The sequence below is a fragment of the Achromobacter sp. SIMBA_011 genome (assembly GCF_046535435.1).
Lineage (GTDB): Bacteria > Pseudomonadota > Gammaproteobacteria > Burkholderiales > Burkholderiaceae_B > Achromobacter > Achromobacter dolens.
This window is the reverse complement of record NZ_JAWRWN010000001.1, coordinates 510,487-624,048: the sequence shown is the minus strand read 5'-3', so window position 1 is coordinate 624,048 and position 113,562 is coordinate 510,487. Positions and strand designations below refer to the sequence as shown.

The window sequence follows — 113,562 nt, the reverse complement described above, 5'->3', positions numbered from 1 at the left end:
CCACTCATGCCGCCGGCCACTCCCCCTGCGGTACTCGCTACGACGTTGAGGATGACTTTGGATACTTGGTCTCGCAACTCGGGAGGTAGACCAGCAACCGCTTGATTTACCTGATCGCGCAATAGGTTAGAAGCCACATCGCCGGCGAGCGTGCCAGCAACTGCCCCAGCCACGTTGCCTCCCCCCAGTGCAGCGCCAATACCTGCTATGACAGTATGCAGTGCAATACGGCCAGGCTTTCCCTCACCCCAAAGCTGTTGGTCCTGCGCTTTGAGTCGGTCCGCCACATCCCCCGCAATCTGCATCCCCAGCTGTCCAAACGCCTGCTGGAACTCCAGTTGCTCGCGAACTTTATCCTTATCGAAGATCTTTCCAATACTGCCGTTCGCCCCTACGGTGTCACGGCTCAGCCCGGCCGTGCTATCCCTACCCGTGTCCTTGTCCGAACGCACCTCGATCGTGCCCGCCGACACAGCCGCGCGTGTCGTACCTGATTCACTACCGCTTGTGCTTCCGAAGCTCAAACCCGACGGACCGCCACCCAAGGCATCGCCCTTGTTCGGTTTGTCGAACGCGCCTGACATGCCCAGGTTGATACCGACAGTGGTCGACTTGTAGTCCGCCTTGTTATGCAGGTTGCTGAACCCTAACGTATCGGTGGACAACCGGTTTTTCGTAGCCTCAGCATCACTGGCAATGACGGCACCGTCCAACTGCGTGTGCTTCCCGACATAAATGTCATACCCCCCAGAACCCGCGAACAGCCCTGTCTGCTCGACCACGCTGTCATAGTTGGACTTGGTCTTGCCAATGCTCGCGCCAAGATAGGCATTGCCGGTCATCGACCCAAAGCTGAAGCTGGCCCCCGCATTGGCCTGTTTTTGCTTGGCGTCATAGCGGTCCGAATCCTGCTGGCTCGCCAGAATCAGGTTGCGGCCGATATCGGCGCGAATGCTGTCCGCTCGCGCCTGGGCGCCTTCGAGCACGGTGTCACGGCCGGAGATCAGCGTCAGGTTGTCGCGCGCGCTGACCTGGGTCTCGCGATACGTCGTGCCGTTCCCCTTGGCGTTGCCGCTTCCGACGTAGCCGCTGGCAAAGATATTGATGCCGCCACCGCTACCGCTATCAGAGACACCGATGCCGACGCCGACCTTCCAGCCGCTGTTCTTATTGGTGGAGACTTCCGTGGATGTCTGAGCCTGACTTTGCAGCATCAGGTCATTGGTCGCCGCCAGCAGTACGTTCTTGCCCGCCAGGTCGCTGCCGATGATGGAGAGATTGCCCGAGCCGGCAACGCCCTTTTCGCCCAAAGCGACGATGGAGATATTGCCGCCCGCCATGACGGAAGAGCCAAAGGCGGTTTCCTGGGTGCGCTTCGTTTCGCTGACAGACTTGCTGGAGCCCAGGCTAATCTGGATCTGGGCGCTGGCGGCTTCCTTCTGCGCGACCGACGCATCGTCAGCCTTTGCCGCGTCCATCATCCGGTTGGCCTGCACCGCTTGATAAGCCGCCTGCCCCACCTTGACCGCGGCCAGCCTGCCGCTCTTGGCGTCGCCAGCTTGCTGCAAGGTGCCCTGAATCTGCTGGGCAGCGCCCAACATGCCGCCTGCCACGCCAATGGTCAGGCCGGACTGTTTGAACTCGTGATACTCATGCTGGCGTGCTTCGCCTACGCCGGCAATGATCGCGACGTTGCTGCCGACGATGGAGATATTGCCATCCTGGGCCAGCAGATTGCTCGCCATGACGCCGACATCGCGTCCCGCGTCGATGGTGAGGTTACCGCCAGCACTGCCAATCGTGCTCGCGGCATAGCCGCCACTGGCCCCGCGCATCCAATCCGTGCGTTCTTGCTTGTTGTAGCCGATGCTGAACCCGCCACCGCCGCCAAAGCCCGACTTTTTGACCTTTTCGTACTGATAGTCCTTGTAGGTTTCGTCCTTGGCCAGTACCTGCAGATCTCTGCCAACCGCGATCTCGACATCGCGATCACCGACGATGTTCGAGCCGACGACCGTCATATCGCGTCCGGTCAGCATCGCGACCGTGTCGCCACCAAAGGTCGAACTAACTCCCTTGGTCCACTCCGTCTCGCGGATGCGGTGCGTCGTCTTGCTGGAAAGGAAGCCTTTCGTCTTATAGTAGATCTCGTTGTACGTGTAGCCACTGGCGTCCCCCGCCAGCACGTTGATGTCGCGTCCCGCGCCAACAGCCAATTGTTTGTCCGATGCGACTTGCGCGGCGATGGCGTTGACGTCCCTCACTGCCATCAGCGTCAGGTTTCCACCAGCGGCGATCTGCGTACCGATATCCTCCGTCGTACGCATCTCCGACCGGTTCTTCTTGCCGAAATTGAACGACTCGCCATAGCTCGTTCCCGCGGCGGTCAGGTTGATATCGTTGCCGGCGCGGATGCTGGCGTCGCCGGTAGCGGCGATGGCCGCCGCCTGCGCGTTGACGTCGCGGCCCGCCTGCACGTTCAACGTGCCGGCATCCACGCGCGCCACCCCATCAATGATGGTGTTGCTGATGCCCCCGCGAACATTCGATTGCGTGCTGGAAGTCAGGTTGACGTCGCGACCCGCCGTCAGCGCGCCCGCATCGCCCTTGAGCAGCCCGGCCAGGTTGTCGATGTCGTTGCGCGCATTCAGGTTGACGGTCTTGCCCTGGATCGTGCCCACGGTGTTGCGCACGTTCTGCGCATCGACCACCAACGCGTTGCGCGCGCCGAGGGTGCCGCTGTTGGTTACGTCGCCCGTCGTGCTGATCTGCGTGTCGCGACCGGCGATCAGCGTGCCATCACCGCGCAGGTCGCCCGGCTTGACGGCCAGGTAGACCTGCGGCGCCAGCACCTTCTGCTGCGTGCCGTCGGGCAGCGTGACGGTCTGCTCCACCATCCAGACGATGTCGCTGGTCAGGTGGCGCATCTGCTCTTCGGTGAGCGCGGTGCCCACGGCCAGGCCGAACTTGTTGGCGAAGTCGGCGCCTGCCGACAGCAGCGCCTTGTACTGGGTTTCGTTGTCGGTGTAGTCGCCGACAAAGCGCTGGCCGGTGGCCAGCATCACCTGCTCGGCCACCAGCTTCTGCTCATAGAAGCCGTCGCCCAGGCGCTTGAGGATGTGGCCCGGGTCCTGGTTCAGTTTCTCCAGCAGGAAGTCGCTGGACACCACGGCGCGCGAACCGATGAACTGGCTGTCGGTGGCGATCAGATAAGGCGCGTTGGGCGCCGTGATGACCTGGTACAGCTTGCTGGTCGGGATGGTCGGCGGCAGCACCACGACGGCAATGGTCTGGTTGCCGGGCAGCGTGATGCGCGTCAGCGTCGCCGGCGGCAGCGCCTGGACCACGGTGCTGGCCCCAGGCGCCGGGACGGACGGCGTGACCGCGACGCCGCCTTGGGCATCGCCCAGGCCGGTCTCGATGCGTTCGGCCAGGACGGTGGCGTTGTAGTCGGAACGGTTGTACTTGCGGGAGTCGTTCTTCTCGTAGGTGTAGGCCATGGTGCCGACACGGTCGACCGTGCGCAGCCCCTCGGCGCCGACGTTGCTCAGCGTGCCGCCCTCGGTTTTCAGGGTGCCGCCAGCGAGGATTCGGCTCTTGTCGTTGACGATGTTGCCAGACAGGCGGGCATTGCCGCCTACGATGATCTTGCCTGGATCGCTCTCGGTGATGCGGGTCTCGCGCGTGATCTGGGTCACCTGATAGAAGGTGAAGTCCTTGATCATGCGGCTGCCGCGGAAGTCGGCGTTGAAGGCCTTGATCTTCTCGTTCAGCGTGTCGTACAGCTCCAGGTCGTGATCGTACTGGGCCTGTTGCTGGGCCAGGTCGTCGGGGCAGCGCCAACCGCAACTGTCGGGCGACGGCGGCCGCCGGATGCCGCTGGGGCGTTCCACTTCGAATACGGACCAGATCTTGGCGTCCGGCTTGTAGAGGAACTGAGCGGGGTTGGTATAGCAATTGCCGGCGTCGCCGCCACCGCAGTCATAGGTTTCGGGAATGTACGCCAGGCCGATCGGCGCGCTGACTCCCGCGCGGCCCTGCTGGTCTTCCTGGATGTTGCTGTAGTTGAACGGCGGCCCGTACTGGCTTTCCGGATAACGCGCCGACGGCATCAGCAGGCGCCGCTCATCGTACTGCCCCATCCAGCTAGGGTCGCGCCCGCAGATGGACTTGACGGTGTTGCAGAACCACATGCCTTCGCCATCGACGATGTCGGTGGTGCCGTCCAGGCGATAGAACCACTTGGCTTCGCGGCTGACCTCGACGGTTTCGCTGGCGAAGTGCAGGTTGCGGTTCTGGATGCTGGCCGCGGCGATGTCGGCGTTGCGCTCGACTTCGATGGTGGCGGACTCGTTGGACAACAGCGCGGCCTGGCCGGCGGCCTTGCCGGTGGCGTCCAGCGTGCCGCCCAGCCGCAGGTCGCCCGCGGCGTAGATCAACGCGTGCTCGCGATTGGTCAGCGTGCCCACGCCCAGGTCCATGTCGCCGCGCGAGGCGATGACGGCATTGGGTTCGTTCTGCAGCAACGGCGTCTTGATGCCGATGCGATCGCCGTAGATGCGGCCGGTGTTGAGAAGATTGCCGGCGTTGATGAGTGTGTAGCCGCCGTCGATCAGGCCGGCGTTGCTCAGCAGGCCGCCGATGATCAGTTCGTTGTTGCGCACCGCGATCAATTCGCCGCCGGCGCGGTTGGTCAGCGTATTGGCGGTGATCTTCAGGTCCTGGCCAGAGTGGATCTTGCCGTCGTTGTCGAGGTTGCCGGTGACCAGCTCCAGCGAGGTGCCGGCGGTCAGGGCGCCGCCGGTGTTGGTGATGCTGCTGAAGGCGAGCTTCGCATTGGCGTCGGACGAGACGTTGCCGCGCGCATTGTCGAGCGCACCGGTGGACAGGACCAGGTCCTGGCCAGCGCCGATGCGGCCAGCCTGGTTGTCGATGGATCCGGTGTCCAGCATGACCTGCTTGCCCATCAGGCCCAGGGCGCCCGCGGCCGTGCTGCCGGCGCCGGCGATGCCGTTGGCGAGAGTGTCGCGGTTCTTCAAGCTGCCGGCCGTCAGCGCCAGCGCGTTGTCGGCCTGGATCAGGCCGGCGCTGTTGTCCAGCGTGCCTTGCGTCTTGAGCGTGAGGCCGCTGGCCGCGACGATGCCGCGAGTGTTGGACAGGCTTTGTGCGCTCAGCGCGGCCTGCCCTTGCGCGGCGATGGTGCCGCCGGCATTGTCGATCGCGCCGACGGTCTTCAGGTCCAGTGCGCCACCGCTGGCGACCTTGCCGCCGCTGTTGGCGAGACTTGCCGCGTCGACGCCGACCGTGCCGCCATACAGGCCGCCTGACTGGTTCTGAATCGCGCCGCCGCTGCTGACCACGAGCTTGGCGTCGGCCTGGGCGATGCCATTGCGGTTGTCGAGGCTGGCCGCCTGGATGTCGGTGGCGCCGCCGAGCAGCTTGCCGCCACGGTTGTCGAGCGCGCCGGCCGTCTCGACGCGCAAAGCGTCGTTGGCCTGCACCGATCCCCCCTGGTTGTCGATGCCGTCGGCGCCGCGCAGCGCCACGCTCTGGCCCGAGATCACGCCACCGGCCGCGTTGACCACGGACTTGCCGCGCAGGTCCACCGCGCCGGCGCCGGCCAGCGTGCCGCCGGTGTTGTCGATGGCGCCCGTCACCTGGCCGTCGAGCGCGGCGCCGCTGGTGAGTTTGCCGCCCGTATTGTCCAGGCCGGCCGCGCGCAAGGCCACGGAGCCGCCATAGACCGAGCCGCCGCGATTGGTGACCGCGCCCGTGGCGTCCACGCGCAATGCGCCCCCGGCGACGAACTTGCCGCCCGACAGCCCCAGCGCGTTCGCGGTGATGGTGGCGTCCCCGCCGGCCACCAGGGTGCCGGGGTTGAGCAGTTGGTCCACCTGCGCGCTCAAGGCGCCGAGCGGACTGATGGAGCCGTCCGCCTGCAAGCCCGCCGTGAGTGCGCCGCGGTTCTCCAGCCGGCGCGCCACGATGCTGGCGTTGCCAGCCGAGGACATTGCCTGGTTGTTGATGACCTTGGCGGCGGCGTTCAAGCCCAGCGCGCCGCCCGCGGCGACCGTGCCGTCGTTGACGATGTCGCCGGCGCTTTGCACCGCGAGGTTCGTGGCGGCCTGCAGCCGGCCCGAGGGCTGGATCCGGACGTCGCCGTTGGCGCTGACCGTCAGTGTGCCCGTCAGCGCCGCCAGGTTGCCGCCGATGTTCACGCCGACCCCGGCTTCCGTGCCGATCAGGCGAATGCTGTTGGCATACATGCCGCCCAGCGCCGCGACGTCCAGCGCCACGCCGGTGCCCGCGCCGGCGCCGGTGAGGGCCGACACGTCGATGCCGTCATAGCCGACGCGCGCCGCGCCCGCGACCACATTCAGATTGTTGGCCCAGACTTGGGCATTCAGTTCCAGCGTGCGCGCCATCAGGTCTAGCTGGCTGAGGTTGGCGCCGTACAGGCCCGCGCCTTCGATGCCCAGGCGGCCGCCCGTGATGTCGAAGCCCAGTGCGCCATCCGGACCGATGACCGGCTTGCCGGTGGTCAGCGTGGCGCGGTTGGCGTTCAGGAAGCCGCAGCCGTTGCAGGTGATGCCGGCGGGGTTGGCGACGATGACGTTGGCGCGGTTGCCCGCGACTTCCAGCATGCCCATCAGTTGCGACGGATTGGGCGCCGTCACCTGGTTCAGGATGGTGGCGGCGCGCTGGTTGCCCAGCATCGGGTTGCCCGCGACCTGCCCGGCCAGTTGCGTCTGGCTGGCCGCGCCGCTGTTGTTCAGCACCACCCCCGAGGGGCCGACGTTGAACTGGGTGAAGCGGTTGTTCGAGACGCCGCCGGCCGACGGCGGCGCGATATTGACCACCGGCACGCCATTGGCCACGCCCACGACGGGCTTCTGGCCCGGCACGCTTTTGTCGACGGAGATGGGCAGGGTCTGCGCCAGGACGGGCGTCCAGATCTGCGTGTACAGGACCAACCAGACAACTGCGGAGCGAAGCTTGGACATGGCGAGGCAACTCTCGGTAAGCGTGAAGCAACTTGTCGGACGACGGCCGGGGCGCACGGGCCCCGCCCGGTCTAGAACTCGAACATCAGCGTAGCGGCGAAGACCATGCTTTGGGTCTTCAGGTTGTCGGGCTTTTTCAGCGGCCAGCCGGCCGACAGGTCGTAGCTGGCGTTGACCGCATTGGCGACCCCGGGCACGGCGATGCGGCCGCGCAGGCCCGCGACCGCGCCGACGAGGGTGCGGCTGGTCAGGTACTGCGCCGCCGGGCCGCCAACGCGGCCGGCATCCAGGCCCGCGTAAAGTTGCTGGCCCAGGTTGCCCAGGTTCAGCGACAGGTCATTGCGCAGCGTCCAGCCGTCTTCCGCGGCCAACGTCATCTGGCCATCGAAGCCGCGCACCGCATAGCGGTTGCCGATGGTGAAGTAATCCGCGGGCACGATGGGCGTCTTGGCGTGCTGGATCTGCCAATTGGCCTGGTAGGCCAGTTGCTGGCCGGCCACCTTGAAGGGCAGGTAGAGGCCGGCGTTGGCCGTCAGGATGGTGCTGCGGCCGTTCCAGTCGGGATCGCCGTAGACGTAGCCGGGCTGGTCGGAGAACTGCGGCAGCGTGCCGCGCACGCCGCCGCCGAGGTCCAGCACCATCTGGTCGATGTATTGGCGGTGGCCGTAGCTGAACTCGTAGCCGACCACGTCGCGCCGCTGCACCTCGATGTCGATGTCGTTGAGGGTGCTGTTGGCACGCTTGCGCAGGAACTTCAGCATGGCGGTGCCCTTGTAGCTGGCGCCGCGGTAGGGCACCACCGACACGCCCGCTTCCACCTGCTTGCTGGTGCCGCCGTAGACGATGGGCTCATCGAAGCCGGCCACGGTCTGGCGGTAGCGCGACTTGCTGGCGCCAGCGAACAGGGTCCAGTAGCCGAACGGGATGCTGTAGTTGATGGAAGCGGCGCGCGAGCCGGCGTCGCTGTTGCGCAGGTCGGCGTTGCTGTTCCAGGAGACCGACAACTGGTCATACAGGAACAGCGGCGAATCCAGCGTGAGACCGGCGTTGACCTGGTTCTTGCCGGTGGACTCCATGCCGGCGTTGTCCCCGCCCACATAGGCGTGCCAGCGCTTGCCCGTGCCGGGCTTGATGATGATGTCGGAGTCGCCCAGTTCAGGGCCGGGCGCGACGTCGATGGAAGCGTCGGCCTGGCCGGCCAGCCGGCGGATGTTTTCCAGCGCCTGGTCGAGGTCGCGCTGGTTGACCTCGCCGCCCGGCCAGGTGGGCAGCGCGGTGCGCCACCAGCCGGGCGCGCCCTCGCTCTTGACCCCGGAGATGCGGCCGGGCACGTAGCGCAGGGTCAGGGTGCCGCTGGCCAGCGATTGCTCCGGCACCAGCACGCGGGCGGTGATCAGGCCGCGGTCGATCAGGCGCGCCATCAGGTGTTCCTGGAGGACGCGCAGGCCCTGCCCGCCGATGCATTGCCCAAGCGTGGTGTCGGCGGCGCGGCGCAAAGCGGTCGGCGGACCGGCGCCATCCCAGACCACCTGGGCGATCGTGAAGCAGGGTGATTCCTCGGGGAAGACGAGCGGCCCCTCGCCGGGAACGGCGGGCAGCGCCGACAGGACGTCCGGCCGTTCGGCGGCGCGGGCCCGCTGGGCATCCAGCTCCTGCTCCTGGCGGCGTTGGATGTCGTTGGCGCGAGAGGCCGCCTCCGCGGGCAAGGACTGGGCCGCCAGGCGAGGCAGGAAGGTCAGGGAGGCGATGGATGAAACGCACAGCGCCAGGCAGGGAAGCAGCCTCTGCCGGAGGCGGCTTCGCGATACGATGGTATGCACTTGTTTCTTATTGAAATTGCCGGTTTCCTTCCATAACGGAGGGAAATCGAATTAATTAAGCGCACATTTCAATTTATGCCAGCTTTTTCACGGATTTTCTGGCGACAATCGAAAATATGCACCGGCGGAAATGGCGGCCAGACGGTTACATGCCATTACGCTCACAACTTAGCGGGTCCTGCCGCCACTGGCGATGGGAACGGTCTGAAATCGCACGGAAGCCATGCCTTGCCGGCCGGGCTGATGCTGCCCCCGCTGTGCCAAAATCGCGCCCATGCCGATCGATAACCGCCTGACTCCCTCCGCCCTCGCCGCCCAGACGGCGCAATTGCCCGCCGCCTGGCAGGCCGCCTTGCAGGCCCCGCGCGTCGCCGCCGCACTGCAGGCCGTGACCAACCATGTGGAAAAGCGCCTGGCCGAAGGCGCGGTGGTGTATCCGGCCGAGCCGTTTCGTGCGCTGCACGGGCTGGCGCCGTCGGATGTGCGGGTGGTGATCCTGGGACAGGATCCCTATCACGGCCCCGGCCAGGCGCAGGGCCTGGCGTTTTCCGTGCCGGACGACTGCAAGCGTCCACCCAGCCTGCGCAACATCTTCAATGAGATCGCCCTGGAATATCCAGGCACGCCGCTGCCGGCGGGCAACGATCTCAGCCCGTGGGCCGACCAGGGCGTACTGCTGCTGAACACCGCGCTGACGGTGGAAGACGGCCAACCGGCGTCGCATGCCAAACGGGGCTGGGAAACGGTGACGGACGCCCTGATCGCGCGGGTCGCGCAGGACCCCTCGCCCAAGGTTTTCATGCTGTGGGGCGCGCATGCGCAGGCCAAGCAGGCGTTGCTACCGGACAACAGCGGTCACCTGGTCCTGATGTCCAATCACCCCTCTCCGCTGTCGGCCCGGCGTCCGCCCGTGCCATTCCTGGGCTGCGGCCACTTCCTGGCGACCAACCGCTGGCTGGCCGACCAAGGGAAAAACCCTATTGATTGGAGACTGGACAAAAAAATAATTCCCGCACAAGGCGAATTCGGGTTATGATCGCCGCACTGCACCAAACGAGTTCGGCATTTACCGCCTTGATTTAGCGGAAATTTCAGCAGTCTGCCGGGCAACCAAGCCCAGCCCCATGCCGAACATCATCGATTCCTGACCTCCTTTCCTTTCGCCCTGCGTTCCAAGCAGCATTACGGGAACGCGCCACGCGCACGGTTGATTCGGTCGGCACGATGCTCCATCAACCGTCGCCTGGATCCGGCCGCCTAATCCCCTGGCCCGACCAAGCACTGCGCCGCATTTGATCGCGGCAAGGGAAAGTAATGTCTTTCGAAACCCTGGGCCTGGCGCCCGCCCTGTTGTCGGCCCTGCAAGACGCTGGCTTCACCACCCCCACCACCGTCCAAGCCTCGGCCATCCCGCAGGCGCTGGCCGGCCACGACCTGATGGTCTCGTCGCAGACCGGTAGCGGCAAGACCGCCGCGTTCATGCTGCCGGCGCTGCACCGCATCGCCCAGACGCCCGCCAACAAGGGCGTCGGCGTGCAGGTGCTGGTGCTGGCCCCGACGCGCGAACTGGCCCTGCAGGTCACCGAGGCCACCGCCACCTATGGCCGCAAGCTGGCCGATCTGCGCACTGCCACCGTCGTCGGCGGCATGCCCTATGGCGCCCAACTGAAGGCGCTGTCGCGCCGCGTCGATGTGCTGGTGGCCACCCCCGGCCGCCTGATCGACCACCTGAATTCGGGTCGCGTCAAACTGAACACCGTGCACACCCTGGTGCTGGACGAAGCCGATCGCATGCTGGACATGGGCTTCATCGAGGACATCGAAACCATCGTTGGCCGCCTGCCCGCCGACCGCCAGACGCTGCTGTTCTCGGCCACGCTGGACGGCACCGTTGCCAAGCTGGCCGCGCGCATGATGCGCGACCCGCAGCGTATCGAAGTCGCCGGCGCCAAGGAAAAGCACACCAACATCACGCAGAGCCTGCTGTACGCGGACGACGCCAGCCACAAGATGCAGTTGCTGGACCACGTCCTGCGCGACGCTTCGCTGGACCAGGCCATCGTCTTCACGTCGACCAAGCGCGGCGCCGACGATCTGGCCGACCACCTGGCCGACCAGGGCTTTGCCGCCGCCGCCCTGCACGGCGACATGAACCAGCGCCAACGCACCCGCACGCTGTCGCAACTGCAACGCGGCCAACTGCGCATCCTGGTCGCCACGGACGTGGCCGCCCGCGGCATCGACGTGCAAGGCATCAGCCACGCCGTCAACTTCGACCTGCCGATGCAGGCCGAGGACTACGTGCACCGTATCGGCCGCACCGGCCGCGCCGGCCGCAACGGCCTGGCGTTCACGCTGGCCACGCATTCCGAGCGCCACAAGGTGCGACGCATCGAGCACTACATCGGCCAGTCCATCACGCCCGAAGTGATCGCCGGCCTGGAACCCAAGCGCACCCCGCGTCCCTCGACCGGCGGCGCGCCGCGCGGCGGCAAGCCTTTCGGCAAGCGTCCGGGCGGCTTCGGCGGCGGCTACCAGGGTCATCGTGACGGCGGTTCGCGTGAAGGCCGTTCGTTCGGCGGCCCGCGTGGTGAATTCAAGCCGCGCGAAGGCGGTTACCAGGGCGCCCGTGAAGGCGGCGCCGGTGGTTACCAAGGCAACCGCCCGTTCGGCGACCGCCCGGCCCGTTCGTTCGGTGATCGTCCCAGCTTCGGTGATCGTCCCCAGCGCGAAGGCGGCTACCAGGGCAATCGTCCCTTCGGCGACCGCCCCCCGCGTGAAGGCGGTTTCCGTGGCGGCGACCGTGATTCGCGCCCGAGCTTCAGCGACCGCCCCAGCTTCGGCGATCGCCCGCAGCGCGATCCGCGTCCGTTCAACGAGCGCGGCCCGCGTGAAGGCGGCTTCCGTGGCGGCGACCGCGACTCGCGCCCGAGCTTCAGCGATCGCCCCAGCTTCGGCGACCGTCCGCAGCGCGAAGGCGGCTTCCGCGGCGGCGACCGCTCAGAAGGCGGTTTCCGTGACCGTCCCAGCTTCGACAAGCGCCCCGGCGGCCCCGCCAAGCGCTTCAACAAGCCGGCCGGCGCCCGCCGCGGCTAAGCCCTGATCGGCACCCAACAAACCCCGCGCCTGTCGCGGGGTTTGTTTTTTGGGAAAATGCCCTATTCAAGACGCCTTTCCTTCCGCCATGCAACGCCCCGCTCCCGCCAACCTGCCCCCGCTGTCTCCCGCCGCCCAGGCCCATAGCGAAGCCGCCACCGCGCACCTGCGCGCCGCCATCGCCGCCGCTTCGGGCTGGCTGCCGTTCGATCACTGGATGGCCGAGGCGCTGTATGCGCCGGGGCTGGGTTATTACGCAGCGGGCAACGTCAAGCTGGCCGATCCCGATGCCCAGGCGCCTGCCGGCGACTTCGTCACCGCGCCGCAACTGACTCCGCTGTTCGCCCGCACCCTGGCACGCCAGGCAGCCCAGGTGCTGCGGCAGACCGATACCCAGGCGGTGCTGGAGTTCGGCGCCGGCACCGGCGCGCTGGCCGAAGGCGTGCTGCGCGAATTGGACGCGCTGGGACTGCAGGACACGCAGTACCTGATCCTCGAAGTATCGGCCGACCTGCGCGCGCGCCAGGCCGAGCGGCTGGCGCCATTCGGCGAGCGGGTGCGCTGGCTGGATGCCCTGCCCGACCGTTTCCGCGGCTGCGTGCTGGCCAACGAGGTGCTGGACGCCATGCCGGTGTCGCTGTTCCGCTGGAGCGACGACGGCACGGTGCTGGAACGCGGCGTGGCGTGGGACGCCACGCAGGGTTTCGTCTGGGAAGACAGGCCAGCCCCGCCGCGCCTGGCCGAGGCGGTCACGGCGCGCATGCCGGCGCTGGCCGGCTATGTGTCCGAGATCAACCCGCAGGCCGAAGCGTGGATCGACGCCATGGGCCGCTGGCTGGAACAGGGCGCGGCGCTGCTGATCGACTACGGCTTTCCGCAGGGCGAGTACTACCACCCGCAGCGCGCCGGCGGCACGCTGATGTGCCATCTGCGCCACCACGCGCATGGCGACCCGTTTACCGCGCCGGGGCTGCAGGACATCACGGCGCACGTCGACTTCACCGCCATGGCGGATGCGGCGCAGGCGGCCGGCCTGCAGGTGCTGGGCTATACGTCGCAGGCGCGCTTCCTGATGAACGCTGGCTTGATGGAACTGCTGGCGCAACTGGACCCGAGCGATGCGCGCGCTTACGCGCAGGCGGTGGCGCCGGTGCAGAAGCTGCTGTCGGAAGCCGAGATGGGCGAACTCTTCAAGGTGCTGGCGGTGGGCCGCGGCATCACGCAGCCGCTGATCGGCTTTGCGCGCGGCGACCGGCTCGGCAAACTGTAGGTCTCGACGTCAGGCGGCGCGCAGCCGCTGCAGGCGCGCCTCGCGCACGCTCTGCTTGATGCGCGCCGGATCGCCGGCGCAGGCGCGGGCGATGGCGCCGGCATCCACGCCCCGCACCGCTTCGGCGCGTTCGCGCCAGGCGTCGATAGCCACCGGGCGCAGCACCGCCACTGTTTCCAACAGATCGAAAAAGCGCTCGGGTTTACGCAGCGCGTCGACGCGCTCCATCAGCGCGAGCTGCGCGTCGGCTTCGTCGCCGCCGGGCGCCTGCGTAGCGTCCAACCCCGTCAACATCTCGGGCAGGAGACGCGCGTAGTCGTTGCATTCGGTGGGCACGCGCAGCCGCCGGCCCAGCGCTTCCCGCTCGGGCGACAGGCGGCACAGCAAGGCATAGCGGCCCGGCAGCGACAGGTTGCGCGCGGCCGCGCGATCGACGTCATCGCCGGTCTCCTCGGAGCCCTGCAACTCGGGCATGACGCGTTCCAGCGCGCCGGACTGCCGCAGCACGTCGAACATGCGCGACGGCGCGGCGGCCATCAGGCCACGCGACACCTCTTTCCAGACGCGCTCGGCCACCAGGGCGTCGGCTTCGCCGGCCTCGACCATGCGGCGGCACAGCGCCAGGGTTTCGGGCGCGACGCTGAAGTCGGCAAAGCGCGCGGCGAAGCGCGCCAGGCGCAGGATGCGCACCGGATCTTCCTCGAAGGCCTCGCCCACGTGGCGGAACACGCGCGCGCGCACGTCGGCCGCGCCGCCGAGCGGGTCGACCAGCTCGCCATCCTGCTTCTGCGCGATGGCGTTGACGGTCAGATCGCGGCGGCGCAGGTCCTCTTCGAGCGTGACGTCGGCGCCGGTGTAGAAGGTGAAGCCCTTGTAGCCGCGGCCCGACTTGCGCTCGGTGCGCGCCAGCGCGTATTCCTCTTTGGTGACCGGGTGCAGGAACACCGGGAAATCGCCACCCACCGGAATGAAGCCGCGCCGCGCCATGTCCTCGGGCGTGGCGCCGACCACCACCCAGTCGTGATCGCCGGGCGTCAGGCCGAGCAGGGCGTCGCGCACCGCCCCGCCCACGATGTAGACCTGCAGGCCCTGCGTCGCCACATCCCCCGTCATGGCAGGGTGGTGCTTTCCGCGCCCAGCGGCACGACGTTGCCCAGCCGCTCTTTCAGCGACTGCGGCTGGCCGCTGAACATGGCGGCGTAGTAGACCGAGTTGGACATCACGTTCTTGACGTAGGTGCGCGTCTCGTTGAACGGAATGGTCTCGGCGAAGATCGCGCCTTCGACGGGATGGCTGAAGGTGGAGCGCCAGTTGTGCGGACGGCGCGGTCCGGCGTTGTAGCCGGCGCTGGCCAGCATCTGCGAGCCGTTCAGGTCGCGCAGCACCATGTTCAGGTAGTTGGTGCCCAGCTCGGTGTTGGTGTCGAAGTCGTTGACGCTGTCGGGCGTGAAGTTGCTCATGCCGATCTTGCCCGCCACCCACTTGGCGGTGGCCGGCATCAACTGCATCAGGCCGGAGGCGCCGACGTGCGAGCGCGCGTCCATGATGAAGCGCGACTCCTGGCGGATCAGGCCGTAGACCCAGGCGGGGTCGAGCGCGATGGCGTTGGCCTTGGCCGTGACGCGGCCTTCGAACGGCGCGATGAAGCGCTGGCTGAAGTCGAATTCCTTCTCGGTGCGGTCGGATGTGTTGACCACGCGATCGTAGATGTTCTCGGCGCGCGCCAGTTCGGCGGCGGCGAGCAGTTGGCGGTCGGTCATGCCGCGCAACGCGAAGTTCCATTCGGGCACGGCCTCCTGGCGCCAGCCCAGGCGGAACAACTGTACCGCGCGGCGCAGGCCCGGGTTGGCACGGGCCTCGGCGATCTCGCTGTCCGTGATGGGGGCCGGACGCGGCGGCACGGTGATGCGGCGGCCCAGTTCCTCGGCGGCCAACTGGCCGTAGAAGTCGAAGCGATCGGCGATGGAGGCGTAGGCCGCATTGGCCTGGTCGCGGCGTCCGGTGGCGGCCATGCCGCGCGCCTTCCAGTAGATCCAGGATGGATCCTGCTGTTGCGCGGCAGGCATCTGGTCGATGGACTCGATGACCCACTTCCAGTCGATCTTGGGTTGACGCAGCGCCGCTCGCACCTTCCAGCCGGCGTTGTATTCCGTCATGCGGATATGGCCGGCCTCGTGGTACCAGTCGTCGGCGCGGCTGTCCAGGTTGAGCGCGGCAACCAGCGCGTACTGGCCGCGGATCCAGGCCAGGTTCGACTTGGCCATGGACTTGGCCCACTCGCGCCGCAGGTAGGAATCGGCCACGTTGATATCGGAACGGGCGAGCCGCGCCAGCGCGATGGTGACCAGTTCTTTTTCGTTGCGGCCCACCGGCAGGCGGTCCTGCCGCGTCAGCCAGCGCATCGGGTCCTTGATGAGGACGTCGTAGGTCTTCTGGTCGCGCGGCTCGAACATGTACTGCACGAACTTGCGCGCGTCGGCGGTCTTGTTGGCCTCGATGGCGTCGCGCAACTGCGGTTCGAGTTGATCCCAGCCCAGGACGTTGTCCGCGACCAACTGGTCGTACAGCGACCAGCAGGCGCCGCCTGGCGCGAACACCGCCACGGCCTGCGCGGCCGTGGCGCGCTGGCCGGTCATGTGCTTGGCGTTGAGAATGGCGCACTCGATCTGGGCGTTGCTGTTCTTGACCGGCGCGAGCTTGCGCACCAGGTCGAAATCGCCGCTGCGCGCGGCAGCCAGCAGCCAGTCAGCGCGCAAGCGGTCGGCCAGGTAGGCGTCGCCGTTGCCGTTGATGAATTTCTGCAGATCGGTGTTGGGACGCCCGCCCGCGGGCGGGCTCCACAATTGGTAGCGCAACAGCCAGTATTCCGGGTACATGCCGAGCGGATCGGACTTGGCCTGGGGCACCAGGGCTCCCAGCACCGACCACTGCTTGCGGTTCATGGCTTCGCGCGCGGCCACCACGGCGGCGAGCGCCGGCGTATCGGCGGTGGGCGGCAGGCCGGCCAGCGCGGCCGGCGGCACGGCGATGGCCGGCTGCGGCGCCTGCGCGGCGGGTTGCGGCTGGGGACTGACGGACGCGGTGCGTTGCTGGGCGTCGACAGGCGCGCAGGCGGCCGTGAACAACGCCAGCAACGGCAGCCAGCGGCGCAAGCCTGCACGGGTGTCGACCGCGCGCAGGGATTTCCCACCGGTTTTCTGATACCGTCCAGATTGCGGGGCCCGGACCGCCGTCATGGGATTGCGCGCGGCCTTCATGCGCGGACCTTGGCGACGGCTTGCGGATCGGCGCAGTGATAGGCGCAACGACAGGCGTGGCAATACGCGCGGTTGTCGGCGAGGCCGCCGACGCGGTTGCCCGCGCGCAGGTTCGCGCCGTTATACGTGTTATCGCTGACCCGCATTGTCGCCTTCATTTTTTCACCCCTGTTACAGCTACCGCATGACTACGCAAAATACTCCAGAGGATACCGCAAGCCAGCTACGCACGCGATTGCGGAAACTGCGTGCCGAACTGCCCGAAGATCAGCGCAGCCGCGGCGGCCTGCTGATGCGCGCGCGCCTGTTCACCTGGCTCAACGTGGCCCGCGACGAAGCCGTCCGCGCCGGCCGCGCCGCGCCGCGCACCGTGGCCGCCTTCTGGCCCATGGAAGACGAGCCCGATCTGCGTCCGCTGCTGGAGCAATGGACCGAAAACGGCGTCACGGTGGCGCTGCCGGTGGTGCGTGAACGCAACGCGCCCCTGGCCTTCCTGCCCTGGACGCCGGACGCGGAACTGCGCGCCGGCCCCTACGGCATCCAGGAACCGGTGCACGGCGCCGAGGTGCTGCCCGACGTGCTGCTGGTGCCCACCCTGGGTTACACCGAATCCGCCGACCGCCTGGGGTACGGTGGCGGCTACTACGACCGCACCCTGGCGGCGCTGCGCGACCGCGGCCATGCCTTCACGGCCATCGGCGTCGCCTGGAGCTGTGGCGAGCTGGACGCCGACTACGCGCCGGCCGCGCATGACTTCCGCCTGGACGCCGTCATTACGCCGGATGGCTGGGTGCCACATGTGCCCAATGAGCAACCGGGCCCGGGCGGCACCACGCTGCACCACTACACCCTGCGCTGACGCACCAGTCTCGCCCAAGGGCTTGCACCAAAATAGTGCAAGCCCTATGATCTGCCCCTGATATCGTCGATTGCCGCCGTGCGCGGCGCCCCCGGCAGGCGGCCCCCCCCTTCATCGCCTGCCCCCCCCGACGCGGCCCGTCCACCTTGTCATCGTCGGCCCGCAACGCCTGCATTCCGACCCGTTTCACCCCGCGTTACCGCCATTCCCGTCCAAGCGGGGCTTGCCGTCCCGCTTGCGCCCTCGAGCCCGCCGCTCATTCGGAGGGTAGCCATCCGCCGCCGACGAGAGGATATTTACCTCCAGGCGGTATCCCGACAGCGCCAGCGCAAGCTGGCACACGGGTTGCTTATTCATTCAGACCGGCCGCGCAAGGGCCGGCCAACGGCCGCGCGCTAGCGGGCCGTCAGCATCTGCAACGGAGGAGCCATGAAGGACAGATCATCCCGTCCCGCCGCCTACGACGAAATGCGCGACAGCGCCGGCGGCATACGCTCCCACTACCAGGCCTTCGAGCGCTGGCACCAGGAGCAATCGGCGGAAGCCATGGCGGCGCGCCGCCTGGAGGCCGACCTGAGTTTCCGGCGGGTCGGCATCACTTTTTCAGTGGCCGGCGACGCGGCCGGCACCGAACGCCTGATCCCGTTCGACATGATTCCGCGCGTCATCCCCGCCGACGAATGGCGCCGCCTGGAGGCCGGCCTGAAGCAGCGCGTGCGGGCGCTGAACATGTTCATCCACGACATCTACCATGGCCATGACATCGTGCGCGCCGGCGTGGTGCCGGCCGAGCAGGTGTTCCTGAACGCCCAGTACCGCCCCGAGATGCAGGACGTGGACGTGGCCGAGGACATCTACTGCCACATCGCCGGGGTCGACATCGTGCGCGCCGGCGCCGGCGAGTTCTACGTGCTGGAGGACAACCTGCGGGTGCCGTCCGGCGTGTCCTACATGCTGGAGAACCGCAAGATGTCGATGCGGCTGATGCCCGACGCGTTCAGCCGCATCAAGGTCGAACCGGTGGCGCACTACCCCGACCTGCTGCTGGACAACCTGCGCGAAGTGGCGCCGCACGGCGGCGATGATCCCACGGTGGTGGTGCTGACGCCCGGCATGTACAACTCGGCCTATTTCGAGCACGCCTTCCTGGCGCAGCAGATGGGCGTGGAGCTGGTGGAGGGCCAGGATCTTTTTGTCGAGCAGAACACGGTCTACATGCGCACCACGCAGGGGCCGCGCAAGGTGGACGTGATCTACCGCCGGCTGGACGACGACTTCCTCGACCCGCTGTCGTTCCGCGCAGACTCGGCGCTCGGCGTGCCCGGCCTGTTGTCGGTGTATCGCGCCGGCCGCGTGACGCTGGCCAATGCCATCGGCACCGGCATCGCCGACGACAAGTCCACCTACCTCTACGTGCCCGACATGATCCGCTTTTATCTGAGCGAGGAGCCGATCCTGTCGAACGTGCCGACCTGGCGCTGCGGCCGTCCCGACGAGCTGTCGCACGTGCTGGCCAACATGCACGAGCTGGTGGTCAAGGAGGTGCATGGCGCCGGCGGCTACGGCATGCTGGTGGGACCATCCGCGACCCACGCCGAGGTCGAGTCGTTCAAGGATCGGGTGCGCGCCAATCCCGCCAACTACATCGCGCAGCCCACGCTGGCCCTGTCCACGGTGCCGACCTACGTTGAATCCGGCGTCGCGCCGCGCCACGTCGACCTGCGCCCCTACGTGCTGTGCGGCAAGGACATCCGTACCGTGCCCGGCGGGCTGTGCCGCGTGGCGCTGACCGAAGGCTCGCTGGTGGTCAACAGCAGCCAGGGCGGCGGCACCAAGGACACCTGGGTTCTGGAGGAATAACGATGCTGAGCCGAACCGCCGACAACCTGTTCTGGATGTGCCGCTACACCGAGCGCGCCGAGAACACCGCCCGCATGCTGGACGTGAACCTGCAGATGTCGCTGCTGCCGCAGGACGCGCAGACCCGCGAGGGCTCGTGGAATGCCGTGCTGCGCATCTCCGAATTGCACCGCCTCTATCACGCCAAGCACGCCGCGATATCACCGCAGGACGTACTGCAGTACATGGTGCGCGATGCCGAGAACCCCTCGTCCATCTACAGTTGCATGCGCGCCGCGCGCGAGAACGCCCGCGCGGTGCGCGGCAGCCTCACCACCGAAGTCTGGGAGACCTACAACACCACCTGGCTGGAACTGCTCAAGCACCTGCACACCGGCCTGCTGGAACGCAACCCGGGCGAGTTCTTCGAGTGGGTCAAGTTCCGCTCGCACCTGGCGCGCGGCGTCACCATCGGCACCATGCTGGAGGACGAGGCGCTGTACTTCCTGCGCATCGGCATGCACCTGGAGCGGGCGGACAACACCGCGCGGATGCTGGATGTGAAGTTCCACGAGCGCGACGGCGACGGCGCGCAGCAACAGCAACAGGAAGGCCGCGGCGAAGGCGGCCCTTCGGGCGCGCTGCAAAGCGAGTTCTACCGCTGGTCTGCGCTGCTCAGCTCGGTGTCCGGGCTGGAGATCTATCGCAAGGTCTATCGCGATGTGATTACGCCCGACCGCGTGGCCGAGCTGCTGATCCTGCATCCCGACATGCCGCGCTCGCTGCTGGCGGCCATGCGGGCGGTATCCGAGGATCTGGCCCGTGTGTCCAACCAGCGCTCGACCGAAACCCAGCGACGCGCCGGCATGCTGTGCGCCGAACTGCAATTCGGCCGCGTCGAGGACATCCTGCGCAGCGGCCTGCACCAGTACCTGGAGCACTTCCTGGACCGCATCAACGACCTGGGCAACCGGATCAGCCAGGACTTCCTGGTGCCGTTGTCGGCATGACAAGGAGACAGGCATGAAACAGATCATCACGCACGTCACGCACTACCGCTATACAGCGCCCGTCACCTACAGCATCCAGACGCTGCGGCTGACGCCGCGCGACGACGAGCACCAGCGCGTGCTGCGCTGGCACATCGAGGCGCCCGGCGCGCTCGAACAGCAGGTGGACGCCTACGGCAACATCACCCACACGCTGACGCTGAACCGGCCGCACACGGAGATCGAACTGCGCGTGGTCGGGCAGGTATTGGTCGGCTCGCTGACGCAAGGCGCGCTGGGCGGCGAGGACAGCCGCCTGCCGGTGCACGCCTATTGCGTGCAGACGCCGCTGACGCAGGCTGACGACACCATCCTCGCCTTCGCCCACGCCGTGCTGCCTGACGGCCTGAACACGCCCGCCGACGTGCTGACACTGGCCACCGCGATCCACGACCGGGTCGCCTACGAGCCCGGCACCACCGACGTCACCACCGCCGCCGGCCAGGTGCTGGCGCTGGGCCATGGCGTTTGCCAGGACCATGCCCACCTGTTCCTGGCCTGCGTGCGCGGCCTGGGCGTGCCGGCCCGCTACGTCAGCGGCTATCTGTACACCACCAACGAACACGCGGCCAGCCACGCCTGGGCCGATGTCTGGCTGGCGGGCACCGGCTGGACCAGCGTGGACGTCACCAACCGCCAATTCGCGTCCGATTGCCACTGCCGCCTGGCGGTGGGGCGCGATTATGATTCCGCCTCGCCCGTGCGCGGCGTGCGCACCGGCGGCGGCGAGGAATCCATGGAGGTCTCGGTGCAGGTGCAGACGGCATTGCAGCAATAGCCCCGCCCGGCCACGCCGCAATACAATGCGGTGTGGTTTTTTCCTTTTTTAGATCATGACCTACTGCGTAGCCGCCCGCCTCGACGCCGGCCTGGTTTTCCTGTCCGACTCCCGCACCAATGCCGGGGTCGACCAGATCAGCGTCTTCCGCAAGATGACCGTCTTCGAACGTCCCGGCGAGCGCATGATGGTGCTGATGACCTCGGGCAATCTGGCCGTCAGCCAGGCCGTGCTGAACGCGCTGGCGCGCCAGCAGGACGAGGGCGGCGAAACCGTCTGGAACGCGCCCGATATGTTCGAGGCCACCCGCCGCGTCGGCGCGGCGGTGCGCGCGGTCTACCACCGTGAAGCGGCGGCCCTGCATGAACAGGGCGTGGACTTCAATGTCAGCCTCATCTTCGGCGGCCAGATCGGCGCCGAGCGCTGCCGGCTGTTCCAGGTGTATTCGGCTGGCAACTTCATCGAGGCCGGCTCCGAATGCCCGTACTTCCAGATCGGTGAAGCCAAGTACGGCAAGCCCATCCTGGACCGCGTGCTGCGCCCTGATACCTCGCTGGACGAAGCCGCCAAGTGCGCGCTGATCTCCATGGATTCGACGCTGCGCTCGAACATCTCGGTCGGCCTGCCGCTGGACCTGCTGGTCTATGACGCCGACGCGCTGCGCGTCACGCACTTCGCCAGCATCGACGAGCACAACGAATATTTCCGCATGATCCGCGGCACCTGGGGCGAACGCTTGCGCCAGGTGTTCGCCGAAATCCCGGATCCGCTCTGGACCCGTCCGGAAGACCCGGGGTCGCTGGTGCCCGCCAGCCGGGAGCACCAGCCGTTGCGTGCCGAACCGGTGGACGTGACACCGCCGGCCTATCCGGCGCCGCAGGTGCTGGCGGAGGATCCGGGGAAGGACCAACCGAACTAGGGCTCGGACCTGTCCCACCGTACAAACCCGGCTTTCCGCTTCCCTAAACCCGGCTTGTAAAACCACAAATTCTCATCTCGCGGCTGGCGCGCCACACTGGCGCCAGCCCGCCATGCTTCGTCTTGCGGGTTGCCATAACACCATAAGGACGAGACATGACCCCGAATTTCCCGCGCGCCCTGCGGCGCCTGGCCGCGCCACTGCTGGCGCTGGGCTGCCTGGCAGGCGGCCCGGCCACGGCCCAGGACAACTATCCCAACCACGCCATTTCGCTGGTCGTGCCGTTCGCGGCGGGCGGCCCCACCGATGTCGTGGCCCGCAGCCTGGGGGCCGCCATGTCCAAGACCCTCGGCCAGAGCATCATCGTCGAGAACCGGCCCGGGGCGGGCGGCACGCTGGCGGCCACGCATGTGGCGCGCGCCGCGCCCGACGGCTACACCTTCCTGATCCACCACAACGGCATGGCGACTGCCCCGGCACTGTACCGCAAGCTGCCATTCAATCCGCTGACCGACTTCGCCTATGTCGGCCAGGTGGCCGACGTGCCCATGACGCTGCTGGGCCGCAAGGATCTGCCGCCCGCCGACATGGTGGAATTCATCAAGTACGCGCGCGCCAACGGCAACAAGATCAACCTGGCCAACGCCGGCCTGGGCGCGGTGTCGCAGCTATGCGGCATGCTGTTGCAGGAAGCGCTGGGCACGCAGTTCACCACCATCCCGTATGCCGGCACCGCCCCCGCGCTGACGGCGCTGCTGGGCGGCCAGGTGGATGTGCTGTGCGACCAGACCACGCAGACCATTCCGCACATCAAGGCGCAGCGGGTCAAGCTATACGGCGTGACCACGCTGGATCGCATCAAGACGCTGCCCGATGCTTCGACGCTGCAGGAAAGCGGGCTGAAGGGCTTCGAGGTCAAGGTCTGGCACGGCGTGTACGCGCCCAAGGGCACCCCGCCGGAAGTGGTGGCGAAGTTCAATGCATCCCTGCGCGCGGCGCTCAAGGACCCCGCCTTCACGCAGAAGATGGCCGAGCTGGGCGCGGAAATCGTGCCCGAGGCCAAGCAGACGCCGGCCGGCCTGCAAAGCTGGCTGCAGTCGGAAGTGGACAAGTGGGGGCCGATCATCCGCAAGGCGGGTGTGTACGCGGACTGAAGCGTCATGCGGGCCGTTGAGGCGTGCTTGCCGTCGCCCCCAAGCCGGCCCGTCGCTGCAACGAGGCGCGCGTGCCGGTCAGGCGCGATGAGACCCTGACGCGCCCGAGAAAAAGGCCGGCAATAGCTGCCGGCCTTTGCGTTACTGCGCGCTGCGCGCCGCGGGGATCACACGCTCAATTCCTTCCACACCGCCAACGGCGCTTCGGCGTGATTGAGGGTGTAGAAGTGCAGGCCCGGCGCGCCGTTGTCCAGCAGGTTCTGGCACAGCTCGGTGACCACATCCACGCCAAAGGCGCGGATCGAGGCCTTGTCGTCGCCGAGTTCGGCCAGGCGCAGGCGGATCCAGCGCGGCACTTCGGCGCCGCACATTTCCGAAAAGCGCAGCAGTTGGGTGTGGTTGGTGATGGGCATGATGCCCGGCACGATCGGCACCCGCACGCCCTTGGCCTGGGCCCGGTCGACGAAGTCGAAGTAGGCGTCGGCGTTGAAGAAGTACTGGGTGATGGCGGCATTGGCGCCCGCGTTGACCTTGGCCACGAAGTGATCCAGGTCCGCCGACGGATTGGCGGCCTGCGGGTGCATTTCGGGATAGGCCGCCACTTCGATGTGGAACCAGTCGCCCGTTTCCTCGCGGATGAACGACACCAGCTCGTTGGCATAGCGCAGTTCGCCGGCGTCGCCGCCCATGCCCGAGGGCAGGTCGCCGCGCAAGGCCACCACGCGCCGCACGCCTTCATTCTTGTAGGCCTGCAGGATCTCGCGCAGGTCCTGGCGCGAGGCGCCGACGCACGACAGGTGCGGCGCCGCGTCGCAGCCCAGGTTACGCAGCGTGCGCACCGCGTCGGCGGTGCCGGCGCGGGTGGAGCCGCCGGCGCCGAACGTCACGCTGACGTACTTGGGCTGGATCGCCAGCATCTGCTTGGCCGCGCGGACCAGCCGCTCCTGGCCAGCCAGGTCGCGAGGCGGAAAGAATTCCAGGCTGAACGCCGGAGAAGTCGAGTCGGACATATCGGATCAGTTATCCATAGCGCCATGCGCATTGCATGAAACAGGTGCCGCCCCCCCTCCGGGGTGCCGCGGAGCCGGCTTGGCCGGTCCGCTGGCACGCCCCCTTGAGGGGAAGCGCGTAGCGCTCGGGGGTGGGAATTCAGGGGATCAGTTTGGTAAGCAGGCCCGAGATGATGCTGTACAGGATCGCACCGCCCACGGCCCACCAGAACCCGTTGACCTGGAAGCCCTTCAGCACGGAGCCGACGAACCAGAACAACAAGGCGTTGATGACGATGAGGAAGAGACCGAGCGTGACGATCGTGATGGGCAGTGTCAGCAGCACCAGCACCGGCTTGACCAGCATGTTGACCAGGCCCAGCACCAGCGCGGCGATGAGCGCCGAACCGAAGCTGGCCACGGTGATGCCGGGCAGCAAGTAGGCAACGGCCAACAGGGCCACCGCGTTCAGGATCCAGACGAGTATCAATGCCATTGTTCGACCTCCTGTATTGACGCTCCGCGGTCCCGCCATCGCCAGGCGAGACGGGCAAGCCCCGCGGACCGGAAAGCCCGCGCCGACATGGCGCGGCACTTTCCTATTTTGCTACAAGCATCAGTAGCGGTAGTGATTCGGCTTGTAAGGACCTTCGACCGGAACGCTGATGTAGTCGGCCTGGTCCTTGCGCAGCGTGGTCAGGTTCACGCCCAGCTTCTTCAGGTGCAGGCGCGCGACCTTCTCGTCCAGGTGCTTGGGCAGCACGTAGACTTCGCCCGACTTGTAGGCTTCGTTGCGCGTGAACAGTTCGATCTGGGCGATGGTCTGGTTGGCGAACGACGACGACATCACGAACGAGGGGTGGCCGGTGGCGCAGCCCAGGTTCACCAGGCGGCCCTGGGCCAGCAGGATGATGCGCTTGCCGTCCGGGAAGATGACGTGGTCGACTTGCGGCTTGATCTCTTCCCACTTGCAGTCGGCCAGGCTGGCGACGTCGATTTCGTTGTCGAAGTGGCCGATGTTGCAGACGATCGCCTGGTCCTTCATGGCGTTCATGTGCTCACGCGTGATGACGTGGAAGTTGCCGGTGGCGGTGACGAAGATGTCGCCGTGGGCGGCGGCTTCTTCCATGGTCACGACCTTGAAGCCTTCCATGGCGGCCTGCAGGGCGCAGATCGGGTCGATTTCGGTGACCCACACCTGGGCGCGCAGGGCGACCAGCGCCTGGGCGCAGCCCTTGCCCACGTCGCCGTAGCCGGCGACAACGGCGATCTTGCCGGCGACCATCACGTCGGTGGCGCGCTTGATGCCGTCGACGAGCGATTCGCGGCAGCCGTACAGGTTGTCGAACTTGGACTTGGTGACCGAGTCGTTGACGTTGATGGCGGCGAAGGCCAGCTCACCCTTCTGCGACATCTGGTACAGGCGGTGCACGCCGGTGGTGGTTTCCTCGGTCACGCCCTTGATCAGGGCAAGGCGCGTCGAGTACCACTTCGGATCACGCTCGAGCGTTTTCTTGATGGCGGCGTACAGCACGCGCTCTTCCTCGCTGCCGGGGTTGGCCAGCACCGAGATGTCCTTCTCGGCCTTGGTGCCCAGGTGCAGCATCAACGTGGCGTCGCCGCCATCGTCGAGGATCATGTTGGCGTTCTGGCCATTGGGCCATTCGAAGATCTTGTGGGTGTACTGCCAGTATTCTTCCAGCGTTTCGCCCTTGACGGCGAAGACCGGCGTGCCCGACGCGGCGATGGCGGCGGCGGCGTGGTCCTGCGTGGAGAAGATGTTGCACGAGGCCCAGCGCACTTCAGCGCCCAGGGCCACCAGCGTCTCGATCAGCACGCCGGTCTGGATGGTCATGTGCAGGCTGCCGGCGATGCGGGCGCCCTTGAGCGGCTGCTTGGCGGCGAACTCTTCGCGGATGGCCATCAGGCCGGGCATTTCGGTTTCGGCGATGGCCAGCTCGCGGCGGCCCCAGCCTGCCAGCGACAGGTCGGCGACGATGTAGTCGGAGAAGGATTTATCGGTTACAGCGTTCATGGTGTTGTAGGCTCCACGTGAAAAACGAACGGCGCACGATACGGCCGGACAACGCGAAACCACCACGACAATCGAGTGCTCGCCTTTTCCGCCATACGCGACAAAGGTGAGCGCCGTTGCTGTAACGCCACGCATGACGCGACGTTTGAACAAGGATTCCTGAGCCTGGCGAACCGGGTTCCGCGGGTCATGGGCCAGGGCATGGTCCGTGACGGGAACAGCAGGGTCGTCGCAACGCTCCTCAGGATTGCCCAGCATTGTACCGGTTTGGCCTGCCAGGGGAAATGCCCGGCGGGCGGGAGCGGCGGCGGGCCGCGCCGTCCCTGGACACGCCTCAGCCAGTCTGGATCAGCGCTTTGGCCAGTTCCGCGCCGGGCGTCAGCGGCACCAGCGAGGCCAGCAGGTCCGAGGCCACCGCGTCCCAACTGCGCGTCAGGGCGTGCTCGCGCACCGCGTGCCGGTCCAGCGTCGCCGCGCTGCGGCAGGCGTGCGCCAAGTCCTCGTCGAGGATGCCGGTGACACCCTGCGCCACCACCGCGAGCGGCGCCTCGCTGCGGAACGCGGCCACCGGCGTGCCGCAGGCCATCGCCTCCAGCATTACCAGACCAAAGGTATCCGTCCGGCTGGGAAAGACGAACACGTCGGCGCCGCTATAAAAGGCCGGTAGCGCGCCATCGCTCTGCATGCCGAGGAACAGGGCTTCGGGAAAGCGCTTTTTCAGCCGCGCCTCGTCGGGGCCTGCGCCGACCACCACCTTGGTGCCGGGCAGGTCCAGCGACAGGAAGGCGTCCAGGTTCTTCTCGCGCGCCACGCGGCCAACCGACAGGAAGACGGGCCGTGGCAGGTCCTGGAACGCCCTCTCGGGGACAGGCTGGAACTTGCGCGGATCGACGCCGCGCGACCACACGCGCAGGTTGGCGAATTCGCGCCGCGCCAGGATGTCGCGCACCGTCGGCGTGGGCACCAGCACGCATTGCGACGGCCGGTGGAACCAGCGCAGGAAGCGCCACGGCAACGCGGCCGGAATACCCATGCGCGCCTGCAGGTAGTCGGGGAACATGGTGTGAAACGAGGTGGTGAAGCGCCAGCCGCGCGACAGCGCCATGCGCCGCGCCGCCAGGCCCAGCGGGCCTTCGGTGGCGATATGGAGCGCGTCGGGCACGGTATCGCCCAGGATGCGGCGCAGTTGCCGCCCGGGCTGCAGGCAGAGCCGCAAATCAGGCTCGGAGGGGGCCGGCACGGTGCGGCTGCCCTGGGGATTCACCACGATCAGTTCGTGGCCCCATTCGGTGAGGATCTGCTGCATGGTCGTCCAGGTGCGGACGACGCCATTGACTTGCGGATGCCAGGCATCCGTAACCAGGACGATGCGCATGATGGGGCCGGAAGTGGGCGACAGCGCGATTTAGCCCGCGCCATGTGACACCCTCAAGACCGCGCCCGGCGCGGCCGGCCTAGTTGTTGCGGCGGGGATACCCCTGCGCCTTGATGCGGATCCAGACTTCGCGCTTTTCCTCTTCCGTCATGAAGACCCAGTTGGCCACTTCCATGGCCGTGCGGCCGCAGCCCCGGCAGATATCGTCGAACAGCGTGGAACAAACGGCAACGCAGGGGGAATCCGAGGTGCGGAAGGCACGCTGCGTGTCCTCGGGCTCGGGCAACTCGGTCAGATCGGCAAAAGACGGATTCATGGCCGAAAGGTTAACACCGGCGGTGCGTCCCTTTTTGGATAGCCCTATCGCCCGCCGTGGCTTGATTGACAACACGGGAAGGGGTCAATCCGGGCCGCGAACGATGCGATCGGGGCCCGCAACCGGCGCGTGTTTCGTAGGCGAATGGGACGGCCGGGACGGCAGGCGAAAGCTACGCCGGCCGCGCAGCATTCGTCCCTACTTCCGCTCCCAGCCGAAGAAGGCGGATACCTCGCGCAGCAACGCGTCCGGGGTTTCTTCGGCCAGATAGTGGGCGCCGGGCAACGGCCCTCCGTCGACCTCGTCGGCCACCGCCCGCCACAACCCCAGCACGTCGAAATTGCGCCCGACCGCGCCGCGCTCGCCCCACAGCACGCGCAGCGGCATGCGCAGGCGCTCGCCGGCCGCGCGGCCCTGGCGGTCATGCTCCAGGTCCAGCGTGGCGGAGGCGCGGTAGTCTTCGCAGATACCGGTGGCCCAGCCCGGCAGGCGCGCCGTGCGCTCGTACTCGGCCATCGCCTCGTCGGAAAAATGCGCCAGCCCGCCGGGGCGCCCGCCCATGACCGACCGCAGGTAGAACACCGGATCACGTTCGATCATGGTTTCGGGCATCGGCGCCGGCTGGATCAGCCAGAACCAGTGGTAGTAGGCCTGGGCGAAAGCGCGGGTGGTGTTCTCGTACATGTCCAGCGTTGGCGCGATATCCAGCAGCATCATGCGTCCGACGGCGTCGGCATGGTCCAGGGCCAGGCGGTGCGCAACACGGGCGCCGCGGTCGTGGGCCAGCACATCGAAACGTTGATGGCCCAGGGCGCGCATCAGCGCCACCATGTCGGCGGCCATGGTGCGCTTGGAATGCGCGGCATGGTCCGGCGTGGCGGCCGGCTTGTCGCTGTCGCCGTAGCCGCGCAGGTCGGCCGCCACGCACGTGTGGCGACGCGTCAGCTCCGGCCACACCCGGTGCCAGATGGCGTGGGTCTGCGGATGGCCGTGCAGCAACAGCAGCGGCGGCCCCTGGCCGTCGATGCGGGCGGCGATGTGAATACCGTTGACCTCGTGGCGGCGCACGGGAAGATCGAAGAAAGCGGTCATTGCGGTCGGTGCCTCTCAGTCTGTGGCGTTCATTGGCCGAGCCGGTCGCGCACGCGGCGCGCCACGTCTTTCATCCAGGGATGCCGCGCCCAGTGGCCGGCCTCGAAGTGTTCCACATCCGCCAACTGCTGTAACGAGGCGCCCACCATGTCCTGTCCCTGCGAGAACATGCGGCGGTGCCGCGCCGGCAAGTCGAAATGCCCGGTCCAGCCGTCGGCGGCCCGCACCGTGCCCGCCAGCGCGTCGATCTCGACGCGGTTGGCGCCGGGGTTGGACACCCGCGCCAAGAGCGCGTCGACATCGGCCGGCGGCAGGCTCACCAGCAGCAGACCATTATTGAGCGCGTTGAAGTAGAAGATCTCGCCGAAGCTGGCGGCCACGACCGCGCGGATACCGTACTGCATCAGTCCCCAGACGGCATGTTCGCGGCTGGAGCCACAGCCGAAATTGGGCCCGGCCACCAGCACCGAGGCGCCGGCGTAGGCGGGCTGGTTCAGCACGCAGTCCGGACGCGGCGCGCCGTCGGCGTCAAAGCGCAGGTCATAGAGCAGGCCGCGGTCCAGCCCGGCCTTGTCGATGATGCGCAGAAACTGCTTGGGCATGATCTGGTCGGTGTCCAGATTGGAGTACGGCAGGGGCGCGGCGACGCCGCTGATGATCTGGTTCATGACAGGTTCTCCAGGTCGCGCACGTCGACGATGCGGCCGGCCAGCGCCGCCGCGGCGGCCATGGCGGGACTCATCAAGTGGGTACGGCCGGCTCGCCCCTGGCGGCCTTCGAAGTTGCGGTTGGTGGTGGATGCGCAGCGCTCGCCCGGCCGCAGCACGTCGTCGTTCATGGCCAGGCACATGGAACAGCCCGGCTGGCGCCATTCGAAGCCGGCATCGACCAGCGTGGCCGCGATGCCTTCGGCCTCGGCCTGGGCGCGCACCGCGCCCGAGCCCGGCACCACCATGGCGCGGACCCCATCGGCCACCCTGCGGCCGCGCACGACGTCGGCGACCACGCGCAGGTCCTCGATGCGCCCATTGGTGCACGAACCGATGAAGACCCGCTCGATCGGCACCCCGGCGATCGGCGCACCGGGTTGCAGGCCGATGTATTCCACGGCCTTTTCCAGCGCCAGGCGCGCCAGCGCATCCGGCTCGGCCTGGGGATCGGGGACCGTGCCGGTGATCGGCATGGCCTGGTCGGGACTGGTGCCCCAGGTCACGAACGGCGCGATCCGCGCCGCGTCGAAGACATGCTCGGCGTCGAACGCCGCGTCAGCATCCGTGCGCAGGGTAGCCCAATAGGCGCGCGCCTGCGCCAGTTCGCTGGCGTCCAGGTGTCGCGCGCGGGCAGCGACATAGGCGTCGGTGGTGGCGTCCGGCGCGATCAGCGCGGCGCGCGCGCCGGCCTCGACGGTCATGTTGCACAGGGTCATGCGGGCTTCGGCCGACAGGCCTTCGATGGCGCTGCCGCAGAATTCCACGGCATGGCCGCGCGCGCCCTGCGCGCCGATGCGGTGGACCACGTAGATCACCAGGTCCTTGGCCGACACGCCCGCGGGCAGGCGGCCGTCGACGCGGATGCGCATGTTGCGCGCGACCCGGTAGACCAGCGTCTGCGTCGCCAGGATGTGCTCGACTTCCGAGGTGCCGATGCCGAAACCCAGCGCCCCCAGCGCGCCATAGGTGGTGGTGTGGCTGTCGCCGCACAGCACCACCATGCCCGGCAGGATCATGCCGTGCTCGGGCGCGATCACGTGTTCGATGCCCTGCAGCGGATCGGTGGTGTCGAACAGCGCGATGTCCTGCTCGTCGCAATTGCGCTTGAGATTGCGGGCCTGGCGCGATGAAGCGTCGTCCGCAATCACGCGCAGCGCGGCCGGCACCGGATGGGTGGGAATGATGTGGTCCACCACCGCCATCTGCTGCGCGGGCCGCAGGACGCGGCGGCCACGAGCGGCCAGGCCGCTGAAGGCCTGCGGACTGGTGTACTCGTTCATGATGTGCAGATCGACGTACAGCAGGATGTGCTCGTCGTCGATGCGGGCCACCTCATGGCTGGCCACCAGTTTGTCGTATAGCGTCATGCCGGGCATGTCGGTGCTTCCTTGCAAAAAGAGACGCGCCCGCGCGGGGCGCGATGAAACCGGTGCAGCCGCTCAGTTGGCCTCGATGCCGGCGTCCTTGACGATGCCGGCCCAGCGCGTGATCTCGCCCTTGACCATGGCATCGGTCTCGGCGGGCGTGGAGACCAGCGGATCGAAGCCCTCGCGGCGCATGCGTTCGGACAGCTCGGGCGATTGCAGCGCCTGCGCCAGCCTGGCGTTGAGTGTGTCCACCACCGCCTGCGGCGTGCCGGCGGGCGCGCTGATCACGAACCAGGTGGTGAAGGCGTAGCCGGGCAAGCCGGACTCGGCGATGGTGGGCACGTCCGGCAGCAGCGGCGAACGCGTGGTGCCGGTGACGCCCAGCGCCTTGAGCTTCTTGCCGTCGACCTGCGGCTTGGCCGCGGACAGCACGGGGAAGCTCATCTGCACCTGGCCGCTGATGGTGTCCACCATGGCCGGACCGCCGCCCTTGTAGGGCACGTGCAGCATCTGCGTGCCCGACACCGACTTGAACAGCTCGGCAGCCATGTGGAAGGTGCTGCCGGTGCCAGCCGAACCGAAGCTCAGCTCATTGGCGGGACGCGCGCGGATGTAGTCGAGCAGTTCCTTGACATTGTTCACCGGCAGCGACGGCGATACCGTCAGCACGTGCTGCGAGGTGCCCACCGTGCCGACCGAGCGCAGATCGCGGGCGGTGTCGAACGGCATGGAACGGAACAACGCCGGGTTGATCGCCAGCGACATTGTGTTGATGGCCAGCGTGTAGCCGTTCGGCTCGGCGCGGGCCACCGCGGCCATGCCGATATTGCCGGATGCGCCGGCGCGGTTCTCGACGATCACGCTCTGGCCCAGGGTCTTGCCCCAGGCCTCGGAGATCAGGCGGGCGGCGATGTCCACGCTGCCGCCGGGCGCGAACGGCACCATGAGGGTGACGGGCCGCTGGGGAAAGGCGTCGGCCGCGAGGGCCGGCGCCATCCAACAGGAAGCGGCGGCGGCAAGCGCGAGCAGGCTGCGCAATAGATGATGAGGGGTCTTCATGGGTCGGGTCTCCTCCTGGTCGGCCGCCTGAGGCGGCTCTGTATCGGTCAACCCAGTGTATAAGCCCACTCCATTCTTATAATTAGTTAAATACCTAAATCTTTATTAAATCCAATTTATAAATCTGCCCATGGATGCGCTCTCCGACCTGGCCTTCTTCTCGCTGCTGGTCAAGCACGGCAACCTGTCCGCGGCCGCGCGCGAGCTGGGGCTGACGCCGCCTGCGGTCAGCACGCGGCTGGCCAAGCTGGAACAGCGCCTGGGCGTGCGCCTGCTCAATCGCAGCACCCGCCGCGTCAGCGTCACGCAAGAGGGCGAGCTGTATCTGGCGGAAGGCAGCCGCATCCTGGCCGACCTGCAGGCGCTGGAGCGCTCGGTCTCCAGCAGCCGGGCGCAGCCCCAGGGGCTGCTGCGCCTGAACGCCACCTTCGGCTTCGGCCGCGCCTACGTGGCGCCGGCCGTTTCGGATTTCGCCCGTCAGTATCCGGAAGTGGAGGTGCAGTTGCGCCTGACCGATCGGCCCTTGAACCTGATCGAGGAAGGCTTCGACGTGGCGGTGCGTTTCGGCGACCTGCCCGACGCGCGCCTGACGGCCCGCAAGATCGCCTCCAACCGGCGCCTGCTGTGCGCCTCGCCGCGCTACCTGGAGACCTTCGGCGAGCCGCGCGCGCCGGGCGAGCTGCAGCGCCACCGCTGCATCGTGGTGCGCGAGAATGACGTGGCCTACGGCACCTGGCGGCTCGAATCCGGCCAGCGCGCCGAGACCGTGAAGGTGCGCGGTCCGGTCAGCTCCAACGACGGCCAGAGCGCGCTGGAATGGGCCCTGGACGGCCACGGCATCGTGATGCGATCGGAATGGGAGACCGCCGAGCACCTGCGGGCCGGCCGCTTGCGGCAGATCCTGCCGGAATGGTCGACGCCGCCGGCCGACATCCACGTGCTGTATCCGGAGCGCCTGAACCTGCCCGCCAAGACCCTGGCGTTCGTCGATTTCCTGGCGCAGCGCTTCGCCCGCCATCTGCGCGCGCCGGGTTCGCAGGCCGCCGTTTGGTGACGAACGTCCCGCGCGCTGTCAGATCTCGTCGATGGCGGTGCTGGCCGGCATGTCGCCGATGGCATAGCGGTCGCGCGTGGTGACGTAGAAGCTGGCGCCAAAGCGGCCCACCGGAAAATAATCCTGCAGCCGCACGCGCCAGGTGTCCGTGTCGATCAGCCCATCGCGCGCATGCAGCCAGCGCACCTGGCCGATGAAGATCTGGCGGCTGGCGGTTTCCAGGGTCTCGAACAGGGTGCATTCGAACGCCACCGGCGCCTGCACGATGCGCGGCGGCGCCACCCGCTGGCTCGGCGCGGCGTCCAGGCCGGCGTGCGCCAGCTCGCTGACGTCGGCCGGCAGGCGGTCGCCGCAGCGGTGCATTTTCTCGGCCATGGCCTCGTCGGTCAGGTGCACCACGAATTCGCGATCGCGCGCGATGTTGCGCGCGGTGTCCTTCAGGTTGCCGTCCTCGAGCCGGTTGATGCTGACCATGACGATGGGCGGATCCTCGCCCAGCATGTTGAACATGCTGAAGGGCGCGGCATTGACCACGCCGGTTTCGGACAGGGTGGTGATCAGCGCGATCGGCCTTGGCACGATCAGGCTGGCCATCAGCTTGTAGCGCTGGTATTCGGTGATTGAATCGAAGTCGATGTCCATGTCAGGCCATTCCCAGCATCTGGGCCAAGGTTTGTGCGGGCTGCGGGCGCTCCAGGCTGATGCGCCGCTCCAGGTCCGCGAGATGGTTGTCGTTGATCTTGACCGCCTCGGCCACCTGCCCCTGCTCCATCAGGTCGACGATCTGCACGTGTTCGCCATGCTCGCAGGCGGCGTTGCCGGGCGGTTCATACAGCGCCACGATCAGCGAGCAGCGCGACACCAGTTCGGCCAGGTAGCCGTGCAGGATGGCGTTGCCCGACAGCTCGCCCAGGCGCACATGGAAGGCGCTGGCCTGGCGCGCCCAGGCTGGCTGGCCGGCGCGGTGCAGCAAGGCATGCTCGTCGCGCAACTGCTTGCGCAGCGAGGCGTAATCGGCCTTGGTGGCGCGCGCGGCCGCCAGCGGCAACAAGGCCGCTTCCAGCGCGCGCCGCGCCTCGAAGATCTGGCGCGTGTCCTCGGGGGTGGGCTCGGCCACCACCGCGCCGCGATTGTGGTGCAGGTCGACCACATGCTCGTGGGCCAGGCGTTGCAGCGCCTTGCGCGCGACCGAGCGCGAAACGCCGAAGATGTCGCACAGCGCCGCCTCGGGCAGCTTGGTGCCGGGCGTCAGCCGCTGGCTCATGACACTTTCATAGACCGCCTCGCAGATGCGGCGCTCCATGTCGGCATCGGGGGCCGTGTCCTCCAGGTGTTCGGACACGGCGGCGGCGGCCCGGCGAGAAGGCGTCGCCCTGGGACGGGATTTGGCGGGATCGCGGGTAGGCATGGCGGACTCGGTGGCAACGAAGGCAAAGGGTCGATCAACGGGAAGACAGTCCGGGCGCCGGTGGCAGCCCATCGACGTGCGCGCAGATCTGGCCCGGCGTGGCGAACCAGATCTCGCCCCGGTCGCGCGCGGCCGCCAGCGGGGCCAGCGCCCGGCGCAGGTGCCGCAGGCGGTAGGGCTGCCCCACGATATACGGATGCAGCGCGATGCCCATCACCAGAGGCTGGCGCTGCGCCTGGAGCCGCATTTCCTCGAACTGGTCGAGAATCATATCGGCAAAATCGCGCGCGTCCATCTTGCGGCCCATGATCATGGGGATGTCGTTCAGCTCCTGCGGGTAGGGAATCGCCCACAGATCGCCGGCGCGCGTGCGCATGCGCGTGGGCTGGTCGTCGTGGCACCAGTTCAAGGTGTAGCGGTAGCCGGTCTCGGCCAGCAGGTCCGGGGTGGCGCGGCTTTCCGAAATCCACGGCGACAGCCAGCCGGCCGGGGCGCTGCCGGCGTGGCGGCCGATGCGATCGCGGCAGTGTTCCAGCAACGCCCGTTCCTCGGTTTCGCCCAGCCCCCCCTGGCGATGCGCGTTGCTGTAGCCGTGGCCGATCAGCTCGTCGCCGCGCGCCAGGCAGGCATCCACCAGCTCAGGACAATGGTCATACAGCGCGGTGTTGATCAGCGCCCCTGCTGGCAGTCCCAACGCGTCGAACAGTTCCAGGCAGCGCCAGGCGCCCACCCGGTTGCCGTACTCGCGCCAGGCGTAATTGAGCACATCCGGATGCGGCGAGGCCGGCCCCAGCTCGGCGCCCAGCCCCTCGCCGAAGGCGAAATGCTCGATGTTGAACCCCAGGTAGACGGCCAGCCGCGCGCCGTTGGGCCAGGCGTAGTCCGCGCGGCCGGTGATGGGCTGGTAGGCGAAGCGGTCGTGGCCGGCCAGCGGCGCGGGGGACCAGGGCGCGGCAGGCCCCGCATTAGTGCCTTGAAGCAGGGATGGATTCATTTTGGTGCAAATCCTGATGCATGATTGTGAACAAAAACCCTGTTCTTTTGAAAACAAAAACAGGATCCAACGTCGACAAACCACCGTTTTCCCCCTGGGGCACGCCACCGAAGCGCGGGTGGCATGGATCTTGCATCGGGAACGGCAGCAGCACCTCTCCCATGCAAGATCCATTCCACTTTTCCAGGAGTGCCCCGATGCGCCCGACCCGCCGTTCCTTCATGCTCCGCGCCACTGCCGCCGCCCTGTTCGCGGCCGGCCTGGCCGCGCAACCCGCGCTGGCCGCCGACCCCATCAAGATCGGCCTCATCACCGCCCTGTCGGGTGAATCGGCGCGTGCCGGCGAAGCCTTGACGCGCGGCATGACCATCGCCATCGACGAGATCAACGCCAAGGGCGGCCTGCTGGGCGGGCGCCAGGTGGTGCTGGTGCGGCGCGACGACGAAGGCAACCCCGCCAAGGGCATGGCCGCCGCGCGCGAGCTGATCTACAAGGAAAAGGTTGCCGTGCTGTTCGGCGGCCTGGATACCCCGGTGTCGATGGCGATCGTGCCCATCGTCAACCAGGAGAAGGTGCCATTCATGGGCCCCTGGGCCGCCGGCACCGCGATCACGCACAACAAGGGCAACCCCAACTTCGTGTTCCGCGTCTCGGCAATGGACGAGATCGTCGACAGCGCCATGGTGCAGTACGCCCGCAAGACGTTCCAGAGCGCCAAGCCGGGCATGATCCTGGTGAACAACCCCTGGGGCGAATCGAATGAAAAGGGGCTGGACGCCGCGCTCGCCGCCGCCAAGATCACGCCGGCCGGCGTCGAGAAATTCCAGCCCGCCGACCTCGACGTCACGCCGCAACTGAGCCGCCTGAAGGCGGCCGGCGCCGACACGCTGTTCCTGGTGGGCAACGTCGGGCCCTCGGCGCAGGTGGTGAAGTCGCTGGACCGCATGGGCTGGAAGGTGCCGGTGGTGTCGCACTGGGGCCCGGCCGGCGGCCGCTTCACCGAATTGGCCGGCCCCAACGCCAAGAACGTGCACTTCGTGCAGACCTACAGCTTCTTCGGCAAACAGGGCCCGGTGGGCGAGAAAGTGATGCAGGCGCTCAAGGCCAAGTATTCCGACATCAAGGGCCCGCAGGACATCACCCCGGCCGTGGGCGTGGCCAATGCCTACGACGGCATGCAACTGGCGGCGCTGGCGATCGCGCAGGCCGGTTCCACCGACGGCGATGCGGTGCGCCAGGGCTTCTACAAGATCGGCAAGTATGAAGGCCTGATCAAGACCTACGAGCAGCCCTTCACGCCGGCCTCGCATGACGCCCTGCGCGAAGACGACTACGTGTGGACGCACTTCGTCGACAACCGCATCCTGCCCGTCAAGGGCGCGCAGTAAGCGCGAGGGGAGAGACGCATGCTGTGGATGTCCGCCATCGTCAGCGGCCTGGGCCTGGGTAGCATGTATGGGCTGATGGCCCTGGGCTTCTACCTGACCTACGCCGTATCCGGCACGGTCAACTTCGCCCAGGGCAGCTCCATGATGCTGGGCGCGGTGCTGACCTTTACCTTTGCGCAGACGCTGGGCTGGCCGCTGCTTGCCGCCTTGCCGCTGGCGCTGGCCTTGTGTGCGTTGTATGGCCTGGTGGTCGAGCGGCTGGCGGTCCGACCGTTCGCCAGCCGCGGCTCGAACGCCTGGCTCATGTCGACGGTGGCCTTGGGCATCGTGCTGGACAACCTGGTGATGTTCACCTTCGGCAAGGAGCCGCGCAGCCTGCCGTCTCCGCTGGCGCAAGCGCCGCTGGAAATCGGCGGCCTGGGGTTGGGCGTGTATCCGCTGCAACTGCTGATCCCGCTGGTCGGACTGGCATTGGCCGCCGCCCTGCACGCCTTGTCGCGACGCACGCGCTGGGGCGTGGCACTGTTGGCCGTGGTACAGAATCCCAACGCCGCGCGGCTGATGGGCATCCCGGTGCGGCGCGCCATCATGGCCGCCTTTGCCGTCTCGACGCTGTTCGCGGGCGTGGCCGGCGCGCTGGTCGCGCCGCTGTTCAACGTGCAGGCCGACATGGGCACCCTGTTCGGACTGAAGGCCTTCGTGGTCGCCATCCTGGGCGGCATCACCAGCGCCTGGGGCGTCATGCTCGCCGGCCTGCTGTTCGGCGTGGCCGAAGGGTTGATCACCGTCGCCCTGGGTTCCGGCTATACCCAGATCATCAGCTTTGCGCTGGTCATCGCCATCCTGGCCATGCGGCCCAACGGATTGTTCGGCCGCGCGGCCGTGAGGAAAGTCTGATGGCCCGGCAATCTGCATTCTCTTGGCCGGCGCTGGCCGCCTACGCCCTGCTGGCGGTCGTCAGCCTGGCCCTGGCGGCCAGCGTCAACGGCTATTACGTTTTCGTGATCGGCAACGTGGCCTTGCTGGCGCTCGCCGGCATCGGCCTGAACGTGCTGCTGGGGCTGACTGGCCAGATGTCGTTCGGCCATGCCGCGTTCTACGCCATCGGGGCGTACACGGTGGCAATCCTCACCGGCCAGGCGGGCTGGAATTTCTGGCTGGCATGGCCCGTTGCCGCGGCGGTGGCGGGGGTGTTCGGGCTGTTGCTGGCGCTCCCGGCGCTGCGAGTCCAAGGGCCCTACCTGGCGATGATCACGATCGCCTTCGGCTTCATCGTGGAACACACCCTGGTCGAGGGCGGCGATCTCACCGGCGGCCAGAACGGGTTGATGGGCATTGCCCAGCCCGCGCTCGGCGCGCTGGGCGGAGACCGCGGGGTGGCAATGCTCGCGATCGTGACGGTGTTCGCCGCGCTGGCCGGTTATGCGCTGCTGGCGCGCGGCAGTTGGGGCGCGGCCATGCGCGCGGTCAAGGACAGTGAAACGGCCAGTGAATCCATCGGCATCAACCCGCTGGTGGTGAAGGCCGTGGCCTTCATGGTGTCGGCGGCCGTGGTCGGCCTGGCGGGAGGCCTGTATGCGCCGCAGGCCGGCATGATCACGCCGCACAACTTCAACTTCATGCAGTCGATCCTGTTCGTGCTGGCCGTCACCATCGGCGGCGCCGGTTCGCTGGCGGGGCCCCTGCTGGGCGCGGTGGTAGTCGGACTGCTGCCCGAACTGCTGTCGAGCCTGGAGGAATATCGCCTGTTGTTCTTCGGCGCCTTCCTGCTCGTGGTGCTGTGGGCGGCGCCCGAAGGCGCGGCGGGACTGCTGGCCCGCTGGCGGCGACGCGGCCTGACACCGCGTCTGGCCCAACGCCAGGGCGGCCTGGCCGCCAATGGCCGGGCCCGCCGCGCCCTGCGCGCCGACACGCTGACCATGACGTTCGGCGGGGTGCGCGCGGTGCAGGGCGTATCGTTTCACGTCGCGCCCGCCGCCATCACTGCGTTGATCGGCCCCAACGGCGCGGGCAAGTCCACCGTCATCAACATGCTCAGCGGCTATTACCAGCCCACCAGCGGCAGCGTCGCGCTGGGCGCCGCGCCGCTGGCCGGCCTGCCGGCCCACCGCGTGGCGCGCGAGGGCATCGCTCGCACCTATCAGACCTCGCAGTTGTTCGACACTTTGAGTGTCGAGGACAACGTCGCACTGGGCCTGTTGCGCGGCCGGCTGGGCGGCCTGCTGGCCGCGCGCCGTTATCTGTCGTCCGATGCGCGCGAGCGGGCCCGCGCCCTGCTGGCCTTTTGCGGATACGAAGGCGACCTGGACACGCCGGCCGCCGATCTTGCGCACGTGGATCGCAGGCTGGTGGAGATTGCCCGCGCGCTGGCCACCGACCCCGACGTCCTGTTGATGGACGAGCCCGCGGCGGGCCTGTCCCGCGAGGACAAGACACGCCTGGCCGCCCTGCTGCGGCGCATTGCCGAGGCCGGCGCCGGCGTACTGCTGGTCGAGCACGACATGGCATTGGTGATGGGCGTCTCGGATCACGTTGTCGCCATCGACGCGGGGCGCGAGTTGGCGCAGGGATCCACCGGCGAGGTCCAGCAGTCCGAAGCCGTGCGGCAAGCCTACCTGGGCGACGATGCGGCGCGCCAGGCGCCCACGGCGCGTACGCGTCCGGTTACCGGCGGCGTCGCGCCGGAAGTGCTGGGCGTGGGCAACCTGACCACCGGCTACGGCGCCAACCCGGTGCTGCATGGCATCGACCTGCAGGTGCGCGAGGGCGAAATGGTCGCGCTGCTGGGCGCCAACGGCGCCGGCAAGTCGACGCTGATGCGCACGCTGGCCGGGCTGCACCGGCCCGTCCAGGGCGGCATGCACCTGCAAGGGCAGGAGTTGCAGGGGCTGAGCGCGGACCGCATCGTGGCGCGAGGTCTGGTCCTGGTGCCCGAGGGGCGGCAGGTGTTCCCGGACCTGAGCGTGCTCGACAACATCCGGCTGGGCGCCTTCCTGCATCCGGCCGATCGGGAAGCCCGCGTAGAGGAGATGCTGACGCGCTTTCCACGCCTGCGCGAGCGGCTGCACCAGCGGGCCGGCCTGCTATCCGGCGGCGAACAGCAGATGCTGGCGATCGCCCGAGGGTTGATGTCCAAGCCGGTGATCCTGTTGCTGGACGAGCCGTCCCTGGGCCTGGCGCCGAAGATCATCGACGAATTGTTCGAGGCGCTGGACAGGCTGCGGGCGGAATCGATGACGATCCTGCTGGTGGACCAGATGGCCGCGCTGGCGCTGTCGCTGGCCGACCGCGCCTACGTGCTGGAGTCCGGCCGCGTGGCGGCGCACGGCACGGCGCGGGAAATCGCCGCCGATGGAGCGCTGGCGCGCGCCTACCTCGGCGCGTGAGAATCGACCGGAGCCTGGCGCGGCGCGGGCGCGCCAGGCTCCGCGCCAGAACGCTCAGGCGGACTCGCCGCCCAGCCGCGCGCCCTCGCGCACGATGCCGCAGCGCTTGTAGGCGCGCATCACCACGCCCACTTCGCTGGCCAGCACGCCATCGAGTTCGCCAAGCCTGCGCGTGACCACGTCCCACAAGTTCAGGCTGTCGCGGCACAGCACATGCCAGAACAGTTGCGAAGCGCCGCTGGTGCCGAACAGGCAGCGCGTGTTCGGGTCCAACGCCAGGTGCGCGGCCAGGGCATCGACCGCCTGCGGCCGCACCTGCACGGAGATCACCGCCTCCACCGGAAAGCCCACCAGGGCCGGTTCGACCTCCACGCGGAAGCTCAGCGCGCGCCGCTCGACCAAGTGCTGCAACAGGCGCTGGGCGGTGGGCTCGCTGACGTCGGCATGGGCCGACAACTCAGCCAGGCTGGCGCGGCCGTCGCGCATCAGGTGGGCGACGATGCGCTGTTCAGATTCGGTCAACGCCGCCGGCGGCTGCGCCATCGCGGACTCCGGCCCCTCGGCGGCGGCATCGCCAGCCCGGATGCGCCACTGGCCGGCGCGGCGAAATGGCCGCAGCACCAACCGTGCCTCCACGTGCTCGACCCCGTCGATGGACGGCAGCACGCGCGTCACCACGTCGGGCATGTCGGCCGCGTCCGGCAGCGTCAGTTCCGCCATCAGGTCGGCCGTGCCGGCCAGCGTCACGACCAACTGGGTAATGCCGAGACTCGCCAGGGCCTCGGCCGCTTCGGCCACGCGCCCAGAACGGCAGCGCACCCAGGCGTGCAACACCACGCCGCGGCCCGTGGCCAGCGGGTCGGCCTCCGCAATGACGCGCAGGGCGTCGGCATCCATCAGCCGCTTGATCCGGCGCGCCACCGTGCGCTCGGCGATGCCGGTGGCCGCGCCCAGCTCGCGCCAGGAGGCGCGCGGCTCGGCCTGCAGGGCGATCAGGCAGGCCAAATCGGTGTCATCGAGCGCCGGCATTAGGGGCTTACCCTTACTTGACGTGACTATATTCATTAATCTAACGTTCGCGCATTGATAAAAACACAAAATTAAATGGTCTATTTGACCAAAAATAAAATCGAGGACGTTATGAGCACCCCTTCCGCCACCCTGCGCGCCTCGCAGGGGGCAAACGCCGCGCCCGTGTCGCGCGCCCGCACGATTCTGGCCGGTAGTGTAGGCAATGCGGTGGAATGGTTCGACTGGACCATCTATGCGTCATTCGCCATCTTCTTCTCCAAGCAGTTCTTCCCCGAGGGCAACGAGACCGCCGCGCTGCTGGCGACCTTCGGCATTTTCGCCGTCGGCTTCTTCATGCGCCCGGTCGGCGGCTGGGTGCTTGGCATCTTCTCCGACCGCTACGGCCGCAAGGCCGCCCTGGGCCTGACCATCCTGATGATGGCCGGCGGTTCGCTGATCATCGCCATCACCCCGACCTATGCCACCATCGGCCTGGCCGCCCCGCTGCTGCTGACCGCCGCGCGCCTGCTGCAAGGCCTGTCGCTGGGCGGAGAGTATGCCTCGGCCACGACCTTCCTGGCGGAAATGGCGCCGCCCAACAAGCGCGGTTTTTACTCCAGCTTCGTCTTCTTCAGCGCCGCCGTGGGCATCCTGGCCGCGTCGGCGGTGGGCTGGCTGCTGACTTCGACCCTGACCAAGGCCGAGATGGCCGACTGGGGCTGGCGCATTCCGTTCTTCCTGGGCGCGCTGGGCGGCCTGGCCGGCATGTGGATCCGCCGCGCGGTCCCCGAAACCGAGGCGTTCTCGCACGCCAAGAAAGCCGGCGTCGAAAAACAGCCGCTGCGCACCCTGCTGCGCGAGCACCCGCGTGAGGTGCTGCGCATCGTCGGCTTCTCGATCCTGACGACGTTTGCCTTCTATATCTTCGTGGCGTATGTGCCGACCTACGCCATCCGCCAGGTCAAGGCCGATCCGCAGGTGGCGTTCGCCGCCAACACCGTCGCGCTGATCGTCTTCATGCTGGTGCAGCCCGTGTTCGGCATGCTCTCGGACCGCATCGGCCGCAAGCCGCAGCTGATCTTCTTCGCCGCCGGCTACCTGGTGTTCTTCTACCCGCTCATGACCACGCTGGGTCCGTCATTCGGCTCGATTCTTGCCGTGGAGCTGTTCGGCCTGGTGCTGTATGCCATGTACACGTCGATCGCGCCGGCCATCATGTCCGAGCAGTTTCCCACCAGCGTGCGCGCCGTCGGTATCGGCACGCCGTACAACCTGGTCGTGGCGCTGCTGGGCGGCACCACGCCCTACCTGCTGACCTGGCTGCAAAGCAAGGGCATGGAGCGCTGGTTCTTCTATTACGTGCTGGCCGGCGCCGTCATCACGCTGATCACCTTCATCCGCATGCCCGAGACCCGGGGCCAATCGCTCAAGTAAGACCGGCTGAAATAAGACCGTCCCAGGCGCTGACGCCCGATCTCAACGCTTTCCGGCTCCGCCAGGACCGGAAAGCTTTTCCTTTTTCGTGAGAGCCATGCCAACCCAAGACACCGCCCTGCATTTCCGAGAAGCCCGCGAACTCGCCCGCGCCATCCGCGCGGGAGAACTGAGTTCGCGCCAGGTCACCACCCATTTCCTGGATCGCATTGCCCGCGCGGCCGACCTGGCCGCATACAGCGAGGTGACGGCGGAACGCGCATTGGCCCAGGCCGACGCCGCCGATCGCCTGCTGGCGGCCGGCATTTCGATGGGCCCGCTGCACGGCGTGCCGGTGGCGGTGAAGGACAGCGTGCAATGGGCCGGCACCACCGCCAGCGGCGGCTCGCAGACCCGCCGCGGCGTGGTCAGCGATGAAACCGCCACCGCCGTGCGCGGCCTGGCGGCGCACGGCATGGTGGTCCTGGGCAAGACCCGCATGACTGAATTCGCGTTCGGCCTGTCGGGCCAGAACCCGACCCAGGGCACCGCCCGCAATCCCTGGGACGCGGCCACTCCGCGCGCGCCGGGCGGCTCGTCCAGCGGCGCCGGCGTCGCGGTGGCGGCCGGCCTGGCCCCGCTGGCGCTGGGCGGCGACACGGGCGGCTCGGTGCGCGCCCCCGCGGCGCTCAACGGGGTGGTTGGCTACAAGCCGTCCTCGGGCCTCATCAGCCGCGCCGGCTGCCTGCCGCTGTCCGAGACTCTGGATGTGCTGGGCCCCATCGCCCGCAGCGTGGCCGATGCACGCCTGTTGACGCAGGTGCTGGCCGGTCCGGATATCGACGATGTCGCCACGCTGGACGTCTCCGCCGCCAGCATCGCCGCGCTGCGACGCCCGGCTCCGCGCCGCGGCGGCGCCATCGCGGTGCTGGCGCCTCAGGCCTGGCCCGCGGCATTGGCCGACGAGGGCCTGCGGATCTGGCACGAGGCGCAGGAACGGCTGGACCAGGCCGGCGTCACGCCCTCGACCTGGCATCCGCCGGCGTCGCTGTCGTTCGCGCGCATGGCGGACGACAACTCGCTGGTGCTGGCCTACGAGGCCTACCGCCATTTCGGCCACCTGGCCGAGGACCCGGCGCAGCCGCTCTGGGAAGTCGTGCGCGCGCGCATCGCCGCCGGCGGCCGCATCGCGCCGGCCGACTACGCTGCCGCGCTGCAACGGCGGCAGGCCGACATGGCCACGTTCGCCGCCGCCATGCAGGGGATCGACGCCTTGCTGATGCCGGCCTGCGACCAGGCCGCACAGGCCTTGGACGCTGCCGACGTGCGCCACGCAGGCCTGGGCAGACTGTTGCGTCCCGCCAACTTCCTGGGCGCGGCGGCCATCGCGCTGCCGGCCGGGTTCGACGCCGACGGCATGCCGATGGCGGTGCAATTGCTGGCGCCCGCCGGCGCCGATGCCGCGCTATTGGACTGCGCCGCGGCGCTGGAACGCATCCTGGCGCCAGTCATGCGCACCCCCGACCTCTCGGCCTGGGACCTCTGACCCGGCCAGCGCCGTCCAAAAGAAAACGCCCCTGCATGCAGGGGCGTCTTGCCAGGCGGGGAGGATCAGGCCGACTTCTTCAGGGCCTGGACCTTGTCCGTGGCCTCCCACGAGAACTCCGGCTCGGAACGGCCGAAGTGGCCATACGCGGCGGTCTTGGTGTAGATCGGGCGCAGCAGGTCCAGCATGTTGACGATGCCCTTCGGACGCAGGTCGAAGTGCTCGCGCACCAGCTTGGCGATCTGGTCGTCGGGAATGACGCCGGTGCCTTCGGTGTAGACGGTGATGTTGATGGGCTCGGCCACACCGATGGCGTAGCTGACCTGCACCTGGCACTGGCGCGCCAGGCCGGCGGCCACGATGTTCTTGGCCACGTAGCGGGCAGCGTAGGCGGCCGAACGGTCGACCTTGGACGGATCCTTGCCCGAGAACGCGCCGCCACCGTGCGGGCAAGCGCCGCCGTAGGTGTCGACGATGATCTTGCGGCCGGTCAGGCCGCAGTCACCTTGCGGACCGCCGATGACGAAGCGGCCGGTCGGGTTGACCAGGAACTTGGTCTTGGGCGTGATCAGGCCTTCGGGGAAGCTGGGCTTGATGATGTCTTCGATGACCGCTTCGCGGATCGTCTCTTGCGTGACGTCCGGCGCGTGCTGGGTCGACAGCACCACCGTGTCGACTTCCGCCGGGCGGCCGTCGATATAGCGGAAGGTGACTTGCGACTTGGCGTCGGGACGCAGCCACGGCAGGCGGCCGTCCTTGCGCAGTTCGCTCTGGCGCTGCACCAGGCGGTGCGCGTACCAGATCGGGGCCGGCATCAGGTCGGGCGTTTCGTCGCAGGCATAGCCGAACATCAGGCCCTGGTCGCCCGCGCCCTGGTTCAGATAGTCTTCCGAGCTGCGGTCCACGCCCTGGGCGATGTCGGGCGACTGCTTGTCGTAGGCGACCAGCACCGCGCAACCCTTGTAGTCGATGCCGTACTCGGTGTTGTCGTAGCCGATGCGGCGGATCGTGTCGCGCGCGACCTGGATGTAATCGACGTTGGCGGTGGTGGTGATTTCACCTGCCAGCACGACCAGGCCGGTGTTGCACAGGGTTTCCGCCGCCACGCGGGCGTTGGGGTCCTGGGTGAAGATGGCGTCCAGAATCGCGTCGGAAACCTGGTCGGCTACCTTGTCGGGATGGCCTTCGGAAACGGATTCGGAGGTGAAGAGAAAGTCGTTGTTGGCCACAGATGCGTCCTTTGATGTCCGGTACAGCCGGAGCATAGGTTCACGAGGCGCGTTGCACCCCGGACTGCATGGAATACGCTGATCTGGGCGCGACGCTTTAGCGGATTTGGCAAGCGACGCATGACGCGCCGGGATCCTGCCGTCGCCCCGCAAGTTGTCGGTTAACTCGGCGACTGACCGATTTTAAGCGAAAATGCGGTTCTTATGCTTGTGCCGCGGGTGGGGTCTTTCACCCGAGTACCGGCACCACCATGCCCGTAATCACTCATTTGCCGCATGCTGCTCGTCCTGTTTCGCCTGTTCGCTTCCCTGCCCTTGCCCGCCGCGCACGCGCTGGGGCGTCTGCTCGGGCGCATCGCGTATGCGTTTCCCGGCAAGTACCGGCGCCGCCTGCGCGCCAACGCGACGCAGGCCGGCTACCCCGACGCGGCCTTCGCCCGGCGCGCGGCCGGCGAGGCCGGCGCCATGATCCTGGAAATGCCGCGGGTCTGGTTCCGCAATGAACAAAGCCTGGCCAAGGTCGTGTCCGACGACAACGCCGTGGTGGACGCGGCCCGCGCCGAAAACCGCGGCATCCTGTTCCTGACCCCCCACCTGGGCTGTTTCGAGATCACCGCCCGCTACCTGGCGCGCCTGATGCCCATGACGGTGATGTTCCGTCCGCCGCGCAAGGACATCCTGGCGCCGCTGCTGGAAACCGCGCGCAACGGGTCCGCGGTCAACGCCGTGCCGGCCACCATGCAGGGCGTGCGGGAATTCGTGCGGGCCCTGCGGCGCGGCGAGTCGGTCGGCATGCTCCCCGACCAGGCCCCGGGCGTCGGCGATGGCGTGTGGGCGCCATTTTTCGGACGCATGGCCTACACCATGACCCTGCCCGGCAAGCTGGCCACCCAGACCGGCGTCCCCATCATCCTCACCGCCGGCGAACGACTGCCGGGCGGCCGCGGCTGGCGCATCCATTATGTGCGGGTGCCCGAGCCGCTGCCGACCGACCCCCAGGCCCAGGCCGCGCTGCTCAACGCCGCCATGGAAACCCTGATCCGCCGCTGCCCGCAGCAGTATCTCTGGAGCTACAACCGCTACAAGACCCCGCGCGGCGCCCCGCCCGCCCCCGTTGACGACGCGGCCCCCGCGCCCCAATGAAGCCGACGCCCGCCCCTGCGCCGCCCTGGTCCAAAGCTCCTACCTGTCCATGAAAGAATCCAAAACGCGCACGCTGGTCAATCTGCTGAAATGGTTCGGCCGCATGCGGCCATCCACGCGGCTACGCATCGGCGCCGCGCTCGGCTGGCTGGCCATGCGCCTGGCCAAATCGCGCACCCGCATCGTGCGCCGCAATCTCGAACTGTGCTTTCCCGAGCAACCCGAGCAAGTGCGCGAGCGCTGGGTGCGCGAACACTTCCGGGCGCTGGCGCAATCCATCGTCGACCGGGGCGTGCTGTGGTACGGCACGCCCGAAGCCATCAAGGACATGGTCACGCAGAGCGGCGCCGAGCGCATCAATGAACTGACCGCGCAGGGCCGAGCAGTGATCCTGCTGGCGCCGCACTTCATCGGCCTGGACGCGGCCGCCACCCGCCTCACCATGGAAGTGCCGAGCGCGGCCACCATGTACACGCCGCAGAGCGACCCGCACATCGACGCGGTGGTGGCCGCCGGACGCGCCCGCTTCAACGAGGTGTTCCTGGTCAGCCGCAAGGATGGCGTGCGTGAACTGATCCGCCACCTGCGCGCGCCGCGGCCGGTGTACTACCTGCCCGACATGGACTTCGGCCGCCAGGGCGCGGTGTTCGCGCCGTTTTTCGGCGTGCAGGCGGCGACGCTGCTGGCCACCGCGCAACTGGCCAAGAAATGGGACGCGGCGGTATTGCCGATCCTGGACTTCTGGAACCCGGAAACCGGGCGCTATCACGCGGAAGTCCTGCCGCCGCTGGAGAATTTCCCCGGCGACGACTCGCTGGAAGAGGCCACCGCGCGCCTGAACCGCGAACTGGAAGCCTGGGTGCGCCGCTGCCCCAGCCAATACTACTGGGTGCACCGCCGCTTCAAGACCCGGCCGCCGGGCGAACCCAAGATCTACTGACGCGCATCCAGGATCTCCCCCCGGGGCCGCGCCAAGGCGGTTTCCCCGGCCAGAATGGGCGATAATCCCCCCATGAACTGGAACTTCACCAAAATGCATGGCGCGGGCAACGATTTCGTCGTCCTGGACGGGGTCCGCCAGGCCATCGAGATGACGCCCGAGCGCGCCCGCGCGCTGGGCGATCGCCACTTCGGCATCGGCGCCGACCAGATCCTGCTGGTCGAACGCGCCACCCGGCCCGACGCCGACTTCCGCTACCGCATCTTCAACTCCGACGGCAGCGAAGTCGAACACTGCGGCAACGGCGCCCGCTGCTTCGTGCGCTTCGTGCACGAACAGGGCCTGTCCGACCGCAACCCGCTGCGCGCAGAGATCGCCACCGGCATCCTGGTGCTGGACGAGGGTGACGACGAGCAGGTCACGGTCGACATGGGCAGCACCCGCTTCGACCCGGCCGCCTTGCCGTTCGACACCTCCGGGCTCGCCTCCCGCACCGAAGGCCAGGATACCCTGTGGGAGCTGGAACTCGACGTGCCCGCCGGCCTGCCGCGCAGCGTGGCCCTGTCGGCCGTGGCCATCTCCAACCCGCACGCCGTGCAGGTGGTGGACGACGTCGACACCGCGCCCGTCGCCCTCGTCGGTCCGCTGATCGAAAACCACCCGCGCTTCGCCCGCCGCGTCAACGCCGGCTTCATGCAGATCGTCGATCGCCACAACATTCGCCTGCGCGTGCACGAACGCGGCGCCGGCGAGACGCTGGCCTGCGGCACCGGCGCCTGCGCCGCCGTGGCGGCCGGCATCCGACGCGGCCTGCTCGATTCCCCGGTGCGCGTGCAGACGCGCGGCGGCGTGCTGACCATCGCCTGGAATGGCGATCAGTTGCGCATGACCGGCCCGGCCGAATCCGTCTTCACGGGCCAGGTCGATATCGACAAGCTCGTCTTCTCCATGGCGCTGAACCGATAACCCCATGACCGATACCGCTTTCACCGCCCAGGACATCGCCGCCTTCCTGCAGGAACACCCCGGCTTCTTCGACCAGCACGCCGACGTCTTCGCCACGCTGCAGGTGCCGCATCCGCACGGCTCGCGCGCCATCTCGCTGGGCGAGCGCCAGATCCTCACGCTGCGCGAACGCAATCGCGAACTCGAATGGCGCCTGAACGAGCTGGTGCGCAACGCCACCGCCAACGAAACCATCGGCGGCCACATCTCCAAGTGGTGCTGCCGCCTGCTGTCCGAACCGGATCCGCAATTGGTGCCTGGCGAGATCGCCCTCGGCCTGGCCGAACAATTCGACCTGAACCACGTGGCGTTGCGCCTGTGGAACCTGCCGGAACTGCCCGACACCGGCTACGGCGAACCCGTCAGCCAGGACGTGCGCACCTTCACCGACAGTCTGAAGACGCCTTATTGCGGCACCGACACGGCCTTCGAGGCGGTCGCCTGGCTGGACGCCAAGCCCAAGTCGCTGGCGCTGGTGCCGCTACGCCTGGAAGCCGACGGCGCCAGCGTCGGCCTGCTGGTGCTGGGTTCCGACGACCCCGAACGCTTCACGCCCGAGATGGGCACCGCGTTCCTCGAATCCATCGGCCAGTTGGCCTCGGCCGCGCTGCACCGGTTGAACCCGGCCGCGCCCAAGGCCTGAGCCGACCATGACGGCAGGGGCCCCGGAACTCGCCATGCCAACGCAAGCGCCGGACGCCCCCCTGCCCGATCCGATGGCCGCCTGGCTGCGCCATCTGGAAAGCAATCGCCGCTATTCGCCCCACACGCTGGACGGCTACCGGCGCGAGCTGCGTTTCCTGATCGAACTGGCCGAACGCGCCAAGCTGCCGCTCGACAAGCTCGGCAATGGCCATATCCGCCAGTTCGTTGCCCGGCTGCATGCGCAGGGCCGCGGCCCGCGCAGCCTGGCGCGCACGCTGGCGGCCTGGCGCGGCTTCTATCAATGGTGGGCCCCAGCGATCGGCCTGGCCGGCAACCCGGTGGCTGGCGTGCGCGCGCCCAAGGCGCCGCGCGGCCTGCCCAAGGCCCTGTCGGTGGAACAGACCCAGGCCTTGCTCGACCGCGCTCCGGCCAAGGTGGCCACCGAGCCGGCCGACCTGCGCGACCAGGCCATGTTCGAGCTGCTGTATTCCAGCGGCCTGCGCCTGTCGGAGCTGGTCGGACTGGACCTGCGCTACACGCGCTCGCCCGACCATGAATCGCGCGGCTGGCTCAGCCTGGAAGAGGCCGAGGTGATCGTGCTGGGCAAGGGCGGCAAGCGCCGCTCGGTGCCGGTGGGCCAGGCCGCACTGGCGGCGCTGCGGCGCTGGATCGACGTACGCGGGCAGTTGGCGCCGCCGGCCGCATCCGCCGACGATGCCGCCGCGCTGTTCCTTGGCGCCCGTGGCCGGCGTATTTCGCCGCGCGTGGTGCAACTGCAACTTGCCCGGATCGCGCAGGCCGCCGGTCTGCCGACCCACGTGCACCCGCACGTGCTGCGCCACAGCTTCGCCAGCCACGTGCTGCAATCGGCGCAGGACCTGCGCGCCGTGCAGGAAATGCTGGGCCACGCCAACATCTCGACCACCCAGATCTATACCCGGCTGGACTTCCAACACCTGGCGCGAGCCTACGACCAGGCCCATCCGCGCGCGGGCCGCAAATCCTGAACGCGGCGGCGCTTCAGCCGCCGCCGGCCAGCATGCCGCCCAACAGCAGCACGCCCAGCGCCAGCACCGCCAGCGCCGCCAAGGCTTCCACCCCGTAACGCAAGCGCGCCGCCGCGACGCCCGACAGGCGCGCGCCCAGCGCATTGGCCGCGCCGCCGGCCGCGACCGCCAGGCAGGCCAGCGCCGCCACCGTCAGGCCCGTGCCCAGGCCCATCGCCAGGGCCGAAGCCACCCCGGCGAGAAAGAATCCCTGAGACAGCGCGAACACCAGCACGATCAGCGCGCCGCTGCAGGGCCGCAAGCCCACCGCGAAGATCGCCGACCAGGCGCGGCGCCAGTTCAACGGCCCCGTCACCTGCTCTGGCGGCGGCACATGGGCATGGCCGCAGCCGCAATCGTCGTGATGGTCATGCGGATGAACATGCGCGTCGCCATGGACCCCGCCCCGAGAAATCGGCGCCGGCGCCTGGATCGCAATGGCGCGCAAGGCCGCGGCCCCCTTCAGGGCCGGCGCCGCCGCGGCGGGCGACGCGGCCACCGCGGCCACGCGGGCCGGACGCCGCCGCAACAACGGCCGGATCGCCTTGACCCAGACCAGCCACGCGCCCAGCAGGGTCACCAGCCCATACGAGGCCAGCTCCAGCCAGCGCGTGGCCTGGTTCATCGCCGCGGCCGTGGCGTTGAACACCAGCGCCAGCACCGCCACCATGGCGATCGCCACCAGCGCCTGCACCAGCGACGACACCAACGCCAGCAGCGCGCCGTTGCGCGCGGTCTGGCGGTTGGCCAGCACATAGGAGGAAATCACCGCCTTGCCATGGCCCGGGCCGAGCGCATGGAACACGCCGTAGGCGAACGACAGCCCGATCAGCAGCCACCCGCCGCCATCGGCCTGCCAGGCGCGCACGGCCGCCGTCAACTGCCGGTAGAAATGGGTCTGCCACACCGAGACCTGGCCGAAGAAACCCGCCAGCCAGCCCGGACCGGCGAGGCCGGCGCCGCTCTCCGGCACGCCGAAAGGATGCGCGCCCTGCGCGTCGGCCAGGCCGGCCCATGCCATCGCGGCCAGCGCCACCAGCCACGCCAGCGCGGCCGCGGGACGCCGCCCTACGAGCATTGCACCTCGATGCGATGCGTCAGGCCCTTGGTGATGGCGAAAAGCTCTTCCGGCAGCGCGTCCGGATCGGCCGGGATCGCGGCCAGTTGCTGCATGGTGTTCCAATCCAGTTCCTTGGGCTTGCGGTAAGCCTGCTTGCACGCCGCCGCGCCGGGTCCGCCCAGCGCGACCGCCCCCTTGTCGTCGAAGGCGTAGGCCACGAAGTAGGTCGGGTCGTAGATGTCCACCTGCGCGCCCGCGGCGTCCAGCGCGGCGGGCTCGGCCAGCGGCAGCGTAAACGCCAGTGACAGCCGGCCGGTCTTGGCGTTCCAGGTCACGCGCGCGTCGCGCGGCGCGGCGAACACCGCGCTCTTGCCCGCCACGGTGACCCGCGTGAAGTAATGCGACACCGGTTCGCCCAGCGCCTTCATCCAATCCTGCGCCATGCCTTTCAGGGTGTCCTCGGGCAAGGCCCCGCCCTTGCCCTTCTTGAGACCTTGCGTGGCATAGGCGCCAAACATCTCGTCGAACAGCCAGACCTGCCGCACCGCCGTCACGCGATGCTGCTCGTCCAGGTCGATGACGGCGCGGGCGTCGATCCACATATGCGGGTGCGCGGCGGCGGCGTTGGCCGCCAGCGCTCCCGCCACTGCGATCAGGGCTGCAAGGCCGCGGCGAGTTGACGAACGTTCCATTCAAACATTTCCAGGTAGGTGGCGCCAGGCTGCCCGGGCTTGGACAGGGCGTCGGAATACAGCGTACCACCCACCTTCGCGCCCGTTTCGCGCGCGATCTGCTGCACCAGCCGCGGGCTGGTGATGTTCTCGATGAACACCGCCGGGACCTTCTCGCGCTTGACCTGCTCGATGATGCGGGCCACGTCGCCCGCGGAGGGCTCGGCCTCGGTCGAGACGCCCATCGCCGCGATGAAGCTCACGCCATAGGCATCGCCGAAATAACCGAAGGCGTCATGCGAAGTGACCACCTTGCGGCGCTCCTGCGGAATCGCCGCGAAGGTCTTGCGCACGGCCGCGTCCGCCGCCTGCACGCGGGCGATATAGGCGTCGGCGCGCTTGCGATAGGCGTCGGCACGGGCCGGGTCGGCGGCCGCCAGGCCGTCGGCCACGTTGCGCGCGTAGATGACGCCGTTGGCCAGGTTCTGCCAGGCATGCGGATCGGCGTCGTGGTGGTGATGGCCGCCCCCGTCGTGGGCATGGCCATGATCGTGGTCCTTGTCGCCATGCTGGTCACCGTGCCCGTCGCCATGGCCGGCGAACTTGCGCGGCGTCACGCCCTTTGACGCGACCACGGTCGGCCCGGCGAAGCCGGAGGCCTTGACCAGGCGCGGCAGCCAGGCCTCGAAGTCCAGGCCGTTGACGAACAGCACCTTGGCGGCCGCCAGCTTCTTGGCGTCGGCGGGCGTGGGTTCGTATTCGTGGGCATCGCCGTCCGGGCCCACCAGCGTGCTCACCTGAACGTCGGCGCCGCCGACTTCCTGCACGATGTCGCCCAGGATCGAAAAGCTGGCAACGACCGGCAACGGCTCGGCCGCGTGCGCCGAGCCGAAAGCGGCGGACAGCCACAGGCCGGCCGCGGCCAGCATGACACGGCGGCGCGCCAGCGCCGGGAAGAGGGAAGGCATGGTGAATCTCCTTGAGGGTTCAGGCCCGGCGCGAAACGCGCGGCGCCCGCAGCAGCCCGCCATGCGGACCGCAGACGATGGAAAACAGGTAACAGACGCCGGCGGCCAGGATGATGGCGGGCGAGGCCGGCACATTGAAGTGGTAGGACACCAGCAGGCCGGCGACCGAGGCGGCCACGCCGATGCCGGCGGCCAGCGGCAATTGGCCGGCGGCGGACCGCAACCAGAAGCGGGCCGCGGCGGCCGGCAGCATCATGATGCCGACCACCATCAAGGTGCCCAGCACCTGGAAGCCGGCCACCAGGTTCACCACCACCAGCACCAGGAAGATCATGTGGACCCAGCCGCCGCGGCCGCCGCTGGCGCGCAGGAAAGCCGGATCCAGGCACTCCGCCACCAGCAGGCGGTAGAGCGCGGCCAGCGCCAGCAGCGAAACGCTGGCCGTGATGGAGACCAGCAGCAACGACGCGTCGTCCAGCCCGAGCACCGTGCCGAACAGCACGTGCAGCAGGTCCATGTTCGAGCCGCGCAGCGATACCAGCAACACCCCCAGCCCCAGCGAGATCAGGTAGAAGGCGGCGAAGCTGGCGTCCTCGCGCAGCGGCGTCAGGCGCGCCACCAGTCCGGCCAGCAGGGCCACCACCAGGCCGGTGGCGATGCCGCCCAGCATCATGGCCCACAGCGACAGGCCCGACAGCAGAAAGCCGGCCGCCACGCCCGGCAGGATGGCGTGCGACATGGCATCGCCCATCAGGCTCATACGCCGCAGCACCAGGAACACGCCCAGCGGCGCCGCGCCGAGCGACAGCGAGCACGCGCCGGCCAGCGCGCGCCGCATGAAGCCGTAATCGATGAAGGGCGACACGACCCACTGCGACGCGCTCATGCGTAGGCCCTCGCGTGCCATTGACGCGCCGTCTTCAGGTGGGCGTCGGTCAGGACCGACTGCGTGTCGCCCCAGGCCACCACGGATCCCGACAGCAGCAGGCACTGCGGGAAGTGCTCGCGCACCATGTCCATGTCGTGCAGCACCGCGATCACCGAGCGGCCCTGGCCGTGCAGGCCGCACAGCAACGCCATCAGGTCGTCCGCGGTATGGCTGTCGACGGCGGTGAACGGTTCGTCCAGCAGCAGCACCGGCGCGTCCTGCACCAGCATGCGGGCGAACAGGGTACGCTGCATCTGGCCGCCCGACAGCGTATCCACGCCGCGGCCGGCCATGTCCGCCAGGCCCACGGTTTCCAGCGCCTGCATGCAACGGTCGAGTTCGTCACCACCGTAGCGCCGCCACCCGCCAACCCGGCGCCAGGCGCCCAGGGCCACCAGGTCGAGCACCGTCACGGGAAAGGCGCGGTCCAGTTCGGCGGCCTGCGGCAGCCAGGCCAGCTCGGCGCGGCCGGCGCCGCCGATGCTGACGCGGCCCGACATCGGCCGCAGTACGCCCATGATGCCCTTGACCAGGGTCGATTTGCCCGCGCCATTGGGCCCGATCACGGCGGTCATGGCGCCCGGCTCGAAGCGGCCCGAGACGCCGCGCAGCGCCGCGTGCCCGTGCCACCCGAAGGAGGCGTTGTGCAGCTCGATGGCGACCGGGGCGGCGCTCACCGCGGCCACCAGTCCAGCGCCCAGCCGGTCAGCGCCCACAGCGCGGCGACCGCCACCAGGGCGAAGGCCATCCGGCGCCAGGCGGATACGAGGAAGGCGGAACGGAACGACGCGCGGAGCCGCGGCGCGGCGCCGGGCCGCGGAGGCAGGAGCGAAAAATGGGACATGACGGCGGCAAACGGTAAAACAGCATTATGTTATATCATATCTAAATCGGCTTGAATCGACGGCTTTTGCCCGCACCTGGATGTTTTCTGCTACCTTCCAGGCATCTCGCGCGCGTCGCGCGCGTTCCCTATTCAGATGAAGCCCGCCATGCCCGCTCCGCCCCGTTCCCCTCGCAGTGACACCGTAGGCGCCCAACTTAGCGTCGCCGAGGCGCTGTGCGAACAACGCGGCAGCCGCCTGACCCCCATCCGCCGCAAGGTGCTGGAACTGCTGCTGCGCCATGGCCGCAGCCTCAAGGCCTACGAGCTGCTCGAGGCGATGCGCGAAGTGCATCCGGGCGCCGCGCCTCCCACGGTGTACCGTGCGCTGGACTTCCTGATGGACGAAGGCCTGATCCACCGCCTGGACGCGGTCAACGCCTGGAGCGCCTGCCACGACGTCGGCGGCGCGCCCCATGACCTGCTGGTGGTCTGTACTGGCTGCGGCGCGGTGGCCGAAGTGTCCGACCCCGCCATGAGCCGCCAACTGGCCGAGCGCGTCGCCCAGACGGGCTACGTGCTGGCCACCCACGAGACCGAGATCCGGGCCCTCTGCCCGCAGTGCCAGAAGCAGCAACCGGCCGACGCCGGGCATCACCACCATCATCATTGAGACGCGCGGCTCGGCCCGTCGGAGCGGGCCCTGCCCGGCCGCCCTCCACCCGCCCTCATCCGGACCCTTGAAATCCGGAAAATCGCCCCAAAATAGCGATATCGCCCGATACTTGACGGCGTACAGCCGCGATCTGGGCGGCTACGGCCCCCGGGTTGGCCCGGGGTTTGCCCCCTGCCCCCGACTGTGCTGTAATCCTGCGTCCGGCCGCAATCGGCGGCCCTCGCAGCCTGTGGCAGTAACATCGGTCGAGCGATGTCAGGCAGGCAATCGGCACCCGCTGCCGTCCGCCAGCATCCCGCGCTTGACCGCCGTGTCTAACCGCCTTTACTTCACGCAAGCAGCTTCGCCATGAACACCCCGCGCAGTTTGGACAAAATGGTTCCCGTCACCATCCTCACCGGCTTTCTCGGTGCGGGCAAGACCACCCTGCTCAAACGCATCCTGACCGAATTCCACGGCCGCCGCGTCGCCGTGATCGAAAACGAATTCGGACCCGAAAGCATCGACAACGACCTGCTGGTGCAGGACAGCGACGAGGAAATTATCGAGCTGTCCAACGGTTGCGTCTGCTGCACGGTGCGTGGCGACCTGATGCGCACGCTGTCCGACCTGCGCGCCAAGCGCGAGGCCGGCACCTTGAATTTCGAACGCGTCATCCTGGAAACCACCGGCATGGCCAACCCCGGCCCGGTGTGCCAGACGTTCTTCATGGACGACGACATCGCCGAGTACTACCGCCTGGACGCGGTGGTCACGGTGGTCGACGCCAAGCACGGCATGGCGACGCTGGACGAACAACCCGAAGCCCAGAAGCAGGTCGGCTTCGCGGACCGCATCCTGATCTCCAAGAAGGACCTGGTCAACGACGTCGACTACGAAGCGCTGCGCAACCGCCTGCTGCGGATGAATCCGCGCGCGCCCATCACGCCGGTCAACTTCGGCGACGCCGACCTGAAGTCGATCATCGATATCAGCGGCTTCAACCTGAATTCCATCCTGGACATCGACCCGGACTTCCTGGCCGATGAGCATCCCGACGCCGCCCACAGCCATGCCCACGGGCACGGCCACGATCATGACCACGGCCATGACCATCACGGTCACGACCACGACCATGACCACGAGGGCGAATGCGGGGCGCACTGCAATCACGCGCATCATCACCACCCCAAGCACGACGACGAGATCGGCGCCTTCGTGTTCCGCTCGAACAAGCCGTTCGATCCCGCCCGGCTGGAGGAATTCCTGGGGGGCGTGGTGCAGGTCTATGGTCCCGATCTGCTGCGCTACAAGGGCATCCTGTACATGAAGGGCATCAACCGCCGCATGTTGTTCCAGGGTGTGCACATGATGATGGGCGCCGAACCCGGCAAACCGTGGACCGCGGCCGAAAAGCCGTCCACCAAGATGGTCTTCATCGGCCGCAAGCTGCCCCAGGAGATTTTCACCCGGGGCTTGGAGCAGTGCCTGGCGGGGTGATCCCCTTTTTGGATACGTGACGCGGTGCGACGAAGGCAGTACTGTGAGGTACGAATAGCGTAGGCAGCAAGCACACGGACCGGGAAGACAAGCCCGCGCCAGGATCGATTCATAGTGGAGTGTTTTCATGGCTACCAAGGCAGCAACCAAAAAATCAAGCAAGTCGACGAGCGATACGGCGATTGATCTGCCCAGCGAGAAGGAATTGCTGGCCATGCCCGAGTCCGACTACATGAACGAACGCCAACTGGCGTTCTTCAAGGAACGGCTCAAACAACTCGAACAGGACATCCTGGCCAACGCCGGCGAGACCACCGAGCACCTGCGTGAAACGCAGTTCGTGCCCGACCCCGCCGACCGCGCCACCATCGAGGAAGAACACGCTCTCGAGCTGCGCACCCGCGATCGCGAACGCAAGCTGCTCAAGAAGGTGCAACAGTCCATCGCCCGCATCGACAGCGGCGAGTACGGCTGGTGCGAGGAAACCGGCGAACCCATCGGCATCCCGCGCCTGCTGGCACGCCCCACCGCCACCCTGTCGCTGGAAGCGCAGGAACGGCGCGAAATGCGGCAGAAGCTGTACGGCGACTGATCCGTCCCGTTATTCAAACGCCACATCGAAAGGCTATGCTGGTTTCCGGCATGGCCTTTTTTCATTGCCGGGCCGTCCCAACCTGACGACGCCTCCGAGGAGGCTGATGGCCGAAGATGCCGGGGGGGGAGGCCGTGGTTTCTTCGTTGGCCGGCAAGCCTTGATTTCGTCCGCATCGCCCCCAGCTAGTCCTTTCAAAGGAAGGAACGCATGGAACAATTTCACGCCACCACCATCGTGTGCGTGCGTCGCGGCAACCGCGTCGCACTGGGCGGCGATGGCCAGGTCACCCTGGGCAACATCGTCATCAAAGGCACGGCGCGCAAGATCCGCCGCCTGTACCACGACAAGATCCTGGCCGGCTTCGCCGGCGCCACCGCCGACGCGTTCACGCTGCAGGAGCGTTTCGAAGCCAAGCTCGAAAAGCACCAGGGCAACCTGATGCGCGCGGCGGTCGAACTGACCCGCGACTGGCGCACCGACCGCGTCCTGCGCCGGCTCGAGGCCATGCTGATCGTGGCTGACGCCGAGCACACGCTGGTGCTGACCGGCAACGGCGACGTGCTCGAGCCCGAGCACGGCCTGGCCGCCATCGGCTCGGGCGGGGCCTATGCCCAGTCCGCCGCCCTGGCGCTGCTGCGCAACACCGACCTGGCGCCCGAGACCATCGTCAAGCAATCGCTCGAGATTGCCGGCGACCTCTGCATCTACACCAACCAGAACCACGTCATCGAGACGCTGGGCGACTGACGCGCCCTCGCGGCGCCAGTCCGGCGCCGCGGCCCGTCCCCCAGCATCGCCCCGCTTCAAGGATCCGCCCTCATGTCCGCCTCCAACATGACGCCCGGAGAGATCGTCTCCGAACTCGACAAGTACATCGTCGGCCAGAACCGCGCCAAGCGCGCGGTGGCGGTGGCCCTGCGCAACCGCTGGCGCCGCCAGCAGGTGGCCGAGCCGCTGCGCCACGAGATCCACCCCAAGAACATCCTGATGATCGGCCCCACCGGCGTGGGCAAGACCGAGATCGCGCGCCGCCTGGCCAAGCTGGCCAACGCGCCGTTCATCAAGATCGAGGCCACCAAGTTCACGGAGGTGGGCTACGTCGGCCGCGACGTCGACACCATCATCCGCGACCTGACCGAATACTCCATCAAGCAGACCCGCGAGCTGGAGATGCGCCGCGTGCGCACCCAGGCCGAGGACGCCGCCGAGGACCGCATCCTCGACGCCCTGGTGCCGCCGCCCCGCGGCGCCTCGGGCGAGCCCGAGCGCGGTGAAGACAACAGCGCCCGCCAGACCTTCCGCAAGCGCCTGCGCGAAGGCAAGATCGACGATCTGGAGATCGAAATCGAAGTGGCCCAGGCCGCGCCGCAGATGGACGTCATGACGCCTCCCGGCATGGAGGAAATGGCCGAGCAACTGCGCGGCATGTTCGCCGGCCTGGCGCGCGACAAGAAGAAGTCCAAGAAGATGAAGGTGCGCGAAGCCTTCAAGCTGATCGTCGACGAGGAAGCCGCCAAGCGCATCAACGAGGAAGACCTGCGCACCGTCGCCATCAACAACGTCGAGCAGAACGGCATCGTGTTCCTGGACGAGATCGACAAGATCGCGGCGCGCCAGGAAAGCGGCGGCGCCGACGTCTCGCGCCAGGGCGTGCAGCGCGACCTGCTGCCGCTGGTCGAGGGCACCACCGTCAACACGCGCTACGGCATGGTCCGCACCGACCATATCCTGTTCATCGCCTCGGGCGCCTTCCACCTGGCGCGCCCGTCCGACCTGATCCCCGAGCTGCAGGGCCGCTTCCCGATCCGCGTCGAACTGGAATCGCTGACGGCCGAGGACTTCGTGCGCATCCTGGGTGACACCGACGCCTCGCTGACCAAGCAATACACGGCGCTGCTGGCCACCGAGGACGTGCAACTGGAATTCACCGACGAAGGCGTGCGCCGCCTGGCCGAGCTGGCCTACGAGGTCAACGAGACCACCGAGAACATCGGCGCCCGCCGCCTCTATACCGTGATGGAAAAGCTGCTGGACGAACTGTCGTTCGACGCCACCGCCTCCAGCAACAAGACGGTGAAGATCGACGCCGCCTACGTCAACGCGCAGTTGGCCGAAGCCGCCAGCAGCCAGGACCTGGCCCGCTACGTGCTGTAAGGCCCGTGCCCCGGCTCCTGCCGGCGGCATGAACACGAAGGCCCGCCGCGAGCGATCGCGGCGGGCCTTTTTCCGGGACGGCGGCGTCCGCGCCGGACCTGCTGCGGCGGTGCCGGTGGCCATGCGGGCGCCGTATCGACGCCCGCGGCGCGCGTTCAGTTGGTGATCGCGGTCACCACATACTTGCCATCCTTGCGCTCGGCGGTGAAACGCACCTTGTCGCCGGCCTTGATCTTGGCCAGCAGCGCCGGATCGGCGTCGTACACCAGCGTCATGGCCGGCAGGTCAAGCGCCTTGATGGCGTCGTGCTTGATGGTGACCTTGCCCGCGCCCGGGTCCACGCGCCGCACCTCGCCGCTGGCGTCGGCCTGCTGCGCGAACGCCAGCGGCGTGGCCAGCGACACGACGGCCATCGCGGTGGCGACGGCCAGGGGCGTGGTGTATTTGCGGTTGAAAGCCATGCTCTATCCTCCGATTGCCATGAAAGCGCCGCGCCGGTCTTGTCGCGCGCGCCCGCTTTCCACAATGCTAGGATACCGCCCTTGTGCAATAGTTTCCCCGTAATAACGCAACAATCCTGACGGTTGTTTGCAAAGGACATCTCATGGCCAACCGCCTTTCAGTCATCGCTACCCGCACCGGCGACGACGGCAGCACTGGACTGGGGGACGGGTCGCGCGTGCCCAAGGACGCGGCCCGCATCGCCGCGCTGGGCGATGTGGACGAATTGAATAGCGTCGTCGGCCTGCTGCTGACCGAGCCCCTGCCGGCCGACGTGGCCGCCGATCTGCTGACGATCCAACACGATTTGTTCGATATGGGCGCCGAATTGTGCATTCCCGGCCATGTCGCGCTGGAAGATGCCCAGGTGGCGCACCTGGACGCGCGGCTGGCGCATTACAACGCGACCCTGCCGCCCTTGCGCGAGTTCATCCTCCCGGGCGGCTCGCGCGCGGCCGCGCAGGCCCATCTGGCGCGCACCGCGTGTCGCCGCGCCGAACGCGCCGTGGTGGCGCTGGCGCGCGAGGAGGCGGTGAATGCGCCGGTGCGGCAATACCTGAACCGGCTGTCGGACCTGATGTTCGTGCTGGCGCGCTACCTGAACCGCGAAGCGGGCCGGCCCGACGTGTTCTGGACCAGCCGCGTGTCGCGGCAGGCCACGGAATGAGAGATGCCCCACAGCCGCGCCTGCGGCTTGCTGCCTCCAAGGGGACGCTTTCATCTTGAGGATGCCTCGGCGCTGAAAAGAAAAATGCCCCTTCGCGGGGCATTTTCCTTGTTGGCGTTGAGACGGCAGGAGCCTTAGTTGGGCACGCCAGCCGCATGCGCCTGCTCATCGGCGTGGTACGACGAACGCACCATCGCGCCGACCGCGGCATGCGAGAAGCCCATCGCATAGGCTTCGCGCTCGAACATCGCGAAGGTGTCGGGATGCACGTAGCGCAGCACCGGCAGGTGGTGTTCCGACGGCTGCAGGTACTGGCCGATGGTGAGCATGTCGACGTTGTGCTCGCGCATGTCGCGCATCACCTGCAGGATTTCCTCGTCGGTCTCGCCCAGGCCGAGCATCAGGCCCGACTTGGTCGGCACGTTCGGATGCAGCTTCTTGAACTCGGCCAGCAGCTTGAGCGAGTGCATGTAGTCCGAACCCGGGCGGGCCTGCTTGTACAGGCGCGGCACGGTTTCCAGGTTGTGGTTCATGACGTCCGGGGGACCGGCGTTCAGGATGGTCAGGGCGCGGTCCAGGCGGCCGCGGAAGTCCGGCACCAGCACCTCGATGCGGGTGGTGGGCGACAGTTCGCGGATGTGGGTGATGCAGTCGACGAAGTGGCCGGCGCCGCCGTCGCGCAGGTCGTCGCGGTCGACCGAAGTGATCACCACATACGACAGCTTCATCGCGGCGATGGTGCGCGCGAGGTTTTCCGGTTCCTTGGTGTCGAGCGGGTCGGGGCGGCCATGGCCCACATCACAGAACGGGCAGCGGCGGGTGCACTTGTCGCCCATGATCATGAACGTGGCCGTGCCCTTGCCGAAGCACTCGCCGATGTTCGGGCAGGACGCTTCCTCGCACACCGTGTGCAGGTTGTGCTCGCGCAGGATGCGCTTGATGTCGTAGAAGCGCGAACCCGGCTGGGCCGCCTTGACGCGGATCCATTCCGGCTTCTTCAGGCGTTCGGCCGGGATGATCTTGATCGGGATGCGCGCCGTCTTGGCCTGGGATTTCTGTTTCTGCGTCGGATCGTACGCCGTTTCCGCGGGCGCGGCGGCGGCTTCGTTCGAGGGCACAGACGACTCGGCAAGCGTGGACATGGAACACCTTCACGACCGGCGCGCGCGGCGTTGCGGTCTGGAACAAAAGAGGACATTTTACCCCCTGCGCCCAAATCCGCCCCGAATGGCCCGGCGCCGGGCCGCGCCGGGTTATCGTCACGCCTGATGAATCCGTGCCGCCTGCCCCCCATGTCGACCCAGCCGCTCCCCCGCCCCATCGCCCTGATCGCCCCCCGGCTGGACGCCGGGCCGGCCGCCCGCGCCGTGCAAGCCTGCGCCGAACGGCTGGCGCCTGCCGGCTACTACCTGGCCGCCGCTCCGTGGCGTGACGCGGCCCTGCTACCGCTGCTGACTCCGTTGGCGCCGGCCGCCGCGCTGGTGATCGGCCCGCTGGACGATCCGCAGCTACGCGCCGCCGTGGCGGCGCTGGAAATCCCGGTGGTGGAAACCTGGAGTCCGCCGGCCGCCCCGCTGGACAGCCTGATCACGGTCGACAATGCCGAAGCCGGCCGGCAGGCGGCCCGCCATTTCGCCGAAAAGGGCCACGCGCGCATCGCCTGCGTCAGCGCCGACACCCCGTGGGAGCGCGCCCGCCGCGAGGGCTTCATCGGCAGCGCGGCCGCGCTCGGGCTGGATCTGGTCGCCGACATCGTGCAACCCGAGGCGCAGCAACTGAACGATGGCCGCATGGCGTTTCTGCGCCTGCTGGCCACCAATACGATCTTCGATGCGGTGTTCTGCACGTCGGACATGCTGGCCGCCGCCACGGTGTCGGAGGCCCACAACCGCGACTTGCAGGTGCCACAGGACCTGGCGGTGCTGGGATTCACCGAGGACGGCAGCGCACCGCAATGGGTACAGGGCCTCACGACGCTGGGACTGGACGCGGCCGAGCTGGGCCGCCGCGCGGGCCAGTTGCTGCTGGACCGGCTCGATGGCGAACAGCCGGCCGGCACGCGCCTGACGCTGGACATCGTGTTCGATGCGCGCCTGAGCACATAGCGCGAGCAGACCGGGTGACGGGCGAACCCGCGCTGACGCCAGCGGGAGCGCCTCGCGCGGGCCCTGGCGCCGAGGGCGGGGCATCGCCCGCCTTTCAGGCGCCGGTTTCGTACAGTGCGGGAAAGCCGCAGTCGCGCAACATCGCGTCGGCTTCACGCAGGAAGGCCGGCGTGGAGGTCTCGGGCACGCGCGCCAGCCACTGCACCGCCTCTTCCTTGCGGCCGCGCAACAGCAGCATGCGGCCCAGGTGGAACATGCCGCGGAAGTCGCCGCCCTCGGCGCAGCGCTGGTAGCAGTCGAACGCGCGCTCCAGGTCCTGCTCGACCACGTCGCCCGCTTCGTAGAAGCGGCCCACCACGCCGATGGATTTGACGTGTCCGGCCTGCGCGGCCTGCTGGTACAGCGCCAGCGCCGCGGCGCGGTTTTGCGCCACGCCGCCGCGACCGCTCTTGAGCATGTGCGCGTAGTTGTACATGCCCCAGTCCAGTCCGCGATCGGCGGCCAGCCGGAACCAGTACGCCGCCACGGTATCGTCCGGCGCGACGCCCCAGCCGTTTTCGTAGCAGCGGCCGATCATGTTGATGGCCATCACGTGATCGGCGTTGGCGGCGCGCTTGAACCAGGCCAATCCTTCGGCCTGGTCCTGGGGCACCCCCACGCCATCGAGCAGCATCTGGCCGAAAATGGTCTGGGCCTCGACCAGGCCCATTTCGGCCGCCGCGCGGATCCAGGCGGCGTACTGCGGCGCCGGCCCGGCGCGCAGGCCGGCAAGCGCTTCAGGGGTGGTCGCGGCCACCTCGGCAGGGGTAAAGCTAGTCTTCATGCGGGCGTCCTTGCCTGGCGCCACAAGCGGGCCAGATTGCGCGCCAGCGCGTCGCCCACTTCCGTGGGCTCGCGCCGCACGCTACAGGAGGCCATGTCGACCGTGCGCAGGCCGGCGTAACCGCAAGGGTTGATGCCCAGGAACGGCGCCAGGTCCATCGCCACGTTCAGCGACACGCCGTGATAGGCGCGGCCGTTGCGGATCTTGATGCCCAGCGCGGCGATCTTGGCCAGATCGCCGCCCTCGGGATGCGCCACGTACACGCCCGGCGCGCCGGGCTTGCGGCACGCGCCGGGCAGGCCCATTTCATCGAGGGTGTCGATCACCGCCGATTCCAGCAGCGCCACGTACTCCTTCACGTACATGTCGACGCGGCGCAGGTCGAACAAGGCGTAGGCCATCACCTGGCCGGGGCCATGGTACGTGACCTGGCCGCCGCGGTCGCAATGGACGATGGGGATGGCGCCGGGGTTGAGCAAGTGCTCGGGCAGACCCGCCTGGCCCAGCGTGTAGACCGGGGCGTGCTCGCACAGCCAGATCTCATCGGGCGTTTCGGCCGACCGCTGGTCGGTGTACGCCTGCATGTCCCGCCACACGGACAGATAGTCCGCGGGCCGCGCGAGCCACTTGATCACAACCGCCGGCCTTACAGGACGATCGACACCATCGGGTGGCCGTGCAAGGCCTGGTACAGGCTGTCGAGCTGCTCGCGCGAGGTGGCGCGCACCGTGAAGGTCAGGCCCATGTAGTTGCCGCCCTTGCTGGGCCGCATCTCGACCGTGGCGGCATCGAAGCCCGGGTCGAAGCGCAGCACGACCTCGGTCAGCGTCTGCGCGAAGTCGGGATGGTGCTTGCCCATGACCTTGATGGGAAAGTCACTGGGGTACTCGATGAGGGATTCTTCGGGCGGAATATGCATGATGGATGGCCTGGGGCGTCAATCTGTCTATATGGGGGCAGGCATCGTGCAGGCAAGGCCCGCCGCCGGCGCGGGGGGCCGCCGGGGCCGCCCCGCGTGGCCGTTCTAGAGCGCGGCGATGCGGGCATCATAACCCGCGCGCAATTGCGCAAAAACGGGGCCAGGCTTGCCCGAACCCACCGGCCGGCCGTCCAGCGACACGATAGCCAGCACTTCCTTGGTGGCCGAAGACAGCATCAGTTCATCGGCCTGGGCGACCTCGTCCTGGGTGATGCGGCGCGCCTCGAACGGGATACCGGCTTCGGCGGCCAGCTCGCCCATCAGGCCGTAGCGGATGCCTTCCAGGATCAGGTTGTTCTTGGGCGGGGCCAACAGCTTGCCGCCGGAGACCACCCAGATGTTGGTGGACGACCCCTCCGTGAGGAAACCGTCGCGGAACTGCAGCACCTCGTCGACGTGGGCGTCGACCGCCTGCTGCTTGGCCAGCACGTTGCCAAGCAGCGACACCGACTTGATCTCGCAGTGCAGCCAGCGCTCGTCGGGGATGGTGATGGCGGACAGCCCCTGCGCGCGGGCCGCGGCCGACGGCGGCGCCCAGGCCGAGACCATGCCGAACACCGTCGGCTTGACCGGCTCGGCCGGGAACTGGTGGTCGCGCTTGGCCACGCCGCGCGTGACCTGCAGGTAGACGATGCAGGTCTCCAGGTTCGAGCGCGCCAGCAACTGCTCGATCAGGTCGATCCAGCCCGCGCGGTCGAACGGCTGGGCGATGCGCAGGGCCGCCAGGCTGCGGTCCAGGCGGTCCAGGTGCTCGGCCATGCGGAACGCATTGCCGCGGTAGACGGGCACCACTTCGTAGATGCCGTCGCCGAAAATGAAGCCGCGATCGAGCACGGAGACCTTGGCCTCGTCGATACGCACAAACTCGCCATTGAGAAACACCTGGCTTTCGCCCGGCACGCCCGGAATCATGAGCCGCTCCTGAGAATCAAATGGATAGGGACGGGCCACCCGGCCCGCCCCTTCTAGGTAAAGCTTACACCCGCGACCGCGCCCGCGGCGCGTCCGCTTACTGGAACCAGCGCTTGACGGTGTCGACCATGCGACCGAAGAAGCCTGCGCGTTCGACGGCGTCCTGCACCACCAGCGGCTCGGTGCGCAGCACCTTGCCGTCCAGCGTGAACTGCAGCGTGCCGACCTGCTGGCCCTTGGTCAGCGGCGCGATCAGGGGATCGGTGCGCTGCGCCACGGGCTTGAGGTCGCCGGCCTTGCCGCGCGGGACCGCGATCGAGACCGGGTTGGGCGGGCCGAGCTTGACGTTCTCGGCCGTGCCTTCCCAGACGCGGGCGTCAATGCCGGGCTGGCTCTTGTCGAACAGCTTAACCGTGTCGAAGTTCTGGAAGCTCCAGTTCAGCAGCTTCAGGCTTTCCTCGGCGCGCGTGGCTTCGCTGTCGGTGCCCACCACCACCACCAGGATGCGGCGGTCGCCGCGCACCGCGGTCGACACCAGGCAGTAGCCGGCCGAATCGGTGTGGCCGGTCTTCATGCCGTCGACCGACGGGTCGGCCCACAGCAGGCGGTTGCGGTTGGGCTGGGTGATCTTGTTGTAGGTGAAGCTCTTCTGCTTGTAGTAGTGGAAGAACTGCGGATGATCGGTGATCAGGTGCGCCGACAGCGTGGCCAGGTCGCGCGTGGACGTCATGTGCTGCGGATCGGGCAGCCCGGTGGCATTCATGAAGTGGGTGTTGCGCATGCCCAGGCGCTCGGCCTCCTGGTTCATGAGCGTGGCGAACGCGGCTTCGCTGCCGCCGACCGCTTCGGCCAGCGCCACCGAGGCGTCGTTGCCGGACTGCACGATCATGCCCTGGTTCAGCTCATCGACAGTGACCGGCTTGCGCGGCTCGATGAACATGCGCGAACCGCCGGTGCGCCAGGCGTGCTCGGACACGGGCACGGTCTGCTCCAGCGTCAGGCGCTTTTCCTCGAGCGCATTGAACACGACGTAGGCCGTCATGATCTTGGTGAGCGAGGCCGGCTCGACCTTCATGTCGGGGTTCGACGCCGCCAGGGTCTGGCCGCTGTTCACGTCGATCACGATCCAGGCCTTGGCCGCGATGGTGGGCGCGGGCACCGCCGACACGTCGCCCACCGGCACCACGCCCGTCGCCGTCGGCGCGGGGGCCGTGGCGCCCGCGGCCGCCGGCGTCGCGGCGGGCGCCTGCTGGGCCCACGCCGGCAGCGACGTCGCGAGCATCGCCGACAACACCGCGCCGGCCAGGGCACGACGCGCAAAGACAACGGGGGAAGGGGTGGAGTGAGACAAATTCTTCATCGGCAACGTGGGTCCAGGAAAGACGCCCGCCGGCGCGGGGCAAGTGGCTGACAATTATAGGCAGTCGATGAGACCCGTCCGGCCCGGGATGGGTTCCTTGGCCATTTAAAACATGCAACTTGATGCAACGCGCCGCCTTGCGCGGCGCGCCGTTCAATCGAGTTTGACCTTCAAGTGGGCCTGCACGAGTTGGCGCAACACGAGCAGCTTGCCGTGGAAAAAGTGCGAGGCGCCAGGAATCACCACCACGGGGATCGAACGCGGGCGGGCCCAGTCCATGGCTTCCGACAGGGGCACGACCTCGTCCTCTTCGCCATGCACCATCAGCGTGTCGCCAGGCACCTGGACCTCGTGCGACTGGAAGCGGTTGACGGCGGGGCCCATCAGCATCAGCGCGCTCGGCAGCACGGCATCGCCCTGCTCGACCAGCGCGGCGTAGGTCTGCGCGGCCACGGCCGTGCCGAACGAAAAGCCGGCCAGCACCCAAGGCGCCTGCGCCAGCTCCGGGTGCAGCTCGCGCATCTGCGCCACGACGGCCAGCATGTCCTGCGTTTCGCCGACGGACTTGTCGAACGCGCCTTCCGACAGGCCGACGCCGCGGAAATTGGGGCGCACCGCCACCAGGCCGTGCTGGACGCAGGCGCGCGACAGCGTGGTCACCACCTTGTTCTCGCGCGCCCCGCCCTGCAGCGGATGCGGATGCAGCACCAGGGCCCAGCCCCGCGGCGGGCCGTCGGGCCAGTCCACCGCGCAGTCGATGCGGCCGGCGGCGCCGGCGAAGGCGTGGGTTTGAGTGCTTGCGGGCATAGGAGAAACTCGTGCTGCGTGGAAAAGAAGGATGTTAACCGGCGGGTCGGGCTGCGGCTTTCGGTTGCGTGGCCAGCCATTGCGCCAGTTGATCGGCGGCGTCGTCGGTGGCCTGGCGCAAGGCGGCCACGCCGCCCGCGGCATCCTGCGTGGGCGCGGGCGCCTGCGTCGCGATACGCAACTGGCCGACCACGGCGCGGCCGTTCAACAGCACCGCCTGCAGCAGCACACGGCCCTCGCTGGCCGATCCATCGGGCGTGAAGACCTGTTCGAACTGCGACAGATAGACCTGTACCTGCGGCGTCTGGCCGTTGGCGCGCTCGGCCAGCACCGGCCCCTGGCGCGACAGGCGCTCGATCAGGCGCTGGCGCACCAGGTCCGACGGCGACGACGCCCAGCGATAGGTGGCGTAGGCCTGCGGCGCGGCGCTGTCGCCGACCCGCCAGATCACGCCGGTGCTGGACAGCGCCGGCACGGCCGAGAACACCAACGCGATGGGATCGCGCGCCGGCAGTTGGGGCGCCGGGCGGGCGTCCAGGCCCAGATCGAATAGGGCTGGCGGCGCGCCGACGCGGCCCACGCCGCAACCGGCCAGCGCCAGGGTCAGGATCAGAATCGCGCTACGCATCTTCATTTCGGCTGTCTCCCAAAACCGGCGAAGCCGGCCTCGCCCGGCCCGGGCGCCGCCGGCGCCGGTCCGAACAATAACGATTGCGGCGTGTTGTCCACGCGGCGCAAGGTGAAGGTGGCGCCGCGCGCGGCCTCGGTGACACTGGCCGCCATGCCGGTGATGGCCGGCAGCGTCTCGTTGTCCAGGCGCGAGGCGGCATAAGCGATGTCGCTGAGACTGCGCGTCGCCATGGCCAGCGCGCCGTCGGGCGCGTTCAGGCGCGCCAGCGACTGCCGCGCCTGTTGCGCCAGGTCCGCCACTTCGCGCGCGGCGCGGTCGGCCTGGCGCGAGGTGCTGCCCAGCGAATCGACCAGCGGGCCCAGCTTGGCCAGGGCCGGCGCGAGGTCGCGGCTGGCCTCTTTCAGCGACTGGGTGATGTCGGTGGCGTTCTGCAGACTGGCCGTCAGCGCCTGCACATTCTGTTCGCTCAACAGACGGCGCAGTTGTTCGGTGGCGTCTTCGACATTGGAAATGAGCCGTCCGCCGCGCTGCTCGATGCGATCCAGGAAGCCCGGGCGCAGCGGAATCGCCGCCGGGTTGGCTTCGGTCGACGCCAGGCGCTTGAACGAGCTGCCGTCGTCGCGCAGCTCGACGTTGGCCATGCCGGTCACGCCCTGCACGCCCAGTTCGGCCCAGGTCGATTCGGTGATCGGCGTGTTCGGCGCCACGCCGATGCGGATGCGCACCTGGCCCGGCTTGTCGGGGTTGAGCGCGAGCGACTGCACCTTGCCCACCGGCACCCCTTGATAGCGCACGGTCGACTGCGGATTGAGCCCGCTGACGGCCGTGGCAGAGATGATTTCATAGGTTTGCAGTTTGGTCCGGTCGCGGCCGATCCAGACGGCCACCAGCGCAGCGGCGGCCAGCAGGACCAGCGTGAAGATGCCGGCCATGAGCGCGTGACTACGGTTTTCCATGATGCGTTCCCTTCGGCGCCATGTCCCCGAGCGCGCGCAAGCCACGCTCGCCCAGGAAGAATGTGTGTATGAACGGGTGGTCGACCTTCAGCACTTCCGGCACCGTGTCGCATACGATCACCCGCTTGTCCGCCAGCACGGCGACACGGGTGGCCAGCGCGAGCAGCGTGTCCAGGTCGTGCGTCACCATGACGACGGTAAAGCCCAACTGCCGGTGCAGGCTGCGCACCAGGTCCACGAATTCGTCCGAACGCAGCGGATCCAGGCCCGCCGTGGGTTCGTCCAGGAACACCAGTTCCGGGTCCAGCGACAGCGCGCGCGCCAGGGCCACGCGCTTGACCATGCCGCCGGACAGGTCGGACGGCCGCTTGCCGGCATCCTGCGCCGACAGGCCGACCATCGCCAGGCGGCACATCACCACATCGTGCACCAGGTCCTCCGGCACCGTGCGCAGTTCGCGCAGCGGCAGCGCGACGTTGTCGAACACCGACAGCGCCGAGAACAGCGCGCCTGCCTGGAACAGCATGCCCCACCGGTACGACAGGCGCCGGCGCTCGCTCGGCGTCAGTTCCGACAGGGTATTGCCCAGCACCCGGATGGTGCCGGCCGCCGGCCGGTCAAGCCCGATGATCTGCCGCAGCAGCACGGTCTTTCCCGTTCCCGACCCGCCCACCAGCACCAGGATCTCGCCGGGGAAGACGGTGAGGTCCAGATTGTCGTGCACCACATGGTCGCCGAAAGCGGTGCGCAACCCGCGCACGGTAATGACCGGGGCGACCGTGACGTGCTCTTCGGTGAACAGGCGTTGTTGCTCGGCGCCGGCCATCAGATGCCCACCGAACTGAAAATGACCGCGTACAGCGCATCCAGCAGGATCACCCCGGTGATCGAGGTGACCACCGAGGTGGTGGTGCCGCGCCCCAGGCTTTCCGTATTGGGCTGAATGCGCAGGCCGAAATGGCAGGCGATCAGCGCGATCAGGATGCCGAAGGTCACGCCCTTCAGGATGCCGATCCAGTAATTGGTCAGGGAAATGGCATCGGGCAGCGACTGCAGGAACCATTGCGCCGAGACCCCCAACTGCACCTGCGCCGCCAGCATCCCGCCCAGGATCGCCATGGCGTCGGTCCACAGCACCAGCAGCGGCATGGTGATGGCCAGCGCCACCACCCGCGGCAGGATCAGCCGCTGGCCGTGCGAAATGCCCATCACCAGCATCGCGTCCAGCTCCTGCGTGACCCGCATGACCCCGATCTGCGCGGTGATGGCCGAACCGGAACGGCCCGCCACCAGGATGGCCGCCAGCACCGGCCCCAGCTCGCGCACGATCGACACGCCCAGCAGCCGCACGATGAAGCGGTCGGCGCCGATCATCTGCAATTGCTGGGCCGACAGGTATGACAGCACCACGCCGATCAGAAAGCCCACCAGCGCGGTGATCCCCAGCGCCTGCGCCCCCGTGCGGTAGACCTGGGCCGAGATCTCGCGCCATGGGCCGCGCGACGGGCGCCGCAGCATGCCGAACAGGTCCAGGATGAGCTGCCCCAGCATGATCAGCAGCGCGCGGCCGTTCTCGGCCGCCTGCAGCACGGCATCGCCCACGGCGCGCAGCCAGCCCCACGAGGGCTCCGGACGCGGCGGCGCCTGCTTGCCGCCCTTGTTCGTCGCCAGGGCGGTGAACACATCCTGCTGGCCAGCCGACCAGCGCACCCGCTCGGGCAGCTTTTCGCCCCAGGCCTGCCAGATCAGCAGCGCGCCAATGGTGTCGAGCCGGCTGATGCCATGCAGGTCCCAGCGCGCACCCGCGTCGGCTGCCTTGGCCATGGCGGCGCGGCGGCGTTCGACCTCGCCAGGCTCGGCCAGCGCCAGCACGCTCCAGTCGCCGCCGACGTGGCACACACCCGCTTCCTGGCGGAAGGGCGCGGCGGCGGCGGACGCGGACGGGGCGGAATGCGGCATGAACGCTGGATCGCAATGCAAAATGTATCGCTCATCATATACGCTGCGGACGGCAGGACGCGAACCGGGCCCGCGCGTGCCCTACAATCGGCGCCATGTCCGCTCAAGTCCGCCCCACCGACCTGCCCGCGCCCGACGATCTGGCCCGGCTGCTGGGTTCACGCCTGCCCGCTTTCCAAGATGTCGCCTGGACCGCCAGCACCGGCTCCACCAACGCCGACCTGCTGGCGCGCGCCCGCACCGGCAGTGGCGCTGGCAAGCCCTGGCTGCTGGGCACCCATCTGCAGGAAACAGGCCGCGGCCGCGCCGGCCGCCCCTGGCAGAACCGCGTGGGCGCGGCGCTGATGTTCTCGTGCGCCTTCGACGTGCACCTGCCGGCCGCGCAATTGCCGGCGCTATCGCCACTGGCCGGCCTGGCCGCGTGCGAGGCGCTGCGCGCCGTGGCAGGCCCTGCCGCCGAGGGCCTCTGCATGAAATGGCCCAACGACGTGCAATGGCACGACGCCAAACTGGCCGGGGTGCTGGTCGAGACCACCCGCAATCCGGGCGGACGCGAGACCGGCTACACCGTCGTCATCGGCATGGGTGTCAACCTGGTCGACGCCGGCGCGCTGTCGCAGGCGCTGGGCCGGCAGGTCGCCGACTGGACCTGTGTCACCGAGCACACGCCAGGCCACGCCGCCACCGCCGCGGACCTGGTCTGTGCGGCGGCGGCCGCCTGGCACGAGGCCGTGCGGACGCTGGAACGCGAAGGTTTCGCCGCCTTTTCCCAGCGCTTCGACCAGGTCGACGCGCTGGGCGGCCGTCCGGTCAACGTGCTGGACAAGGGCGAGGTGGTCCTCAGCGGCACCGCTTGCGGCGTCGACGGCCAGGGCCGCCTGCTGGTGCAAACGCCCCAGGGCGCCATGCCGATCTCGGTCGGTGAAATCTCGATTCGACGCCAAGCATGATCATCCTCATCGACTCCGGCAACAGCCGCCTCAAAGTCGGCTGGCTGGACCCCAGCAGCCCGGACATGCCGCGCGAGCCGGCCGCCGTCGCCTTCGATGGCCTGGACCTGGACGCCCTGGACCGCTGGCTCGCCGCCCTGCCGCAACGGCCGTCGCGTGCGCTGGGCGTGAACGTGGCCGGCGCCGAGCGCGGCGCCGCCATCGCGGCCATCCTGCAGCGCCATGGCTGCGCGGTGACCTGGGCCTCCTCGCAGGCCACCACCCTGGGGCTGGTCAACCGCTACAAGACGCCGTCGCAACTGGGCGCGGACCGCTGGGCCTCGCTGCTGGGCGTGCTGTCGCGCCTGCCCGGCGCCCATCCGCCCTTCCTGCTGGCCAGCTTCGGCACCGCCACCACCATCGATACCGTGGGGCCGGACAACGTCTTCGCTGGCGGCCTGATCCTGCCCGGCCCGGCCATGATGCGCAACGCGCTGGCGCACGGCACCGCCAACCTGCCGATCGCGGAAGGCCAGGTAGTGCCCTACCCCACCGACACGCATGAAGCCATCGCCTCCGGCATCGCCGCGGCGCAGGCCGGCGCGGTGGTGCGCCAGTGGCTCGCCGGCCGCCAGCGCTACGGGCAGACACCGCAGATCTTCGCCGCCGGCGGCGGCTGGCCCGAGGTGCACTCGGAAATCGAACGCCTGCTGGCCGATGCCGGCGGCGCGTTCGGCGCCGCGCCGGTGCCGATCTACCTGAACCACCCCGTTCTGGACGGACTGGCCGCCATCGCGCGCGCCAATCCGGCAGCGAACGCCTGACGAGGCCGCGGCATGCGAGTGCTCTTCATCCTGATCCTGTTGGCCAACCTGGGCGTCTACGCGCTCGGCCAGGGCTGGCTGGGCGTACGCCCGGAAGACGAGGGGCGCGATCCGCGCCGCTTCAGCCAGGAACTGAATCCGGGCGCGGTCACGCTGGTGCCGCGCAAGCCCGCCTGACGGCCTGAAAGACCGTCCCGCTCAGCGCAACCAGGGCGCCAGCGCGTCCATCGTCCGCGCCGTGGCGCCGGCGTGGCTGGCGAACCAGGCGCGCGCCGCGTCCCCGGCCGCCCGCCTGGCCGCAGGGTCGGCCACCAGCGCCAGCGCGGCCCGCACGGCCTGCTCCGGGTCCGGCTGGCGCTGCGCGGCGCCGGCCTCGATGGCATCGCTGGCCGCCTGCTGGAAATTGAATGTGTGCGGCCCGACGATCACCGGCACGCCCGCGGCGCAAGCCTCGATCAGGTTCTGGCCGCCCAGCGGGGCAAAGCTGCCCGCCACCACCGCCACGTCCGCGGCGGCGTAGTAGAAAGCCATTTCCCCCAGCGTGTCGCCCAACAGCACCGCCGTCTCCGGACCGGGCGCCTGCCCCGACGACCGCCGCACGTGGGCCAGGCCGGCCTGCGCCAGCAGCGCGGCGGCCTCGTCGAAACGCTGCGGATGGCGTGGAATCAACAGGAACAGCGGCCCGCCGGGCATGGCGGCATGGCGCTTGACCGCCTCGATGAACGGCGCATCCTCACCTTCGCGTGTGCTCGCCAGGGCAATCACCGGCCGGCCCAAACGGGCGCGCCAGGCCTGTCCCGCCTCGACCTGCGCGGCGGGCAAGGACAGATCGAACTTCAGATTGCCGGTCACGGTAGGGTGCGGCGCGCCGGCCTCGGCCAGCCGCCGGGCATCCGGCGCCGTCTGCGCCAGCACCCGATCCAGCCCCGCCAGCGCCTCGCGCATGACCCCGCCCAGGCGGCCTGCCTGCCGCAGCGACGATTCCGAGAATCGCGCGCTCACCAGCGCCATCGGCAGCTCCGCGCGCCGCGCCGCGGCCAGCAGGTTGGGCCAGATCTCGCGCTCGATCAAAATGCCGCAGCGGGGCGCGGCGGCGGCCAGGAAACGCCGCGTGGCGCCCGGAAAATCGTAGGGCAGCCAGGCCTGGCGCAATTGCCCGCGGGCGATGGCGTCCGCGAACAGGCGCGCGCCCTCGGCCCGACCCGTGGCGGTGATATGGGTCAGCAGCACAGGCAGGCCGCGATCCAGCAGGGCCTGCAACAGCGGCTGCGCGGCGCGCGTCTCTCCCAGGCTGACGGCGTGGACCCAGACCGGCGCTTGCGTCGTTCCGGCGGCCGCGGTCGCGCCACCAGCCTCGGCCCGGCCCGACGCGGCCCGACCAAACCGCTCCGGCGAGAAGATCTGCCATTCACCGCCGGCGCGCTTGGCGCGGCGGGCCATCCATAGCCAGACCAGGGGGGCCAGCGCCCGCAGCCCCAGCGTGTAGACGGTGCGGTTCATCAGCGCGCGGCCAGCGCCTGCTCCACCGACGCCATGACCGCCTCGCGCGAGGGCGAGGCGCCGCGATCGCCGAGACTGGCCGTGTAATTCGAGCCGACCAGGGGCGTGCGCACGGGGGTGGACGCGCGATAGATGCCGATGGTGGGACGGCCGAGCGCCGCCGACAGATGGGTCAGGCCGCTGTCCAGCCCGACCATCAGGCGCGCGCCTGCCAGCAGCCGCGCCACCGACGTCAGGTCCATGCGCGGCATGACTTCGACGTCTTCCATGCCCGCGACCAGTAGCCGGGCACGCTCGGCTTCCTGGTCGTTGCCCGCCAGCAGCTTGAGCGCACAGCCGGCGTCACGCAGGCGCCGGAACACGGCGCGCCAATCGTCCTCGGGCCAGAGTTTGTCGTCACGGCTGGCCGACGGCATGATCACGGCGTAGCCGCGGTCGTTGTCCAGGTGATGCAGGCGAGGCAATTCGGTGGCATCCAACCCGCCGGCGGACACCTCGTGCACTGAATCGGCGGCGCCGTCGCGGCCCTGGGCCGCCTGCCGCGAAAACGCCTGCAGGCCGAAATCCGGCTGGCCGCCGTACTGGTAACCAAATGTCAATGACGCCAGTTTGCGCTGGCGAATCACCGCCGGCTGCCAGAATTCGACGCGGTGGCGCACGTTATAGAACAGCGATGCCAGGGGCTCGCGGGCCGATCGCCAATCCAGCCCATGCCGCACCCCCCGCGCCTGGCGCACCAGCCACGCGGACTTCAGCAGCGCCTGCATGTCCAGCACGATGTCGTATTGCTTGGACCGCAACCGCTCCCGCAGCGCCTTGCGCTCGGCGCGTACCTGGCCCGACCACCAGGCCTTGCGCCAGCGCCGGTGGGCCACCTTGATGACCTCCTTGACCGCGGGATGCCAGGCGGGGATTTCGGCGAAAGCTTCTTCGGCGATCCAGTCGATCTCGGCGTCCGGCACGTGGCGGGCGATGTCGGAAATGGCGGGCAGCATGTGCACCAGATCGCCTAATGAGGACGTACGGACAATGAGAATGCGAGTTGGCATCAAATAGAGAAAACTGTCTTGGTGCGATGCCCCGCCCTGATACAGGGGGCGGAGTCCGATTCGCCGGGAAACCCGCAATTTACAGCAAACTAAACGGCTGACCGCATTTTCCGCGCCGCACCAAAACCACGTGGGTATCCCGTCCCATGGATCGAAAGATCTTCAGGCCTTGGGTCGACGCAAGGCACGCAGCAAGGCGACCGCCACGCCTAGGGCGGCGCCGGCAACCAGACCCAATACCAGCGTCAGCGGCTTCTTGGGCGATACCGGCCGCGACGACACGTACACTGGCGCCGCCAACTTGGCAGGATTGAATTGAGTCAGCAGATAGGTGACCTCGTCAATGTCGTGCAGAATATTGAACAGGCGATCACGCTGGGCCAGATAGGCAGCCTGGTAAAACTCGGTATTCTCGAGCTTCTTGAGATATTCCCGCACCTCTTTCTCCTGACCCTGCAGGCTGGCCAGCCGCTCGCGCAGGGGGGCCTCCTGAACGCTGGACATCGCCGCCTGCCGGCTTGCGGTGATCTCGTAGAGGCGAGTGGCACAGGCCAAGGCAACTTCCGGGCTGTTGCGTATAACGTCGATCGTCACCATGGTCGTCAGACCGCGCGGCAGGCTGACTTTCACCAGGTCGACCAGCAATTCCGCCCCCGCTGGAGACGGGTCCAGGCCACACGCCTCAAGATCCTTGGGCGAATAGGTCGAAGGCTGACGCAGCGACTCCACCACCGTTTCCGGCTTGATCGCGCTCTGTGCGCTCGAGGAGCCCTTGTATACCCCATACTGAGCCATCTCAATCAACGCGCTTGCCTGGTACTTGGAAGTCGCCACGGCCAGATAGCCCGCCGCGCCCAACAGCCCCAGGACAGCGAACACGCACACAATTATCCGGTGGTTCCAGAAGAACTTCAGGACGTCCACAAACCCCACCTCGGCATCCGAATCCACCGAACCCTGTTCCGTCTTCATTTACTCATCTCCCTGTAGCTGTTCGATGTATACCCAATCCACGATCTCTCCCTGCGGCTGATAGCCCAGGCGCATTTCTTCAAGCATCACCCGTACCCCCGCGACATCCTTATCGTCGAGCGCCTGCCACATGGCATTCAACTTTTCCTCCAGGGCCGGCCAAGGTAGGAAATCGTCCTGCGCTTTCATGATGCGCGGGTGTTCCGTGCCCTTGGGGTTATCGCCGATCAAAAGCTCTTCATACAGTTTTTCGCCCGGCCTCAAACCGGTGATCTTAATTTCGATTTCACCTTCCGGGTTAGCTTCATCCCGCACCGACAGGCCGCTCAGCTCAACCATGCGACGTGCCAAATCCTGAATCCGGACGCATTGCCCCATGTCCAGTACGAAAACGTCTCCACCCCGGCCCATGGCACCCGCCTGGATCACCAGTTGAGCCGCCTCGGGAATGGTCATGAAGTAGCGGGTGATATCCGGATGCGTCAGGGTGATCGGCCCACCCGCCCGGATCTGCTGGCGGAACTTCGGCACCACCGATCCCGAGGATCCCAGGACATTGCCGAAGCGCACCATCGAGAACTTGGTCTGACCACCGAGCGCGGCCAAGGCCTGCAGCACCATTTCAGCCAGGCGCTTGCTTGCCCCCATGATATTGGTGGGACGGACCGCCTTGTCCGTACTGATCAAGACAAAATCGGAGACACCGTGCTCCGCGGCGCAACGGGCTGCCGTCAAGGTCCCCAGCACGTTATTGCGGATTCCCTCGGCTGGATTGTGCTCCACCAGCGGCACATGCTTGTAAGCGGCGGCATGGTAGACCGTATGAGGGTGCCAAGCAGCCATGATCTCGCCCATCCGGTCCGCATCCCGCACGGACGCGAGCAATGGCACCACGCGCTGGCGTTCCTGTGGTTCGAGCATCGATTCAAGTTCCGAATGGATGGCGTAAAGCGCGAATTCACTGATCTCGATCAGCAACAGCTTGGCCGGCCCCATCCTGAGGATCTGGCGACACAATTCACTGCCGATCGAGCCTCCCGCACCACTCACGAGAACAACCTTGCCGCGGACGTTCATGCCCAACAGAACTTCATCAGGCGCCACCGGCTCCCGACCGAGCAGGTCGTCGATGTCAAGGTCTCGCAGATCCGACGTGGTCACTTTGCCCTGCACCAGATCGGTCAATGCCGGCAGCGTCCGCACCGCGACATGGTGCTTGACAATCCCATTCAGAATTTCGTTGCGGCGCTTGCGCGACGCCGTCGGCAAGGCCAGAAGCACATCGGTGACTCCTTTGGTGTCGATCAACCCGGGCAGGTCCTGCACCGAATAGATGGGCAGGCCATTGAGCACTTGCCCCTGCAGGCGCTCATCGTCATCCAGGAAACCAATGATGCGCATATCCAGGCTGTTGGCCATCGCCAGGGCCAGTTGCCGTCCTGCCGTACCCGCGCCGTAGATCAGTGCCTTTGGCATCGCAGCCAGCTTCAATTGCCCTTGATACATGCCGCCCAGCCAATACCGGGCAAAGGCGCGTGAACCTCCGATCGCGAACAGCAGCAGCATGGGCTGGATCAGCCCGATCGTGCGGGGTACTCCCGGCACGCCCACCGCCGTGAAAATGGCCGCGAAAATCAAACCGTAGACCACGATGGCTCGAGCCACGGCTACCAGCGCTGGCCACCCAGCGTAGCGAAAAATGGCCCGGTAAAGCCCCGATACGATGAAGATCGGGAGAGCCACGCACAACGAAACAATCACCGCCGAGGACTGGTCAGCCAGGGTCACAAATTCGCCCAGGCGAAGATAGAACGCAAACCACACGGTCAGGATGCACAGGCTCGCGTCCACCGCCAGCGCGATGACCCGCTTGGCCGCGCGGGGCAACACCAGAATAGGCAAGGCGGACTTGCTAATAGTCTTCAACATGATGCGAAGCGACCCTCGAGGATCCGGTCTCGGTCAACGCCTGTTGGGCACGAAAGGCAGATCAATGCGCCACCCCATCGCGACGCACCACCTTCAGGAAAGTGAGCCAGAGAATTCTAATGTCGAACCAGAACGACTGCCGGCGCACATACTCGAGATCCAACCGGACTTTCTCGGGGATCTCGAGTTCGTCGCGCCCATTTACCTGGGCCCATCCCGTGAGCCCCGGCAACGCGGCATCCACACCAAACTCGGTGCGTAGGGCAATCAAGTCATCCTGGTTGAACAATGCGGGGCGCGGCCCGACGAAGCTCATCTCACCCTTCAGGATGCACCAGAGTTGCGGCAGTTCATCAAGGCTGCTACGGCGCAGGAACGATCCGATGGGCGTCAAATACTGGCCCGGATCAGTCAGGAGATGTGTAGCCACTGCCGGCGTGTCGACTCGCATACTGCGAAACTTCGGCATCTCGAAGATACTGTTCCTCCGCCCGACCCGCTTGGCCCAGTACAGTGCCGGTCCACGTGAGGTGGCCCGCACGGCGATCGCCACGCAGACCATCGGAACAAGCAGCACCAGGCCGGCGCAAAGCGCAAGGGCCAGATCGAACAGTCGTTTAACGCAGCGTTTCATTGCTTGCGTGTCCTATACCAAGTAGTTGTTGCTTCCAGACCCTGGGCCACTGAATAAGGGGGCACCCATCCCAACTCCCGTCTGATCGCACCACTGTCGACAGCCAGTGATCCGAAGAGGCGCTTGACATCCTCACCCCTGCCCAGCATTCGTCCAACCAGCGTCATCAGGCCTGTCGGCACCGGCAGCAGCGCCATGCGCCGTCCCAGGCCTCGGGCGATGGCGGCGATCAACTCGGGCGTCGACAGGTCCTGCCCGTCGCTTACGAGATAACAGCGACCGGCGGCGGCCGGATGCACTGCGCAGAGACTGATTGCACTGACGAGATTGCCCAGGTAGATCAAACTGCGTTGATTGCGCACCGCGCCGAACGGCAAAGGCATGCCCCGGTCCACTGTGCGCAACAGGCGCAGGAAGTTGGCCGGCACATCCGGACCATATACGAGCGGCGGCCGCAGAATGACAATCTCCATGCCAGTCGTCAACTGTCTCAGGCCTGCCTCGGCCTCAGCTTTCGACACCGCGTAGGCATTGTGCGGCGCGACCGGGTCCTGTTCGGAGAAAGGACGCCCCGCTTCCGAGATCGCGCCATTCACCCCAATCGAACTGATAAACACAAATCTCCTGACATTCGCCTGGGCGGCCTGGCGGGCCAGCGCCAGCGTACCGGCCGTGTTCACCTCGCGGAACGCCTGCAGCGGATCGGCCTCGGTGTCGCGCAGCAGATGCGCGCGCGCGGCGGCGTGGATGACGACATCGCAGCCGTTCACCAGGGCCGACCAGTCCGCGCTGGCGGACAGCGCGGGCGACTCCTTACAGCCTGGATGCTTCTCAGCATTGCGCGCCGCGGCCACCACCTCGTGCCCTTCGGCGCGCAGCTGCCTGACCAACGCCTGCCCGATGAAACCACTGGAGCCAGTGACGAGGAATTTCATGTTCAGCCCTTCGCCGACGGACGTACGAGGAACTGCTTGCCTCGGGCCAGTACTTTGTGCCCGATGAACCGCCACCAGGATGATCTGGCGCCGTGCAGGCGCAACGCGGTCATGATCTCCCGATTTTGCTTGATGATATTGCCGATACTCTTATTAGTGGTGCCACCCAGCCGCATCCTGATCATGACCCGGGGAACATACACGGCGTTCACCCGATGGACCTCGATGAATCGCATCATCAGTTCGAAATCAGCCGCAATGCGGAAGTCCAGATTGAACCCCCCCAGCTTCTCGTAGACCTCGCGCCGGACAAAGAACGTAGGATGCGGCGGCACCCAGCCGCGGCCGAACGCGCCCGGCACGAAATCGGAAGACTTCCAATAGCGAACGATTTTGTCCTGCTGTTCCTGGCTCACATACAGCAGGTCGCCATAACAGGCTTGCACGCGTTCATCGGCAAATACTTTGGCCACATCCTCGAGCACGGCCGGATCGACATAGAAATCATCAGCATTCAGGAAACCAATGACGTCTCCGGTGGCGAATTTCAAGCCCTTGTTCATTGCGTCGTAGATGCCGCGGTCGCGCTCCGACACCAATTTACCAACGCGTCTCCCGCGCGCTTTCACAATATCCAGCGTGTTGTCGCGCGAACCGCCATCAATCACGACATGTTCTACGTCAGGATAGGTCTGATCATTGACGGAATCCAACGTATCACCGATCGTCGTAGCGCCGTTGAATACGACGGTAATTATGCTTATTTTCATTTTTTCAATCTCGGACTGCCGCAGCGTTCAACCAAACCGGCAAAATCATTCGCGAACTGTTTCACCCGCACAAATGCCTGTGTCCGCGCTTCCTTCACGCGCTCCTCGCGCTCCGCGCGGGTCAGCGGCTTGAAAGACAGCAGCGCGCGGGCAAGGGACTGCGGATCATAACGGTCGAAATAGGTGGCGCCGGTACCCACCTGCTCTTTATGCACGTCCAGGTCGGATAGCACCATCGGCGCGCCGAGCGACCGAGCCTCCTCCACCGTCGTGCTCCAACCCTCGAACAAGGAGGCATTCAACAGGGCCGAACCGGCACGCATCAACCCCAGCAGATCATGATAGGAAATCAGGCCGAGCACACGAAACTCATCAGCGAGGCCCAGTTCATCAAGCCGTTTCATGAAGTTCGGAAAATGATTGGCATCACGCGTATCCAACTGCCGACCGGACGCCGCAACCACGACGTGATGGCCCTGTGCCTTCAGTAGCGCCAGTGCATCCAGCACCAGATTGTGGTTCTTGTGCTTCCAGAACTGGTTCGGCATGAAAAAGAAATGCTCGGGCAACCCGTACTTGTCGGCAACGGCGCGCGCCTCTTCGTAACCCAGGTCCGCGCCCGGAGGGACGGCGAAATGCACCGTATGGATACGGCCCCTGGTGGACGGATAGAACTTCTCGCAGGCCTGCCGCGCATCCTCACTGCTCACCATGATGTCGCGTCCGCCCCATATCTGGGCCAGCGAGCCAATTTCACGCTTCCACCACGCCCCGCGGGAGAACAATTGCGGCAGGTACTTGTGCTGGAAGTCAGGCATCCAGGCGACAGCCGGCACCTTCAAGCGCCAGCCAAAGAAATGCGCCACCTCGAAAACCATATTGATACGGTGCTCGAGCAGCAATTTCTCCCAGGCAAAATCCTTGCCCAAGATGATGGACTGCGCCACCGACCGAGGCCGGCGACCCGCGTTGAGCAGCGCGGTCCTGACCACGGTCACGCACGGAATCGTTTCAAACGCGGCCACATCCTCCGTTTTTACGGCGCTGTCCACAAACAACACCGGCTCAACCCGGTCGCTGGCGTAGGTATCTATCGCATGCAAAAGGTTGAGAAGATAGTTGTGGCCTCCGGTCCAATTCTTGCCACCCACCAATGTGAAAGCTACACGCATCAGGAACGCGCCTCTGTCTGACTACGATACCAATCGACATACTCGGCGAGCCCTTGCTCCAGGTCGATCTGCCATTTGAATCCGGTTGCGGTGAGCTTGGCGCCATCCGCCACCAAACTGAAGGGATCGCCTGAGCGCGACCGGCCGGAAAAACTCACCGACGCGTCCTGGCCTCCACCGCGCACCCATTGCGCGATAACCCTCCGCGCAATTTCGCGCACCGGCGTCGCCAATGCCGTGCCAAGGTTATATACGGGCACGTTGACGGCGGGAGCCTCCATCAAATGATCCAGTGCGCGCGCCACGTCACGCACGCTGGTCCAATCGCGCAGCTCTTCTCCCGTGCCTCCCAATTGCACAGCATCCGCGCCGTCGGCCAGCTTGCTGCACAAGTCCCAAAGCAACTGCTTTTGCAAGCCCGGACCATAGACGGAAAACAACCGCGCTACGGCGACCGTCTGGCCATAGCTGGCAGCGTAGGAGCGGCACAACTCTTCCATCAGCATCTTGTGATAGCCGTACGGCGAAAATGGCGTCAGCGAGGCTGCTTCGTCGATCAGGCCTTCATGGCCGGCGCCATAGACCGCCGCGCTGGATATCACCACCAGAGCGCATGCCGGCGCGTCCAGTCTGAGCCATTCCAGCAATTCCACCGTCGAGGTGACCGTGCGGAAGAAATCCTCGCGCGGATTGGCCACCGCCGCGCCCACGGACGATCCCCCGGCCAGATGGAAAACAACATCCGGCGTACCGAAATCCCGTTGCAACAGCCGCAAGGCGTTCAGGGTGATGTCGCTGTTCATCCAACGAGAAACACCCCACCGCGCGGCGCCGCTTTCGGGCCACGTCCCGTGACCAAGGCCGCAGACGGCATGCCCTTTGGCCGCCAATTCATGTGCCAGGTGTTTGCCGATGAACCCGTGGGCGCCTGTAATCAATATGCGCTTCATGTTCTGTTCCGATCAAACTTCCATCTAGGGTTGAGGTTCCAGCTGGCGAACCACGCAAGCGGGATTTCCGGCCACCACGCTGTAGGGAGGCACGTCTTTGGTGACAACACTGCCAGCGCCGACCACGGCCCCTTCGCCAATGGTGACTCCCTTCAGAATGCTCACGCCGAAACCGATCCAGACACGCCTTTCAATATGCACCGGACGAATTGCCACGTGCTCCCAGTTCTTTCGATGTTGGCGCCATTCCAGGACATCCTGGCTGCGTTCCGGCCAATGGATCGAATGCGAGTTGTGATCGACAATCGTCACGCCCCAGGAAATGACAACGTCATCATCGAGGCGAATATCGGAATGGCAGACCAGCAGACTGGCGCCGATAAAGCAGCGGTCACCGATCGTCACCTTGCCATTTGGGCTGTCGAACGCGATGCGGCAATGGATCAGAGAATCCTCGCCAATCCTGATACGACCGCTCCGGGCGCTACGCAAGCCCCACCACCGGACTTGGCTACGTTCGCCCAATTCGATGTTCAGCAACGGCCGCATGAACAGCGACATCATCGCATTGACGACACTACGCAATACACGCATCACAACGCCTCCACAATGTTCTTGAAATCCCGCCACTGGGAGGCCTTGCTGTAGATCGTCGACACCGATTCATGCCCCGCCGCAGCCATGCGGTGAAGTGCCTCGGGTTTCGCAAGGATGTCCTGAGCCAAGCGCACCGCGTCGTCGCCATCACGGTAAGTCAACATATTCACGCCGTCCTGCATTCCTTGCGGATAGCGGCCGGCATCACTCAACATCAAGGCTCCGCACCCCATCGCCTCAAAGCAGCGCATGTTGCCGCGATCCTCGCCCGCCATATCCACGGCGCCATTAAGGACGATCTTCGCCCTGGACAACTGCTGGTACAGATCCAGACCGAAAACGGGGGCGTCGCTCATCCGGCGGATTGCGCGTGGCCTTCTGTGCTTGCCCAGCGGCAACAGGTGCCCCCACGGCGCTTCCGCGAGCTTCGTCAGCCTCGACCGGTCGAGATGGAAGCGGATCTGGAATCGATCAGAGAGCTCCGCCACTTTCTCAAGCACCTCGGCGCGGCGCCGATGATGCCGGCTGTAGCCGCCGACGAAGAGAATATCGATCGGCCGATCTGTGTTGGAGGCGTAGCGGTCCATGACGGGATCGTGCGCCGGCGCGAAAAAGGCCGCCTTCCAGCCGCGATCCCGATAGGACTGCAGGATCGCGGGGAAATTGCAGACGATGCGGTCGTAAGCGCCGAAGTCGCCCCCCGCTGAAGGCGCCGCTCGCCACGCAATCGAGTGCTTCACGCACCCCGGCAAACGGCGGATGAATTCGCTGCCGTATCGCATGGGGTCCATGTTGTAGAAGATCTCGGTGCGGTGATGCTCAATCTGGGCCAGGAGGATGGCGCCAAGGTCGGCATCGGCGGACATGCCCTGTTCGGCCGCCCACATCTTCTGCAGCTGCTCATCGTCACCATTGGTGAGAAACGCCGACTCGTCGCCTGTCAGCGTCGGCAGCAGGAAATGACTGGCGTTGAAGCGGTCGGCCAGAAAAGCGGCGCGGCAGGCGTTGAAAGAGGTCAAGCCGCGCGTCAGCCGATGCAGCCGCGTGAAGTAGGCCCGGTAAACACCGGAATTCTGAAACAACCTCATGAAAGACTCCCAGAAGGCGGTTCATTGGCCGATCCGCCTTCGCTCGCGGCGCGGGGTCGCTTGCGTATTACCGCCCCTTCCATCATGCAGACAAACGGAACGGCCAGAATGAGTCCGCCAGTAATCATGGCCGTCTGCAAGGAGGTGCTCAGCGCCGTGAATATGCCGTAGTGCGCCAGCGCCAACCCCGCCACGGTCGAAATGGATTTGCCGCGCCGTGCAATCAGGGTGATATCGACATAGCGAGTCACGAACCCGGCAATGAAGCCCATCGCGATGATCCCTCCCCAGGCGAACTCCGCCCATGCATCGCCCGCGAACATGACCGTGGTCGTCGACCCGAGCACACCGCGGTGGACTTCACCCACAAGCCAGAAGGTGGGCAGGTCTGCACGCGCATTCATCAGCCAGCTCAGACCGCTCAATTTGGCGCCCCAGGTGTGATCCAGCACGTAGGGAATCGCCGAGAAATACTCAAGCAGGCTTTCATTGACGATCATGAACAGGCGATAGAACAGGAAGTCGGCGACAGACATCAGGCTCTGCAACTCGGGAATCGCAATGGTCACCATCACCGCGAACAGCACCACGGCCATGGCAGTCAGAAACAGCATGCGCAAGCCGGTAAATTGCAACGAGCGCAAGGCGTAGCGCACCACCAGCAACTGCAGCACGAAAATCGCCGGCGGCGCCTTGCTCAACGACGACGCCTTTGCCAACATCACAAGCCCAAGAAACACTGCCGCCAACACCAGCAGGGACTTACGCGGCCGAGATACTACCAAGGCGAAGAGTTCAAAGGCGAGAAACGTCAGGAAAGTCGACAGCGCCAGGTTGTAGAGGTAAAAATCGCTCCCCCCGGCCTCCCTGCGCATCTCGATCTTGGCGAACTCCCCCAGGCTGGAGGTGAAATACTCGTAACTCTTTCCGAGTTGATTGTCATGCACTGCAAAAGGCACGAGTACCAGGACGATGCACAGTGCCGCCAGACTCACGGTTCGGCGGCTGGCCCGGGAGGAAATGGCGACTCCGCTCGCACTCCAAGCGTTCAGAGCGCTTCGTAGCGCCCGCGGAGAGGACTTCATGGCCCAGTCGGCGCAACTGATCCCCAAGGCAACGAAGGTAAACGTCAGCACCATCGCGATGTCGATCGTCCCGATCACGTCAGCACGAGGCGCGGATGACAGGATCGTCCAGAAGAACTCGGTTTCCGGCCCCCACACCCGGGTGTAGTAGAGATATGCCGGCCCGTGCAACAGATACATCAGACTGAACAGCACCGAGGAGGCCGTCAAATTGATGCCCACGACCTTATAGGCGTAAACGCCCGCGAAGACGTAGAACACCATCATGAGCACGGTGGAAAGGTCAGCCACGGCCGCCTCTCGCAAGTGCGCGTAGCCGCCGCAGTCCGCTGTTGACGCGGGTGACCATCGTAAACAGGCGTTGCTGGTTGGGATATGCCGTGTGCGCCACCGGTGGCGCATCGATCAGCGCCTCTAGTTCAGCAGGCTGGAGATTCAGCTTCTTGGCCACGAAACGGACATCCCGCCGTGCCTGCTCGGGCGTCAGGACCGGCTTCTCCAGTTCTTCCAACGCCGCCTCGCGCGTCATCTGACCCGATACGATGAGGCTTGACAGATGCAGGCGCCGCTTGTCGAAGTTGAATTTGCGCGGCAGATAAATGTCCTGGTAGAACTTGGTGAAGCGCGATTCGCTGTGTTTGCTGCCGTAGTCTCGCCAACCGTACTGCTGACGCAGCAATTCCTGAGCCCGATCCTTGTGATAATCGATGTAGTTCAACGGACGGTGCACCGTCAGTTGCTTGCGGATGCGGGTTAGCCACAGGAACTCGACAAAACGCATGACGGGATACGTTTCCAACGCCTGCGTGCCGAACTTGCGATGCACCGCGCGCAGATGCACGTCATCGCTGTAGGGAAAACCGAATCCCGGGGGCACCACGCTTTCCGTAGAGTAGTTCACGCCGCTCAGAAAGTGGCGCATATCGAACTTCTGTGCGGTCCGATACAGCGTCGTAAAGAACACGTGGTCCTGGGGAATGTCCTGATTCAACACTGATGCCTTGAGAAAGGCGACCTGCAGGTCGCGCATCTCCGGCCACTCCACCACATAAGTATGCAGGTCGATATCCAGTGCGCGCACAAGCGACTCGATATTTCGCACGGCCGGCTCCGAATTCCATCCGCCGTCCACGTGCACAGCGAGGACACGCAAGCCCAGTTCCCGCACCGCCAGGTGAGCCAGATATGCGCTGTCGATGCCACCACTCAGGCCGATCATGACGTCGTACGGCTTGCCTTTGCCGGCGGCCCGCAGAGTATCGACCATGGCCTGCATGCGCTTGGCACCCGACGCATCCGGCCACCATTCATGGGAACGGCGCTGCAATGCGCTGCTGCAGCAATTGCATTGTCCCGCCGCATCGAAGAGGATGGCCGGATTGCTGCTGTCCATGACGCAGAAGGAGCATACGCGATATGCCTTATTGTCTTCGGGCTTCATGCATACTCCCGCGAAAGCTGGTCGATTTCGGCTCTGCCGGGATACGTCACCAGTACAGCGCGCAGCCTGCCAATAAAGGAGAACGTACTGCCCGATGCGGCCGCCGACGCACCCGCCGCCAATGCCTGACCCAAGTGGGCCAATTCCCCAGCGCCTCCCAAAGCGACCAGGGGGATATCAAGACGGTGCGAAATATCATGGATCAGGTCCAGATCCATGCCCTGGCGCGAGCCGTCGTTATCCACCGACTGCAGGATGATTTCGCCAGCGCCGGCCCGTTGCAAAGCCAAGCAATGCTCGAGGGGCGTGACGGCACGGGGCTGGCGCCCCGAGTTGCTGACGCATTGCGCGCCGTCCAGCCCCGCCACCACGTCGACACAGCCTACGATAGCCTGGGAGCCCAGCGCGCCGCTGGCTTGCGCTATAAAATCAAGGTCGTAGCCACTAGTGCCGAAGACGAACTTCTCCACGCCCAGCCGATTTAGCTGCTCGCAGTGTGCCATCGTAGCGATGCCTCCGCCATACGACAACGGCATGAAGCACTCGCTGGCGAGCTCACGCAGAAAACCGAAGTCCGGCGTCCTGCCGTCCGTAGTCGCGTCAATATCGAGGACGCAGATTTCGTCCACTTCCTTCTCGTTGAAGAGCCGGATCACATTGAACGGGTCCCCGATATAGGTACGCTCACCAAAGCGTACCGTTTTTACCAGGCGGCGCCGGCGGTCGAGCAGCATGACGGGTATCAGGCGTTTCCTCATTGGCTCACCTTCATCGCCCAGTTCTGCAGCAAGCGCATACCGAAGCGGTGGCTCTTTTCGGGATGGAATTGCACACCGCTGATATTGCCGTGCTCGACCGCGCAGCACAGCACATTCTCGTAGTCGATGACGGCAGCCACGTCAGCCGGGTTGTCGCAAACCATGTGATAACCATGATCAAAGTAGAAGCGCTCTGTCTCCTCGACCGGCGGAAACAGCGAGCTGGGTGAAGCCAGGCGAATATCCGCCCAGCCGATATGCGGCACTTTCAGACGCGACTGAGGCGTGACTTCGATACGGCGGACGTCCGCATCGATCCAGCCCAGCCCCGGCAACACGCCCTCGTCACTGCGTCGCGCCAGCAACTGCATACCCAGGCACACGCCGATGACAGGCGTTCGCTTGACCAGCACCGCCTGATTCAGCGAAGTCACGAGGTTGCGTTCGTTTAACGTGGACATGGCTTTGTCAAACGCGCCGATACCCGGAAGCACCAGGCGCTGAGCGTTGACGATCGTATCGGCGTCACCACTCGCCTGAGCATCGATGCCCAGGTAGTCGAACATGTTCAACAGCGCGCCAATATTGCCCACACCGTAATCAACCACAGTGATCATCGGAGACTTTCCTTATCGAATTAATTTCGTCTCAAGCCTGTCGCAACGACGACTTCAGCGCCGCCAGGATCACCCGGCCCGCGCCACTCAAACTCGTCAGGGCGATCGACGTGAAGGCAATCGACGCGGCAATGACCGGATAGAGCAAAATGACTGCCCACCAACTCAACACGAGCCCCCTGCCGGCATAGGCCAATCCCAGGGCGATCGCGACACCGGCCAGCATGGGCATGCCGGTGCAGGCGATCAACGTCGACCAGCCAATTTGCGGGAATAGATCCCGGCGCACCCAGGCCATCGCGATAATGACGCGAACCACGCTGGCGGCCAGCAACCCCACACCCGCGGCAATCGGCCCCAACCACCAGAGCAGCGCCACAGACGCGCCCACCGTCAGCAGCGAATATATCCACGCCAACCTCGCGACCAGCGCGTTCAGGTTCAAGCCCATGGCGCAATACGTGAATACATTGGAGCCGCAACCAAAAACACCGCCCAGAATCAGCACCTGCAGCAGGAATGCGCCCCCGACCGCCGCCTCGGAGCCCGCCCAAATTCGCAGCACCCCATCGGCCAGCGGCACAATGGGACCCAGCACCGCCACGCTCAGCGTTCCAACCAACCACGACGCTTTGACGAAGAAGCGTTGACGCGACTCGAGGGACTCGCCAGAAGTCGCGCCAAAATAGGGAAACAACACTTCCGTGAGTTTGATGACGCCAATGTAAACAGCCTCCTCGAGACGCTTGGCGGTGCTGTACTGACCCACCACGGAAGCGGGCACCATGGCTGCCAGGACGTAGCGATCGACCTGATTGCTGGCGACGCCCGCCAACTGCGCGGCCGACTGCCACTTGCCGAAATGCAGCAATGGCCCCAGCGCCTGTCGGTCCAGATGCCATGCTGGCAGCCACTTGCTGCGATTGCTGGTAGCGATCCAGCACAGCCACGTCAAAACCCAGGAAAGCGAAAACCCCGCCATGTAACCGGTGGCTGTGGGCGCTAGGTAGGTCATTCCAAGCGTGGCGGCGACCGTCACCAGCGCGGCAATTGCGGCAACCCGGGCCATGCGTGCGAAATCCTGGAAGGCGGCGCAGCCCCCCTGATTCAACAACGTCGCTTGCTGTCCAGCCCAACCGGCGGCAGCCCAGAAAAACAATGGCCAGCCTGCACTGGCGGAATAATCGTTGCCGCCAATGGCGCCGAGCAACCACGGCCCAAGTCCGACAATCAACGCGGCGCCCGCGCCACACACGAGCAGGCACAGGACGCGCGCGGTCTCTTGCGCGCGTTTGGCGCCATCATGGTCGCTCTGGCCGATACGGGCAGACATCTCACGCGTCATCGCCTGCGCCAACGCCGTGCCCGCCACGGTAAGGGGTGCGGTCAATGCAATGACGAGACTGGCTACCCCGAACGCGTCAAGGCCGACCCAGCGCACCACCAGAGGAACGGTGATGAACTGGGCAAGCAACGTGCATGCGAAGGCAAGCAGATTGCGGCTGGACGCGCCCGCAAGCCCCAACCTCCGCGGCTCGCGCGCCTCGACATGCGCCATGAGCTAGCGTCCGAAGCTGGCGACCGCATCGACCACGGCGTCGATATGTTCCTGGGTCATCTCAGGAAAGATCGGCAACGACAGGATGCGCGACTGGTTATGGTGCGCATTGGGGAATTGTTCCGGCGTATGGTTGAAATGCTCATAGGCAGGCAGGAACGGCAGCGCGATGGGATAGTTGATAACCGTCTGGATGCCACGCTGCGCCAGATGCGCGGCCAGTTGGTCACGCGCTTCGTGGCGAATCACATACAGGTGATAGACGTGCGTGCGGCCGGCGGCAACCGTCGGCACCGTGACCCCGGAGATCGCCGAAAGGCGACGATCGTACTCCGCCGCGATCTCCTGGCGCCGGCGGGTCCAGGCCGCCAGGTGCGGCAGTTTGACCGACAAGATGGCGGCTTGCAGTCCGTCAAGGCGGCTGTTGATGCCTTCCATGCGGTGGTCGCCCTTCTTCAACCCGCCATGACGCGCGAACATTGCCATGCGTCTGGCCAGTTCCGTATCAGGCGTCGTCACCGCGCCCGCGTCGCCCATCGCACCCAGGTTCTTGCCGGGATAGAACGAAAACGACGCGGCATTTCCGAACGTGCCGACTTGCTTACCCTTGAACTGCGCCAGATGGGCTTGTGCGCAGTCTTCCAGCACCCATAGCTTGTGACGCTTGGCAATCGCCACGATCGCTTCGATATCCGCGGGCTGTCCATAAAGGTGGACGGGAATGATCCCAACCGTGCGCGGCGTAATCTTTGCCTCGATCTGGGCCGCATCTATAGTGAAAGTGTCCTTGTCCGTATCGCAGAACACGACCTTGGCACCCGTCTGGCTCACCGTTTCGGATGTCGAGATCCACGTGTGTGCCGGCACAATGACTTCGTCGCCCGGCTTCACGCCCAGGGCATGCATCGCGATGTACAGCGAATCCGTACCATTGGCGCACGAGACGCATTCGGCCGCCTCGAACAGCGTGGCAAATTCCTTTTCGAACTTGTCAACAAACGGGCCTCTGATGAAGGCCGATGTGCGGATGACCTCAGCGATTGCTGCATCGATATCGCTCTTGATCGATAGGTATTGGGAGTGCAGGTCGGCGAATGGAACGTTCATGGCGATTTTGCGGTCTAGGACAAGAAATTCGTTATTGGGGGCAACGGTTCGCGGCATCTCGACCGGGGCTTGCGGGATCGTGTCGCCAGCGATCGCGACCCGCCGCCCGGGCATTTGCCACGAACATCGTGGCTCAAGTACGGGGCCGAAGCAGCCTCGCCGGATTGCCGGCATATGCGCCGGGGGCAGTTATATTGCGCGTGACGACAGCGCCGGCGCCGATCACGACGTCGTCGCATATCTCCACCGGCATGATGGTCGCGTTCGAACCGATGGAAACGCGATCACCGATGCGCGTGCTGCGCCACAACTCTTTGCGACCACGGGCCGGGCCGCCTGTGGAAAACGTGTCATTCACGAACATGACGCCGTGCCCGATAAAGCAATCGGCGCCTATCGTCACCAGTTCGCAGATGAATGCATGCGACTGCACCCTCGTCCGGTCGCCAATGCGGACATCTTTCTGAATTTCCACAAATGGGCCGACAAAGCAACCGTCGCCGATGTCGCAGCCATAAATATTGGCTGGCTGCACGACTTTAACCCCGACGCCGAACTTGACGTCGCGGATCGCGCATTCAAGCAGCTGTGGCTGGTTGTCACTCACTGCGCATCCCCAGGCGGCACCGCTTGGGCGTGAAACGCAACGCGACTTCGCGACCAGTCTCGATGGACTCATAGAGCGCGGTGATCAGCTCGACGCTACGACGACCCTCAAGCCCGTCCACCAGTTGCTGCTTGCCGCTTTCCAGGCAATCCAACACGTGCTCGTAGTAAGCCTGGTGCCCGAATCCGTATACGTTGGGCGGATTGACAGAGTACTTTTCGAGGACTTCTCCGTCATCGGCTTGGGGCTCCGTGAACGACCAGGTCTTCATCTGGTTGACGGCAAAGCCGCCGATTTCCACGGTGCCACGCTCGCCCAGCACCGAGATCGAGCCTTCCAGGTCCTTCGGGCGCGCCGCGGTCGTGGCCTCGATGCAGCCCATGGCGCCGTTGCGGAACTTCAGGATGGCCAACGCGGTGTCTTCCGTTTCCACATCGACCAGCGCGGTGGTGCTCTTGGCAAACACCGATTCCACATCGCCCATCATCCATTCCAGCAAGTCCACGTGATGGCTGGCCTGATTGGTCAGCACGCCACCGTCCAGCGCCCACGTGCCGCGCCAGGAATCCTGATCGTAATAGGCCTGCGTACGGCACCAGCGGACACGAACCGTCCCCATTACAAGCTTGCCAAAGCGCTTCTGCTCGATCGCCTCGCGCAACTTGACCACAGGAACGTTGAAGCGATTCTGCTTGACCACGAACAACCGACAACCGTACTGATCGCAAGCGGCGATCATCGCATCGGCATCATCCAGCGTCAGCGCCATCGGCTTCTCGACCACGATGTGCCTGCCATACGGAGCCAGGCGGACCACGTGGTCCTTGTGCATGCCGCTGGGCGTCAGCACCGACACGACATCGGGCGAAGCCTTCGCCATCATTTCGTCCATATCGGTGAACCAGGCCACGCCGTATTTTTCACCAAAGCTGCGCGCCCGCGCCTCGTCGGTATCGCAAACCGCGACCAGTTGCGCGCCGCCCACCACGCCGCTGAGCAACTCGGCATGCCGTTTGGCGATTCGTCCGCAGCCAACCAAAGCAAACTTGTACATAGCTATTCCGTGATTGAGTGGATTACTCGTGATAGTTCATGGCAGTGAAGCCATGCTGCTTGACCAGTTCGTCGCGCTGCGCCAGACGCAGATCTTCGCTGGCCATCTCGGCCACCAACTGCTCGAAAGTGATCTTCGGCGTCCAGCCCAATTTTTCGCGAGCCTTGGTGGGATCGCCCAGCAGCGTTTCGACTTCGGTCGGCCGGAAGTAGCGCGGATCGACCGCGACAATCACCTTGCCTTCTTCATTGCGCCCTTTCTCATCGACGCCCTCGCCTTCCCAGGTGATCTTCATGCCAAGTTCCTTCGCGGCGGCATCGACGAAATCACGCACACTGAACTGCACGCCGGTGGCAATGACAAAATCCTCCGGCTGGTCCTGCTGCAGCATCATCCACTGCATCTCGACGTAATCCTTGGCATGGCCCCAATCGCGCTTGGCGTCGAGGTTGCCCAGATACAGGCATTCTTGCAGGCCAAGCTTGATGCGCGCCAGCGCACGTGTGATCTTGCGGGTGACGAAGGTCTCGCCGCGCACCGGGCTTTCGTGGTTGAACAGGATTCCGTTGCAAGCGTAAATGCCATAGGCCTCGCGGTAATTCACCGTGATCCAGTAGGCGTAGAGCTTGGCCACGGCATACGGGCTGCGCGGGTAGAACGGGGTGGATTCCTTCTGCGGAATTTCCTGCACCAGGCCGTAAAGCTCCGAGGTCGACGCCTGGTAGAAGCGGGTCTTCTTGTCCATCCCCAGAATGCGGATCGCCTCGAGGATACGCAACGCGCCCAGGCCGTCCGAATTGGCGGTGTACTCGGGCTCTTCGAAACTGACGGCCACGTGGCTTTGCGCGGCCAGGTTATAGATCTCGTCGGGCTCGACCTGCTGGATGATCCGCACCAGGCTGGAACTGTCGGTCAGGTCACCGTGATGGAGAATGAACCGGCGCTCGCTCTCGTGCGGATCCTGATACAGGTGATCGATACGATCCGTATTGAACAAGCTGGTGCGGCGTTTGATGCCGTGAACGATATAGCCTTTGTTCAGCAGGAACTCTGCCAGATAGGAACCGTCTTGGCCCGTCACGCCAGTAATCAGGGCAACCTTCTTTTTTGCTTTGGTTTCCATGGTATGGATCCTGCTCAAGTGTATTTTTTTGAAAAATCGGAATAGGCAATGGCCAGCCCGTCCTCGAGGCTGACTGTTGCTTGCCAACCGAGCGAATTAATGCGCGAACTATCCATCAGCTTTCGGGGAGTGCCGTCGGGCTTGCTCGCATCGAAGGTGATCGCGCCCCCGAAGCCGACCACTTTCGCGATGGTCTCCGCCAACTCCCGGATGGTCGTGTCGTGGCCCGTGCCCACATTGATGTGGCTCAGCATGGGCTGCGTGTGCTGCTGGTAGACCTGTTGCTCGAGGTTCATGACATGAACGGAGGCAGCCGCCATATCGTCCACATACAGGAACTCGCGCCGCGGCGTACCGCTGCCCCAGACCGAGACGCTCTCGAGCTTGTTGAGCTTGGCTTCGTGGAAGCGGCGCAGCAACGCCGGAATCACGTGTGAATTCTCGGGGTGGTAGTTATCGCCCACACCATACAGATTTGTCGGCATCACACTGCGGTAATCAACGCCATGGCTGGCGCCATACTGGCGGGTGTAGCTCTCGCACAGTTTGATGCCGGCGATCTTGGCTACGGCATAGGGCTCGTTCGTCGCCTCCAGGGTGCCTGTCAGCAACGCGTCCTCGCGCATGGGCTGCGGCGCCAGCCGCGGGTATATGCAACTGGACCCAAGGAACAAGAGCTTACGCACGCCATTGCGAAAAGCGGCGTCGATAATATTGCCCTGGATCATCAGGTTGTCATAGATGAACTCGGCCGGGTAAGTATTGTTGGCATGGATTCCGCCTACCTTCGCGGCCGCAAGGTAGACCTGCTGCGGCTGCTCCTGGCGAAAAAACTCACGCACGGCATTCTGGTCCTTCAGATCCAGCTCCGCGTGCGAGCGCGTAACGATCAGATCCTCTGGATGCCCCAGGGCCAGCAGCTTGCGAACAATCGCCGACCCCACCATGCCGCGGTGGCCAGCGACGTAAATCTTGTCTTCAACGCCCATAATTGTCTTCCAAACGCACGATATCGTCTTCGCCCAGGTAGCCGCCCGATTGCACCTCGATGATCTCGAGCTCCGTCTTGCCGGGGTTCTTCAATCTATGGACCTCACCGATCGGAATATAGGTGGACTGGTTCTCGCACAGCAGGAAGGTGTCGCTTCCACGCGTAACCTCGGCGGTTCCCTTGACGACGATCCAGTGCTCCGCCCTATGATGGTGTTTTTGCAGCGAAAGCGAAGCGCCTGGCTTTACGCCAATACGCTTGACCTGGAACCGTTCGCCGATATCGATGCTGTCATACCATCCCCACGGGCGCGCGACCTTGCGGTGCATAATCGCTTGCGCACATTGGGAATCGGCCAGGCGAGAGACCACGTCCTTGACCTGCTCGGCATTGTCCCGATGCGAAACCAGCACGGCATCTGGTGTATCGATGATAAGGAGGTCCTCCGTGCCCAACGCCACGACCGGGCGATGCGGCGCGTGGATGAAGGTAGAACGGGCCTGATGGGCATACCCCTGCCCGTGCACGCGGTTGCCCTCACTGTCGCCCTGCTCGAGATCGGCAACGGCATTCCAGCTGCCCACGTCGCTCCATTGTCCGTTAAACGGCACAACCACCACGTCGTCATGCGGTTCCATGACGGCATAGTCGATACTCTGCGAACGGCATGCGCTGAAACTCGCACTTTCCGGACGGACAAAGCGATGGCCGCTGGGAGACGTCTCTTCAGGCGCATTCTGCATCGCGGCGCGGCAAGCCGCCAGGATGTCCGGCGCGTGCCGCTCCAGTGCTGCGATCAGGCTGCTGGCCAGGCAAAGGAAAATACCCGCGTTCCAGAGGACATCCCCCTGCAGCAGCAGTTCCTGGGCCCTGGCCGCCTCGGGTTTCTCGATGAAACGCCGCACCTGGCTGCCGCCGTCGACGCGCTTGGCGCCATATTGGATATAGCCATAGGCGGTGCTAGGAAAAGTCGGCACCACACCGAACGTGACGATCGAGCCGGTACGAGCGGCCGGCACGCCCTGCTCAATAGTGGCGGCGAAGGACGCGACGTCCGGAATGTGGTGATCGGCGGGGCAGAACAAAAGCAATCCATCGCCAGTCCGCAACTGAAACAGCGCGGCCAGTGCCATGGCGCCCGCCGTATTGCGCGCCGCCGGTTCCAGAATCACCGTGCCTGGCATGTTCGCTGCCTGGAAAACGTCAGTCACCATGAAGCGATGTTCGTCGGCGGCAACCGCCACGGCGGCCGGCGCCAGACGCGAGAGACGCTCGAGAGTCAGTTGCAGAAGACTCTTGTCGCCAATCAGCGGCACAAACTGCTTCGGATAGCTTTTGCGCGACAACGGCCACAAGCGGGTGCCGGAGCCGCCGCAGAGCACGATTGGAGTGATCATCTCAGTCATTTCCAAACAAATCCCGAGTAAAGACCTTTGCCTCGACGTCATTCAATTCCGGAGCCTTCCGGTTTGCAATAATGACGTCGGATTCGTGCTTGAACCGAGCCAGGTCATTCACCACTCGCGAGTGGTAGAACTCCGACTGCTGCAATACTGGCTCGAAAACGATAACCTCCACACCCTTGGCTTTGATGCGCTTCATGACTCCCTGGATCGAGGACGAACGGAAGTTATCCGAGCCGGCTTTCATGATCAGACGATAAATGCCGACGACCTTGGGATTCCGGGCCAGGATGGATTCGGCGATGAAGTCCTTGCGAGTGGTATTGGAGTCAACGATGGCACGGATGAGGTTCTGAGGCACATCTCGGTAATTGGCCAATAATTGCTTGGTGTCCTTGGGCAAGCAATAGCCACCGTAGCCGAAAGATGGATTGTTGTACTGATTTCCGATGCGCGGGTCCAGGCCAACACCCTCGATTATCTGCCGCGAGTCCAATCCATGCGTTTCCGCATAGGTGTCGAGCTCGTTGAAATACGCGACTCGCATGGCCAGATAGGTATTCGAAAACAGCTTTACCGCTTCCGCCTCGGTGGAATCCGTGAACAGTACCGGAACGTCCTTCTTCAGGGCGCCTTCCTGCAGCAATTCGGCAAATACACGGGCACGCTCACTACGTTCGCCAACAATGATTCGCGAAGGGTAGAGGTTATCGTGCAGCGCCTTTCCCTCCCGCAAGAACTCAGGCGAGAAAAGCACGTTTCTACAGGCAAGGTCTTTGCCGATCTTGCGGGTAAATCCGACGGGAACTGTGGATTTGATCACCATCACGGCGTCAGGATTGAGCGCCATGACGTCACGGATCACGCTTTCAACGGTGCTGGTATTGAAATAGTTCGTGCCGGGATCGTAATCGGTGGGGGTGGCAATAACGACATAAGAAGCCCCTTCGTAAGCCTCTTTTTTATCCAGGGTGGCACGAAGCCGCAGTTGTCGGTTCTTGAGATAGTCCTCGATCTCCGGGTCGGCAATCGGGCTCTTCCCAGAGTTGATCATCGCAACCTTTTCAGGCACGACATCCAACGCCACGACATCGTGGTGCTGCGCAAACAATATCGCATTGGACAGGCCCACATAGCCCGTTCCAGCAATGGCAATCTTCAATTAGTAGCCCCTTCGGCTTCAGACGACTCGGCCTGGAGCGCTTCGATTTCCACCCGCAAGGCCTCGTACTCAGCGACTTTTCGGCGCAGGAAGCGAGCTGTCAGCTTGGATTTCGCGGCGATACCAGCGGGCGTGAGCAGATACATGTAGCCCAGTTTGTTCTGGCTATGGCCAAAGTTCTGTATTTTTATCCATCCCTTTTTCGCCAGCTCCTGCAAGCAATAATTGATGCTGCCGAGGCTGATGCCCAGCTCGTTCGCAAGCTTGCGCTGATTGATGTCGGGAGTCTCCTGGAGACGCCGCATGACCCAGTAATGGATATCTTCCTGAAATTCGTCACGTCGACTGGACATATTTCATCACCGAAACGAGCGAAGCTCTCGACCAACGCACCCAATGTAGGATGCATGCGGGAGACGTGCAGGAGGAATTGGCCCTTCGACCCTCTGTTCAGAAGGCGAACGGATTGTGCCACGAACGGCAGGGGGAATGGCACGATTTTTTTAGGTGACGGGTCGCTTTAATGCAACGAGCGAATGCTTGCGTAAGCGGCGATTGCAGAAATGGCGCTCTACTGGTAGAGAACGCTAAGTTATACTGCGGCCTCTCGACTTCTTGCCAGTTGGCCTGCGGGGCGCAGCTCCGGCCCGCTCCGTCCCGTGAAAGACTACCGTCCCGATATCGATGGCCTGCGAGCCCTGGCCGTTCTTCCCGTCGTATTTTTTCACGCCGACCTCCCGCACTTCACCGGCGGCTTTGTCGGCGTCGACATTTTTTTTGTCATATCAGGTTACCTGATCACGCGGGTCCTGTTGCAAGACAAGGCGGCCGGCAAATACTCGCTGCGGCATTTCTACGTCCGCAGAGTGCGCCGGATTTTTCCCGCCTTGCTGGTCACCGTGCTGGCGACCCTGGTTGCCGGGTTCTTCCTGCTGCTGCCGGCGGAACTCGGTGAGGCGGCGCGCGCGGCACAGTACTTGTCTTACTTTTTTTCAAATCACCTGTTCTGGCAGACGCAGAATGATTATTGGCAGCAAAACATGCTGTCGAATCAACCACTTCTGCACACGTGGTCCCTGGCAGTCGAAGAGCAGTTCTACGTCGTCATTCCGGCGCTGCTGGCGCTTTGGTTCTGGACCCGCCAGCGCCCGGTGGCCGGATTTGGGCTATCCATCGCCATTGGCCTGCTCGCCCTGACCAGCTTCGCCGCGAACCTGACGGCAATGCAGCATGATACGGCGGCGGCGTTTTATGTCCTGCCAACCCGTGCCTGGGAGCTGCTGCTCGGATCGTTGCTCGCCGCCCGCGTTGTCGCCGGTGGCGGCGCCATACGCCATGCAGTTATCAGCCAACTGGCTGGCACTCTGGGCCTGGGACTGATCCTCTGGTCAATCCTGGTTTTCACCGCCCAAACGGCCTTCCCCGGGGTCAACGCCCTGCTGCCGAGTGTCGGCGCGCTGTTGATCATCTGGGCCGGCGGCTCCAGACATCCAAGCTGGGTTAACCGCATCCTGAGCCTGCGACCGCTCGTGTGGATCGGCCTGATTTCCTATTCGCTCTATTTGTGGCACTGGCCGGTACTGGTACTGGTACGATCCACCGGCTGGCACGCGCGCGGCCTGGTCACCCCGCCAATGTGGCTATTGCTGCCCGTGATAGTGGGCTTGGCCTGGCTTTCCTGGCGCTATATCGAACGACCTTTTCGCGGCCGGCGGCTCGACAATACGCGTGAATGGAAGGTCCTGGCCTGGGCGGTGGTGGCGTTGGCGGCTTGCTACGCCCTCGGCCTGCTGGCCCAGCGCATCGCGGCCAATAACGCTGCCATCAAACAACCGCTGCCCGCAGCAATCATTCAACTCGACGCGGAAATAGCCAAGCCGCCAGGCACCCGCTGCGAAGGCGATCCGTCGCTCGAACACATCCGGGCGGGCAAAGTGGGATGTGCGCTGGGCGCGGATGCCGACGCACGGCACCCCCCCGCTTTTGCGTTACTGGGCGACTCCCACGCTCGCATGTGGGTAGACGGTGCGGATCAGCTCGCCAGGCAAAGCGGGTTATCCGGACTTGCATACGTCTATTCCAGCTGCGTGCCACTCGCCGATGTCGAGCCGCCGACCCGCCCGGAATGCCTGCGCATATCGCAAGCGCTGATCGATCGACTCGCCGCCTCCGATATTCCCCGCATCATCATCGCCGGCTACTGGATTGACGCGGCGGAGACCATCAAGGTCCTACAGGGCTCGCCGCAGTCGTCAGGACACACCTTGTTCTATACCGGGTTGGACCGAACTCTCCAGCGACTGAGCCGGCCCGGCCGCCAGATCTATGTTGTCCGCGACATTCCGGAATTGACCACAGACCGCATGCCCTATGAAAAAGCGCTGGAAAGCCTGCGTCGCAACGGGCAGGCGACCTATGGGCTGACTCTCGCCCAACATCGGCAACGCCAGGCGCCCGTAGATGCGGATATTGACGCATTGCAGCAAAAGTACGGATTCGTAGTGCTGGACCCTGCCCAAGCGCTCTGCTCGGAGCATGGTTGCATGGTGGCGGACCAAGGTCGCACCCTGTATCGCGACAAGCACCATATGACCGATGCGACCTCGGTACGCCTACGCAATATCCTGACGCCGGCCATCCCCCCCGGATCGTGAGCGCCAGCCACGGAAAAGGAGAAGTTGTTTCCCGCGGCGTTTTGGAGCGAGAATGAAGCCATAACGCCGACAAGGAGACAACCATGCGCATAGCCGATGCCCAGTGGATTCCTTCAACCCAGCACCAGACTTGGGATGCATTGACCGATCCGGCGGTGCTGCAACGTTGCATCCCCGGTTGCGTCAACGTCACGCAGCGTAGCCCCACCGAGTACGCCGTCACGCTGCGAGCCAAGATCGCCGGGCTGGACACTGACTACGAGGGCGAGATCCTGCTTTCGGACGTCGATCCCCCCAACAGTTGCACCCTGGTGTTCGAAGGCAAGGGCCGCGCCGCCTGCCTCGCTATCGGCACCGCCCAGGTCAATCTGTCGACCAAGGACCAGGGCACTCGGATCGCGTACACGGTGGCCGGGATGACTGGCGGCAAGCTCGCCGAATGCGGCGAAGGGCTGGTGCTGAAGGCAGGCGAGAAAATCATCGAGAAGTTCTTTACCGCCTTCATCGATCACATGGCAGCCCAGCCGCGGCTGGCGCCGCCCCCGCCGCCGCCCGAGCCCGAACCGCGCGGCCTGTCCAACTCCCGCTGGTCCTGGGCGCTGGTCGTGCTGGTGATCGCCGTGTTCTGGAGCTACCACGCGTTCTATAAGTAAAGACCCCGGGGCGCCGGTGATATCCTAGGCGGCATGACCGCCCCGCTCCCCCCAACGCCCGCTTCGGAGCCCGCCCACTCCCGCCGCGACCTGCTGATGGGCATGGCCGGGGTGGCCGCCACCGTCGTGCTGGCGGCCTTCGACTCAACCATCATCAGCACCACCTTGCCACGCGTGGCCGAGGCCCTGAACGGCATGGCCCTGTATGCCTGGGTCGGCACGGGCTACCTGCTTGCCACCGCCGCATCCATCATGATCTTCGGCCGCCTGGGCGACATGTTCGGCCGCAAGCCGCTGATGCTGGTTTCCGTGCTGATCATCGCGCTGGGTTCGATCGCCTGCGGCTTGTCCCAGACCATGGGGCAACTGATCCTCTTTCGTACATTACAAGGCATCGGCGGCGGCATGATGATCGCCACTGCCTTCGCGGCCCCGGCCGACCTGTTCCCGGATGCCAAACAACGGGTGAAGTGGATGGCGCTGGTCTCGGCCGCTTTTGCCATGGCGAGCGGCATCGGCCCGGTGCTCGGCGGCGCCGCTACCCAGGCGCTGGGCTGGCGCGCCGCATTTTTCATTTCGCCCATCGCGGCCGCGGTCGCCCTGTTCCTGCTGGCCAAGTATTTCCCGCGCATTAAGCCGGTGCACACAGGGGAACGGCGCATCGACTGGATTGGTGCCATCCTGTTGGTGCTGGCTGTGGGCGCGCCGCTCGCGGCGCTGGAGCTGGGCTTCGCCCGGGGCGAGCATGCGCATCCGATCATGGGCTTGGCGCTGGCAGTAATCGGCGTCGGCGCCATCGCCCTGCTGATCCCGATCGAGCGACGCGTCGCCTCGCCGATTTTTCCCCTGCGCGTGCTGGCCGGTCGCGAACCGCAGCTGCTGAACCTGGCCGCCATGACCGTCGGCGCCGTGATGTTCGTGCTGATCTTCTACAGCCCCCTGCTGTTGCAGCAGGTGCTGGGCTATACCCCGAGCGAGGCTGGCCTGCTGCTGACCCCGCTGGTGGCCGCGATCTCGGTGGGCAGCATCATCAATGGCCGCCTGTTTCCCCGGCAGACGGAACCGCAGCGCCTGATGGTGTTCGGCGCCGGCCTGCTGGCGGTGGGCACGCTGATGGTGCTGCTGATTTCGCCGGGGACGTCGGCCTGGTGGATCCTGGCCGCGTTCTTCGTCAACGGCTGCGCGCTGGGCTTCCTGCTGCCCAACCTCACGCTGTTCATGCAGATGCTGAGCGAGCGCCGCGACGTGGGCGTGGCCTCCGCCCTGGTGCAGACCACCCGCGCCATCGGCAGCGCGCTGGGCACCGCGGTGGTGGGCATCCTGATCTCGCACGGCACGATACTAAACGGAGTGCGCACGGGGCTGGCGCTGTGTATCGTCCTGTGCCTGACCTGTGCGGTGCTCGCGCATCGGGTCAAGATGAAAAACCTGGTCACCACCCGGGCTTAATCCTGATTCACTGCCGATCATGCGTCGTCGCGACCTGCTGGACCTTCTGCTCCTCGCTGCCGTCTGGGGCGGCTCCTTTCTGTTCATGCGCCTGGCCGTGGGCGAATTCGGACCGGTCGCGCTGATCGAATTGCGCGTCGGCCTGGCGGCCCTGTTCCTGCTGCCGGCCGCGCTGTGGCGCGGCAAGCTGCCGATCATCGCCAGGCACTGGAAAGCCATTCTGGTGGTGGGCATCTTCAATGCCGCGCTGCCGTTCCTGCTCTACGCCTATGCCGCCCAATCGCTCGGCGCGGGGTTCCTGTCCGTGGCCAATGCGGTCACCCCGGTATGGGGCGCGGTGGTCGGCTGGCTGTGGCTGAAGGATCGACTGCCATGGTCGCGCTCGCTGGGCCTGGCGATCGGTCTGCTTGGCATCGTGGTGCTGGTGTGGGACAAGCTCGACTTCCAAGCCGGCGGCACCGGCCCCGCCGTGGTGGCGGCGGTATCGGCGCCGATCTTCTACGGCATCGCGGCCAACTGGACCAAGCGTTTCCTGACCGGGGTGGACGCGCTGTCCAACGCCATCGGCAGCATGCTCGCCGCCAGCCTGGTGCTGCTGCCGCTGGCGCTGGCCACCTGGCCGCAAGCGCCGGTTTCAGCCGGGGCGTGGGGCGCCACCATCCTGCTGGCCGTTGTCTGCACCGGCGCGGCATACATCATCTTCTTCCGGCTGATCGCCAATGTGGGGCCGACCGGCGCGGTCAGCGTCACCTTCCTGGTGCCAGTATTCGGCGTGGTCTGGGGCGCGTGGTTCCTGGACGAGGCCATCACCGCCTCCATCCTGACCGGCGCAGGCATCATCCTGGTGGGAACGGCGTTGGCACTCGGTCTGGTCGGAGGAAAGCCTCGCGCAGCGGCCGGCCAGGGCGGATGACCTCTGCCGCCCCGAGCCTGCCCGGAGCGTAACACCTTCTAGCCGATCCGCACGCCGACAGTCCGCGCCAGAGGCTGGCCGTGCTGGTCATTGGCCGACAGCTTCGGCACAGCCGCCGCCAGCGGCCAGGCTACCGCCAGATCGGGATCATCCCACCGCAGGCATTGCTGATGCGCCGGCTGGTAATAGGTCGTCGCCTTGTACGACACGATGGCACGCTCGGACAACGCCAGGAAGCCGTGTGCGAAGCCTTCCGGTATCCAGAGTTGCAGCCGGTTGTCACTGGACAGGCGCTGGGCGACCCATTGCCCGAACGTCGGCGACCCCTGCCGCACGTCCACCGCGACGTCGTAGATCTCTCCCTCGGTCACGCGCAGCAACTTGCCCTGCGGATCCACGGTCTGGTAGTGCAAGCCGCGCAGCACATGACGGTGCGACTCCGATTGGTTGTCCTGGACGAAGCGCACCTCCCGCCCCGCCGCCGCATCCAGTTCCGACTGGCGATAAGTTTCGAAGAAACAGCCGCGCGCGTCCCGGTGTACTTCGGGTTCGATCAGCAGTACATCGGGCAGGGACAGGGACGTAATGATCATCGGAACAGCAGTCGTTTGAGCAGGCTCATCAAATACACCTCATGCGCACTATTTTGCAGCGGGCGGGCCAGCGTGGCGATGAACTGCCTGGCATCGAGCAGGTCGCATGGGCGCCGGTGTCGAGCCAGGGCACGTCGCCGACCCGTTATCCGGGCCCGCAGCCGGCCCGGCGCGAGATACGCCGGATGCAGCCGCGTTCCGGAGCCGCCGGCGAGGATGATGCCTTTGCGCGGCGCGGACGCGCTCATGGCAGCGCATCTCCGCGCCGATGGGCGCGCGCCACGATCTCGGCGACCCATTGCGGATTGTCCAGATACCAATGCAGGGTTTTCTCGAGCCCCGATTGAAAGGTCTCGACGGCGCGCCAACCCAGTTCCCGCTGGGCCCGCGAGCTATCAATGGCGTAGCGGCGGTCATGACCTGCCCGGTCCGCCACCATCTTGATCTGCGTCTTGTACGATGCGCCATCGACACGCGGGCGCGCCTGATCCAGCAACGCGCAGACCGCCAGCACAACCTCGAGATTGGTGCGCTCGTTGTCGCCCCCCAGGTTATAGGTCTCGCCCGGACGCCCGTGCGTCAGCACCTTGCACAGTCCACGGCAATGATCCGTCACGTAAAGCCAGTCGCGCACATGCAGGCCATCGCCATAGACCGGCAGCGGTTTGCCGGCCAGCGCGTTGTGCAGCACCAGGGGAATCAACTTTTCCGGAAACTGGCGCGGCCCGAAATTGTTGGAACAATGCGTGGTCAGCACCGGCAGGCCGTGCGTCTTGCCACAGGCGCGCACCAGGTGATCGCTGGCCGCCTTGCTGGCGGAATAGGGATTATTGGGCTGAAACGGGCTGGATTCGGTGAAGGCGGAGGCATCCGGCGACAGCGAGCCGTAGACCTCGTCGGTCGAAACATGCAGAAAGCGGAAGCCGTCGCGGGCCGGGCCGGCCAGGCCCGCCCAATACGCGCGCGCCGCCTCCAGCAGGCCATGCGTGCCGCAGATATTGCTCTGGATGAAATCCCCCGCCCCGGCAATGGAGCGGTCCACGTGCGACTCCGCCGCGAAATGCAGGATCGCGCGCGGCTGGTGCGTTTGCAGCAGACGGGTCACCAACGCGATGTCGCCGACATCGCCCACCACGAACACATGGCGCGTGTCGTCCTTCAACCCCTCCAGGTTGTGCAGGTTGCCGGCATAGGTCAGCTTGTCCAGATTGACCACGGGCTCGCCCCCCTGCGCCAGCCAATCCAGCACAAAGTTGGAACCGATGAATCCGGCGCCGCCGGTGACGAGAATGCTCATTGCATAGTGTTCGAATGAAGGCGACGCCTTCCGATCCGGCAGTTTACCGCCGCGGCCGCCAGCTCAATACTTATCCGACGTCCCCGTCAACGCCACCCCGATCCGCAGCAACGTATAAGACGCCGCATCCACCCACCGCCGCACCCATCCGCGCCGTTGATACTCCAGCGGACGGATGAAGCGCCCGCCTTCCTGGATCGCCGCTTCCAGCCGCTCCTGCAGGTCCCAGGCAAACGGCTGGTCATCGACCACCACATTCGCCTCGCGCGCCAGTAGCAGGCTGAACGGATCCAGGTTGGACGAGCCGACCGTGGCGACGTTGTCGATCACCGCCACCTTGGCATGCAGATAGCTCGGCATGTACTCATAGATCTCGATGCCATCGCGCAGCAACTGGTCATACAGCGAGCGCGTGGCGTGGTACTGCATGCGGTATTCGACCTTGCCCTGCAGCAGCAGCCGCACGCGCACGCCGCGCGCGGCGGCCTTGGCCAGGGCGCGGCGGAACTGGCGGCCGGGAAAGAAATAAGCGTTGGCGATGAGGATGTCGCGCCGCGCCTGGGTAATGCCATACAGGTAGGCGCGTTCGAAGGTCTGGCGAAAGCGCAGGTTGTCCCGCAGCACCAGCGCGGCGCGCAGGGTGCCACAGGGCGCCACCGGCGCGTGGCTGGGCTTGGTCAGCCGCATGCGGCTCCAGTCGCGCGGATGGCGCCGCAAGCGGGCCCAGTTCAGGCGCACCCATAGCAGGTCCTGCGCGTAGGCCGCCTCGGTTACCAGCGGGCCGCGCACCTGGACCGCGAAATCGAAGCGCGGCGCCGAGATGCCATCGGTGGGATCGAGATCGTCGTAGTCGTCGATGATGTTGATGCCGCCGATGAAGGCAATGCTGCCATCGACGATGGTGACCTTGCGGTGCAGGCGCCGCAGGCGACTGCGCGAGGGAATGAACTTCGCGAACCAGCGCGGCTCGGGACGGAAGATGCGGCATTGCGCCCCCGCGCCGGTCAAGCGCTCACGCAGGGAATCCGCGGTCTCGGCCGCGCCGAAGCCGTCGAGCACCACGCGCACCTTGACGCCGCGCGCGGCCGCCGCCATCAGACAGTCCAGCACCTTCAGGCCGGTGCGATCCAGCATGAAGATGTAGGTCTCCAGATGCACGCTGGATTGCGCCGCGTCGATAGCCTGGCACAGCGCCGGGAAAAAGTCGGCGCCGTTCTGCAGCAGCCGGATGTCGTTGCCGTCGGTCCACTCCAGCCTGACCCCCTGGGCCTTCACGGGAGTTCCAGCTCGGCCAGCAAGGGGGAATGATCGGACAGCCGCGCCCATTCGCGGCCGCGCAGCACGCGCGCGCTGCGCACGGCGAAGCCGCGCTGGTAGATGCGGTCCAGGCGGAACCAGGGAAACACGGCGGGAAAGGTGCGCGGCGGCGGCAGCAACAGGCGGGAACTGCCGTCCATGCCCAGTTGGTTGGTGCGTTCCAGCACGGATACGCCGCTGTTGGGCAGGCCGCGCAGGGCATTGCCCAGGCGCCTGACCGAATCGCGCAGGCGCGGCAATTCGCCGCCATGGCTGCGCGGGGCGTGCGAAAACACCTCGTACAGGCCCAACTGCTGCACGAACAGCGGCGCCAGCCGGTCGCCCCAGTCGTTGAAATCGCCCGCGATCAGGATCGGCTCGCCATCGGGCACCATGCGCCGGATGCGCTCGGTCAGCGCCAGGATCTGGCGGCTGCGGCTGCCGGCGAACAGGCCCAGGTGCACCACGAAGCAATGCACCGCACGGCCGTCGAGTTCGATGGTCGCGTGCAGTAGTCCGCGTTGTTCCAGGCGATGATCCGAGATGTCCTGGTTTTCGTGATCGAGGATGGGAAAGCGCGACAACAGGGCGTTGCCGTGGTCGGTGGCGCTGCGGATCGCGTTGCGACCATAGGCCACGTCCAGCTTGAGCGCGGCGGCCAGCGACTCGTGCTGGGCATCGAGCAGCGATTTCTGCTCGTTGCGGCCCTGCACTTCCTGCAGGAAGACCAGGTCGGGGCGCAGGCCGTAAAGGCCCAGGCGCAGTTCGTTCAACGAGTCGCGACGACCCAGCGCCGAGCGACCTTTATGGATGTTGTAGCTGACGACACGAATGAGCGACATGGAGGAGATGGCGCCTTCTCAAGACAGTGAAACCGCCAACCGAGGCCCACAAAAAAAAGTCCCGGCAAGCACCGCCAACCCAGGCGGCGTTTGCCAGATTACTCCAATTCCATGAACCCTTCCCACCTCGGAGACACCCTGAAACGCAGCGAACTGGCCCGGCGCGGCTCAGAGGCGCATCCGCTCAGGCAAAGCCCCGCACCCGGGACGCCCCCCAAGCCGAGCACACACAAGGCAAGCAGAAAAACGCCACAAACCCGAGACACCATCCCTAGCCAGGCCGCCGGGATCCGGCTCCGCCGGTCCCGCGCGGCGCCCCCTTGAGGGGGAGCGCCGCAGGCGCTCGGGGGTGGGCCTACTTCGGCTCTGCGTTGCGCAGGCGGATATGCAGCTCGCGCAGTTGCTTCTCGTCGACTTCCGACGGCGCCTGGGTCAGCAGATCCTGGGCGCGCTGGGTCTTCGGGAAAGCGATCACGTCGCGGATCGATTCGGCGCCGGTCATCATCGTGACGATGCGGTCCAGGCCGAAGGCGATGCCGCCGTGCGGAGGCGCGCCGTACTGCAGCGCGTCCAGCAGGTAGCCGAACTTCTCGCGGGCTTCCTCGGCGCCGATCTTGAGCGCGCGGAACACCTTGCTCTGCACTTCCTCGCGGTGGATACGGACCGAGCCGCCCCCGATTTCCCAGCCGTTCAGGACCATGTCGTAGGCCTTGGCGAACGCCTTGCTGGGATCGGTCTCGAGGAAGTCCTCGTGGCCGTCCTTGGGGCTGGTGAAGGGGTGATGCGCGGCGGTGTAGCGGCCGTCTTCCTCGTCGTATTCGAACATCGGGAAGTCGACCACCCACAGCGGCATCCAGCCCGCGGTGAACAGGCCGGTCTTCTTGCCGAATTCGCTGTGGCCGATCTTCACGCGCAGCGCGCCGATGGCGTCGTTGACGACCTTCTCGCGGTCGGCGCCGAAGAAAATGATGTCGCCGTCCTGCGCGCCGGTGCGCTTGACCAGTTCGGCCAGGGCGGCGTCATGCAGGTTCTTGACGATGGGCGATTGCAGGCCGTCGCGGCCCTTGGCCACTTCGTTGACCTTGATGTAGGCCAGGCCCTTGGCGCCGTAGATGCCGACGAACTGGGTGTAGGCGTCGATCTCGCTGCGCGACATCTCGGCGCCGCCGGGCACGCGCAAGGCGACCACACGGCTGCCGGGCGCCGTGGCGGCGGCGGCGAACACCTTGAAGTCCACGTCGCGCATGACGTCGGTCATGTCGGTGAATTCGAGCTGCACGCGCAGGTCGGGCTTGTCCGAACCGTAGCGACGCATCGCTTCGGTCCAGGTCATGATGGGGAACGGGTTGGCCAGGTCGACGCCCTGCACCACCTTGAACACGTGGCGGATCATGTTCTCGAAGATCTCGCGGATCTCGAGCTCGTTCAGGAACGAGGTTTCGCAGTCGATCTGGGTGAATTCAGGCTGGCGGTCGGCGCGCAGGTCTTCGTCGCGGAAGCACTTGGTGATCTGGTAGTAGCGGTCAAAGCCCGACACCATCAGCATCTGCTTGAACAACTGCGGCGACTGCGGCAACGCGAAGAAGTGGCCGGCGTTGACGCGCGAGGGCACCAGGTAGTCGCGCGCGCCTTCGGGCGTGCTCTTGGCCAGCATCGGGGTTTCGATGTCGATGAAGCCCAACTGGTCCAGGAACTTGCGGGTTTCGATCGAGACGCGATAGCGCAGCATCAGGTTGCGCTGCATCTGCGGGCGGCGCAGGTCCAGCACGCGGTGCGTCAGTCGGGTGGTTTCCGACAGGTTGTCATCGTCCAACTGGAACGGCGGCGTGACCGACGCGTTCAGGATCTCGACTTCCTTGCACAGCACTTCGATTTCGCCCGAGGCCAGCTCGGCGTTGGCGGTGCCCGCCGGACGCTCGCGCACCAGGCCGGTGACGCGGATGCAGAACTCGTTGCGCAGGCGCTCGGCGGTGGCGAAGGCGGCGTTATCCGGATCGAACACGATCTGCGCCAGGCCCGCGCGGTCGCGCAAGTCGATGAAGATGACCCCGCCGTGGTCGCGGCGGCGGTTCACCCAGCCATACAGGGTGACGGTCTGGCCGAGATGGTCGCGGCAAACCTGGCCGGTGTAGCAGGTACGCATCGGGATAACTCCGTTGTGTGCTTGGTAGTAGCGTAAAGGGTTACAGGTCGACGCCCGGCGCGCGCTGCGCGTCCGGCGTCGGAGAGAGCGGCGCCGGCCGGGCGCCCGGCACGGCCGGACCCGGGGCGACGACGCCCATGGAAACGATGTACTTCAAGGCCGCGTCCACGCTCATCTGCAGGTCCACCGTGTCGGCACGGGGCACCATCAGGAAGAAGCCGGACGTGGGATTCGGCGTGGTCGGCACGTACACGCTGATGTGGTCGCCGGGCAGGCGCTCGGCCACTTCGCCGCTGGGCGTGCCGGTGACGAATGCGATGGTCCAGCTACCGGCGCGCGGATACTGCACCAGCACCGCACGGCGAAACGCCTGGCCGTTCGGGGCGAGCACGGTGTCGCTGACCTGCTTGACCGAGTTGTAGATCGAGCGCACCAGGGGGATGCGGCCCAGCAGGCTTTCCCACTGGTCCACCATGGTGCGGCCGATCAGGTTGGCCGCGAAAATGCCCGTCAGCAGCACCACCACGATGACCAGGACGAAGCGGAAGCCGGGAATATCGACGCCGAACAGCGATTCGGACGACAGAAAGCCAGGCACGAACCCTTCGAGGGTGGCGACCAGCAGACCCAGCACCCACACCGTGATGACCAGGGGAACCCAGATCAGCAGGCCGGTGATGAAGTACTTTTTGATGACGCGCATACGCATCGCGCGGTTACTCAGGAGGCGGTGGACGGCCCCGCGGCGGGCGCGGGGGCAGCGGCCGGCGCCGCCGGTGCACTGGCGGCCGGCGCGGCGCTTTCAGCGGGCGCCGACGGGGCGCTGGCGCCGGTGGCCTGCTGGCCGCCGCTGCCGTTGCCGCGGAAATCGGTGACGTACCAGCCCGAGCCCTTGAGCTGGAAGCCAGCCGCGGTCACTTGCTTGGAAAACGTGCTCTGGCCACATTCGGGGCAAACCGAAAGCGGCGCGTCGGAAATCTTCTGCAGGACGTCTTTGGCATGGCCGCAGGCGCTGCACTTGTAGGCGTAGATGGGCATCGAGGGCTCCCAGGCGCGGGTCCGGTATATCTATGACCGTCGGCCGGACCTGCGCAAAACCAGGGCGCGAGGGGTCTTCCAACGGAAGGCCCCGGGGCCGGAACTGGCTTGGACCGGACAACGGCCGGGCACGGCCGGAAAAATACGGGAAAGTCTTGAATTTTAGCGGTTTTTCGTGAAAGGCCGGCGGCGCCCCCACGGCGGGGCGCCCGGGGGCGCCGCCGTGGGGCTCGCCTCACTCCCTCAGACAGGCAACAGGAACATCAGGGCGGCCACCCCCGTCGGCCCCAGCGCCGACAAAAACAGCCGTCCGGACGAGATGCTGCCATCCGGGAAATGATTCTTCAGGATGGCGAAACCGGCCGGATTCGGGGCATTGGCGATCACCGTCAGGCCGCCCCCCGTCACCGCGCCCGCCACCAGCATATAGCGCCAGGCCTCGCTGGTGCCTTCCACCAGCGACCCCAGGTAGGTCAGCGCGGCGTTGTCGGTAATGGCCGTCAGCGCGGTCGCGCCCCAGAACAGCACGAACGGCTCCAGCCCGCCCAACAGGTCCTGCAACCACCATTTCTGCAGGCCGCCCAGCACCACCAGGCCGGCCAGGAAAAAGCCCACCATCAACCCTTCCTTGATCAGCAGACGGTTCTGGTGGCGCTTGTAGGCCTCGGCAAAGCCGATGAACATCATCAGCAAGCCGAGAAAGATTGCCGGGTGGTGCGCGCTCAGCACCACCGCCACCAGGAACACCAGGTGGATCAGCATCACCAGTGCCGGCACCGGCGGACGGTTGTCCTTGCCCTCCGGGGCGTCGACCCCGCCGCCCGTGCCCACCGAACGCTCCCGCAACGCCTTGCGGCAGATGAAGGTCAAGAGGCCCGCGTTCAGGCACACCGCCACCGCCGCGCGCCAGCCGAAATGCTGCGCCATGAAAGTCGAATCCCAACCGAAGGTGGAGGCCACCATCAGCACCGGCGGCGCCGCGTAGGAGGTCAACACGCCGCCGATCGACACGTTGACGAACAGCACGCCCAGCGTCAGGTACTTGAAGCCGGCGCGGCCGCTGGTGCGGAAATAGGCATCGCGCAGCAGGATCGCCGCCAGCGTCATGGCCGCCGGCTCGGTGATGAACGAGCCGCCCAGCGGCACCAGCGACATCACCACGAGGAACGTCGCCAGCTCGCGCTGCAGCGGCAGCACGCGCGCCGTGGCGCGCACCAGCAGACCCACCAGTTCCAGAATCGGCCGGCTGGCCGCCACCACCATGATGGTGAAGACGAACAGCGGCTCGGTGAAGTTGCGGGTGTCCATGTAGCCGATGGCCGCGGACGGCCCCGACAGCGCCGCCATCGCCACGATCAGGGCGAACGCCCACACGCCGAACACCGCCTCGACTTCCGCCAGCAGGTGCCAGAAACCGGCATGCGGCCCGCCGCGATGGGCCAGGCGCGCAAACATGGGAACGGAAAACGTATGCAGCACCGCCACGACGAACAGGGCGGTGGCGATGATTTCTATGGACTGGGGCATCGAAAGCGCTTCCGGAATGAAGACCCGGGCCGCGCGCACGCGACCCCGAATCGGCGGACAAGGGTCGCACTATAGCGTAGCGGAGGCGGCCCGCCCTACAGGGACAACGCTAGGATTTGCCTACTTTTCAGGCGATCGGCGCGGGCGGTTCGCCGCCCTGCTGCGCGTCGCGCATCTCCATCAGCAGGCTGTGCAGCATTTCGGTCGACAGACCATGCAGCACCAGCCGGTAGCCGGCGCGCAGCGTCGACATGGGCACCAGCGGATGGCTGTTGTTGACCAGGATCAGGTGCTGCGGCGCGCCCAGCAATTTGGCCGCGTAGATGCCGATGGTCTCGTCCAGTTGCAGCGAATTGGCCGCGCGCCAGAAGTCGTTGTCGGTCAGCATCAGTTGATACAGCGGCGTGAACAGCTCGATGGCGCTTTGCAGGTCGAGGAAATTCAGTTTGCCCTGCGGCATGTCCTCAAGCTTCAGATCAGGATCGCGGATCATCGAAAAGTCGACGCGCTCGGGCGCATGCATTTCCACGCCCGCGTCGCGCAACGCCTGGTTCAGCCGGATCACGAAGTTGAACAGGTTCAGGTCGTGCTTGACGAACAGTTCGTCCTTGAGATCGTCGATCTCCATCGGTTCGAGCGGCGTGGTGGTGATGCGCACCGGTGAGTTGGCCGCGATGAACGACAGGATCTGCGCGCCCAGGTGGAAGTGCCGCAGGATCAGCCAGTTGGCCTCAGGCGAGACGAAGCGCTTCAGGCCCCACGCCAGGATGCGATGCAGCAGCCGCGAATGCGACCAGCGGCGCGGCAGGAAGGTCTTGATGATCTGGATCAGGATGATGCAGGCGCGCGCCAGCGGCCGCAGGAACGGCAGCAGGTACTGGCGCGAGCCGCAGCTCGAATCGGTCAGCCAGGCCTTCTTGACCTTGTCCGGCAGCGGCGTGCTGCGGTCCAGGTACAGCGCCAGCCAAGGACTCGGATCGGCGGGATCGTGGCCCTTGGCCAGGAATTCCGGTTCCTTGTTCATGCGGCGTCATCCTCCATCACGTGATGAAACTGCATCAGGTACAGCGCGGCGGTGCGTCGCGCGGTGTCGACGATACGCTGCTCGGCGCGGCCGTCCTCGTCGCAGTCCAGCGCCAGCTCCACGGCCGACAGCCAGCGCGCCAGGTGGTTCTCGTCGTTGTGGCCATGGTATTCCAGGAAGCGGAAGGCGTCCGGCGGCAGCTTCAGGCTGGCCTTGAGCAGCGGCAGCAGGGCCGGCACGATGCGCTGGCCGGTGCCCTCGATGATGTAGATGGCGCCCAGGAGGCCGATCGGGTCGCGCGTGGCGGCCAGGCTGTGCAGATAGGCGTTGAGCGCCTCGCCGCCGGGGTTGCGGCGCAGCGCATCGATGTTGTCGATGCTGCCGCCGGCCGTGCGGTAGTCCTGGAACAGGATCTGGAAGTCGTTCTGCTCCTCGCCGGCGTGCATGTCGATCAGCGCGGCCAGCGGCTGGTACTGCTCGGTCAGCGAGGCCGCGCCTTCGCGCATCCACTTGCTGCCCTCGCGCACCTGCGGGATCCAGTTCTCCATCCAGTTCAGGTAGTCGGCGGTCTCGAAGCGGCGGTTGCGCAGGCGCCGCACCACCGGCGTGCGCCAGACGCGCGAGCGGT

The 113,562-nt window shown here is 66.4% G+C and carries 107 protein-coding genes and 1 riboswitch (2 of these 108 cut by a window edge); of the genes, 34 read left to right on the top strand and 73 right to left on the bottom strand.

The annotated features are described in order from the left end of the window. Together SB816_RS02925 and SB816_RS02920 are read right to left on the bottom strand one after the other, a co-directional pair. On the bottom strand, window positions 1–7,004 hold the 5' portion of the coding sequence (locus tag SB816_RS02925; protein WP_410546478.1) for a hemagglutinin repeat-containing protein. Its footprint begins 1,336 nt before the window's first position; only the first 7,004 of its 8,340 coding nucleotides appear in the window; the start codon lies at window positions 7,002–7,004; its stop codon lies beyond the left edge, outside the window. Window positions 7,005–7,075: 71 nt separating this feature from the next. Continuing rightward, entirely contained in the window at window positions 7,076–8,824 is a 1,749-nt protein-coding gene (locus SB816_RS02920) for a ShlB/FhaC/HecB family hemolysin secretion/activation protein (protein ID WP_410546477.1), read from the bottom strand. A gap of 274 nt (window positions 8,825–9,098) precedes the next feature. Between SB816_RS02920 and SB816_RS02915 the strand changes: the two genes are divergently transcribed. From SB816_RS02915 to SB816_RS02905, 3 genes are all read left to right on the top strand, one after another. Further along, complete coding sequence (locus SB816_RS02915; protein ID WP_064528693.1) at window positions 9,099–9,860, top strand: uracil-DNA glycosylase; 762 nt, start codon at window positions 9,099–9,101, stop codon at window positions 9,858–9,860. A 278-nt stretch (window positions 9,861–10,138) separates the two neighbouring features. Continuing rightward, on the top strand, window positions 10,139–11,920 hold the full coding sequence (locus SB816_RS02910) for a DEAD/DEAH box helicase (protein ID WP_054500348.1): 1,782 nt from the start codon (window positions 10,139–10,141) through the stop codon (window positions 11,918–11,920). A gap of 88 nt (window positions 11,921–12,008) precedes the next feature. Next, window positions 12,009–13,190 (top strand): class I SAM-dependent methyltransferase, encoded by a 1,182-nt coding sequence (locus SB816_RS02905; protein WP_064528695.1) that lies wholly within the window; start codon window positions 12,009–12,011, stop codon window positions 13,188–13,190. Between the two features lie 9 nt (window positions 13,191–13,199). Here the strand turns inward: SB816_RS02905 and SB816_RS02900 are convergent, their stop codons facing one another. Genes SB816_RS02900 through SB816_RS02890 form a run of 3 tightly spaced genes read right to left on the bottom strand, consistent with a single transcriptional unit; the run spans window position 13,200 to window position 16,605 of the window. Then, window positions 13,200–14,303 carry a tRNA CCA-pyrophosphorylase gene (locus SB816_RS02900; protein ID WP_064528697.1) on the bottom strand — a complete coding sequence of 368 codons (1,104 nt, stop codon included), beginning with the start codon at window positions 14,301–14,303 and terminating at the stop codon, window positions 13,200–13,202. Continuing rightward, the gene (locus SB816_RS02895; protein ID WP_410546476.1) at window positions 14,300–16,447 is read right to left on the bottom strand and encodes a transglycosylase SLT domain-containing protein; all 2,148 of its coding nucleotides are present in this window, start codon (window positions 16,445–16,447) and stop codon (window positions 14,300–14,302) included. The genes SB816_RS02900 and SB816_RS02895 overlap by 4 nt, the downstream gene beginning before the upstream one ends. Further along, complete coding sequence (locus tag SB816_RS02890) at window positions 16,444–16,605, bottom strand: hypothetical protein (protein WP_155755634.1); 162 nt, start codon at window positions 16,603–16,605, stop codon at window positions 16,444–16,446. The genes SB816_RS02895 and SB816_RS02890 overlap by 4 nt, the downstream gene beginning before the upstream one ends. A gap of 26 nt (window positions 16,606–16,631) precedes the next feature. Between SB816_RS02890 and SB816_RS02885 the strand changes: the two genes are divergently transcribed. From SB816_RS02885 to SB816_RS02860, 6 genes are all read left to right on the top strand, one after another. Continuing rightward, on the top strand, window positions 16,632–17,306 hold the full coding sequence (locus tag SB816_RS02885) for a 5-formyltetrahydrofolate cyclo-ligase (RefSeq protein ID WP_064528699.1): 675 nt from the start codon (window positions 16,632–16,634) through the stop codon (window positions 17,304–17,306). A 429-nt stretch (window positions 17,307–17,735) separates the two neighbouring features. Next, window positions 17,736–19,166 carry a circularly permuted type 2 ATP-grasp protein gene (locus tag SB816_RS02880; protein WP_054500344.1) on the top strand — a complete coding sequence of 477 codons (1,431 nt, stop codon included), beginning with the start codon at window positions 17,736–17,738 and terminating at the stop codon, window positions 19,164–19,166. Window positions 19,167–19,168: 2 nt separating this feature from the next. Then, window positions 19,169–20,155 carry an alpha-E domain-containing protein gene (locus tag SB816_RS02875; RefSeq protein ID WP_054500343.1) on the top strand — a complete coding sequence of 329 codons (987 nt, stop codon included), beginning with the start codon at window positions 19,169–19,171 and terminating at the stop codon, window positions 20,153–20,155. 13 nt (window positions 20,156–20,168) lie between these two features. Beyond that, on the top strand, window positions 20,169–20,972 hold the full coding sequence (locus SB816_RS02870; protein ID WP_054499582.1) for a transglutaminase N-terminal domain-containing protein: 804 nt from the start codon (window positions 20,169–20,171) through the stop codon (window positions 20,970–20,972). 55 nt (window positions 20,973–21,027) lie between these two features. Then, window positions 21,028–21,891, top strand: a complete 864-nt coding sequence (locus SB816_RS02865) for a proteasome-type protease (protein ID WP_064528036.1) — start codon at window positions 21,028–21,030, stop codon at window positions 21,889–21,891. A gap of 155 nt (window positions 21,892–22,046) precedes the next feature. Next, complete coding sequence (locus SB816_RS02860) at window positions 22,047–23,045, top strand: tripartite tricarboxylate transporter substrate-binding protein (RefSeq protein WP_064528034.1); 999 nt, start codon at window positions 22,047–22,049, stop codon at window positions 23,043–23,045. A gap of 167 nt (window positions 23,046–23,212) precedes the next feature. Here the strand turns inward: SB816_RS02860 and metF are convergent, their stop codons facing one another. The 9 genes from metF to SB816_RS02815 form a co-directional block, all read right to left on the bottom strand. Then, entirely contained in the window at window positions 23,213–24,055 is an 843-nt protein-coding gene (metF, locus tag SB816_RS02855) for a methylenetetrahydrofolate reductase [NAD(P)H] (protein ID WP_054418482.1), read from the bottom strand. A gap of 139 nt (window positions 24,056–24,194) precedes the next feature. Continuing rightward, the gene (locus SB816_RS02850; protein WP_006389784.1) at window positions 24,195–24,530 is read right to left on the bottom strand and encodes a phage holin family protein; all 336 of its coding nucleotides are present in this window, start codon (window positions 24,528–24,530) and stop codon (window positions 24,195–24,197) included. A gap of 120 nt (window positions 24,531–24,650) precedes the next feature. Then, window positions 24,651–26,069 carry an adenosylhomocysteinase gene (gene ahcY / locus SB816_RS02845; RefSeq protein WP_049077027.1) on the bottom strand — a complete coding sequence of 473 codons (1,419 nt, stop codon included), beginning with the start codon at window positions 26,067–26,069 and terminating at the stop codon, window positions 24,651–24,653. A 101-nt stretch (window positions 26,070–26,170) separates the two neighbouring features. After that, a riboswitch (S-adenosyl-L-homocysteine riboswitch) is annotated at window positions 26,171–26,318 on the bottom strand. Window positions 26,319–26,403: 85 nt separating this feature from the next. After that, complete coding sequence (locus SB816_RS02840) at window positions 26,404–27,444, bottom strand: glycosyltransferase family 4 protein (RefSeq protein WP_116792333.1); 1,041 nt, start codon at window positions 27,442–27,444, stop codon at window positions 26,404–26,406. A 79-nt stretch (window positions 27,445–27,523) separates the two neighbouring features. Next, entirely contained in the window at window positions 27,524–27,760 is a 237-nt protein-coding gene (locus SB816_RS02835) for a DUF1289 domain-containing protein (protein WP_076407833.1), read from the bottom strand. Between the two features lie 198 nt (window positions 27,761–27,958). Then, the gene (locus tag SB816_RS02830) at window positions 27,959–28,852 is read right to left on the bottom strand and encodes an alpha/beta fold hydrolase (RefSeq protein WP_410546475.1); all 894 of its coding nucleotides are present in this window, start codon (window positions 28,850–28,852) and stop codon (window positions 27,959–27,961) included. A gap of 29 nt (window positions 28,853–28,881) precedes the next feature. Beyond that, window positions 28,882–29,520 (bottom strand): 3-isopropylmalate dehydratase small subunit, encoded by a 639-nt coding sequence (leuD, locus tag SB816_RS02825; RefSeq protein WP_054500337.1) that lies wholly within the window; start codon window positions 29,518–29,520, stop codon window positions 28,882–28,884. After that, complete coding sequence (leuC, locus tag SB816_RS02820) at window positions 29,517–30,938, bottom strand: 3-isopropylmalate dehydratase large subunit (RefSeq protein WP_064528026.1); 1,422 nt, start codon at window positions 30,936–30,938, stop codon at window positions 29,517–29,519. Before leuC ends, leuD begins: the two co-directional genes overlap by 4 nt. 63 nt (window positions 30,939–31,001) lie before the next feature. Then, complete coding sequence (locus SB816_RS02815) at window positions 31,002–31,988, bottom strand: tripartite tricarboxylate transporter substrate binding protein (RefSeq protein WP_064528024.1); 987 nt, start codon at window positions 31,986–31,988, stop codon at window positions 31,002–31,004. Between the two features lie 130 nt (window positions 31,989–32,118). On the opposite strand from SB816_RS02815, the gene SB816_RS02810 reads away from it, so the two are divergent. Next, window positions 32,119–33,042, top strand: coding sequence for a LysR family transcriptional regulator (locus tag SB816_RS02810; protein ID WP_020925922.1), 924 nt, complete (start codon window positions 32,119–32,121; stop codon window positions 33,040–33,042). Window positions 33,043–33,060: 18 nt separating this feature from the next. Here SB816_RS02810 and SB816_RS02805 read toward each other — a convergent pair whose 3' ends face one another. The 4 genes from SB816_RS02805 to SB816_RS02790 are packed head-to-tail and all read right to left on the bottom strand — an operon-like array spanning window position 33,061 to window position 35,607. Further along, window positions 33,061–33,684 carry a flavin reductase family protein gene (locus tag SB816_RS02805; RefSeq protein ID WP_020925921.1) on the bottom strand — a complete coding sequence of 208 codons (624 nt, stop codon included), beginning with the start codon at window positions 33,682–33,684 and terminating at the stop codon, window positions 33,061–33,063. Between the two features lies 1 nt (window position 33,685). After that, a complete protein-coding gene (locus tag SB816_RS02800) occupies window positions 33,686–34,450 on the bottom strand; it encodes a GntR family transcriptional regulator (RefSeq protein WP_006389774.1) in 765 nt (254 codons plus the stop codon). A gap of 34 nt (window positions 34,451–34,484) precedes the next feature. Next, complete coding sequence (locus SB816_RS02795; RefSeq protein WP_064528022.1) at window positions 34,485–35,444, bottom strand: polysaccharide deacetylase family protein; 960 nt, start codon at window positions 35,442–35,444, stop codon at window positions 34,485–34,487. Continuing rightward, on the bottom strand, window positions 35,416–35,607 hold the full coding sequence (locus SB816_RS02790) for a hypothetical protein (protein ID WP_127481542.1): 192 nt from the start codon (window positions 35,605–35,607) through the stop codon (window positions 35,416–35,418). The genes SB816_RS02795 and SB816_RS02790 overlap by 29 nt, the downstream gene beginning before the upstream one ends. A gap of 34 nt (window positions 35,608–35,641) precedes the next feature. Between SB816_RS02790 and SB816_RS02785 the strand changes: the two genes are divergently transcribed. The 3 genes from SB816_RS02785 to SB816_RS02775 are packed head-to-tail and all read left to right on the top strand — an operon-like array spanning window position 35,642 to window position 40,218. Beyond that, entirely contained in the window at window positions 35,642–36,832 is a 1,191-nt protein-coding gene (locus tag SB816_RS02785; protein ID WP_047993169.1) for an ABC transporter substrate-binding protein, read from the top strand. An 18-nt stretch (window positions 36,833–36,850) separates the two neighbouring features. Next, the gene (locus SB816_RS02780) at window positions 36,851–37,729 is read left to right on the top strand and encodes a branched-chain amino acid ABC transporter permease (protein ID WP_054500332.1); all 879 of its coding nucleotides are present in this window, start codon (window positions 36,851–36,853) and stop codon (window positions 37,727–37,729) included. Next, a complete protein-coding gene (locus tag SB816_RS02775; protein ID WP_410546474.1) occupies window positions 37,729–40,218 on the top strand; it encodes an ATP-binding cassette domain-containing protein in 2,490 nt (829 codons plus the stop codon). The genes SB816_RS02780 and SB816_RS02775 overlap by 1 nt, the downstream gene beginning before the upstream one ends. 54 nt (window positions 40,219–40,272) lie before the next feature. On the opposite strand, the gene SB816_RS02770 is transcribed toward SB816_RS02775, so the two are convergent. Continuing rightward, the gene (locus SB816_RS02770; protein WP_254603899.1) at window positions 40,273–41,247 is read right to left on the bottom strand and encodes an Lrp/AsnC family transcriptional regulator; all 975 of its coding nucleotides are present in this window, start codon (window positions 41,245–41,247) and stop codon (window positions 40,273–40,275) included. A gap of 111 nt (window positions 41,248–41,358) precedes the next feature. Here SB816_RS02770 and SB816_RS02765 point away from each other — a divergent pair, with 111 nt between their 5' ends. Both SB816_RS02765 and SB816_RS02760 read left to right on the top strand, forming a co-directional pair. Beyond that, window positions 41,359–42,663, top strand: a complete 1,305-nt coding sequence (locus SB816_RS02765) for an MFS transporter (protein ID WP_054501176.1) — start codon at window positions 41,359–41,361, stop codon at window positions 42,661–42,663. Window positions 42,664–42,760: 97 nt separating this feature from the next. Then, window positions 42,761–44,188, top strand: a complete 1,428-nt coding sequence (locus SB816_RS02760) for an amidase (RefSeq protein WP_054500329.1) — start codon at window positions 42,761–42,763, stop codon at window positions 44,186–44,188. Window positions 44,189–44,253: 65 nt separating this feature from the next. Here SB816_RS02760 and metK read toward each other — a convergent pair whose 3' ends face one another. Continuing rightward, window positions 44,254–45,417, bottom strand: coding sequence for a methionine adenosyltransferase (gene metK / locus SB816_RS02755; protein WP_049077057.1), 1,164 nt, complete (start codon window positions 45,415–45,417; stop codon window positions 44,254–44,256). 276 nt (window positions 45,418–45,693) lie between these two features. Between metK and SB816_RS02750 the strand changes: the two genes are divergently transcribed. The 5 genes from SB816_RS02750 to xerC are packed head-to-tail and all read left to right on the top strand — an operon-like array spanning window position 45,694 to window position 50,157. Then, a complete protein-coding gene (locus SB816_RS02750; RefSeq protein ID WP_054500328.1) occupies window positions 45,694–46,560 on the top strand; it encodes a lysophospholipid acyltransferase family protein in 867 nt (288 codons plus the stop codon). A 49-nt stretch (window positions 46,561–46,609) separates the two neighbouring features. Further along, window positions 46,610–47,500 carry a lysophospholipid acyltransferase family protein gene (locus SB816_RS02745; RefSeq protein ID WP_054500327.1) on the top strand — a complete coding sequence of 297 codons (891 nt, stop codon included), beginning with the start codon at window positions 46,610–46,612 and terminating at the stop codon, window positions 47,498–47,500. Between the two features lie 54 nt (window positions 47,501–47,554). Further along, complete coding sequence (gene dapF, locus SB816_RS02740) at window positions 47,555–48,466, top strand: diaminopimelate epimerase (RefSeq protein WP_116793400.1); 912 nt, start codon at window positions 47,555–47,557, stop codon at window positions 48,464–48,466. A 4-nt stretch (window positions 48,467–48,470) separates the two neighbouring features. Further along, window positions 48,471–49,148, top strand: coding sequence for a DUF484 family protein (locus tag SB816_RS02735; RefSeq protein WP_116793399.1), 678 nt, complete (start codon window positions 48,471–48,473; stop codon window positions 49,146–49,148). A 34-nt stretch (window positions 49,149–49,182) separates the two neighbouring features. Beyond that, window positions 49,183–50,157, top strand: coding sequence for a tyrosine recombinase XerC (gene xerC / locus SB816_RS02730; RefSeq protein ID WP_410546473.1), 975 nt, complete (start codon window positions 49,183–49,185; stop codon window positions 50,155–50,157). A 13-nt stretch (window positions 50,158–50,170) separates the two neighbouring features. On the opposite strand, the gene SB816_RS02725 is transcribed toward xerC, so the two are convergent. The 6 genes from SB816_RS02725 to SB816_RS02700 are packed head-to-tail and all read right to left on the bottom strand — an operon-like array spanning window position 50,171 to window position 54,667. Next, window positions 50,171–51,274, bottom strand: a complete 1,104-nt coding sequence (locus tag SB816_RS02725; RefSeq protein WP_410546472.1) for a nickel/cobalt transporter — start codon at window positions 51,272–51,274, stop codon at window positions 50,171–50,173. Further along, window positions 51,265–51,948, bottom strand: a complete 684-nt coding sequence (locus SB816_RS02720; protein WP_410546471.1) for a DUF1007 family protein — start codon at window positions 51,946–51,948, stop codon at window positions 51,265–51,267. The genes SB816_RS02725 and SB816_RS02720 overlap by 10 nt, the downstream gene beginning before the upstream one ends. Continuing rightward, on the bottom strand, window positions 51,909–52,856 hold the full coding sequence (locus tag SB816_RS02715) for a metal ABC transporter substrate-binding protein (protein WP_167517688.1): 948 nt from the start codon (window positions 52,854–52,856) through the stop codon (window positions 51,909–51,911). The genes SB816_RS02720 and SB816_RS02715 overlap by 40 nt, the downstream gene beginning before the upstream one ends. Window positions 52,857–52,914: 58 nt before the next feature. Continuing rightward, window positions 52,915–53,781, bottom strand: a complete 867-nt coding sequence (locus SB816_RS02710) for a metal ABC transporter permease (RefSeq protein ID WP_144656002.1) — start codon at window positions 53,779–53,781, stop codon at window positions 52,915–52,917. Beyond that, window positions 53,778–54,500 carry a metal ABC transporter ATP-binding protein gene (locus SB816_RS02705; protein ID WP_081273351.1) on the bottom strand — a complete coding sequence of 241 codons (723 nt, stop codon included), beginning with the start codon at window positions 54,498–54,500 and terminating at the stop codon, window positions 53,778–53,780. The genes SB816_RS02710 and SB816_RS02705 overlap by 4 nt, the downstream gene beginning before the upstream one ends. Continuing rightward, a complete protein-coding gene (locus SB816_RS02700; protein WP_167517671.1) occupies window positions 54,497–54,667 on the bottom strand; it encodes a hypothetical protein in 171 nt (56 codons plus the stop codon). Before SB816_RS02700 ends, SB816_RS02705 begins: the two co-directional genes overlap by 4 nt. A 148-nt stretch (window positions 54,668–54,815) precedes the next feature. Here SB816_RS02700 and SB816_RS02695 point away from each other — a divergent pair, with 148 nt between their 5' ends. From SB816_RS02695 to hslU, 5 genes are all read left to right on the top strand, one after another. Continuing rightward, a complete protein-coding gene (locus SB816_RS02695; protein ID WP_054501175.1) occupies window positions 54,816–55,319 on the top strand; it encodes a Fur family transcriptional regulator in 504 nt (167 codons plus the stop codon). Between the two features lie 351 nt (window positions 55,320–55,670). Further along, window positions 55,671–56,801, top strand: a complete 1,131-nt coding sequence (locus SB816_RS02690; protein WP_144656004.1) for a CobW family GTP-binding protein — start codon at window positions 55,671–55,673, stop codon at window positions 56,799–56,801. A 127-nt stretch (window positions 56,802–56,928) separates the two neighbouring features. Beyond that, window positions 56,929–57,393 (top strand): RNA polymerase-binding protein DksA, encoded by a 465-nt coding sequence (dksA, locus tag SB816_RS02685; protein ID WP_006389752.1) that lies wholly within the window; start codon window positions 56,929–56,931, stop codon window positions 57,391–57,393. A 210-nt stretch (window positions 57,394–57,603) separates the two neighbouring features. Then, on the top strand, window positions 57,604–58,143 hold the full coding sequence (hslV, locus tag SB816_RS02680) for an ATP-dependent protease subunit HslV (protein WP_006391917.1): 540 nt from the start codon (window positions 57,604–57,606) through the stop codon (window positions 58,141–58,143). Window positions 58,144–58,215: 72 nt separating this feature from the next. Beyond that, window positions 58,216–59,550, top strand: coding sequence for an ATP-dependent protease ATPase subunit HslU (gene hslU, locus SB816_RS02675; protein WP_049077084.1), 1,335 nt, complete (start codon window positions 58,216–58,218; stop codon window positions 59,548–59,550). Window positions 59,551–59,705: 155 nt separating this feature from the next. Here the strand turns inward: hslU and SB816_RS02670 are convergent, their stop codons facing one another. After that, a complete protein-coding gene (locus SB816_RS02670) occupies window positions 59,706–60,011 on the bottom strand; it encodes a copper-binding protein (RefSeq protein ID WP_054500316.1) in 306 nt (101 codons plus the stop codon). 143 nt (window positions 60,012–60,154) lie between these two features. Between SB816_RS02670 and SB816_RS02665 the strand changes: the two genes are divergently transcribed. Next, window positions 60,155–60,718, top strand: a complete 564-nt coding sequence (locus SB816_RS02665; protein ID WP_054500315.1) for a cob(I)yrinic acid a,c-diamide adenosyltransferase — start codon at window positions 60,155–60,157, stop codon at window positions 60,716–60,718. A gap of 134 nt (window positions 60,719–60,852) precedes the next feature. Here the strand turns inward: SB816_RS02665 and lipA are convergent, their stop codons facing one another. Beyond that, window positions 60,853–61,860 (bottom strand): lipoyl synthase, encoded by a 1,008-nt coding sequence (gene lipA, locus SB816_RS02660; protein ID WP_054418514.1) that lies wholly within the window; start codon window positions 61,858–61,860, stop codon window positions 60,853–60,855. Window positions 61,861–62,010: 150 nt separating this feature from the next. Here lipA and SB816_RS02655 point away from each other — a divergent pair, with 150 nt between their 5' ends. Then, window positions 62,011–62,823, top strand: coding sequence for a substrate-binding domain-containing protein (locus SB816_RS02655; RefSeq protein ID WP_175143605.1), 813 nt, complete (start codon window positions 62,011–62,013; stop codon window positions 62,821–62,823). A 94-nt stretch (window positions 62,824–62,917) separates the two neighbouring features. Here SB816_RS02655 and SB816_RS02650 read toward each other — a convergent pair whose 3' ends face one another. From SB816_RS02650 to SB816_RS02605, 10 genes are all read right to left on the bottom strand, one after another. Continuing rightward, window positions 62,918–63,646 carry a tetratricopeptide repeat protein gene (locus SB816_RS02650; protein ID WP_054500312.1) on the bottom strand — a complete coding sequence of 243 codons (729 nt, stop codon included), beginning with the start codon at window positions 63,644–63,646 and terminating at the stop codon, window positions 62,918–62,920. Beyond that, on the bottom strand, window positions 63,643–64,281 hold the full coding sequence (gene lipB / locus SB816_RS02645; RefSeq protein ID WP_410546470.1) for a lipoyl(octanoyl) transferase LipB: 639 nt from the start codon (window positions 64,279–64,281) through the stop codon (window positions 63,643–63,645). The genes SB816_RS02650 and lipB overlap by 4 nt, the downstream gene beginning before the upstream one ends. Window positions 64,282–64,292: 11 nt before the next feature. Then, window positions 64,293–64,565: a YbeD family protein gene (locus SB816_RS02640; RefSeq protein ID WP_047993153.1), complete on the bottom strand. Its 273-nt coding sequence runs from the start codon at window positions 64,563–64,565 to the stop codon at window positions 64,293–64,295. Window positions 64,566–64,670: 105 nt separating this feature from the next. Next, complete coding sequence (locus tag SB816_RS02635) at window positions 64,671–65,537, bottom strand: D-amino acid aminotransferase (RefSeq protein ID WP_064526746.1); 867 nt, start codon at window positions 65,535–65,537, stop codon at window positions 64,671–64,673. 97 nt (window positions 65,538–65,634) lie between these two features. Continuing rightward, the gene (locus tag SB816_RS02630; RefSeq protein ID WP_144656013.1) at window positions 65,635–66,897 is read right to left on the bottom strand and encodes a D-alanyl-D-alanine carboxypeptidase family protein; all 1,263 of its coding nucleotides are present in this window, start codon (window positions 66,895–66,897) and stop codon (window positions 65,635–65,637) included. 153 nt (window positions 66,898–67,050) lie between these two features. Continuing rightward, the gene (locus SB816_RS02625) at window positions 67,051–67,704 is read right to left on the bottom strand and encodes an alpha/beta hydrolase (protein WP_054500309.1); all 654 of its coding nucleotides are present in this window, start codon (window positions 67,702–67,704) and stop codon (window positions 67,051–67,053) included. Window positions 67,705–67,738: 34 nt separating this feature from the next. Next, complete coding sequence (locus SB816_RS02620) at window positions 67,739–68,338, bottom strand: ABC-type transport auxiliary lipoprotein family protein (protein ID WP_064526749.1); 600 nt, start codon at window positions 68,336–68,338, stop codon at window positions 67,739–67,741. After that, window positions 68,335–69,291, bottom strand: a complete 957-nt coding sequence (locus tag SB816_RS02615) for an MlaD family protein (protein WP_064526750.1) — start codon at window positions 69,289–69,291, stop codon at window positions 68,335–68,337. Before SB816_RS02615 ends, SB816_RS02620 begins: the two co-directional genes overlap by 4 nt. After that, entirely contained in the window at window positions 69,278–70,117 is an 840-nt protein-coding gene (locus SB816_RS02610; protein ID WP_054500306.1) for an ABC transporter ATP-binding protein, read from the bottom strand. The genes SB816_RS02615 and SB816_RS02610 overlap by 14 nt, the downstream gene beginning before the upstream one ends. Continuing rightward, a complete protein-coding gene (locus SB816_RS02605) occupies window positions 70,117–71,250 on the bottom strand; it encodes an MlaE family ABC transporter permease (RefSeq protein WP_054500305.1) in 1,134 nt (377 codons plus the stop codon). The genes SB816_RS02610 and SB816_RS02605 overlap by 1 nt, the downstream gene beginning before the upstream one ends. 95 nt (window positions 71,251–71,345) lie before the next feature. On the opposite strand from SB816_RS02605, the gene SB816_RS02600 reads away from it, so the two are divergent. The 3 genes from SB816_RS02600 to SB816_RS02590 are packed head-to-tail and all read left to right on the top strand — an operon-like array spanning window position 71,346 to window position 73,180. After that, window positions 71,346–72,200, top strand: coding sequence for a biotin--[acetyl-CoA-carboxylase] ligase (locus tag SB816_RS02600; protein WP_054500304.1), 855 nt, complete (start codon window positions 71,346–71,348; stop codon window positions 72,198–72,200). After that, window positions 72,197–73,003, top strand: coding sequence for a type III pantothenate kinase (locus SB816_RS02595; protein ID WP_054500303.1), 807 nt, complete (start codon window positions 72,197–72,199; stop codon window positions 73,001–73,003). The genes SB816_RS02600 and SB816_RS02595 overlap by 4 nt, the downstream gene beginning before the upstream one ends. Before the next feature lie 12 nt (window positions 73,004–73,015). Next, entirely contained in the window at window positions 73,016–73,180 is a 165-nt protein-coding gene (locus tag SB816_RS02590) for a hypothetical protein (RefSeq protein ID WP_006391936.1), read from the top strand. Between the two features lie 21 nt (window positions 73,181–73,201). On the opposite strand, the gene SB816_RS02585 is transcribed toward SB816_RS02590, so the two are convergent. The 24 genes from SB816_RS02585 to SB816_RS02470 form a co-directional block, all read right to left on the bottom strand. Continuing rightward, on the bottom strand, window positions 73,202–74,503 hold the full coding sequence (locus SB816_RS02585) for a 3-deoxy-D-manno-octulosonic acid transferase (protein ID WP_054500302.1): 1,302 nt from the start codon (window positions 74,501–74,503) through the stop codon (window positions 73,202–73,204). Beyond that, the gene (waaC, locus tag SB816_RS02580) at window positions 74,503–75,552 is read right to left on the bottom strand and encodes a lipopolysaccharide heptosyltransferase I (RefSeq protein WP_054500301.1); all 1,050 of its coding nucleotides are present in this window, start codon (window positions 75,550–75,552) and stop codon (window positions 74,503–74,505) included. The genes SB816_RS02585 and waaC overlap by 1 nt, the downstream gene beginning before the upstream one ends. A gap of 162 nt (window positions 75,553–75,714) precedes the next feature. Then, a complete protein-coding gene (locus SB816_RS02575; RefSeq protein ID WP_144656028.1) occupies window positions 75,715–76,524 on the bottom strand; it encodes a Wzz/FepE/Etk N-terminal domain-containing protein in 810 nt (269 codons plus the stop codon). Next, window positions 76,525–78,453, bottom strand: coding sequence for a polysaccharide biosynthesis protein (locus SB816_RS02570; RefSeq protein WP_144656031.1), 1,929 nt, complete (start codon window positions 78,451–78,453; stop codon window positions 76,525–76,527). It abuts the gene before it with no gap. 61 nt (window positions 78,454–78,514) lie between these two features. Further along, complete coding sequence (locus tag SB816_RS02565; protein ID WP_144656036.1) at window positions 78,515–79,087, bottom strand: sugar transferase; 573 nt, start codon at window positions 79,085–79,087, stop codon at window positions 78,515–78,517. Further along, entirely contained in the window at window positions 79,084–80,022 is a 939-nt protein-coding gene (locus SB816_RS02560; RefSeq protein WP_144656041.1) for an NAD-dependent epimerase/dehydratase family protein, read from the bottom strand. The genes SB816_RS02565 and SB816_RS02560 overlap by 4 nt, the downstream gene beginning before the upstream one ends. 2 nt (window positions 80,023–80,024) lie before the next feature. Then, a complete protein-coding gene (locus SB816_RS02555; protein WP_144656045.1) occupies window positions 80,025–80,792 on the bottom strand; it encodes a glycosyltransferase family 2 protein in 768 nt (255 codons plus the stop codon). Then, on the bottom strand, window positions 80,789–81,964 hold the full coding sequence (locus SB816_RS02550) for a glycosyltransferase family 4 protein (RefSeq protein WP_410546469.1): 1,176 nt from the start codon (window positions 81,962–81,964) through the stop codon (window positions 80,789–80,791). Before SB816_RS02550 ends, SB816_RS02555 begins: the two co-directional genes overlap by 4 nt. Beyond that, window positions 81,964–82,914, bottom strand: coding sequence for an NAD-dependent epimerase/dehydratase family protein (locus SB816_RS02545; protein ID WP_175143601.1), 951 nt, complete (start codon window positions 82,912–82,914; stop codon window positions 81,964–81,966). Before SB816_RS02545 ends, SB816_RS02550 begins: the two co-directional genes overlap by 1 nt. Before the next feature lie 24 nt (window positions 82,915–82,938). Next, entirely contained in the window at window positions 82,939–83,508 is a 570-nt protein-coding gene (locus tag SB816_RS02540) for an acyltransferase (RefSeq protein ID WP_144656060.1), read from the bottom strand. Then, on the bottom strand, window positions 83,508–84,599 hold the full coding sequence (locus tag SB816_RS02535; RefSeq protein WP_410546468.1) for a glycosyltransferase: 1,092 nt from the start codon (window positions 84,597–84,599) through the stop codon (window positions 83,508–83,510). Before SB816_RS02535 ends, SB816_RS02540 begins: the two co-directional genes overlap by 1 nt. Continuing rightward, window positions 84,596–85,975, bottom strand: coding sequence for a hypothetical protein (locus SB816_RS02530; protein WP_410546467.1), 1,380 nt, complete (start codon window positions 85,973–85,975; stop codon window positions 84,596–84,598). The genes SB816_RS02535 and SB816_RS02530 overlap by 4 nt, the downstream gene beginning before the upstream one ends. Then, window positions 85,968–87,125, bottom strand: a complete 1,158-nt coding sequence (locus SB816_RS02525; RefSeq protein WP_144656072.1) for an N-acetyl sugar amidotransferase — start codon at window positions 87,123–87,125, stop codon at window positions 85,968–85,970. The genes SB816_RS02530 and SB816_RS02525 overlap by 8 nt, the downstream gene beginning before the upstream one ends. Next, window positions 87,122–87,859 (bottom strand): HisA/HisF-related TIM barrel protein, encoded by a 738-nt coding sequence (locus tag SB816_RS02520; protein ID WP_205760197.1) that lies wholly within the window; start codon window positions 87,857–87,859, stop codon window positions 87,122–87,124. The genes SB816_RS02525 and SB816_RS02520 overlap by 4 nt, the downstream gene beginning before the upstream one ends. A 20-nt stretch (window positions 87,860–87,879) precedes the next feature. Further along, window positions 87,880–88,500 (bottom strand): imidazole glycerol phosphate synthase subunit HisH, encoded by a 621-nt coding sequence (gene hisH, locus SB816_RS02515; protein WP_144656079.1) that lies wholly within the window; start codon window positions 88,498–88,500, stop codon window positions 87,880–87,882. Window positions 88,501–88,531: 31 nt separating this feature from the next. After that, window positions 88,532–90,058 carry a lipopolysaccharide biosynthesis protein gene (locus tag SB816_RS02510; RefSeq protein WP_144656082.1) on the bottom strand — a complete coding sequence of 509 codons (1,527 nt, stop codon included), beginning with the start codon at window positions 90,056–90,058 and terminating at the stop codon, window positions 88,532–88,534. A 3-nt stretch (window positions 90,059–90,061) separates the two neighbouring features. Beyond that, window positions 90,062–91,165 (bottom strand): DegT/DnrJ/EryC1/StrS family aminotransferase, encoded by a 1,104-nt coding sequence (locus SB816_RS02505; RefSeq protein ID WP_144656085.1) that lies wholly within the window; start codon window positions 91,163–91,165, stop codon window positions 90,062–90,064. Between the two features lie 133 nt (window positions 91,166–91,298). Next, window positions 91,299–91,772, bottom strand: a complete 474-nt coding sequence (locus SB816_RS02500) for an acyltransferase (protein WP_205760198.1) — start codon at window positions 91,770–91,772, stop codon at window positions 91,299–91,301. Beyond that, window positions 91,765–92,826, bottom strand: a complete 1,062-nt coding sequence (locus tag SB816_RS02495) for a Gfo/Idh/MocA family protein (RefSeq protein ID WP_144656091.1) — start codon at window positions 92,824–92,826, stop codon at window positions 91,765–91,767. Before SB816_RS02495 ends, SB816_RS02500 begins: the two co-directional genes overlap by 8 nt. A 22-nt stretch (window positions 92,827–92,848) precedes the next feature. After that, complete coding sequence (gene gmd, locus SB816_RS02490; protein ID WP_144656094.1) at window positions 92,849–93,949, bottom strand: GDP-mannose 4,6-dehydratase; 1,101 nt, start codon at window positions 93,947–93,949, stop codon at window positions 92,849–92,851. Between the two features lie 14 nt (window positions 93,950–93,963). Further along, window positions 93,964–94,938 (bottom strand): GDP-L-fucose synthase family protein, encoded by a 975-nt coding sequence (locus SB816_RS02485; RefSeq protein WP_144656097.1) that lies wholly within the window; start codon window positions 94,936–94,938, stop codon window positions 93,964–93,966. Continuing rightward, on the bottom strand, window positions 94,928–96,337 hold the full coding sequence (locus SB816_RS02480) for a mannose-1-phosphate guanylyltransferase/mannose-6-phosphate isomerase (protein WP_240806472.1): 1,410 nt from the start codon (window positions 96,335–96,337) through the stop codon (window positions 94,928–94,930). The genes SB816_RS02485 and SB816_RS02480 overlap by 11 nt, the downstream gene beginning before the upstream one ends. 1 nt (window position 96,338) lies before the next feature. Continuing rightward, window positions 96,339–97,505, bottom strand: a complete 1,167-nt coding sequence (locus tag SB816_RS02475) for a nucleotide sugar dehydrogenase (RefSeq protein WP_144656103.1) — start codon at window positions 97,503–97,505, stop codon at window positions 96,339–96,341. Next, window positions 97,502–97,858, bottom strand: a complete 357-nt coding sequence (locus SB816_RS02470) for a MarR family EPS-associated transcriptional regulator (protein WP_144656106.1) — start codon at window positions 97,856–97,858, stop codon at window positions 97,502–97,504. Before SB816_RS02470 ends, SB816_RS02475 begins: the two co-directional genes overlap by 4 nt. A 306-nt stretch (window positions 97,859–98,164) precedes the next feature. Here SB816_RS02470 and SB816_RS02465 point away from each other — a divergent pair, with 306 nt between their 5' ends. The 4 genes from SB816_RS02465 to SB816_RS02450 all read left to right on the top strand — a co-directional run bounded on the left by SB816_RS02465 (window position 98,165) and on the right by SB816_RS02450 (window position 103,174). Beyond that, the gene (locus tag SB816_RS02465; protein ID WP_410546466.1) at window positions 98,165–100,159 is read left to right on the top strand and encodes an acyltransferase family protein; all 1,995 of its coding nucleotides are present in this window, start codon (window positions 98,165–98,167) and stop codon (window positions 100,157–100,159) included. A gap of 83 nt (window positions 100,160–100,242) precedes the next feature. Next, window positions 100,243–100,812, top strand: a complete 570-nt coding sequence (locus SB816_RS02460) for an SRPBCC family protein (RefSeq protein ID WP_054500281.1) — start codon at window positions 100,243–100,245, stop codon at window positions 100,810–100,812. A 96-nt stretch (window positions 100,813–100,908) separates the two neighbouring features. Further along, window positions 100,909–102,261 (top strand): MFS transporter, encoded by a 1,353-nt coding sequence (locus SB816_RS02455; protein ID WP_410546708.1) that lies wholly within the window; start codon window positions 100,909–100,911, stop codon window positions 102,259–102,261. A gap of 19 nt (window positions 102,262–102,280) precedes the next feature. Next, window positions 102,281–103,174, top strand: coding sequence for a DMT family transporter (locus SB816_RS02450; protein ID WP_410546465.1), 894 nt, complete (start codon window positions 102,281–102,283; stop codon window positions 103,172–103,174). Between the two features lie 38 nt (window positions 103,175–103,212). Here SB816_RS02450 and rfbC read toward each other — a convergent pair whose 3' ends face one another. From rfbC to SB816_RS02395, 11 genes are all read right to left on the bottom strand, one after another. Next, a complete protein-coding gene (gene rfbC, locus SB816_RS02445) occupies window positions 103,213–103,767 on the bottom strand; it encodes a dTDP-4-dehydrorhamnose 3,5-epimerase (protein ID WP_144656118.1) in 555 nt (184 codons plus the stop codon). After that, window positions 103,764–104,015: a hypothetical protein gene (locus tag SB816_RS02440; RefSeq protein WP_144656122.1), complete on the bottom strand. Its 252-nt coding sequence runs from the start codon at window positions 104,013–104,015 to the stop codon at window positions 103,764–103,766. The genes rfbC and SB816_RS02440 overlap by 4 nt, the downstream gene beginning before the upstream one ends. Next, entirely contained in the window at window positions 104,012–105,064 is a 1,053-nt protein-coding gene (gene rfbB, locus SB816_RS02435; protein ID WP_054500276.1) for a dTDP-glucose 4,6-dehydratase, read from the bottom strand. The genes SB816_RS02440 and rfbB overlap by 4 nt, the downstream gene beginning before the upstream one ends. A gap of 63 nt (window positions 105,065–105,127) precedes the next feature. Then, entirely contained in the window at window positions 105,128–106,339 is a 1,212-nt protein-coding gene (clsB, locus tag SB816_RS02430) for a cardiolipin synthase ClsB (RefSeq protein ID WP_269875885.1), read from the bottom strand. After that, the gene (locus SB816_RS02425; RefSeq protein WP_064523998.1) at window positions 106,336–107,202 is read right to left on the bottom strand and encodes an endonuclease/exonuclease/phosphatase family protein; all 867 of its coding nucleotides are present in this window, start codon (window positions 107,200–107,202) and stop codon (window positions 106,336–106,338) included. The genes clsB and SB816_RS02425 overlap by 4 nt, the downstream gene beginning before the upstream one ends. Before the next feature lie 355 nt (window positions 107,203–107,557). Continuing rightward, entirely contained in the window at window positions 107,558–109,345 is a 1,788-nt protein-coding gene (aspS, locus tag SB816_RS02420; protein WP_049077151.1) for an aspartate--tRNA ligase, read from the bottom strand. Window positions 109,346–109,385: 40 nt separating this feature from the next. After that, window positions 109,386–110,048, bottom strand: coding sequence for a DUF502 domain-containing protein (locus SB816_RS02415; protein ID WP_054500273.1), 663 nt, complete (start codon window positions 110,046–110,048; stop codon window positions 109,386–109,388). A gap of 17 nt (window positions 110,049–110,065) precedes the next feature. Further along, entirely contained in the window at window positions 110,066–110,383 is a 318-nt protein-coding gene (locus SB816_RS02410) for an FmdB family zinc ribbon protein (protein WP_054500272.1), read from the bottom strand. Window positions 110,384–110,626: 243 nt separating this feature from the next. Then, window positions 110,627–111,910 (bottom strand): putative Na+/H+ antiporter, encoded by a 1,284-nt coding sequence (locus tag SB816_RS02405; RefSeq protein ID WP_410546464.1) that lies wholly within the window; start codon window positions 111,908–111,910, stop codon window positions 110,627–110,629. Window positions 111,911–112,037: 127 nt separating this feature from the next. Beyond that, window positions 112,038–112,934: a DUF6999 family protein gene (locus SB816_RS02400; RefSeq protein ID WP_054500270.1), complete on the bottom strand. Its 897-nt coding sequence runs from the start codon at window positions 112,932–112,934 to the stop codon at window positions 112,038–112,040. After that, window positions 112,931–113,562, bottom strand: partial view of a StlD/DarB family beta-ketosynthase gene (locus SB816_RS02395; RefSeq protein WP_054500269.1) — the 3' end only. The gene runs 1,300 nt beyond the window's last position; the window shows 632 of its 1,932 coding nt (coding positions 1,301–1,932); its start codon lies off the right edge, out of view; the stop codon is at window positions 112,931–112,933. The genes SB816_RS02400 and SB816_RS02395 overlap by 4 nt, the downstream gene beginning before the upstream one ends.

Coding starts and splice junctions, on each gene's coding strand:
- SB816_RS02915 (WP_064528693.1), top strand. CDS start 9,099: ATGCCGATCGATAACCGCCTGACTCCCTCCGCCCTCGCCGCCCAGACG.
- SB816_RS02910 (WP_054500348.1), top strand. CDS start 10,139: ATGTCTTTCGAAACCCTGGGCCTGGCGCCCGCCCTGTTGTCGGCCCTG.
- SB816_RS02905 (WP_064528695.1), top strand. CDS start 12,009: ATGCAACGCCCCGCTCCCGCCAACCTGCCCCCGCTGTCTCCCGCCGCC.
- SB816_RS02900 (WP_064528697.1), bottom strand. CDS start 14,303: ATGACGGGGGATGTGGCGACGCAGGGCCTGCAGGTCTACATCGTGGGC.
- SB816_RS02895 (WP_410546476.1), bottom strand. CDS start 16,447: ATGAAGGCCGCGCGCAATCCCATGACGGCGGTCCGGGCCCCGCAATCT.
- SB816_RS02890 (WP_155755634.1), bottom strand. CDS start 16,605: ATGAAGGCGACAATGCGGGTCAGCGATAACACGTATAACGGCGCGAAC.
- SB816_RS02885 (WP_064528699.1), top strand. CDS start 16,632: ATGACTACGCAAAATACTCCAGAGGATACCGCAAGCCAGCTACGCACG.
- SB816_RS02880 (WP_054500344.1), top strand. CDS start 17,736: ATGAAGGACAGATCATCCCGTCCCGCCGCCTACGACGAAATGCGCGAC.
- SB816_RS02875 (WP_054500343.1), top strand. CDS start 19,169: ATGCTGAGCCGAACCGCCGACAACCTGTTCTGGATGTGCCGCTACACC.
- SB816_RS02870 (WP_054499582.1), top strand. CDS start 20,169: ATGAAACAGATCATCACGCACGTCACGCACTACCGCTATACAGCGCCC.
- SB816_RS02865 (WP_064528036.1), top strand. CDS start 21,028: ATGACCTACTGCGTAGCCGCCCGCCTCGACGCCGGCCTGGTTTTCCTG.
- SB816_RS02860 (WP_064528034.1), top strand. CDS start 22,047: ATGACCCCGAATTTCCCGCGCGCCCTGCGGCGCCTGGCCGCGCCACTG.
- metF (WP_054418482.1), bottom strand. CDS start 24,055: ATGTCCGACTCGACTTCTCCGGCGTTCAGCCTGGAATTCTTTCCGCCT.
- SB816_RS02850 (WP_006389784.1), bottom strand. CDS start 24,530: ATGGCATTGATACTCGTCTGGATCCTGAACGCGGTGGCCCTGTTGGCC.
- ahcY (WP_049077027.1), bottom strand. CDS start 26,069: ATGAACGCTGTAACCGATAAATCCTTCTCCGACTACATCGTCGCCGAC.
- SB816_RS02840 (WP_116792333.1), bottom strand. CDS start 27,444: ATGCGCATCGTCCTGGTTACGGATGCCTGGCATCCGCAAGTCAATGGC.
- SB816_RS02835 (WP_076407833.1), bottom strand. CDS start 27,760: ATGAATCCGTCTTTTGCCGATCTGACCGAGTTGCCCGAGCCCGAGGAC.
- SB816_RS02830 (WP_410546475.1), bottom strand. CDS start 28,852: ATGACCGCTTTCTTCGATCTTCCCGTGCGCCGCCACGAGGTCAACGGT.
- leuD (WP_054500337.1), bottom strand. CDS start 29,520: ATGAACCAGATCATCAGCGGCGTCGCCGCGCCCCTGCCGTACTCCAAT.
- leuC (WP_064528026.1), bottom strand. CDS start 30,938: ATGCCCGGCATGACGCTATACGACAAACTGGTGGCCAGCCATGAGGTG.
- SB816_RS02815 (WP_064528024.1), bottom strand. CDS start 31,988: ATGAAGACCCCTCATCATCTATTGCGCAGCCTGCTCGCGCTTGCCGCC.
- SB816_RS02810 (WP_020925922.1), top strand. CDS start 32,119: ATGGATGCGCTCTCCGACCTGGCCTTCTTCTCGCTGCTGGTCAAGCAC.
- SB816_RS02805 (WP_020925921.1), bottom strand. CDS start 33,684: ATGGACATCGACTTCGATTCAATCACCGAATACCAGCGCTACAAGCTG.
- SB816_RS02800 (WP_006389774.1), bottom strand. CDS start 34,450: ATGCCTACCCGCGATCCCGCCAAATCCCGTCCCAGGGCGACGCCTTCT.
- SB816_RS02795 (WP_064528022.1), bottom strand. CDS start 35,444: ATGAATCCATCCCTGCTTCAAGGCACTAATGCGGGGCCTGCCGCGCCC.
- SB816_RS02790 (WP_127481542.1), bottom strand. CDS start 35,607: ATGGGAGAGGTGCTGCTGCCGTTCCCGATGCAAGATCCATGCCACCCG.
- SB816_RS02785 (WP_047993169.1), top strand. CDS start 35,642: ATGCGCCCGACCCGCCGTTCCTTCATGCTCCGCGCCACTGCCGCCGCC.
- SB816_RS02780 (WP_054500332.1), top strand. CDS start 36,851: ATGCTGTGGATGTCCGCCATCGTCAGCGGCCTGGGCCTGGGTAGCATG.
- SB816_RS02775 (WP_410546474.1), top strand. CDS start 37,729: ATGGCCCGGCAATCTGCATTCTCTTGGCCGGCGCTGGCCGCCTACGCC.
- SB816_RS02770 (WP_254603899.1), bottom strand. CDS start 41,247: ATGCCGGCGCTCGATGACACCGATTTGGCCTGCCTGATCGCCCTGCAG.
- SB816_RS02765 (WP_054501176.1), top strand. CDS start 41,359: ATGAGCACCCCTTCCGCCACCCTGCGCGCCTCGCAGGGGGCAAACGCC.
- SB816_RS02760 (WP_054500329.1), top strand. CDS start 42,761: ATGCCAACCCAAGACACCGCCCTGCATTTCCGAGAAGCCCGCGAACTC.
- SB816_RS02750 (WP_054500328.1), top strand. CDS start 45,694: ATGCTGCTCGTCCTGTTTCGCCTGTTCGCTTCCCTGCCCTTGCCCGCC.
- SB816_RS02745 (WP_054500327.1), top strand. CDS start 46,610: ATGAAAGAATCCAAAACGCGCACGCTGGTCAATCTGCTGAAATGGTTC.
- dapF (WP_116793400.1), top strand. CDS start 47,555: ATGGGCGATAATCCCCCCATGAACTGGAACTTCACCAAAATGCATGGC.
- SB816_RS02735 (WP_116793399.1), top strand. CDS start 48,471: ATGACCGATACCGCTTTCACCGCCCAGGACATCGCCGCCTTCCTGCAG.
- xerC (WP_410546473.1), top strand. CDS start 49,183: ATGCCAACGCAAGCGCCGGACGCCCCCCTGCCCGATCCGATGGCCGCC.
- SB816_RS02725 (WP_410546472.1), bottom strand. CDS start 51,274: ATGCTCGTAGGGCGGCGTCCCGCGGCCGCGCTGGCGTGGCTGGTGGCG.
- SB816_RS02720 (WP_410546471.1), bottom strand. CDS start 51,948: ATGGAACGTTCGTCAACTCGCCGCGGCCTTGCAGCCCTGATCGCAGTG.
- SB816_RS02715 (WP_167517688.1), bottom strand. CDS start 52,856: ATGCTGGCCGCGGCCGGCCTGTGGCTGTCCGCCGCTTTCGGCTCGGCG.
- SB816_RS02710 (WP_144656002.1), bottom strand. CDS start 53,781: ATGAGCGCGTCGCAGTGGGTCGTGTCGCCCTTCATCGATTACGGCTTC.
- SB816_RS02700 (WP_167517671.1), bottom strand. CDS start 54,667: ATGTCCCATTTTTCGCTCCTGCCTCCGCGGCCCGGCGCCGCGCCGCGG.
- SB816_RS02695 (WP_054501175.1), top strand. CDS start 54,816: ATGCCCGCTCCGCCCCGTTCCCCTCGCAGTGACACCGTAGGCGCCCAA.
- SB816_RS02690 (WP_144656004.1), top strand. CDS start 55,671: ATGAACACCCCGCGCAGTTTGGACAAAATGGTTCCCGTCACCATCCTC.
- dksA (WP_006389752.1), top strand. CDS start 56,929: ATGGCTACCAAGGCAGCAACCAAAAAATCAAGCAAGTCGACGAGCGAT.
- hslV (WP_006391917.1), top strand. CDS start 57,604: ATGGAACAATTTCACGCCACCACCATCGTGTGCGTGCGTCGCGGCAAC.
- hslU (WP_049077084.1), top strand. CDS start 58,216: ATGTCCGCCTCCAACATGACGCCCGGAGAGATCGTCTCCGAACTCGAC.
- SB816_RS02670 (WP_054500316.1), bottom strand. CDS start 60,011: ATGGCTTTCAACCGCAAATACACCACGCCCCTGGCCGTCGCCACCGCG.
- SB816_RS02665 (WP_054500315.1), top strand. CDS start 60,155: ATGGCCAACCGCCTTTCAGTCATCGCTACCCGCACCGGCGACGACGGC.
- lipA (WP_054418514.1), bottom strand. CDS start 61,860: ATGTCCACGCTTGCCGAGTCGTCTGTGCCCTCGAACGAAGCCGCCGCC.
- SB816_RS02655 (WP_175143605.1), top strand. CDS start 62,011: ATGTCGACCCAGCCGCTCCCCCGCCCCATCGCCCTGATCGCCCCCCGG.
- SB816_RS02650 (WP_054500312.1), bottom strand. CDS start 63,646: ATGAAGACTAGCTTTACCCCTGCCGAGGTGGCCGCGACCACCCCTGAA.
- SB816_RS02640 (WP_047993153.1), bottom strand. CDS start 64,565: ATGCATATTCCGCCCGAAGAATCCCTCATCGAGTACCCCAGTGACTTT.
- SB816_RS02635 (WP_064526746.1), bottom strand. CDS start 65,537: ATGATTCCGGGCGTGCCGGGCGAAAGCCAGGTGTTTCTCAATGGCGAG.
- SB816_RS02630 (WP_144656013.1), bottom strand. CDS start 66,897: ATGAAGAATTTGTCTCACTCCACCCCTTCCCCCGTTGTCTTTGCGCGT.
- SB816_RS02625 (WP_054500309.1), bottom strand. CDS start 67,704: ATGCCCGCAAGCACTCAAACCCACGCCTTCGCCGGCGCCGCCGGCCGC.
- SB816_RS02620 (WP_064526749.1), bottom strand. CDS start 68,338: ATGAAGATGCGTAGCGCGATTCTGATCCTGACCCTGGCGCTGGCCGGT.
- SB816_RS02615 (WP_064526750.1), bottom strand. CDS start 69,291: ATGGAAAACCGTAGTCACGCGCTCATGGCCGGCATCTTCACGCTGGTC.
- SB816_RS02610 (WP_054500306.1), bottom strand. CDS start 70,117: ATGGCCGGCGCCGAGCAACAACGCCTGTTCACCGAAGAGCACGTCACG.
- SB816_RS02605 (WP_054500305.1), bottom strand. CDS start 71,250: ATGCCGCATTCCGCCCCGTCCGCGTCCGCCGCCGCCGCGCCCTTCCGC.
- SB816_RS02600 (WP_054500304.1), top strand. CDS start 71,346: ATGTCCGCTCAAGTCCGCCCCACCGACCTGCCCGCGCCCGACGATCTG.
- SB816_RS02595 (WP_054500303.1), top strand. CDS start 72,197: ATGATCATCCTCATCGACTCCGGCAACAGCCGCCTCAAAGTCGGCTGG.
- SB816_RS02590 (WP_006391936.1), top strand. CDS start 73,016: ATGCGAGTGCTCTTCATCCTGATCCTGTTGGCCAACCTGGGCGTCTAC.
- SB816_RS02585 (WP_054500302.1), bottom strand. CDS start 74,503: ATGAACCGCACCGTCTACACGCTGGGGCTGCGGGCGCTGGCCCCCCTG.
- waaC (WP_054500301.1), bottom strand. CDS start 75,552: ATGCCAACTCGCATTCTCATTGTCCGTACGTCCTCATTAGGCGATCTG.
- SB816_RS02575 (WP_144656028.1), bottom strand. CDS start 76,524: ATGAAGACGGAACAGGGTTCGGTGGATTCGGATGCCGAGGTGGGGTTT.
- SB816_RS02570 (WP_144656031.1), bottom strand. CDS start 78,453: ATGTTGAAGACTATTAGCAAGTCCGCCTTGCCTATTCTGGTGTTGCCC.
- SB816_RS02565 (WP_144656036.1), bottom strand. CDS start 79,087: ATGAAACGCTGCGTTAAACGACTGTTCGATCTGGCCCTTGCGCTTTGC.
- SB816_RS02560 (WP_144656041.1), bottom strand. CDS start 80,022: ATGAAATTCCTCGTCACTGGCTCCAGTGGTTTCATCGGGCAGGCGTTG.
- SB816_RS02555 (WP_144656045.1), bottom strand. CDS start 80,792: ATGAAAATAAGCATAATTACCGTCGTATTCAACGGCGCTACGACGATC.
- SB816_RS02550 (WP_410546469.1), bottom strand. CDS start 81,964: ATGCGTGTAGCTTTCACATTGGTGGGTGGCAAGAATTGGACCGGAGGC.
- SB816_RS02545 (WP_175143601.1), bottom strand. CDS start 82,914: ATGAAGCGCATATTGATTACAGGCGCCCACGGGTTCATCGGCAAACAC.
- SB816_RS02540 (WP_144656060.1), bottom strand. CDS start 83,508: ATGCGTGTATTGCGTAGTGTCGTCAATGCGATGATGTCGCTGTTCATG.
- SB816_RS02535 (WP_410546468.1), bottom strand. CDS start 84,599: ATGAGGTTGTTTCAGAATTCCGGTGTTTACCGGGCCTACTTCACGCGG.
- SB816_RS02525 (WP_144656072.1), bottom strand. CDS start 87,125: ATGAAGCCCGAAGACAATAAGGCATATCGCGTATGCTCCTTCTGCGTC.
- SB816_RS02520 (WP_205760197.1), bottom strand. CDS start 87,859: ATGCTGCTCGACCGCCGGCGCCGCCTGGTAAAAACGGTACGCTTTGGT.
- hisH (WP_144656079.1), bottom strand. CDS start 88,500: ATGATCACTGTGGTTGATTACGGTGTGGGCAATATTGGCGCGCTGTTG.
- SB816_RS02510 (WP_144656082.1), bottom strand. CDS start 90,058: ATGGCGCATGTCGAGGCGCGCGAGCCGCGGAGGTTGGGGCTTGCGGGC.
- SB816_RS02505 (WP_144656085.1), bottom strand. CDS start 91,165: ATGAACGTTCCATTCGCCGACCTGCACTCCCAATACCTATCGATCAAG.
- SB816_RS02495 (WP_144656091.1), bottom strand. CDS start 92,826: ATGTACAAGTTTGCTTTGGTTGGCTGCGGACGAATCGCCAAACGGCAT.
- gmd (WP_144656094.1), bottom strand. CDS start 93,949: ATGGAAACCAAAGCAAAAAAGAAGGTTGCCCTGATTACTGGCGTGACG.
- SB816_RS02485 (WP_144656097.1), bottom strand. CDS start 94,938: ATGGGCGTTGAAGACAAGATTTACGTCGCTGGCCACCGCGGCATGGTG.
- SB816_RS02480 (WP_240806472.1), bottom strand. CDS start 96,337: ATGATCACTCCAATCGTGCTCTGCGGCGGCTCCGGCACCCGCTTGTGG.
- SB816_RS02470 (WP_144656106.1), bottom strand. CDS start 97,858: ATGTCCAGTCGACGTGACGAATTTCAGGAAGATATCCATTACTGGGTC.
- SB816_RS02460 (WP_054500281.1), top strand. CDS start 100,243: ATGCGCATAGCCGATGCCCAGTGGATTCCTTCAACCCAGCACCAGACT.
- SB816_RS02455 (WP_410546708.1), top strand. CDS start 100,909: ATGGGCATGGCCGGGGTGGCCGCCACCGTCGTGCTGGCGGCCTTCGAC.
- SB816_RS02450 (WP_410546465.1), top strand. CDS start 102,281: ATGCGTCGTCGCGACCTGCTGGACCTTCTGCTCCTCGCTGCCGTCTGG.
- rfbC (WP_144656118.1), bottom strand. CDS start 103,767: ATGATCATTACGTCCCTGTCCCTGCCCGATGTACTGCTGATCGAACCC.
- SB816_RS02440 (WP_144656122.1), bottom strand. CDS start 104,015: ATGAGCGCGTCCGCGCCGCGCAAAGGCATCATCCTCGCCGGCGGCTCC.
- rfbB (WP_054500276.1), bottom strand. CDS start 105,064: ATGAGCATTCTCGTCACCGGCGGCGCCGGATTCATCGGTTCCAACTTT.
- SB816_RS02425 (WP_064523998.1), bottom strand. CDS start 107,202: ATGTCGCTCATTCGTGTCGTCAGCTACAACATCCATAAAGGTCGCTCG.
- aspS (WP_049077151.1), bottom strand. CDS start 109,345: ATGCGTACCTGCTACACCGGCCAGGTTTGCCGCGACCATCTCGGCCAG.
- SB816_RS02415 (WP_054500273.1), bottom strand. CDS start 110,048: ATGCGCGTCATCAAAAAGTACTTCATCACCGGCCTGCTGATCTGGGTT.
- SB816_RS02410 (WP_054500272.1), bottom strand. CDS start 110,383: ATGCCCATCTACGCCTACAAGTGCAGCGCCTGCGGCCATGCCAAAGAC.
- SB816_RS02405 (WP_410546464.1), bottom strand. CDS start 111,910: ATGCCCCAGTCCATAGAAATCATCGCCACCGCCCTGTTCGTCGTGGCG.
- SB816_RS02400 (WP_054500270.1), bottom strand. CDS start 112,934: ATGAACAAGGAACCGGAATTCCTGGCCAAGGGCCACGATCCCGCCGAT.